Origin of the sequence: Sorangium sp. So ce1504 (genome assembly GCF_051521635.1) — a bacterium.
GTDB classification, from domain to species: Bacteria; Myxococcota_A; Polyangia; order Polyangiales; family Polyangiaceae; genus Sorangium; species Sorangium cellulosum_B.
This window is the reverse complement of sequence record NZ_CP150365.1, coordinates 12984183-13099525: the sequence shown is the minus strand read 5'-3', so window position 1 is coordinate 13099525 and position 115343 is coordinate 12984183. Positions and strand designations below refer to the sequence as shown.

Genomic DNA, 115343 nt, shown 5'->3' with positions numbered 1-115343 from the left:
CCTTCCACGCGGCGATGCTCGCGCGAGGCGTCTACTGGCCTCCGTCGCAGTACGAGGCGGCGTTCCTGAGCGGCGCGCACTCGGAAGAGGACATCGAGCGGACGATCGCCGCCTGCCGCGAGGCGCTCGCGGCCTGAGGGCCGCGCCGGCCTCTCCCAGGAGGACCCCCGCGACGGCGAGGCCAGGACGGCGAAGGGCCGACCGCCGCGGCGATCGGCCCTCCCCGCGCCGGCGCTCCTTCTTCAGCGCCGGCGCGCGAACGGTCCTCGGAGCGTGTCAGTCCGCCGCGCGGACCCAGCCGTTTCTGTAGTAGTTGCCGCGCGCGGTCGGCCAGAGCAGGCAGTTCGTCGCCGATCCCGGCACCGTGTACACGTACGTGTTCGGCTCCGGGTCCGCCCCGTCCCACCCGATCTCGCGGAGCGACACGACGATCTCGATCGTCCCGTCGCCGTTCACGTCGGCGAGCGTCGGCACCGGCATCGCGCCGAGCCGCGGCAGCGCGATCTTGTGGAGGATCGTGCCGCCAGCGTCGAGGACGAAGAGGTGGCTCCTGTCCTCCTCGGTCGAGTAGGTGTTGAACACGACCTCGGGGATGCCGTCGCCCGACAGATCCCCGACCACGACGCCGCCCGTGAGCACCTGCGTGTCGTCCGTGTAGGTGACGTCCCAGAACTCGGTCTTGTCGGCGTAGACCGCGTGGATCCGCCCGTCCAGGCCCGCGAAGATCATCTCGGGCCCGGCGTGCGTCGCGTCGAGATCGGCCACGGTCACCTGCTGCGTCATGGCCACGATGTTGCCGTCGAAATCCTCGCCGCCGGACAGGTAGTCAGGCGCGTAGAACGGGCTCTCCCACCCCTCGATGCGGCTCGCGTCGTTGCGGACCGCCCACAGGCCGACGCCCTGGGACTGGTCATTCATGGCGACGTCCTCGGCCGCCGCGAGCATGATGATCTCCGGCGTGCCGTCGCCGTCGAGGTCCGCGATCGCAGGGGCCGAGTTCTTGAAATAGGCCTGCAGGTCGCTGCTGTCGCCGAAGCCCTGCTGCGCGAGCTCGAGATCGTGCATGTACCGCACGCCCGGCGTCTTCGGGCGGCCCTCGAACATGGGATTCGCGTCGAAGGCCTCTCCCGTGCCGTGGTAGAACCCGGCATAGGAGTTATCCATCGGCGAGACGATGTCCTGCGATCCATCGCCGTCGAGATCACCGATGGCCAGGTTCTGGTCGTAGGCGCCCACGATCCAGCACTCGGCGTCGTCGCTGCGGCGCGCGTCGCAGCCGATCGTCTGGCTCTCGATCGGCGGGAAGCCGGCGACCGCCGACCCGCTCGCGTGGAAGGCCATCAGGATGTCGGAGTAGTCGGGGGACCTGTCGGTGCTCGCGGCGACGACGTCGAGCTGACCGTCGCCGTCGATGTCGCCCGCGGCGAGGGAGCGGATCTCGTCGTTCCAGGTGACGGGCCAGCCGCTCACCAGCTGGCCGCTCGCGTCGAGCATGTAGATCGTGGTGCGCGCCGCGAAGACCACCTCGAGCTGCCCGTCGCCGCGGAAGTCCGCGACGATCGGGCTCGCCCAGATGCGGCCGTTCTGGCGCGACTCGTCGTACCGCCACTTCTGCTCGCCGTCGGGGCCCCAGACGACGACGTTGCCGTTGTGCGTCACCAGGATCTCCTGCTCGCCGTCGCCGTCGAGATCGGCGACCACCGGCGACCCGAGCCACGCGCTCTCGTCGTCGTCGGACAGCTGGAGGAGGAGCTGGGGCTCCGCGACGTCGGAGGAGCCGCTCGACGCCGGAGCGCACGACGCGGCGGCCGGCAGCGGCTTGGAGCCCCCACCGACGGGGGGGCGGTAGCCACCGGAGCCAGAGGAGCCACTGCCGCTGCCGCTGCCGCTGCCGGTGCCGGTGCCGGTGGTGGGAGAGGTGCCGTCGAGGTTGCCGAGCTGCCCTTCGCAGGCCGCGAGGGCGAGGACGCTGGTGAAGAGAGCGATTCTACCGGGAATTACAAAACCTCGGTTGGAGACAAGGGAGTTCATCATGCCAGGGAGCTTACCAGCGCTCCGGGCCCTACAAGGAGGTGGAAGCGGAAAATTGACGCAGTCGCGCACACGCCGAACGGTACGTTACGCTCCTCCTTCGGGCGCGCAGGTGGCACACCTCATTGCAGGAGGGAGGCAAGTACACGTTCGTGACGTAGCGCGCACGCGCCCCACCCCCGTTCCCGTTCCCCACCTCCGCTCGCGCCCCCGCGCGACGTCGGAGACGCATGGCGGGGGTATGGGTGCGGGTAGGTGCTGTGCTAGGCTCCGCCGCCATGAACGTATCGCGACGGCTTTGGATTGCTGGCGCCGCATGTGCCCTCCTGATGGGGACGACGGCGCTTGGCTGCAGCTCGAATCCCGCGCCCAAGACGGCCAAGGTGCAAGCCGGTGACATGCCCGAAGGCGGCGACTGGACGGGGGTCTATTACAGCGAGCTCTACGGCTACCTGCACCTCGTGCAGGACAACGACGCCATCGAGGGGCGCTGGATCCGTCCGGTCAAGGATCGCTGGGGCGTGCTGCACGGGACGGTGACAGGCGACCTCATCAAATTCACGTGGACCGAGCACACCATCGGCGCGATCGGGCAGAGCGCGACCAAGGAAGGCCGGGGGTACTTCAAGTACACGCGGCCGGAGGGCGAGAACGTCGACGACCGGCTGGCGGGCGAGATCGGCCGCAACAAGGACGAGGTCGGCGAGCCCTGGGAAGCGGTCAAGCAGCGCAACATGCTCCCGGATCTGAAGTCGATCGGGGGCTCCGGCGCCACGGACATGGGCGGCGGCGACTGGGACAGCGCGAACCAGGAGGAAGGCGCGCCCGAGCCGCCCGCCGCTCCCTCTGACGAAGCACCTGCCGAGCCCCCCGGCCTCTGACATAACAGCCCCCGATGACCCAACCGCAGCCTCGAGGCATTCAGTTCCGCGAACCCCCCATCTTCGAGCGTGGCACGCCGGGCAGGACCGGCGCGTCGCTCCCTCCGCTCGACGTGCCCGAGGTCGAGCCCGCCGCTCACTACGGCGCGCTCGCCCGCAAGGAGCCAGCCGGCCTGCCGGAGGTGAGCGAGCCGGAGGCCTTCCGGCACTTCATCCGGCTCTCGCAGTGGAACTTCTGCATCGACGGGCAGATGTACCCGCTCGGGTCGTGCACGATGAAGTACAACCCGAAGATCAACGAGTGGGCCGCGCGCATCCCCGGATTCGCGAAGCTGCACCCGATGACGCCCGACGAGCTCAGCCAGGGCTCGCTCGAGGTGATGTGGCGCCTGCAGGAGGCGCTCTGCGAGGTCAGCGGGATGGACGGCTGCTCGCTGCAGCCCTCCGCGGGCGCGCAGGGCGAGCTCGCCGGGCTGATGATGATGCGGGCGTTCCACGAGTCGAAGGGGCGCTCGCCGAGGAAGGTGTTCATCCCGGAGAGCGCCCACGGCACGAACCCGGCGAGCTGCGCGCTCAACGGGCTCGTGGCCGTCCGGATCGAGAAGACCGCCGACGGCATCACCCACCCCGAGCAGGTCCTCGCCGCGATCGAGCGCGAGGGGTCGGACGGCGACGTCTGCGGATTGATGATCACGAACCCGAACACCCTCGGGGCCTACGAGACGCACCTGCCGGCGATCATCAAGCTCATCCACGACAAGGGCGGGCTCGTGTACGGGGACGGCGCGAACACGAACGCGATCATGGGGCACGCGCGCCCGGGCGACGTCGGCATGGACGTCATCCACATCAACCTGCACAAGACGTTCACGACCCCGCACGGCGGCGGCGGCCCCGGCTCCGGGCCGGTCTGCTTCAAGAAGCACCTGGAGCCGTTCCAGCCCTCGCCTGTCCTCGTGCGGCGCGGCGACGCCTTCGCGTGGGACCGCGACCGGCCCCAGAGCGTCGGGCGGCTCCGGGCCTTCACGGGCAACTTCGGGATGTTCATCCGGGCGTACACGTACATCCGCGAGATGGGCGGCGACGGCCTCACGGCGGCGAGCAGCCTCGCCGTGCTCAACGCGCGCTACCTGTGGGCCAAGCTGAAGGACCACTACCTCGCGCCGGTGCCGCAGCCGTGCATGCACGAGGTGGTGCTCTCCGACAGCCAGCTGGAGAAGGAGACCGGGGTCAAGACGCTCGACGTCGCCAAGCGGCTGCTCGACTACGGCTTTCACGCGCCCACGGTCTACTTCCCGCTGGTCGTGCCCGGCGCCCTGATGATCGAGCCGACGGAGACGGAGACCCGCGAGACCCTCGACGAGTTCGTGGCCGCGATGCTCAGCATCCTCAAGGAGGCGCAGGAGACGCCGGAGGTCGTGAAGCAAGCGCCCCACGGCACGGTGGTCGGCCGCCTCGACGAGGCCCGCGCCGCGCGCCAGCCGCGCCTGCGATGGTCGAAGGCCTGAGCTCCCCGGAGGAGGCGGCCCGCGGTCGGCCTCCTCCGGCGGGCGGCGCCAGCCGGACGCGCGCTCCAAATTCGCGAATCTCCGCCAGACGCGACTACAATGAGCGCCGAGGGACCGCAGTGAGGCACCTCACGGGACGAGCGACGCGTGGCCGATACCGTTGAGAACGAAGGCGACATCGAGACGATCAGCCAGACCACCCCGGTCTCGGTCGGAGACAGCGTGCGCCTCGTGTTCCGTGCCTACGACGAGGCGACCCCGCCGTTCAACATCAAGATCCGCTCCCCGTCCGGGAAGATCATCATCGAGCGCGTGCTGCGCGATCTGCCCACCGGCAAGCCGCAGAGCGCCTCCCCCGTCGAGTTCAGCGCGTCGTCCCCCGGCGAGTACAAGATCGAGATCAAGCAGCTCTACGGCAAGGCGAAGGGCACGGCCGTCCTGCGCGTGAAGCCCTGAGACGCGCCCGCCGGCCCCCCTCCCCTTCCCTTTCCCCTCCCCCTACCGTCGCCGGAGCTCACCCGCACAGGAGACGGGTCCAGCTCGGTGTTTTCGGCGCGGAAGCGTACTCTTGTACGCTGAGCACCGAAAACGCCGAGCTGGGCCCGTATCCGAAGCGGGTGAGCCCGCTAGAAGCCGGGGAGGAGCATGGTGGTCATGCGGTCCGGGCTCACGATGCCCTGCTCGTGCATCCAGCCGTTCGCCGCCTCGACGGCGGCGCGGCCCTCGTCGCCCTTCAGCAGCTCGCCGTGGCGGCGCCGCGCCGCCGCGGCGTAGAGGGCCATGCCGGCGGCCTCGAAGCCGCGCACCGCGTCGGCGAGCTGCTGGACGGCCGCCTCTCCCTCGCCGCGGGCCGCGGCGATCGCGGCGCGCACCGCGGCCGCGAGCGGGTCGGCCCAGGGCATGTGCTCCGCGTCGATCTTGCGGGCGGCGCGCGTCGCCTCCTCGTACAGCGGCTCCGCGTCGGCCGGCGTGGACGCGGCGGCGGCGGCCAGCGCGGCGCAGGCCCGGAGGTGGGTGATGATGATGCGCACGGCCTGGATGCGCAGGACGAGCGAGCTCTCGAGGCCCGCCCGCTGCTCCGCGAAGAGGCGGTACGTCGCCTCGCCCTCGCCCCGGTACAGGCCGATGTGCGCGCGGGCGACGAGATCGAAGTAGCTCTGCAGCTGGAAGCCCGCCTTGGACCAGCTCCGGATGGCGTCCTGCGCCTGGCGCAGCGCGGAGTCGGGGTCGTCGCCGACGAGCCAGTAGGCGTTGCTCTGCGAGGAGCGGAGGCTCGTGGCGAGGTAGCGATCGCCGCGCTCGTCGGCCGCCTGCAGGTACATCGGGACCCGGCGCATGAACTCGCGCGTCTCGCCGCCGTACCAGAGCGCCCAGACCGAGAAGGTGTGCGCCCAGCTCCGCTCCCACGTGACGCCGGTGCAGCGCTCGCGAAAGATGGTGTCCGCCCGGTCGAGATCGGCCACGCCCTGCTGCCAGCGGCCGAACAGCGTCGCGGTGACGCCGCCGACGAAGCCGACGAGGCCGAGCGCGTGAGGCCTGCCGATGCGCGCCGCGATCGCGCTCGCCGTCGAGAGCAGGTCGGCGACGCGGGACGCGGACGGGCCGCCGTCGATCGCGAGGTAGGTCGCCTCGAAGGCGAGCGCGCGCGTCACGCGGTACGGCTCGCCCGCCTTGAGCGACAGGAGGAGGTTGCGCGCCTGGAAGTCGGCGCCGCGCGTGGGATCGACGATGGCGAGCCCCATCGCCGCCGACCAGCAGACGTCGATGCGCATGAGGTCCTCGGGCGAGACCTCGTCGGCGGGGCGCTCGACGAAGTTGAGCCCGCGCAGGCGCACCTGCGCGCGCCGCAGCATCAGCGACGCGACCGCGAGCTCCGGCGTCTTCGGCACCTGCATGCCGACCGCGCCGAGCACCGAGCGCAGGCCCGCCATCCCGGCGTCGACGTAGCCGGCGCGGAGCAGGTTCTCCGCGGCCCGGCGGCCGAGATCGATCGCCTCGGACTCCGGGGCGCCGTCGCTCGCGGCCATGTAGGCCTCCGCTGCCTTGGCGCCGCGCCCCGCGCTGCTCAGGGCGTCGCCGAGCTTGGCGAGCACGACCCGCCGCTCCGCCGCGCCAGGCAGGTGGAGGTCGATCGCCATGCGGTAGAGGCGCGCCGCGTGGTCGAACGCGAACGCGGCCTCGGCGTGCTCGCCGGCGCGCACGGCGTAGCCGGCGGCGCGCTCGGGGTCCCCGGCGGCGCGCCAGTGCTCGGCCAGCGCCTCGAGCTCCGCGCGCCCCGAGGCCTCCAGCGCCAGCGCGAGCCGGCCGTGCCAGCTGCGCGCCGCCTGCTCGTCGAGCCGGCTCGCCACCGTCTCCCGGATGCGGTTGTGGAACGGCTCGAGGAACTCGTCCTGACCCGAGCCGCCGGTCCGCACGAGGTTCGCCGCGCGCAGGGCCGAGAGCACCCGCGTGAGCTCCCCGAAATCCGCCGCCATGGCGTGCGCGGCCACCGACGTCAGCACCGGCGCGCCGGCGCACACGACGAGCTCGAGCAGCTGGCGCGCCCGCGGGTCGAGCCGGCTGATCCGCGCCCAGAGGACGTCATCGAGGCGCACCGGGCCGCCGTCGGCGTCCGGGGACATCATCCTGTGGCGCAGGAGCGCGTCGATGAACAGCGGGTGGCCGCCGGCCTCCTGCGCGATCGCCTCGATGCTGAGCGGGTGGCCGACCTGGGCGCCCCGGAGGAGGAGCGCGCAGAGCTCCTGCGCCTCCGCGAGCGACAGGCGGTGGACGATGATGTGCCCGAGCGAGTCGATCGGCACCCCGAGCTGCCGCGAGACGGGCGGCGCGGTCTCCGAGGCGGTCCGCACCGTCGCCACGAGCATCATCGCGCGCGGGCGCGAGGGGTCGCCCAGCGCGCCCGAGGACACGGGCCCATCGAGGCCGGCGAACGAGCCGGGCCTGGTCGCGGCGTGGAGATCGGCCTCGGTCCACGGGCGCATCACCTCCGAGAGCAGCGCGACGCTGTCGGCGTCAGCCCACTGGAGATCGTCGATCGCGAGCACGAGCGGCCGCTCGGCCGCGAGCCGGCCCAGCAGCTCCCGAAGCGCGGCGAAGACGAGGGCGCGGATCTCGGGCGGGTCGATCGCCTTGCGCCGAGCGCGCGCCTCCGTGATCGCCGGGACCGTCCGGAACACCGGGAACACCGTGCCGAGCAGGCCCGCGTTGGGCGGCAGCAGCGCCTTGACCTGCTCGGGGGGGCGGCGCACGAGGTGCCGGCTCAGCCCGTCGATGAGCTCGTCCACCGCCTTGTAGGGGACCGCCTCGCGCTCGTAGCAGCGCCCCGCGAGGACGAGCGCCTCCTTGTCGATGCGCTCCAGGAACCGGCGCAGGAGCGCGCTCTTGCCGACGCCCGACTCGCCCTCGATGAACCGCGTGACCGCGCGCCCGAGCTTCGCCTCCGCGAACGCGCCCTCGAGCGCGGCGAGCTCGCTGCGCCTGCCGACGAAGCCGATGCGCTGCGAGAGGACGGGCGGCTCCTCGATGAGCTCCTGCACCTGCAGCCGGCGCAGCACGTCGCGCGCCGTCGGCCGGGCGGCCGGGTCGATGCGGAGCATGTCCACGCAGAGCTCGTCGATGTCGGCGGGCATGTCCTCGACGAGCCGGCTCGGCGGCGGAGGCTCCGCTCGCCGCATCATGTCGAGCGCCGCCTTGGGCGCCGTCTGGAACGGGTAGACGCCGGTCAGCGCGAGGTAAAGCATGACCCCGACACTGTAGATGTCCGCCTCGGGCCCGGCCGCCTTGGCCTCGGCCTGCTCGGGCGCCATGTAATGGAGCGTTCCGACGACGGCCTGCTCGCGCCCTGTGCCGCTCGCGTCGGCGACGAAGCCGAAGTCGAGGAGGACCACCCGCTCTTCCGCGGTGACGAGGACGTTGGAAGGCTTGATATCGCGGTGAACCTTGTAAGCCGCATGCACCGCCGCGAGCCCCTGGGCGAGCTGCGCCAGGGCCGAGCGGAGGCGGGCCTCGTGGAAGGGGCGCTTGATCCGGGGCTGTGGCTCCGAGGCAGGGCCCTGCACAGCAGACCACATGGGGCTCGACGGCAGGGTCGAGCGGCGCCCGACGCCCGCGGGCTCGCCCCTCGGCCCGGCGTCGCCCTCCTCGTGGACCCGCACGTGGACCACGAAGTCGACGCCGCGGATGAGCTCCATCGTGAAGAAGAGCTGCCCTTCTTCCTCGTGAAGCTCGCCGAGGCTGACCAGGTTCGGGTGCTGGATGTCCTGGAGCGCGCGGAACTCGTTCTTGAACCGGAGGCGCGCGTCGGCGCTCAGATTCCGGAGGATCTTGAGCGCGACCCGCCCCTTCCGCTCGCGGTCGAAGGCCTCGTAGACAACCCCCATCCCGCCGCGGCCCACGACGCGAACGACCTGGAAGCGACGCGTGCCTCCAAACTCGGGTCTCGCGTTCCTCAGGCCCATGCGTGGGACCAAGAAATCACCGGCGCCGAGCGGTGGCAAGCAGCGCGTGGGGAACACGCGGCGAACGCGTGGGGAACACGCGGCGAACGCGTGGGGAACGCGCAGCGAACGCGCGGGGGGCGCGCAGCGAAGCGCGCCCGGACGCGCACGGGAAGCGCGCTCCGAACGCATTGGGCGCGCTCCAGCGGCGCGCGAGCCCTGCGCGGCGCTGCAGCGCGCCGCGAGCAGGATCGGCAGAAAGGTGGCACGCCCAGGGGAAGGGCGGTAGCGTACGCCGCCTGCGAGCGAAAAGAGCCCGGCCGGGCGCGCGCCGCTCAGCCGGTCAGCCCGGCGCGCGCCCAGTTGACAACGGGAGGGCATCATGGTCTGCGTAGTACGCTCCGAGGCTTCGGAAGCGGTTCGGAAAGCGCCACGCGCAAAGGGTTTGCTGGGGTGATCCAGAGGTTGAGAGACTTCTTCTCGTCGTCGGGGCAGCGCAGCATGGCGCCCCTGACCGAGAGCGCGGCCGACCGCAACCCGGGATGCAGCCTCGTTGTAGAGAACGTCAGCAAGAGCTTCGGTAAGACACAGATACTGAACGACGTGTCGTTCACGGCGGAGGCCGGCGAGTTCGTCACGCTCCTCGGGCCTTCCGGCTGCGGCAAGACGACGCTGCTCCGCATCATCGCGGGGCTCGATCGCGCCGATCGGGGGCAGATCCTGCTCGCGGGCAGGGCGGTTGACCACCTGCCGGCGAACCGCAGGCCGGTGAACACCGTGTTCCAGAACTACGCGCTGTTCCCGCATCTGACCGTGTTCGAGAACGTGGCCTTCGGCCTGAGGTCGCGCAGCTTCCCTGATCCCGAGGTGCGCGAGCGCGTGCGTTCGAGCCTCTCGATGCTGAAGCTCGATGACCTCGCGGAGCGGTATCCGCACCAGATCTCGGGCGGTCAGAAGCAGCGAGTCGCGCTCGCGCGCGCGGTCGTCAACGAGCCTGAGGTGCTGCTGCTCGACGAGCCGATGTCGGCGCTCGACGCGAAGCTGCGCGCCGAGGTGCAGCTCGACCTGCGCCGGCTCCAGCGCGCGCTCGGGAAGACGTTCGTGCTCGTCACGCACGATCAGGACGAGGCGATGACCGTCTCGGACCGCATCGTGCTGATGAACAAGGGCCGCATCGAGCAGCAGGGGGCGACGGCCGAGGTGTACGAGCGGCCGCAGAGCCGCTTCGCCGCCGAGTTCTTCGGCGCGGCCAACCTCATCTCCGCGCAGCGCGTCGGCGCCACGCTCGTCTTCACGACGGTGGGCGCGCTGAGGGTGCAGACCAAGCCTCAGTGGGAGTACGGCACGCTCGCGATCCACCCCGAGTGGATCGAGCTCTGCGAGAACGAGCCGGCGGAGAACGGCGTGCGCGGCGTGGTGAAGGAGAGCTTCTACCGCGGCGATCACGTGGAGCTCATCATCGAGCCCGGGCCGCTGCGCGTGCAGCTCAGCCCCCGCTCGCGGCTCAAGCCCGGCTCCTCGGTCTGGCTCGCCCTGCCCGCCGAGCGGCTCGAGGTGCTCAGTGACTGAGCCGACGGTCTGGTATGGCCAGCTCACGACGCGGCGCAGGCTCCTCGCGCGGGGGTCGCTGCTCATCGCGGGCGGCGTCTCCTGGCTGTCCGTGTTCCTCCTCTTGCCGAGCCTGGCGCTCCTCGTCGTGTCGTTCCTCAAGCGCGACGCGGACGGCGCCCTGCTCTGGGAGCTGTCGTTCGAGTCGTTCGAGCGCATCTTCGGCTCCGCGTCCGGCGAGAACGCGCGCATCCTCATCAGGAGCATCGTCCTCGCGCTGGTCGTGACGACCGCCTCCGTGATGCTCGCCTATCCGATGGCCTTCTTCATCGCGCGCGGCTCGCGTCGCCGGCGCTTCTTCTGGCTCGCGCTCATCATCGTCCCGCTCTGCACGAACCTCGTGATCCGCACGTTCAGCTGGAAGCTCCTCCTGTCGGCGCAGCTCCTGCCTGCCAAGCTCGCCGCCTGGCTCGGGTGGATCGACCCGGGCCGCGACGTCTATCCCAGCTGGACGGCGGTCACGATCGGCCTCGTCGCGGCCTCCCTCCCGTTCGCCGTGGTCCCCCTCTACACGAGCATCGATCGTCTCGACTGGTCGCTCGTCGAGGCCGCGCAGGACCTCTATGCGTCGCGGCTGCGCATCTTCCTCGCCGCGATTTTGCCGCAGACCCTCCCCGGCCTCAGCGTCGCAGTCCTCCTCACGTACGTCCCTGCGATGAGCGTCTTCGTGGTGAGCGACATGCTCGGCGGCGCGAAGCACTGGCTGATAGGGAACCTCATCCAGCACCAGTTCGGCCCGGGGAGGAACATCCCTTACGGCGCGGCGCTCAGCCTGGTGCTCATCGTTCTGACGCTGGGCGGCGTGTCCCTTTACCGCCGGAATGGGCGCTCCGTGGAGATCCTGTGAAGCTCGGCCGGGGCCTCTGGCGCGCGCTGACGACGATCGCCGCCTTCCTCGGCTTCGCGCTCCTCTACCTGCCGCTCTTCGCGGTCGCCGTCTACTCGTTCAACGCCGCGGAGCGGGGCCTGCTCTGGACCGGCTTCTCGGTTCGCTGGTACCTCGATCTCTTCGCCGATCCCGAGACCAACCGGCGCGCCATGGAGATCCGCGAGGTCGCCGTGAACACCCTGATGCTCGGCGGCGCCTCCACGCTCATCGCGACGGTCCTCGGGACGCTGCTCGCTCTGGGGATGCACTTTCCGTGGCCGAGCTCCGTGAGTCGCGTGTTCGAGTCGATCGTGGACATCCCGGCGGTCGCTCCCGACATCACGTTCGCGGCGGTGCTGGTCATGGCGTTCAACGTGCTCCGCCGCGTGGTGGACCATTGGTTCGAGCCCAGCATGACGACGATGATCATCGGTCATGTGACGTTCGAGATCGCGTTCGTGACGCTCATCGTCCGCAGTCGGCTCGTCGCCATCGGGCCGACGCTGAGCGAGGCCGCGATGGACCTCTATGCGTCGCCGTGGATCCACTTCCGGAGGGTCACGCTCCCCCTCCTGTGGCCGGCGATCGTGGGGGGCGCCATGCTGGCGTTCACGCTGTCGCTCAACGACTTCGTGATCAGCTTCTTCACGTCCGGCCCGCGCTCGGTCACGCTCCCGCTCTACGTCTACCAATCTCAGATGCGAGGCGTGCGGACCGACCTGTTCGCGATTTCAACGCTCCTCCTGATCGGCGTGGCGGTGTCCATCGTGCTCCTGGAGCGGCTCACCCGCTGGAGGCACAATTGAGCCGCCGGCCCGGGCTCGCGGCGGAGGCGGCGGAGCTCGGTGGAGGCGGCGCGCCGGGCGGCCAAGGGGCTCGCGCGCGCCGCGCGGAGCCCGGCGGACTCCTGCGCGTCAGCGCAGCGATGCACCGCCCTTGTTCACCTTGGCGCTGGGCCTGACCAGCGCTCCACCTCGCTCTGGCTCGCGCGGCCCGGCCCCGGGGCGCCGAGCTCGAGCGCTTGCCTGACGGCGCCTCCTGCGGGGCGCCGGGCCCGGACCGCGCGCCGCCCCGGGTTTCGCTCACTCTGTCATGCGCTCCGCGCACGGCGCCTACACAGCGGCGTCCACGCCGGCGTGAGGTCCCCGGCCGCCTGTGCGAACAGGTTGGATCAGCTGACGGCTTACGGTAAGCTGACCCGGCAATGCGGCTGTTTCGTCCCAAGCTCGCCGGGTTTTTGCGTGACGGCTGGACCCGGCGGACGGCGCTTTGCGCTCCACTTCGACCGTTGGGAATCGAGATCGAAAGATGAGCTTTCGTCGCTCCGCACTCCTACTCATACTCGTAGCACTCCTCACATTCTCCGGTCGGCCTGCCTGGGCGGATGATCTGGCCGATGAGGCCGATCTGCACTTCAGGATCGCCACGGAGCGCTATTCGGCGCGTGACTACCGGGGCGCCCTGGAGCACTTCCTGGTGTCGAACCGGCTTGTCCCGAACCGAAACGTCATCTTCAACATCGCCCGAACTTACGAGGCTCTCCAGGAGTATCCAGACGCATTTCGCTACTACGTTCAGGCGCTCGATCTCGAGCCCAACGCCGCGCGCAGGCCGGCCATCGAGGAGGCGCTCGCGCGCATCCGGCCCAACGTCGCCGTCATCAACGTGACGACGGACCCGCCCGGAGCGACGGTGTACATCAACCGCCGCGATCTCGGCGGCCGCGGCAACACGCCCCGCCTCCTCGGCTTCCAGCCCGGCAAGCACAAGATCATCGTCGATCTCGAGGGGTACGAGCCGGCGGAGGTCGAGAACGTCGAGGCGAAGATCGGCGAGCAAACGAACGTCGCGGTCAAGCTGAAGCGCATCGTCGGGACGGTGCGCGTGGTCGGTGAGATGGCGGGCACGACGGTGCGGGTCAACGACGCGAGCGGCCCCCCGGCGTGCACCGCGCCGTGCGATCTCACGCTGCCTCCTGGCCGGCACCGCCTCTACCTTTCGCAGGAGGGGTATCAGCCGTCGGAGCAGGACGTGAACGTGGCGGCCGCGAGCACGGTGACCGCGCGTTACCGGCTCAACCCGCTCACCGGCAGCCTCGTCGTCAACGCCGATGAGCGCGACGCGCTCGTCGAGGTCGACGGAAAGCCGATGGGCTTCACGCCCGCGGTCCTCAACGTGCAGAGCGGCCAGCGCCGCGTGCGCGTCTCGCTGCGCGGCTTCCGCCCGGTCGAGCAGACAGCGAACGTGGTGGCCGCGCAGCAGACCCGGATCGACATCTCCCTCCGGCAGCTCGAGGAGGTCGAGGCCGCGTCGCGTACGGCAGAGGCCGTCGAGGACGCGCCCGGCTCGGTCACGATCATCTCGGGCCAGGAGCTCCGCGCGATGGGGTATCCGACGGTCGCCGAGGCCTTGAGGGGCATGCGCGGCGTCTACACGACGTACGACGGCACCTACTCCTGGGTTGGCATCCGCGGGATCAGCATCCCTGGCGACTACAGCAACCGCGTGCTCGTGCTGCTCAACGGGCACTCGATCAACGACACCTGGGACGGCCTCGCCTTCGCCGATCAATCGGCGCGCACCGACCTGGAGGACGTCGAGCGGATCGAGGTCGTCCGTGGCCCGGGCTCGCTGCTCTACGGTACGGGCGCGTTCGTCGGCGTCATCAACATCGTGACCAAGGGCCGCCCGACGTCGTTCGGCGCGGGCGTCGGCGTGGGCGCGGCGCAGCACGGCTTCATCCGCGGCCGCGCCCAGGCGCAGGTGCCCTTCGGGCGCGACTCCGGCATGTGGCTGTCGGTCGCCGGCGGCCACGGTCAAGGGCGAGACTACTTCCTGCCGATCCTGCCCGGACTCGATGAGCAGTGGAAGAACAAGGATGGCATCTCCCGCGACGCCGACCACTTCAATGTCGGGACGATCCAGGGACGGCTCTGGTACAAGTCCCTCTCGGCGCAGGTGTTCTACAACGAGCGCAGGAAGGCGCTCCCGAGCGGCGCCAACAAGACCGTCGTCGGCGACGACAGGACGTTTTACCGCGACAGGCGCGGGTTCGCCGAGGTCACGTTCGCGCCGCGGATCTCGGACGTCTTCTCGACGGTCACCCGCGTGGCCTACGATATCCAGTTTTATGACGACACGCTGTGGCTGGTGGACGACAGCACCGGCACCAGGATCTCCGATGTCGAGCAGTACCAGGACATGTTTTTGCTCGCGGATCAGCGATTCGAGATCACCCCGTTTCCACAGCTGAAGGTCACCGTGGGCGTCGAGGGCCAGATGCACTTCGTCGGCAGGCAGCGCATCGAGGAGACCGTCTGCGTCCCCGACCAACCCTGCACCGACTCGCTCATCCTCCCCGTCCCGGTCGAGAGACAGGACGTTGACCAGGATGGTAACGTTGAGGCGCCTGCTGCTGGCGCCAGCAGCGATGACGATGATGATCTCAACAACGACGGCATGATCAACAAGGATGATGTCGCCATCTTCAATGCGCGAGATGACGGTCTGTTCGACGCGCACCCTTACCAGATCCTCGCCGGCTACGGCGTCGTCGACTTCGTCCCGTCCGACCGCGTCCGCATCTCCGCGGGTGCTCGTATCGACTATTACAACTATAGCAGTGACGAGGCGCAGAAAAAGCTCAGCTTCAACTCCGGGATCAGCCCGCGTATCGCGCTCGTCGTCAAGCCCTACGAAGGGGGCAACCTGAAGGTGACCGGCGGCCGCGCGTTCCGCGCTCCGCCCATCTACGAGCTCTTCCTGCAGGTGCCCGTAGGCAATCTTGCCCCGGGGTACAATCCCGATGAGGCGGAGGAAGAGCGGATCGGTCCCGAGAGCGTGCTCTCGGGAGAGGTCGAGTTCACGCACCGCCTCTCGTCCACGCTCTCCCTGCTCGGCGCGGGGTACGTGAACTACATGACCGACATGATCGCGCAGACCGGCGACTTCACGGCGGATAAGCCGGGGAGGTACGACAACACCAAGGAGCCGATCCTCGTGCTGGGCGCGGAGGCCGAGCTGCGCCGCGAGTGGCGCCAGGGGTGGATGGCCTCTCTCTCCTACTCCTATTCACGGGCGAGGTACCTCGATAAAGGAGACGTCGACGAGGTGCTCAAGAAGGTGCCCAACTCGCCGGAGCACATGGCCGCCGTCAAGGGGACCGTGCCGCTGTTCGGGAAGGCGCTGATGCTGTCGACGCGCCTCACCGTCGAGTCGCCGCGCATCGACAAGACCCTGACGGAGACCGACCCCGCGGTGATCTGGGACGTCGTCCTCTCCGGTCAGACGGACGTGGCCGGCCTCCGCTACAACATGGGCGTCTACAACGTCGCCGACTGGGAGTACGAGGCCCCCATCTCGCCCCAGTTCACGGCGACCAGGATGCCGCAGGCAGGCCGCACCTTCCTCCTCTCTGCCAACCTGAACTTCTGATCATCGCGCGGCCGTCCTGGCCGCGCGCGCTCTCCACCTCACGCCCATCACCCCTCGGCGCTCCGCCCCCGCGCCGCCCCGCTCGACCGCGGCGCAGGGCGGGCAGCGCAGCGCGCAGCCTCGCGCCCCGCGTCCATCGACCGGCGTCGCCCTGGCGGCCACATCCATTCCAGGCGTGGCGCAAGCCACACCTGCGGTACCGTTCCACTCTGGCAGGAGCTCCACCGCTGCACGCGGTTCGCGCCACGCTCGAATTCAGCGTCTCACGTGAACTCAGCGCCTGGGCCGGCCTCGCATGTCATGCAGCGCTCTCGTGTGTTTCCTTGCCTGACGCAAATCGTGCGCCGCGGCGCAAATCACGCACGTTCCTCCGCAATCCACGATCGACGCGCGATGGTGAGGAGCGGTGCGTTCGCTTCATGGCCGTCGCCGGAAACGCTGCGATCTGACGGCGCGCGGCCGCGCGGCCGCGCGCTGCGCGCCACGTGTCACGCGCCACGTAACCAAGTGACCACATCATCGGACGCCCGCACACTCTTGTGACAATCCGCGCGGTCATGATTTTGCTTGAAAGCAAAACATCGCTTGTCCATCATGGTCACTCGTGAATATCCGCTCCTCGACCTCGGATCACGCGACGCACGGCGCGCGCGGTCCGGAGCGACGGCGGAACGACGGGCGCGCCGCTCGGCGGAGCGCGCCGCGAATGGGAGCGATCAGGAGAGCGATGGGCGCCGATTTTCGCGCCGAACCGTAGGCCACGAGGGGAGCGCGCGTCGGGTCTGCCACCCGCGGCGCGCCGTCTCAACGGCGTTTTTGCCAACCTGACGATCGTCAGCCAGCCCGAGCAAGAGGTCCATGTTGCCCGACCGCCCGATCGATGTTCCCGAGCAGCCGTTCGCTTCCGTCTACGACCGGCGTCGCCTCGCGGCCGCAGGGGAGATGTTGCCACAGATGTGGGACACCCTACCTGAGTGGCCGAGCGTCGGCGGCGGACGCCGTGTCATCGTGCTCGGCGGAGGAATTTCAGGGCTGTGCACCGCATGGTCGCTGCGGAAGGCCGGGTTCGACCCGATCATCCTCGAGCGGAATGACCGTGTGGGCGGCCGCTTCTACACGCTCCGGAACCACTTCGGCGACCAGTACGCCGAGCTCGGCGTCACCCGGATCGCCGACACCCACGTCCTCACGCTCGCCTATGCGCGCCACTTCGGGCTGGAGATCCTCGAGTATCCGCTCGACGCGACGCAGCTGTACTACGTCATGGGCCATCGCTTCCTGAGCACCTCGCGGGGCAAAGCGCACTATCCTGCCGACTTTCCGCTCTCTCCGGAAGAGCGGGACATCGACGCGGAGTCCCTCAACCTGCAGCTCGCGGCGAAGGCGTTCTCGGTGATCGGCGACCCGCGGGACACGCAGTGGCCACCGGCCACCGTCCGCAAGGACTTCTCGGGCGAGACGTTCTACCGCAGCCTGGATCGGACCGGGGCCTCGCACGCCGCGAGGGAGATCTGCCGCGCGTACGAGGGGACGGAGATCGAGATGTTCAGCGGCCTCGCCTGGTCGGCGAACCAGCGGCTCGACGCCAAGTGGTTCCACACCTACGCGATCGCCGGCGGGAACGACCGGCTGACCACCGCGTTCGCCGACGATCTCGGCGATCGCATCCTCAAGGGGGCCCATGTGCAGCGGGTGATCTCCCGCGAGGACGGCGTGACCGTCGAGTTCCTCAGGAACGGGGACCCCGAGACGATCGAGGGCGACTTCGTGGTGTGCGCGCTCCCCCACCGCATCCTGCTCGAGGTCGCGTTCGACCCGCCGCTCTCCGGCCCCAAGCACCGCGCCGCGTCGGAGATCCCGATGTTCACCGTCACGCGCCTCAACTTCCAGTTCTCGCACCGGTTCTGGGCGGATGAGGGCATCATCGGGCTGCTCGCGGCCTGCACGACCACGCCCATCGAGCGCCTGTGGGACCTGACCTCGCTCCAGCCCGGCTCCTCGGGCATCCTCACGGCGTACGTGCAGGACCGCAACGCCGCGGCGCTCGACGAGCTGCCCACCGCGGCCGATCGCATCGAGTTCGGGCTCAAGACGATGGAGTCGTTCTTCCCGAACGCTCGGCAGTACTTCCAGAAGGGGCTGTCGTTCTCGTGGCACCACCAGCCGTACACGCGAGGCGGCTGGCCCGCGTACCGGCCCGATCAGACCGATCTGATCGCGGATCTCCAGCGCGGCGAGGGGCGCATCGTCTTCGCCGGCGATCACACGTGTCTCTACACGGGCTGGGCGCAGGGTGCCCTCGAGTCGGCGCACTTCGCCACGGCCGAGGTGATCGCGGCGGCTCGCGGGTCGATCGAGCCGACCACCTGAGCGAGCTCGCCAGGCGCCCCCCGGCGCGACGTTCACGACGCCCCTCGAACGCACGCCGCAGAGGGGGTGTATAACGTCGCTTGTATGGCTCGCCTCCTCCACGTCATCGGAGTCCAGTCCCGGCCCGTGCCCGGCGACCCTGCTGCGACGCTCGAGAAGCTCGAGCGCGAGGTGCAGACGCTGGGGGTCTCGTTTCCCGAGGCGCAGCTCTACCTCTTTCCCGAGCTGTGGCTCACGGGGGATCACCCGTTCCGCCACACCTCCCCGTCGCACGAGCTCGCCCAGCCGATCCCGGGGCCGCTCACCAGGCGGCTCGGCGCGATCGCGCGCAGGGCTGGGAGGTGGCTCTGCGCCGGGTCGATCTACGAGCGCGCGGGGGACAAGCTGCACAATACCGCGCTCGTCTTCTCGCCGAGCGGCAAGCTCGTCACCCGGTACCGCAAGCTCTATCCCTGGATGCCCTTCGAGACCTGTGCGCCGGGCGATGAGCCCGCGCCCGTGTTCGACATCCCGCGCGTCGGCCGGCTGGGGCTCATGATCTGCTACGATGGCTGGTATCCCGAGGTCGCGCGCGGCCTGGCGCTGCGCGGCGCCGAGGTGATCCTGCACCCGACGCTCACCACGACGCCGGATCGCGAGGAGGAGCTCGTGCTCGCCCGCGCCCGCGCGATCGAGAACCAGTGTTATGTGGTGAACGTCAATGCCGCGGTGGAGATCGGCGGCGGGCGCTCCATCGCGGTCGATCCCGAGGGCCGCGTCCTCTTCCTGGGGGGCTCCGGCGAGGAGTACCTCGGGGAGGTGCTCGATCTCGACCGCGTCCAGACCGTCCGCGCCCACGGCACGCGCGGGCTGAACCGGGTGCTCCGCCAGTTCACCGAAGACTCGCCAGAAGCGGTCTTCGCGCCGTACCGAGGGCAGTCTCCGCGCCGCCGGACACGCTCGTAGACGCGACGCAGAGCGGCGGTCTCCCGCACAGGAGACGGGTCCAGATCGTCGTTTTCGGCGCGGAAGCGCACTCCTGTGCGCTGAGCACCGAAAACGACGAGATGGGCCCGTATCCGAAGCGGGTGACCGCCGCTCTAACGCCGCTCTCCCTCGGCCGGCTCCCTTGTTTTCTGCGCCCCTGGCCGGCACGCGAAGAGCCCGAGCCCCTCCTGCGCGATCGTCGCGCCAGCCAGCGCCGTGATTTCACCCACGTCGTAGGCGGGCGCGACCTCCACGACGTCCATGCCGACGAGCGCGATGCCCTGGAGCCCCCGCAGGATCTCCAGCGCGACCGCGGTGGACATCCCCCCGCAGACCGGCGTGCCGGTGCCGGGCGCGAAGCTCGGGTCGAGGAAATCGATGTCGAACGTCAGGTAAACCTCGTGGTCCCCGACGATATTACGAACGTGTTCGATCACCGCCCTCGCGCCATGGCGATGAACCCAGGGCGCGTCGAGCACCTGGAAGCCGAGCGTATCGGCGTTGTAAGTGCGGAGCCCGATCTGCGCCGAGCGGCTGGGCTCCACGAGGCCCTCCCGCGCCGCGTGGAAGAACATGGTGCCGTGATCGACCCGACCCGATCCGACCTCGTCGCTCCACGTGTCGGAGTGAGCGTCGAAATGGATCAGCGAGAGCTTCCCGCGGCGCTTGGACACGGCGCGCAGGATCGGGTAGCTCACGAAGTGATCCCCCCCGATCGAGAGGGGCGTCACCCCGGCGTCGAGGATCCGGCCGATGTGCTCCTCGATGGCGACAGGGCTCTCCTCCGGACGCCCGTAATCCCAGACGCAGTCGCCATAGTCCACCACGGCGAGCCGGTCGAGCGGATCGAACTCGTAGCCGTAAGGGCGGTTCCACGCGAGGTGCGCCGAGGCCTCCCGCACCGCGCGCGGGCCGAAGCGCGTCCCTGGGCGGTTGCTGGTCGCCGTGTCGAGCGGGATGCCGGTGACCGCCACATCGACGCCAGTCAGGTCGCGCGTGTACTTGCGGCGCAGGAAGGAGAGCGCGCCGCTGTAGGTCGGCTCGCGCCGAACGCCATAGAGGCTATCGGCCGTGAACGCGTTGTCTACGACCATGCCTCTCGCGCGAGCCGTGGTCTTGGAGCGATGATCTTCCATAGAGGTCCTTACGTTCAGATCGACGCACTCCACCTCGACGCGCCAGGCGCACCGGGCGCGGTGCGCTCCGGTGGCAGCGAGCTACGCCGTGCGCTCCAGCCGGGCTCGTCGCGCACGCGTCGGGGACGCGCCGGCGAGACGAGCGCCGCGCCAGCGGGACACGTCGGTGGCAACGAAGCATTCAGTCTTGCCAGGGGCTCCACGCAGCGGCCCTGATTCCAGCTCGGGCGTGCGCTCGACACCGGCGCGTCGCGCAGGATGGGCATCGGCGTGATCGGAGGCTGAGCACCTCGTTGGCGCCATCGCCTCGCGGTCAGTTCGATTTCACGGCCGCCCAGACCTCGTCGTAGAGCTTGGCCGCCTCGCCGAGATCGCGATGGTGCTCCAGGCGGCTCGCCTGGTCGCCCGTCGGATAGATGAGCTGGTTCGTGCGGTCTTCCACCGGCAGCTTGGCCTGCGCGGCGCTGTTCGGGGTCGCGTACTTCGTCATCATCGAGAGCTGCGCGCCGCCGTCGGGGGTCAGCATGTGATTGATGAACTTGTGAGCCAGCTCGGGGTGGGGCGACTTGGAGGGCACGGTCATCACGTCGACCCAGATCACGGAACCTTCCTTCGGAATGACGAGGGCGAGGCGATCCTTGTCCTCCCAGACCACCTTCTGCGCGTCCCCGTTCCAGACGACCGCCATGTCGACGGAGCCGCCCTTCACGTCCTGCGTCGCGCCGATGCCGCCCTTGAAGCCGAGGCACTTCGGGTTGCTCTTGGCCTCCTTGAGGATGCGCCCGGCCTCCCGGATCTCTTCAGGCTTCGACGTGTTGCTGGAAAATCCCTTGTACTTGAGCGCCGCGCCGACCATGTCGCGCATCTCGTCGATCAGCACGAACGTGCCCGGCGTCTTCTGGGCGTCGAAGAGCACGCCCCACGTCGGATCCATGTTGGGGATCTTCTTCTTGTTGTAGATGATCGCGACAGTGCCCCACTGGTAAGGGATAGAATACTTGTTGCCCTCGTCGAAGTTCGGGCCCGAGAACCGCGACTCGAGGTTCTTCAGGTTGGGGAGCTGGGCGTGATCCAGGGGGCGGATGAGCCCGCGCCGCGCGAGCCGCCCGCTGGCGTGCGCCGCCATCACGACGACATCGTACTGCGCGTCGGCGCCCGCATAGGCGAGCTTGCTCTCCATCTCCTCGGTGGAGTCGTAGATCGTGAGCCGCAGGCGGGCGTTGTTCTGCGTCTCGAAGTCCTTGATGCTCTTGTCGTCCAGGTAGTTCGGGAAGATGAGGACGCTGAGCTCGGAGGGCTGAGCCGCAGCTTCCTTGGTGCCCGACTCTGCACGTGCTTCAGAAGGAGCCTTATCTTTGCCGCAGGCGGCGACCGATAGGACACCCAACAGAATGGCTAGTACCATCAGGGGGCGACGTTGAGTTTTCATAAGTTGTCCTTTCTCCAGCTGCTCAAGGCGGACAGGCCTGCGGGTGTTCGCTGGCGCGATGCTGGCCTCTGGGGTCTCCGGAAACGCCAACCAGCGGAGCGCGTCTGCGGACCGAGGCCCCCATCGACCGGTAGGACGCGCGGGATGCCGGGCAGCCCCGGCCGCAACCCTATGGACCGTGGATTGCAAGCGCGCGTCCCCTTGTCAAGGAAAATGTGTTGCGCGGTAAGCAACACGACTGGCCTTCTCATTCGGAGCGAAACCACGACTGTTCGCAAGCTTAGGCGAATCGTACATTCCGTGGCTCTGAATCCGAAAGAGATCGTCGAAATTGCATTCAAATGTGTGTTCGCCGCGCATCCACGCGCATCCGGGATAGCGTCTACACGAGATTGTTCTCCCCCAGGTGAAACGGCGCGCGGCACGGCAATGCGTGTTTCGACGCTACCGGAACACAGGACGGCAATGCTCGCGGGCTGCGCTGGGTCGTCGTGCGCGATAGGATCTGCGGGAGCCAGGTGCTCACGCGTGCAGCATTGAAGAGCGGACACGCCGGCTCCCCGGCGCGCGACGCGCACCGGCGGGAGGCGTACTGCCGTCGCACCATGCTGCAAGCGAGTCTCCACGGGAACGCAACGCTCCAGGCCGAACCGATCGAGTCTAGTTGAACAGCGATTTCACTGGCCCCGTCGAGTGCACGATCCTCCGGGCCAGCAGCGTGACCACGAAGTGATGGAAGGCCGCGGCCAGCTCGGGCGCCTCCTCCGTCATTCGCTGCAGCGCCTCCTCCGTGAGCCGGTAGAGCGTGGACTGCCGGCTCGCGGTGACCGTCGCCGACCGCTTCTCGCCCATGTAGAGCCCGGACTCGCCGACGACCGACCCCGGCCCCATCGTGCGGAGCCGCTTCACCTTCTTCCCGTCGATCTCGAGCCAGGCCGTGAGCTCTCCGCTCTCGATGAGGTAGAGGTCCTTCGAGACATCTCCGGCCCGGAACAGATCGAACCCATCCGGAAGCTCCACGCGCTCGAGGTAGTCCTTGAAACGTAGCATTCCCGGGCGACCGCCGAATACATCCTGGAGATCGTAGAACAGCATCGGAGGCGGCAGCATGCTGGGCGGCGCATCTGCGATGATCTCCTTCTCACACGCCTCGAGGCCTCGATCCAGATCCGGGTAGATCCGGCAGACCTCGTCGTCATCGCCGACGAAGACCTCGCCCCGCTCGAGGTGATTGCGGATGTCCACACGCACCTCCGTGAAGATGAGCTTGACGCCGTGCGCCTTGGCGAGCCTGCGGAGCCGGAGGAAGCTCGCGATGGCGGACGAGTCGATGCCGTTCACGTGGCGGAAGTCGAGCAGCAGATAGCGCACCTCACCTTCCTCGCTCTGGATGCGCTGCTGGGCGGTCGAGAGGAGGTTGTACGCCGTCCCGAAGAAGATATAGCCCTGGAGCTGGAGCACGTTGAGCTGCTTGGCGCGCTCCGTCAGGGTCATCTCCTCGCCGTCGCTGCGAGCGACGTTGCTGCGCAGGTAGACCCCGGAGATGGCGTTGCGCACCACCTCGATGCGGCTGTAGCTGAGCGCGAAGAGGATGAACGAGACGCCGAGCCCCACCCCGATGCCGACAAGGAAGCCCCGGACGGCGACGACAAGGAGGATCACCACGATGACGAAGTACTCGATGCGCCGCAGCCGGAACCAGCCCTCGTAGAGCGTGTTGATGAGGAAGTGGAATCCGAGATAGGCGATCAGGCCCCCGAGGACGGGGCGCGGGAAGTACAGGATGGCGTCGGCGCCGACGAAGAGCACGACGCAGCTGATCGCCGCCGCGACCAGCCCCGAGACGCGGCTGTTCGAGCCGGCCTTGTAGCTCATCGACGACTCGGCGAGCGACAGGTAGCCGACCATGCCGCCGAAGAGGCCCGTGACGATGTTCGCGACGCCCGTGGCCCGCAGCTCGCGGTCGAGATCGATCTCCTGCTCCGTCGCGAGCTCCACGCCCGACGCGCTGAGCAGCACGGTGATGGCGGCCATGATCGTGACGGCGGCCATGTTGCCGGCGCTGCCGAACAGGACCGACCAGTCCACCTTCCCGAAATCCGAAGCGCCGATCGGAGGCCAGAGCGACGCGGTCGGGAACGGACCGAGGAGCCAGCCGCTGTCGAGCACCTGCTGCACGCTGACGCCGGCGAGGCCCAGCGAGACGTAGAACACCACGATCGAGCCCCCGAGCAGCACGGGGAGGAGCAGGAGCGACGAGAACCGCCGCAGCACCAGGAGGAGCAGGACGCCGAACACGAGGCCCGGGAGGACCCGCTTCAGGAGCTCCGGATCCATCACCACGCTCGGGAAAATGTCGAGCGTCGATGGCTGGCCGGACATCACCGAGATCGAGCCCTGGAGGAGGAGCCAGCCGGCGCCGGCGATGAAGCCGCCGGCGACGGGGTACGGGATGAAGCGGACCAGGATGCCGAGCCGTAAGAGGCCGAGCAGCAGGAAGAAGCCGCCTGCGACCACGGAGGTGATCGCGATGGCGGCCACGACCGTCGGGAACGGGCTCGCCGTCGGGTCCTTCTGCGCGATGCCCGTCGTGATCGCCGCCGCCATCGAGGCGAGAATGACGGCAGCGTCCTCCTGCGGCGCGGCGATCACCGGCTTGTAGGAGCTGAGGAGAGACACGATCACGCCGACGATGACGGAGCTGATCAGGATGATGCCGATCCCTCTCGAGAGGTATTCGGCGAGCCCGTGGTTGAAGATCAGCGCGCCAAGAGAGATATCGAACGAGACGACCAGCGTCCCCGAGACCATTCCGGCGATCACGGCGGGCATGAGCTTGGAAGGCTTCGCCTTCTCAAGGAGCTCCTCGTTCAACAGCGCAGGTGACTCCTTTGTTGCCTGTCGTGTCATGCTCTTGGGAGACCTCGTGATCGATTGTCAGCGGAATTCGCAGGGCGGCGAGGGCCGGGGCGCGCCGGCGCCGCGCGGGCCGGCGGGGCCTCTGCACCGCGATCTAGGGAACGTGCGACGACGTCGGACGACGGGGTCGCCTTCGCGTGGGCGGAGCGCACGGCAGCGTCCCCCACCGGCTCAAGAGGCCCCCAGCTCACGCTCGATGGCAGCGGCCTGCTCCTGCAGGGCTTCCGCCTCGCCGAGGTGGCCGCTCAGCCGGTGCAGCTTCGCGAACTCCCCGAGGAGCCTCGCCTCCTCGCGCCGGTTCCCGATCTGCCGCTCGACCGTGATCGCGCGCGAGTAGAGCGTGCGAGCGGCGTCGTACCGGCCCTGGACGGCGTAGGCCATCCCGAGGCTCGCGAGCGTGAGCCCCTCGGCCGGCAGGTTGCCCGCCTCGCGCGCGGCGCGCAGCCCCTCCTCCCAGTAGGTGCGCGCGTCGTCCGGCTGCTGCATCGCCCAGTGCGTGCGGCCGAGGCCGAGGAAGCCGAGCGCCTCGGACCCGCGGTCGCCGAGCTTCTGGGCGTCGGTGAGCACGCGGATGTGCTCCTGCCGCGCCTCCTGGTACCGCCCCCTCGCCTCGAGGACGTCGCGCGCGAACTCGTAGCGCACGACGACGCTCTCGGGCGTCGGCTCCGGCGAGAGCTTGAAGTAGACGCGGTAGAGGCGTGTCGCCTCCTCGTGGGCGTAGCGCGCCGCCGCCTTGCGGGCGCCCGCGAGGAAGTAGCGGCGCGCGTGGTCCACCTTGCCCGCGCGGCGCCAGTGGCGGCCGAGCGCGACGAGCTGGTCCTCGAGGTCATCGCCGTAGAGGCTCTCGATCGCCTCGGCCGCGAGCCGGTGGAGCTCCTGGAGCCGCGCGCGGGACTGCATCTCGTAGGCCGCGTTGCGGAGGAGCGCGTTGCTGAACTGGAAGCGCCGCTCCGTCATCTGCGACCAGATGCACTGCGCCTCGCCGATGCGCACGTGCTCCTCGAGCACGGAGGCGTCGGGGAGCATCAGCGCGAGCACCCGCAGGTCGAACTCGCGCCCGAGGACGGCCGCGGCGACGATCGTCTGCTTCACCTTCGCGTCGAGCCGGTCGAGGCGCGAGATGAGCAGGCTGTTCACGTTCTTCGGCGGCATGAACGTGTTCGAGATCGAGATGGAGCTCGAGCTCGAGCCGTAGCGCCCGTCCTCGAGCCAGTAGGCGAGGATCTCCTGCGCGAAGAACGGGTTGCCGCCGGCCGTCTCGCAGAGGAGCGTCGCGAGCATGTCCGGCATCGGGCCGCCGAAGAACGGGACCGCGAGCGCGAGGAGCTGCTCGCGCGGCAGCGGCTTCAGCTCGATCACGTTCTCGGAGATGCCCGGGTCGAGCGGGATGCGGACGGGGGTGCCGTCGTCCTTGCGCCGCGTCGTACAGATGATCGCGATGGGCAGCCCCCGGCACGCGCGCGCGATCACGCGCACCGCCTCGAGCGAGTCCTCGTCGGCCCAGTGCGCGTCCTCGAGGTGCAGGATCACCGGCTGGAGCGACGCCTCGGCGAGGAAGACGAAGCTCAGCGCCGAGAGCGTGCTCGTGTACCGGAGCTTCGGGTGCAGGCGCTCGTACGGCGAGTCCTCCCACCGGATGCCGATAAGCGCGGCGAACACCGAGCGCGCGCGATCGAGCTCGCGCTTCAGCGCGGCCTGGCTCTCGGGCAGGCGCTCGAGGAGGTACTCGAACGCGTCGTCGAAGTTCGTGAGCTTCTCTTCCTTGCCGAGCGCGGAGGACTCCCAGAAGTACTCCTTCAGCGCGAACTCGAACGCGTTCAGCGAGCTCTGGAGCGTCTGGTCGCAGCGCGCGTCGATCCACAGGAAGGGCCGGTCGCTCTGGTGCTCCTCGCAACGGTGGCGGAAGCGCTGCACGAGGTAGCTCTTCCCGAGCCCCGGCTCGCCGTCGATGTACGTGATCCCGGCCGGCTTGCCCTCGAAGATCGGCCCGACGTAGCGCACGAGCTGCTCGATCTCCGCCTCGCGGCCGATGAGGCCGAGGTCGTAGAACTCCTTCTGGACCGAGATGCGGCGGCGCTCCAGCGAGTAGACGAGGATGGGCAGATCGAAGCCCTTGAACCGGAAGATGTTCTCCGTCGTCCACTGGTAGCTCGTCTCACCGGCGCGGAAGACCTGCTCGTCGGCCCAGATCGCCGACCAGGGGGCCTTCGCGACGAGGCGCGCGGCGAGGTTCGTCGCGCGGCCGATGCACGCGAACTCGTGGCGCTCGGTGCCGCCGTTGAAGCCGGCGTACCGGACGTCGCGCGTGATCCCCGCGCGGAGGCGCATCTGCCGGAGGCCGCGCTTCTTCAGCTCCAGCGCGAAGTCGAGCGCGCGATCGTTGTCGTTCTCGTGGGTGATCGGGGCGCCGAAGTGGATCAGCGCGGCGATGCCGAGATCGCCCGCGTCGATGCCCGTGAACGTGCCGCCGTAGAGCTCGGAGAGCTCGTGCAGGAGGCGCGTGAGCTCCGCGAAGCTCGGGATCTGCTCGAACGAGAGGAAGACGCTCGTGACGTTGCGGAACTCGCCCTCCGGGGGCATGTCCGCGACGCCCCTCGCCACGAACGCGGTGCCCTCGCCGCGCGGCGGGTTCCTCGGGACCTGCGGCATCCTGGGCGCCGGCACGTCGCCGAGCTTGTAGACGCCCTCGCCGTGGTACTTCGCGCTCGCGGGCGGGATCCGATCGCAGAGCGCGCGGTCGAGGAGGATGTCGCCCTTCAGCGCTTGCCGCTCGATCGCGACGCACGCGGCGAGCGCCTGCCCGTGGAAGTGGTAGTACGCGCGCTCCGGGGAGATGCGGACGATACCCCACTCGACCGAGCCCCACGCGAGCCCCATCCGGAACGAGAACGGGAAGCTGCCGAAGGGCGTGTCGCGCTCGGGGTGCTCCGCGAACAGGTCGCGCATCGCGAGCGCCGCGCCGAGCACGTACTCCGCGACCTTGCGGTCCGGCGTGTCCTGGAACAGCGCCGTGAACGCGTCGCCCGCGAAGTTCGTGATGAAGCCCCCGGCGTGGTGGACCGCGGCGATGAGCGGGTCGAAGTAGTACCGGAGCGTGCCGGCGAGCGTCTCCGCGCCCGCGCGGCCGTGCTGCATCAGCTTCTCCGTGAGCTCGGTGAAGCCGGGGATGTCGATCATCAGCACCGCCCCCGTGAAGCTGCCCTCGGTGTTGCCGAGAGCGTCTTGCTGGATGATGAAGTCGGGGACGAGCGGGTTCATTTCCTTGCTCCTCAGCAACGGATCCCGCTTGGAATCGGCCTGGGAAGCGCGTCTGCGGGACGCAGAGCCTGGAGTCTACTGCCGGCGGGAACGGATGAATACCGGGATCTTCGATCGATCGTTCGGGCGGTCAGCGCGGCCTGGGTTCGCCGCTGGATTTGACGTTCGCCGCGCTGCACGGGCTGAGCGTGCGCGTGTTCGTGCGCGTGTTCGTGCGCGCGTTCGTGCGCGTACATTTGCGCATGTTCCGGAGAATGCGGCACATCGTCTCCTTCACCGTCACCGTGCGCGCCGCGCGGGGGGTGCCCGCCGACGGAAAGCCTGGAACAAGGTGCCTCCACGTCGGCGAGGACATCCGCCCAGAGCGGCCGCGCGGTGAAGACAGACGGGGAGACGACGATGTGGTGTGTGGGGCGCTGGAGGGTCATCGTTCGATCTGGATATCCAGCGGCCGAGGAGAAGGAGGCGGGGGCGGCGCGTCGGGGGCGGGCGCGGGCCTGGGGGCCGGCCGGCCAGAGTACGGGCGAGGCGCCGGGGCGGCCGGGGGCGGCGTCGGCGCTGCAGGCGTGCTCGTCGGCGCCGCTGCCTGCTTCGTGAGCGTGGCGACCAGGCGCACGGACTGATCGGAGGGGCCCTGGACGATCGAGTACGGCTCGTACCCCTCGTGGCGCACGGTCAACCGGCGCGGGTTGGCGCGCACGGAGCTGTTCGTGAGCGACAGCTGGAGCGGCGTGTTCCCGAGCGGCTTGCCGTCTTCCAGCACCTCGGCGCCGGACGGCATGGACTCGACCATCAGCACGAACGACCCGACGTCGGCGGGCGGCGGCGCGACCTGCGGCTTCTCCGGTTGCGCGGCGGCCGGCGCCGGCGGCGGCTCGCCGGAGCGCATCTGCGACATCGCGACCCCGATGCCCGCGACGGCGAGGACGCCCACCGCGACGAGCACGATGCCCTTTCGGCCCTGCGGCGCGGCGTCGGCCGGGCGCGAGGCGGCGCCGAGCGAGGCGTCGTCCACCTGCGAGGTCGTGGCGCCGGACGTCGACGTGGGCGACGACGAGCTGGCGGGGATCGCCGTCATCACGCGCACGGGCGGCATCGGCGTCGGCATCCTGCCGGTGCCGGTGGAGTCCATGGTCACGAGGCCCGTCGAGCCGAACGCCGGGGACAGGCCCATCGCCTGCGCGCACTCGCCGAGCCCGCGGATGAGGGCCTCCATGTTGGCCGGTCGGCCGTCCGGATCCTTCGACAGGCAGCGCAGCACGAACGCCTCGAGCGGCTCGGGCACGTCGGCCTCGGGGTTGCGCTCCTTCATCCGCGGGACGGGCTGCTGCAGGTGGGCGATCAGGATCTGGACCGAGTTCTGCGCCTCGAACGGGACCTTCCCGCAGAGCATCTGGTAGAGGATCACGCCCAGCGAGTACACGTCCGTCCGCAGATCGACCTTGCCGTGCGAGATCTGCTCCGGCGACATGAAGCGCGGGGAGCCGAGGAACGAGCCCTGCTGCGTGAGCTCCTCCGAGTCGTCCGCGAGCACCTTCACGAGGCCGAAATCGAGGATCTTGACGAGCTCTCCGGTGTCCTCGCCGGGGACGAGCATGACGTTCGACGGCTTCAGATCGCGGTGCACCACGCCATGCTTGTGCGCCTCGCGCAGCCCGCGGGCGATCTGCCGGGCGATGCCCATCGAGTCGGGCGCCGAGAGGCGGCCGGCCTTGCGCAGCCGCCGGAAGAGCGTCTCGCCCTCGAGGAACTCCATGGCCATGAAGTACCGCTCGGGCTCCATGTTCTCGACTCGGCCGTAGTCGAAGACCGTGACGATGTTCGGGTGCTGGAGCCTGGCGAGGATGCTCGCCTCGAGGAAGAAGCGCTTATGAAAGTTGGGGTCGATCTGATTCGATGAGTTCGTGGGCGTCAGGACCTTGATCGCGACCTGGCGCTCGAGGGCGATCTGCTCGCCGCGATAGATGACGCCCATGCCGCCCGTCGCGAGGAGGGAGTGGATCTTGAACTTCTGATTCAAGACCTTTCCCAGCAGCGGATCGGACTCACCGCTGGCCGAGGCACCGTCCGAAAGCTTCTCCGCCGTGCTCATGGCCTCTGTCTCTTTCCCCTTCCCATCCCGCTGGCCCCCACTGCTGGCAGTCGGGGAAAGCGTACCCCGAGCCCGTCACGCGCTGCCCAACGCTCGACTTACGTTCGATTCACGTACTGGTTTACGTACTGGCTTACGTGCTGGTCAACGTTCAGGTCGACGTACCGCCTTACGTTTCGTCTTACGTTCCGGATTACGTTTCGTCTTACGTTTCGCCTTACGTTCGGATGCAAATTCTGGTACCCGCCCCGCTGCGGTACCTCTCGCGCTCGTCGGGTTGGTTTTCGGACCGGCTGCGGCACGTTTGAGCTCAGCCTACCGTAAGCCGCGAGCCGATCCAACCCAGCTGCTGAAGATGACATGGGTTGGCTACCCAACCACACGCTGTGGGCGTGCCCCCCCAGCCGGGACGCTCGCTCCCTGAACGAGCTTGCTGCATGGGCGGATGTACCCGTACTCTGACCGGGTCCCCGATGCCGCCGCAGCACTTCATCCGATGCCAGGCGTGCGGGTTGCCGCACCCGTCGGACACCGAGAGGTGCCCGGTGCACGGCACGGCGCTCACGCCGAGCGTCGCCCCGCCCTCCTCGACGCGGGTACCGCCGACGAGCAGGGGCGAGTCGGGGTGGCCGGTGGACGGGCCGCTGCCGCCCGATATCGATCCCGATCAGCCGCGGCCGACGAAGGAGGCGCCGCTCGTCGGCCGCCTGCTGCACGACCGCTACCGCATCCTCGGCGTCATCGCCAAGGGCGGGATGGGGATGGTCTACGACGCGATCCACATCGGCCTGCGGCGCCGGGTCGCGATCAAGACGCTCCGCGGCCAGTACGCTCAGAGCAAGACGGCCATCGCGCGCTTTCACAACGAGGCAGCCGTCGCCGGCCGCTTCGGCCATCCGAACATCGTCGAGGTCTACGATCTTGGCGTGCTCGACGACGGTACGCCCTACCTCGTGATGGAGCGTCTCGAGGGGGAGACCATCACCGAGCGGCTCGCGCGCGAGCGCCCCATGCCCATTCCCGTCGTGCTGGACGTGGCCGTCCAGGTGCTCAGCGCGCTCGTCGTCACGCACACCGAGGGCATCCTCCACCGCGATCTCAAGCCGGACAACATCTGCCTCGTCGGCGGCGACCGCGGCCCGCTCACCGTGAAGGTGCTCGATTTCGGCGTCGCCGAGGCGTTCAACACGGGGGTGGCGCCGTCGATCCTCGTCTCGATGGCCGCCGCGGGGAGCCACGCCATCGCCGGCACGCCCGCGTTCATGGCCCCGGAGCAGGCGCAGGGCGTCCGCGATCTCGACGCGCGCGCGGACCTCTACTCGGTGGGCATGCTGCTCTACGTGATGCTCACCGGGCAGCTGCCGTTCAAGGCGCCGACGGCCGCCGCCCTGCTCGCGGAGATCCAGCGCGTGAAGCCGATCCGCCCGCGCATGCTGCGGCCCGAGGTGCCCCACTCGCTCGACGTCGCGACGATGCGCGCGCTCGCGCTCGACCGCGAGGAGCGCTTCCCGAGCGCGGCCTCGATGATGGACGCCCTCGAGCAGGTGCAGATCGAGGCGGCGATCGGCGGCAACGCGCCGGCCGAGCCGGAGAAGGAGCCGGCCGATCCGGACTCCGAGAAGGTGGAATACTTCTACCGGAAGAGCGTGCTCCCGCCGCCCATGGAAGAATGAACGGGGCGTGAGCAGCACATTGAAGATGCGCGCCGTCGTCATCCGCGAGCCGGGCGGGCCGGAGGTCCTCGAGGTGCGCGAGGTCGATGCGCCCGAGGTGCCCGACGGGCACGTGCGCGTCGCCGTCCGCTTCGCCGGGGTGAACCGCGCCGATCTGCTCCAGCGGCTGGGCTTTTACCCGGCGCCGCCCGGCGCGCCGCAGGACGTGCCGGGGCTCGAGTACTCCGGCGTGGTCGAGGCCACGGGGAAGGGCGCGCGCCGCTTCGCGCCGGGCGATCGCGTCTTCGGCCTCCTCGCGGGCGGCGCCTACGCCGAGCGGGTCGTCGCGCACGAGCGCGAGGTCGCGCCGGTGCCGGACGGGCTCACGGACGAGGAGGCGGCGGCGGTCCCCGAGGCGTTCGTCACCGCCTACGACGCGCTCGTGACGCGCGCCCGGCTCGCGCCCGGCGAGCGCGCGCTGGTGCACGCGGTCGGCAGCGGCGTGGGCACGGCCGGCCTCCAGATCGCCCGCGCGCTCGGGTGCTTCGTCGTCGGGACGTCGCGCACGCAGGACAAGCTGGATCGCTGCCGCGAGCTCGGGCTGCACGCCGGGATCGTGACGTCGGGCGCGACGTTCGCGGACGAGGTGCTGAAGGCGACCGGAGGCGCGGGGGTCGACGTGGTCCTCGAGCTCGTCGGAGGCGCGTACGTCGGCGAGGACCTCAAGGCGTGCGCGCTGAAGGCCCGGATCGCGCTCGTCGGGCTGACGGCCGGCGCGTCCACGGAGCTCGACCTGCGCGAGCTCCTGCGGAAGCGCGTCGAGCTCTTCGGCACCGTGCTCCGCTCGCGCCCGCTCGAGGAGAAGATCGCGGCGGCGCAGGTGCTCGAGCGGAACATCTCCCCCTGGCTCGCGAGCCGCGCGGTGCGGCCGGTCGTGGACCGGGTCTTCCCGATCGGCGATGCCGCTGCAGCGCAACTTTACGTCGCCAGCAACGCGTCGTTCGGGAAGGTGCTGCTCCAGCTCGGCGGGTGAGCGAGCGCCGCGGTCAGGCGCCGCGGCCGGTGAGCCGCGCGAGCGCGCCGGCCTCCGCGTCGTGCGCCTCGGCCTCTTGCGCCGGCGTCCACGACATGTCGACCTCGAGGCGGTACGAGCCCTCGAACGCGTGCGGCGGCGAGCCGCCCCACTCCTCCGGCGAGAGCATCGAGAGGTAAGGGACGCCGTCGCCGCGCCGGTACAGGTGGTAGACGTGGCCGGGCCGCTTCTTGAAGTTGCACGCCGCCCGGTGGAGCTCGCCGTCGCGCTGCGCCGCCTCGAGGACCCGCCGCGCCTCCTCCTGGAGCGACCGGATCTGCCGCGCGATCTGCGCGAGCTTGCCGCCGGTGACCGCGCCGAGCAGCGCGTCCGCCTGCTGGATCTCCCGCGCCACGTCGACGAGCTCGTGCGGCGCGGAGAGCCGGCTCAGGGGATACGGCGAGGTGCGGGAGGGCCCCTCGTGGCGGCCGCCGCCGTGCTTCGTGTAGCCGTCGTCGCTCATGCGGTCCACGTCGTCATGGATCGTCCACGGCCCGGCGTCACGGGTCAGGGCACCCGTCTTCATCCGCGACGCCGTCCTCGTCTTCCTTCTGCGTGGGGCAGCGGTCCTCGTCGTCGAAGACGCCGTCTTCGTCGTTGTCCCCTTCGGGGCACCCGTCGTCGTCCTGGAAGCCGTCGCGGTCCTCCGCGAGCTCGCCGCACTGGTCGACGTCGTCCGGAACGCCGTCCTCGTCGGCGTCGTGGACGCGCGGGGTCCAGGCCACCGAGAGGACGGCGCGCAGCGGCGTGGTGCCGACGCCGCCGGCCAGCGCCGTCTCGACGCCGGCGAGGAACGAGACATCGCCCAGCGCGTAGCGCGCGGCGAGGCCGAGCTCGAGCGCGGCCGCCTCCTGGCTCGCGAACGGCGCGATCGGCGAGAGCGGGAGGTGCCCGTGCGCCTCCAGGAAGAACGTGGCGCGCCCTTCCGGGTCGATGCCCAGGATCTGCGGCCGGAACGAGAGGCCGAGGCCGAAGGGGAGCTCGTGGCCGAACACCGTGGGGCACGGATCGTCGCCCGCGGCGGGGACCGGGGTCGCCTGGCACCCGAAGCGGGCCTCGCCGGCGCGGAGCTTGACCCCCGCCGCGAGGTGCGCGCCGAGCGCGATCAGGCGGTACTCGGCGAGGAGCCTGAGCTCGTTCGTGACGCCCCCCTCGCCCACGAACGACGCCTCGTCCCCCGTGGGCAGCGTGAAGCGCTCGTGCAGCGCGAGCGCGAGCCCGCCGAGATCGCCGCCGGTGGGCTGCACGAGCGTGAGCTTGCCGATGAGGCCGAGATCGCCGAGCGCCTGCGCCGGGAGCCACGTGTCGCCGAGCACCCGCGTGGCGTCGGACATGGGCGCGTCGCCGGTCTGGTGGAGGACCACGGGCAGCGTGAGCCCGACGAGCAAGCGCCGCGCGATGCCCACGCCGGCCGCGAAATCCGCGCTGACCTGGTGGCGGATGACGTCGAAGCGGACCTCGCCCGAGGCGGGATCGCGGAGCACGATGGGGCGGTAGGCGTACGAGGCCCAGAGGCTCGCGCTCCACTCGCCCGTGTCCGGGGTCGCGGCGGGCTCGAGGTAGACGCCGGCCCCGGGGTCGATCGAGGCGCGGAACCCGCGGAGATCGGCCGACGGCTGCGCGGCTGCGAGCGGGGCCACAGACGCGGCGAGCAGCGAGGACAGGGCGATGGCGCTCGGTCGCATGGCCGGTGGAGACTAGACGAGCGCACGGGAAGCGCACGGGAAAGTGGGCCCCGTCGCCCGCCGGCCCCGCGCGGTGAGCCGGCGGCGATCGCGACGGCCGGCGCCGAGCGCGGGGCGAAACACGGCGCGCGGCGCGCGGCCCCCGAAACATCGCGTTCCGCCGCGGGTTGTGCGATAGCGGGGGCATGGACTCCATCCGGATCCGGGGCGGGAAGCCGCTCTCCGGCAAGATCCGCATCAGCGGCGCGAAGAACGCCGCGCTGCCGATCCTCTGCGCGACGCTGCTCTCCGACGGGGAGAGCTTGCTCCGCAACGTGCCAGCGCTGCGCGACATCGAGACGACCTCGGCGCTGCTCCGGTTCCTCGGGCGCAACGTCGAGACCGCGCCGCCGCTCGTGAAGGTCGGCGCCGGCGACAACGTGCGGCCCGAGGCGCCTTACGAGCTCGTCAAGCAGATGCGCGCGAGCGTCATGGTCCTCGGCCCGCTGCTCGCGCGCTTCGGCCGCGCCAAGGTGTCGCTCCCCGGCGGCTGCCAGATCGGGACGCGCCCGGTGGATCAGCACCTCAAGGGCCTCGAGGCGCTCGGCGCGACGATCCGGCTGTCGCGCGGCTACATCGTCGCGGAGTGCAAGCGGCTGCGCGGCGCGGAGGTCGTGTTCGATCTGCCGACGGTGACCGGCACCGAGAACCTGATGATGGCCGCGGCGCTCGCGAAGGGGCGGACCACGCTGGTCAACTGCGCGCGCGAGCCCGAGGTCGAGGAGCTCGGCCGGGTGCTCAACAAGATGGGCGCGCGCGTGAGCGGCGCCGGCACGGACGTCATCCACATCGAGGGCGCGGACGAGCTGGAGCCGTTCGACCACGCGATCATCTCCGACCGGATCGAGGCCGGCACGTACATGGTCGCGGCGGCCGCGGCCGGCGGCGACGTGCTGATCGAGAACGCGCCGCTCGAGGACCTCGAGGCGGTCGCGGCCAAGCTCCGCCAGGCGGGCGTCGAGGTGGGCCGCGAGGGCGACTGCGTGCGCGTCCGCCGCGAGGGGCGGCCGCTGCGCGCCGTCGACGTCACGACGGCGCCGCACCCGGGCTTCCCGACCGACATGCAGGCGCAGTTCATGGTCCTGATGTGCCTCGCGCAGGGCACGTCGCGCATCGTCGAGACCATCTTCGAGAACCGCTTCATGCACGTCCCCGAGCTCTCGCGGATGGGGGCGCACATCGACGTGGACGGCCACACGGCGCACGTGCACGGCGGCGCGCCGCTGTCGGGCGCGACCGTGATGGCCACCGATCTGCGCGCGAGCGCGTCGCTCGTCATCGCCGGGCTCGTGGCGACCGAGGGCGAGACCGAGGTGCTGCGCGTCTACCACCTGGATCGCGGCTACGAGTTCATGGAGCGCAAGCTCGCGCAGCTAGGCGCCGACACGGTGCGCGTCGAGGGGCGGGCCGGATGACGAAGCCCCTCACCATCGCCGTCCCCAAGGGGCGGATCCTGAAGGACCTCATCCCGCTCGTGCGGCGCGCGGGCCTCGACAGCACGCCCCTCGAGGAGAACGATCGCCGCCTGGTCCGGCCGACGGCGGACGGCGCGTTCCGGTACGTGTTCCTGAAGCCGGACGACGTCCCGACCTACGTCGAGTACGGCGCCGCCGATCTCGGGGTCTCCGGCCGTGACACGCTCCTCGAGCGCCGCCACGATCTCTACACGCCGCTCGATCTCGGCATCGGCCGCTGCCGCCTCGTCGTGGCCGGGCCGGAGGACACGGAGGTGCCCGATCTGCCGCGCGTCGCCACGAAGTACCCGCGGATCGCCGGGGATCACTTCGCGAGAAAGGGCGTGGTGGCGGAGATCATCCCCGTCCACGGCTCGGTGGAGCTCGCGCCGCTCGTCGGGCTCTCCCACCTGATCGTCGATATCGTCGAGACGGGCTCGACGCTGCGCGAGAACCGCCTCGAGGTGCTCGAGACGGTCACCGAGGTGAGCACCCAGCTCATCGCGAACCGCGCGTCCTACAAGCTGCGGAGCGACGTCATCCGCCCGCTGGTCGAGCGCCTGAGGGCCGCGACGGCCGGCGCGGGGCGGTGATCGCCGCGGGGGCGCTCGTCGCCGCTCGCTGATCGAGGACAGCCGCCGTCCGGAGACCCAGAGAGAGAGGAGGCCCAGCTGCTACCGCACCTCGCCGCGCTCCCGGCCGACATCGACACCTGGGTGGGAGGGGGGACCAGCGTCGTCGCGGGCGTGCACCGCGAGCAGCCCGCGGCCCTTCGCTTCGACGCGCTCGCGCAGGCCGAGGTCGGGCTCCGGCTCGCGAGCGGCTCGCTGTACTTCCGGCTCGATCTCGACGTGCAGGCGACCACGGCGCCGCTCGGGCTGCCGGCGTTCGGGCTGCCGGCGTTCGTCTACCCCACGTGGTCCTTGCTGACGCCGGGGATCAAGATCGGCCCGCCCGAGTGGGCGATGCTCCAGATTGGCCGCGAGGATCACCACCTCCGGCTGGGCATCATCACGCACCCGATTGGCATCGAGGACTGGGACGGCTGGATCAACTATTTCCCGACAACCTCGACCATGATCAGCACCGTCCCGGGCCGGATGCTCGGCGTCGAGCCCGGGCTCGTCCTCGGCGAGGGATACGAGATCAACCTCTTCGGCGGCTTCGATCTCGACGTCGATGCGCCGACGTTCGGCGCCGGTCTCACCACGATGCAGCCGCTCTGGTCGACCTGGTCGGGCGTCGCGCTGTATCCGTCGATCGATTTCTACTCGGCGGTCGTCGCCCTGGAGCTCTACCCGGCCGAGGCGCTGTCCGTGTCGATCGACGGCAGCGTCGGGCTGGTCGGCGCGGCGGACGAGGCGGGAGCGATCGCGCTGAATCCCTGGGTGGGAGGCGAGATCATCGCCAATGTCCTCCCGAAGGTGGCAATCCATCCGGTCTTTAGAGTCCAGGCTCTCTACGAACCGGAAGGCGCCCTCTCTGCCTTTCTGTTCGCGCCTCAGCCGAGCGTCTCCGCGAGCGCCGGGCTCACCTACACGCCGTTCGATGAGCTCAAGATCAGCCTCGAAGGCAAGGTCTCCAGGGTCGAGGACGACATCCTGCCCGGCCTGTTCACCCTCGTGGCGCTCCGCCGGCCTGAGCCGCCGCCCTACGCCGCCAAGTGAGGCGACGAAAGCGGCGCTGTGCCCCCGCGCCGCACGCGCCAGGGCGCAGCGCCGCGGGCGCCGACGTCATGCACCACCAAGGCAGACGACGTCGAGCGCTGCGCCGCCGCACTTTTCCATGGATGGGTGAGCCGGCGCGAAACACTCGAAACGTAACGTGCCGGAGCGTAACAAAACGTAACACGTGACTCGCGCGCGGCCAGGGTAAGGCCAAGGCACCGGGCACACCGACGTCCGTCGACCCTGTTTTTCGAGTCTCGCGCGGGCGCGGCCTTGTGATAGGGTGGCGGCCCCTCTCATGAAAATCCACGAGTATCAAGGCAAGCAGCTCTTCGCTCGCTACGGAGTGCCGGTACCGAAAGGGGAGCCCGCTTTCCAGGCAAGCGAGGTGGCGCCGATCGCCGATCGGCTGATCGCCCAGACAGGCAACCCGGTCGTCGTCGTGAAGGCGCAGATCCACGCGGGCGGCCGCGGCAAGGGCGGCGGCGTCAAGGTCGCGAAGGGTGGCAGCGCGGAGGCGACCGCCCTCGCCGAGAAGATCCTCGGCATGCAGCTCGTCACCAAGCAGACGGGCCCCGAGGGGCAGAAGGTCCGGCGGCTCTACATCGAGCAGGGCCTCGACATCGCGCGCGAGCTCTACTTCGCGATGCTCGTCGATCGCGAGCGCCGCCGCGTCGCGGTGATCGCCTCGACCGAGGGCGGCATGGACATCGAGGAGGTGGCCCACAGCACGCCGGAGAAGATCTACAAGCTCTTCATCGATCCGGTGCTCGGCCTCGCCCCGTACCAGGGGCGGCAGCTCGCGATCGCGCTCGGGCTCACCGCGAAGGAGACGCAGCGCCAGTTCCTGAAGCTCGTGGCCTCGCTCTATGCGTGCTTCACCGCGGAGGACTGCTCGCTGCTCGAGGTCAACCCGCTCGTCGTGACCGGCGCCGGCGACGTCTTCGCGCTCGACGCGAAGGTGAGCTTCGACGACAACGCCGAGTTCCGGCACGCCGACTGGAACGGGATGCGCGACGTCGACGAGGAGGATCCGGTCGAGCTGCAGGCGAAGCGGGCCGGGCTGTCCTACGTGTCGCTCGACGGCGACATCGGCTGCCTCGTGAACGGCGCCGGGCTCGCGATGGCGACGATGGATATCATCCTCCATTACGGCGGAAAGCCGGCGAACTTCCTGGACGTCGGCGGCGGCGCCTCGCAGGAGCAGGTGAAGACCGCGTTCCAGATCATCCTCCGGAGCGAGCGGGTCCGCGGCGTCTTCGTGAACATCTTCGGCGGCATCATGCGCTGCGACGTCGTCGCGGCCGGGGTCATCGCCGCGGCGAAGGAGCTCGGGCTCAAGGTGCCTCTCGTGGTGCGCCTCGAGGGGACGAACGTCGAGGCCGGCCGCAAGCTGCTCGACGAGAGCGGCCTGACCATCCAGTCGGCGAGCTCCATGGCCGACGGCGCGCAGAAGATCGTGGCCGCCACGCGCGGCGGCAAGGCCGGCGCCTAGGGCGCCCGCGAGCACCGAGCCTCGAACCCAGTTGAGCAGCGAGCCAGCGGCGATGGCCGAGCTCCTGTCCACGTTGAAGGTAGAGTAATCAAGCGATGAGCATCCTCGTCAACAAGGACACGCGGGTCGTCTTCCAGGGCATCACGGGCGCCTACGGGTCGCAGCACGCCCGCGCCTGCATCGAGTACGGGACGAAGGTCGTCGCCGGCGTGACGCCGGGCCGCGGCGGCCAGCGATTCGAAGACAAGGTGCCGATCTTCGACACGGTCGAGCAGGCCGTGCGCAACGAGGGCGCCGATGTCTCGTGCATCTTCGTGCCGCCGGTCGGCGCGGCCGACGCGATCACCGAGGCCGTCGATGCGGGCTGCAAGCTCGTCATCTGCATCACCGACGGCGTGCCGGTGCTCGACATGATCCGCGTCCGTCGCTTCCTCGAGGGGAAGCCGACGCGGCTCATCGGGCCGAACTGTCCCGGCGTGATCACCCCGGGAGAGTGCAAGATCGGGATCATGCCGGGCCACATCCACAAGAAGGGGCACATCGGCGTCCTCTCCCGCTCGGGCACGCTGACCTACGAGGCGGTCGGCCAGCTGAGCGCCCTCGGCATCGGCCAGTCGAGCTGCGTGGGTATCGGCGGCGATCCGGTCGGCGGCATGGACTTCATCGACGTGCTCGAGCTCTTCAACCAGGATCCCGACACCCACGGCGTGGTGCTGATCGGCGAGATCGGTGGGACGGCCGAGCAGCGCGCGGCGGCGTGGATCAAGAAGAACATGAAGAAGCCGGTGGCCGCGTTCATCGCCGGCCGCGCGGCGCCTCCGGGCAAGCGCATGGGCCACGCCGGCGCGATCATCGCGGGCGGCGAGGGCACGGCGGCCGAGAAGATCGCGGCGCTCGAGGCGGCGGGGGCCAAGGTGGCCGCCACGCCGGCCGAGATGGGCATCGCGATGCAGGCGGCGATGGCGGCGGCGCGCTGATCTTCTGGCCCGAGAGGGCGTCGAGCGTGCAGCGGCCTTGCTGTGCGCGATCTTCCGAATTGCCCGGCCCGCGGCGAGGGTGCTCGTTGGGCGGGGCGGGGGCCCCGCCGAACTCGCCCGAGACATCTCTCCTCCAGCTTCGCCGGAGGAGAGATGCCTCGGGCTCAAACATCGGCCCATCCCCCACCCCGCCCAACGAGCACCCTCGCCGCGGGCCTACCGCCGTCCCTTTTTAACCCACCTCAGACATCGGCCCATCCCCCACCCCGCCCAACGAGCACCCTCGCCGCGGGCCTACCGCCGTCCCTTTTTAACCCACCTCGGACATCGGCCCATCCCCCACCCCGCCCGGCGAGCACCCTCGCCGCGGGTCTACCGCTGTCCCTCTCGGGGACTACCGCTGTCGTTGGTGACCCACCTCGGATATCGGCGCATTCCCACCGCCCGATAAGCACCCTCGGTACGAGACGACAGAGGTCGCGTGAGCATGCGCTCTTCAACCGCTTCTCAACGCAAGCAGCGGTTTTCCTGCGCAGCGTCGATCACGCCCCCAGCGATATCGTCCGCCGCTCGGCGGCGCTCTTCATCGCGGCCTCGATGACGCGGATCACGTCGCGCGCCTCCTCGGCGCGCACCGGCGGCGGGGCGCCGTCGAGGATCGCCGCCGCGATGCCCTCGTAATAGGCCTCGTAGGCGCCGGGCAGGCTCTCGATTACGCGGCGCTCGCCGCTCGCCGTGACGAGCGTGCCGAACGAGCGCGGGTCGTCACGCCCCCACTCCGGTACACCCGGGCGTGTGCCTGCCTTGAGGGCGTCCTCCTGGCCGTCGATCCCGTGCTTGAGGAAGCTCCCGCCGTCGCCATGGACCGCGAAGCGCGGCCCCGGCTCGGGCACCAGCGTCGAGGAGCGCACGATCACCCGGCGCTTGCCGTAGTCGAGCGTCAGGTGGAAATAGTCCACCGTGCGCGCCCCGGATCGCTGCGCGAGGACGTCGGCGGTCACCGCGCGCGGCAAGCCGAAGAGCACGAGCGCCTGATCGATCAGGTGCGCGCCGAGGTCGTACAGGATCCCCGAGCCCGGCGCCTCCTGCTCTCGCCAACCCTGCTTGATGGCGGGGCGGAAGCGATCGAAGTGCGCCTCGTACGAGGCCACCTCGCCGAGCAGGCCCTGCTCGATGCAGCTGCGCACGGTGCGGAAGTCCGCGTCCCAGCGGCGATTCTGGAAGACCGAGAGGAGCCGGCCCCGGCGCGCGGCCAGCGCGATGAGCTCGTCGGCCTCGGCGCTCGTGATCGTGAACGGCTTGTCGACGACCACGTGCTTGCCCGCCTCGAGCGCGGCGCGCGCGAGCGGGAAGTGGGTCTCGTTGGGCGAGGCGATGACCACGAGGTCGATCCCTGGCTCGGCGATCAGCACCTCGGGCGTCGAATGCACGGCGACGCCCGAGTGGTCGGCCATGACCTGGCCCTCCCGGCGGGTCGCAATGGCGGCGAGGCGCAGCCGAGAGACGGACCGGATCAGCGGGGCGTGGAAAACGGCGCCGGCGAGGCCGTAGCCGACGAGGCCGACATAGACGCGCTGGGACATGGCAGGACGGGCTCGTCCGGGACGCTAGCCCGAAGAGGCGCTGGGGGGAAGCCCAGGCGCGAAAACGCCGAGGAGCCTCCAGAGGCGCGTGACGGCGGCTGGCGAACCGCCACAGGCATCGGCAACACCACGCACGCTCGCGCCTGGTGAGCCGCCACAAGCATCCGGCACGCCGCGATTGCGCCTGGCGAGCTGCCACAGGCATCCGCCGCGTTCGCTAGCGCGCTCGGCGATATGCCCAGAGCATCCACATCGCTCGTCATCCCACGAGGCACTCCGCACAAGGCTTCTTCGAACCCTACGAGCTCACGCCGGAGGCACGCGCGAGCGACGATCACGGGCGAAGTGGTCACCGCGCATCCAATGTCGTCGCCCGTGCCCCTCATCGCCGTGGAACGAGGCGGTTCGTGCAGACGCGGCGCGGCGGTTGCGATACCCTCCTGCGCTTGGAGGCTTTGATGCAAGCCAAGAGCATCCTTTCCGTGGTGGCCCTGACCACCTTGATCGCCGGTAGCCCCTTCGCGACAGGGTGCAAGACCACCGCCGAGGCCAGCGTGACCGAGGAGTCGGTCCAGGCGGTCCCCGTGGCGATCGAAGATCCGTTGACCGAGGAGCACGACGGCGGCTCGGTCGGGTGGGAGTTCGCGCCCGACGGCGCCGTGAAGGCGATCGTGAAGGCGCCTGACGGCAAGCCCATCGACAAGGACGTGAGCGGCACGCTCACCTGGAAAGGGCCGAACGGCGACGCGCAGGCCCCGCTCGCGCTCGACGCGAAGACAGGGCTCCTCGTCGCGACCGGGCCCAAGCTCGAGGCCGATCTCACCGAGGTGAAGTACAACATCAGCGTCTCCGGGAAGCCGTGGAATGGCACACTCCACGTGCCCTCAGGGGGCACGAAGGTCATCGTCGAGGGCGCGAGAAAGGCGGAGAAGAGGCCCATCCCCCCCGGCAAGACGGGCCCGAACGGCGGGGTGATCCAGGTGGTCGGCGACGACACGATCGAGGTCGTCGCGGACAAGGCCTCCGGTCAGGTCAGGGTCTACGTCCTCGACGCGGACCTGAAGCCGATCCCCGTCGGCGACCGCAAGATCAAGCTCGGCTTCGTGGGACAGGGCTCCGAGCTCGTCGTGCTCACCCCCGGCCCGGGCGGCCTTTACTGCGTCGGCAAGGTCGGGGCGAAGGTCAACCCGGTGAAGCTCACCGTCGTCGTGGCGCACCCGACGCACGCCGACGTGGTGCTCGTCGGCTACCGCCCCGGCGTGCACGTCATCGTCGGCCCGAGCGCGCCTGCCCTCAACGTCGTGGTGGCGACGGCGTGGAACGTGGATGTGAAGGTCAACAGGGCTCCTGGCGTGGTGGTGGTCCACGATGACGACGACGACGATGACGACGACGGGCGAAGGGTCCACATCCACGTGCACGGCAAGCACAAGGGCAAGCACAAGCACGGGCACGCGCACGGGCACTGGAAGTGACCTCGCGCGGCGCTGGGCGGCCTACCTCACCGCCGAGGTCGACGCCGCCTCGCTCGCCGTCTTCCGCGCCGGCTATGGCGCCCTGATCGCGTGGGAGGTCGTCCGGTACGCGCTCCACGATCGGATCTACCGCTATTACATCGAGCCAGGCTTCTTCTTCAGCTTCGTCCCCCTCGTCCGCCCGTGGGGCGGGACTGGGATGTACTGGCACTTCGGCGCCCTCTTCGTCCTCGCGCTGCTCTGCGCCGTCGGGCTCTTCTACCGGGTGAGCGCCGCGCTCCTCTGCGCTGCGCTCACCTATGTCTTCCTCCTCGACAAGGCACAATACCTCAACCACCTCTATCTCCTTTGCCTCCTCGGGCTGATGCTCGCCGCCGCCCCGGCGCACCGCGCGCTCTCGCTGGATCGCCTCCGCGCGCGGCGCGCCTCGCCCGCAGGGGCGGCGCCCGGCGCGCCGGCGGAGACCGTGCCGCGCTTCTATCTCTTCGCCCTGAAGGCCCAGATCGCCATCGTCTACTTCTACGGCGGCGTCGCGAAGCTGAACGGCGACTGGCTCCGGGGGCAGCCGCTCACCATGTGGCTCGCCGCGCACGGCGACGCGCCCCTCGTCGGGCCGCTCCTGGCCTCACAGGCAGCGGGGCTCGCGCTCTCGTATGCGGGGCTCTTCATCGACCTCTCGATGGGCTTCCTGCTCTTCTCCCGGCGCACCTTCCCGTTCGGCGCGGCGCTCGCCGTGGCGTTCAACCTGTCCAACGCCCTCCTGTTCAAGATCGGTATCTTCCCCTACGCGATGATCGCCTCGCTCGCGCTGTTCGGCGATCCCTCGTGGCCGAGGCGGCGGCTGCCCTTCCTGTTCAAGGGCGCGGACGCCCCCGGCGACGTCGCCCGCGTCCCCTCGCCCGCCGCGCCGCGCCGGAGCGCGCTGCCGCTCGCGCTGCTCCACGGGTATCTCCTGTTCCACCTCGTGGTGCCGCTCCGCCACTGGGTCTATCCGGGCGACGTCGCCTGGAACGAGGCCGGACACCGCTTCTCGTGGCGCATGAAGCTGCGCGACAAGAATGTGAGCGAGCTCGGGATTCACGTGCTGGATCCGAGGACCGGCGTGCGCGAGCCGCTCGACGTCGAGGCGTGGCTCACGAGCCGCCAGCTCGGGGAGATGTGCGCGCGGCCCGACATGCTCGTCGACTTCGCGCACCACGTGGCCGATCGCTTGCAAAAGGACTCCGGGGTGCGGCCCATCGTCACGGCCACGGTCGTCGCGTCGCTGAACGGAGGTCCCCTCCGCGACCTCGTCGATCCGACGCTCGATCTCGCGTCACAGCCGCGCGGCCTCCTCGACCACCCGAGCTGCGCGTCGCCAGAGGGGTCCTTGATGGCACGCTCACGGTAGGCCCTCGGGGCATGGGCGTTAACCAAGCTCGGTCACGCTCAGGGCGCGAAGCCCGCCCCCCTCCACCCCACCATCGGTCACCAACGTGAACGTTTACGTGGTCGTGAACGTTTACGTGGTCGTGGTCGCGGTCGTTCACGGCCTACCGTTGACGACCACGACCACGACCACGACCACGACCACGACCACGACCACGACCACGTAAACGTTCGGATGTAGGAGAACGCGGCGCGAAGCTTGGTTGCCGCCTGTGAGGCGACCCGCCACGAGGGCCGGGCGGCCCCGGAAACGCCTCACCCGCGCCCAGGAACGAACCTGGGCGCTTCGCGTCGAGTACTCCGCATCACACACAACGACAAGGAACGCGGCGTTGCAGCGTGACACAGCACACGTCGAGCCCCCTTCTTTGCACTCCCTCGGTGAATCCGCAGAAGACCGCCCTATACTGGTCCTTCCCGGACGTAATCGGCCGCACGGTACGTGTGGACGAAGCCATCACGAGGTGGAGCGCAAGCACGTCATGACCACCACAGCACCGTTCGATCTGCCAGGACACGTCGTCGAGCAGCTGATCCATGAGGGCGGCAAGACCCACGTTTACCGCGGCCGCCGCGCCGCGGATCAGCGGCCGGTCGTCATCAAGACGCTGAAGGGGGAGCACCCGAGCGTCCGCGATCTCGCCCTGCTGCGGCACGAGTTCAGCCTCCTGCGCGATCTGGATCTCGAGTCCGTGGTGAGGGTGTGCTCGCTCGAGAGGACGCGCGGCGGCCTCGCCCTCGTCACGGAGGCGGTCGAGGGCACGACCCTGAGGGCGATCCTCGACGATCGCCGGCTGGACCTCCGCGCGGCGCTGGCGCTCTCGGCGGCCATCGCCGACGCCATCGGCGCGGTGCACCGCTGTCACGTCACGCACAAGGACATCAATCCCAGCAACATCATCGTCAGCTCGGACCTGCGCCGCGCCACGCTCATCGACTTCGGCGCCTCGTCGCGGCTCAAGCAGGAGTTTCAACAGTCGACCTCGGCGTCCACCCTTCAAGGCACGCTCGCGTACATGTCGCCCGAGCAGACAGGGCGCATGAACAGGGGCATCGATTACCGCGCCGACCTCTACTCGTTCGGTGTCACGCTGTATGAAATGCTGACCGGAGCCCTGCCGTTCCCGGACGGCGATCCGGTGGACGTCCTCTACAGCCACATCGCGCGGCAGCCCGCCCCGCCGCACGAGCGCAGCGGGGACGTCCCCCGGCCGGTCTCCGAGATCGTCATGAAGCTCCTCGCCAAGGCGCCGGAGGACCGCTACCAGAGCGCGTACGGCGTCAAGGCAGACCTCGCGGAGTGCCTGCGGTCCCTCGAGCAGACAGGCCGGGTCCACCCCTTCCCCGTCGGTCAGCGCGATCGCAGCCACGAGCTGCGCGTCCCGCAGAAGATCTACGGCCGAGACGAGGAGCGGGACCGGCTCCTGGCCGCCTTCGAGCGGGCCCGCGCGGGCGCCGCGGAGCTCGTGCTCGTCTCCGGCTACTCCGGCGTCGGCAAGAGCGCGTTGGTCCACGAGACCTACAAGGCCATCGCCAGGGTCGGCGGCCACTTCGCGCACGGCAAGTTCGATCAGCTGAACCGCGGCGTGCCCTGCGCCTCGGTCGTCCAGGCGTTCAGGGGGCTCGTGCAGCAGCTCCTCTCCGAGCGGACAGACGCGCTGGCCCACTGGCGAGCGGAGCTCGGCGCGGCGCTCGGCCCGAACGCCGGGCTCCTCGTCGACCTCATCCCCGAGCTCGCGCTCATCGTCGGCGAGGCGCCCGCGGTCGCGGCGCTCGGCCCCTCCGAGTCGCAGAACCGCTTCGACATGGTGTTCCGGAGCTTCCTTGGCGTATTCGCCGCTCCGGCGCACCCGCTGGTCCTGTTCCTCGACGACCTCCAGTGGGCGGACCCGGCGTCGCTCAGGCTGCTGCGGCTCCTGCTCACCGACGCCGATACACGCCATCTCCTGGTCGTCGGGGCGTACCGCGACAACGAGGTGAGCCCGGCACACCCGCTCGTCATCACCCTCGACGCCGTCCGCGCCGCGAGCGCGGCCGTGACCGACATCCCCCTCGCCCCGCTCTCGCAGGACGACGTGACGGCGCTCGCCTCGGACGCCCTCGGCCGCGCGGCGCAGGACGTCGCCCAGCTCTCCGAGCTCATCCACGACAAGACGCTGGGCAACCCGTTCTTCATCGGGCAGTTCCTACGAATGCTGAGCGACGACGGGCTCCTCCGGTGCGACCCGGAGACCGGCAGATGGACATGGGATCTCGCAGCCATCGAGTCGCGGGCCGTGACGGACAACGTCGTCGACTTCATGATCGCCAAGCTGCAGAGGCTCGCGCCGCCCACCCAGCGCGCCCTGACGCTCGCCGCGTGCATCGGGCACCGGTTCGACCTGCGCACGCTCGCGACGATCTCCGAGCTGCCGGCCGCGCAGGCGGCGCAGGATCTCTGGGCGGCCATGCAGGAAGGGGTCCTGCTCCCCATCGACGCCGACTACCGGCTCGTGCACCCGGAAGACCCGTCCCACGGCGAGCCCGCGACCGACGCGTCGTTCGCCGTCTCCTACCAGTTCTTGCACGATCGCGTCCAGCAGGCGGCCTATGCCCTCATCGCGGACGAGCACAGATGTGCCGCCCACCTGCGCGTAGGCCGCCTGATGCTGGCCAGCCAGCGCGGCGAGCCGCAGGAAGAGCAGCTGTTCGACACTGTAAACCATCTTAACTATGGTGCCGCCCTCATCGCCGATCCCGGCGAGCGCGATCTGCTCGCGCGCCTGAACCTGCGCGCCGGGAGGAAGGCCAAGAGCTCGACCGCGTACGGGGCCGCGGCGGAGTACTTCAGCGCCGGGCGGAGCGCGCTCGGAGACGACGGCGCCTCGCGGGATCAGGCGCTGCGCTGGGCGCTCACGCTGGAGGCGGCCGAGTGCGAGTACCTGTGCGGCCGCTTCACCGAGGCCGAGGCGCTGTTCCAGCGGCTGCTCGAGGTGGCGGCGTCGAACCTCGATCGGGCGCGGGTCCAGAGCCTGCGGATGAAGCTCTACCAGGTCGCCGGCCGCTACGACGAGGGCGTCACCGTCGGACAGGAGGCGCTGCGCCTGTTCGGCGTCGAGATCCCCGGGGGGAGCGAGGAGATCGGCGCCGCCGTCTCCGCCGAGGTCGCGCAGATCCCGGAGAGCATGGCGGGCAGGAGCATCGAGGACATCCTGCACGCGCCGCTGCTCGCCGACGAGCAGATCCGCGCGGTCATCAACCTGCTCGCCGACTGCGCTCCCTGCGCGTACATCGGGCGGCCGGGCGTGTTCCCGCTCATCGCGCTGAAGATGCTGAACCTGTCGCTGCGGCACGGCAACACCGAGGCGTCGTGCTTCGCCTACAGCGTCTACGGGCTCATGCTCGTCGCGGCGTTCGGCGATATCCCGTCGGGATTCCGCTTCTCGGAGATGTCGATCCGGCTGAACGAGAAGCTCGGGGACATCTCGCTGCGGGGGACGCTGCTGCACCTCCACGGCGATCACATCAATTTCTGGGTCCAGCACATCCGGAACGATCTCCCCATCCTGGAGCGGGCGTTCCTCGCGTGCATCGAGGCCGGCGATCTGGTGTACGCGAGCTACCTGGCCTTCGAGACCGTCTGGCAGGTCTACGAGAAGGGCGATCCGCTGGCGGAGGTCCACCGCGTCGCCGAGCGATTCGCGTCGTTCGCGCGCAAGACAGGCAATCACGCCGTCCTCGAGACGATCCGGCTGGAGCAGCAGTTCCTGCGCAGCCTGAAGGGGCTCACGGCGGCCGACGCCTCGCTGAGCGAGGAGGGCTTTGCAGAGGAGGAATGCCTGGCCGCGCTCACCCGGGCGAGCTTCGGGTGCGGTATCGCCTTTTACCACATCATCCGGCTCATCCTGCTCTATTCCCAGGGACGCCCCGAGGAGGCGCTCGCCGCCGCGGAGGCGGCGCGCCCGGTGCTCGGGGCCGTCATGGCGATGCCGATCGAGGCGACCTACCACTTCTATCTCGCGCTCACGCTGGTCGCGCTCGGCGAGCATGACGAGCGCGAGCGCGAGCGGCACGCCGGGGCGCTCTCCGCGTCGCTCGAGAAGCTCGAGCTCTGGGCGCGCCATTGCCCCGACAACTTCCGCGTGAAGCACGTCCTCGTCCTGGCCGAGGCGGCGCGCGCCTCCGGCCGCGACGTCGAGGCGATGGGGCTCTACGACGACGCCATCGACGCCGCCCGTCAGAGCGAGTTCGTGCAGTACGAGGCGCTCGCGTCGGAGCTGGCTGGCCTGTACTACGCTCGCAAGGGCCGGCGGCGCATCGCCACGCTCTACCTGGACGCCGCGATGCACGCCTACCGGCAGTGGGGGGCAGAGCGAAAGGCCACGGAGCTGATCCGGCAGCACGGGCTCGACCCGCTCCCCATCGCTCGGGGGCCCGCGGCGGAGCACGAGAAGGCCGCCGCGAGATCGAGCTCCATGTCGGTGAGCCACCCGCTCCTCCACAAGCTCGCCGACGTCGCGGCGGTGCTGCAGACGACGCACGCGATCTCCAGCGAGCTCGTGCTCGGGAAGGCGCTCGACCGCGTGATGCGCGCCGTCCTCGCGAGCGCCGGCGGCCAGCGCGGCTTCCTGGTGCTCGCGCGCGAAGAGCGGTTGTTCATCGAGGCGTCCGTCACCATCGATCCTGCGTCGATCGAGGTGGAGCTCCGGCGTCCGCTGGAGGAGTCCTCGGCCCTGCCGGTCAGCGTGGTCCACTACGTGGCGCGGACGCGAGAGCTGCTCATCCTGGACGACGCCGCGGCGAGCCCTCGGTTCGCGGCGGATCCCTACCTCGCCGCGCGCCGGCCAAAGTCGGTGATGGGCCTCCCGCTCGTCCACCAGAACCGGCTGACGGGCGTGCTGTACGTGGAGAACACGCTCGCGAGCGGCGCCTTCACCCCGGAGCAGACCGAGCTGCTCCGCCTCCTGGGCGCGCAGGTCGCGGCGGCGCTCGAGAACGCGCTGCTCTACGGCCGGCTGCAGGAGGTCTCCGAGAGGCACCGCGCCATGAACGATCGGCTCGAGAGCGAGGTGCAGCGGCGCACCGAGGAGCTGTTCTCGGTCAACGAGCGCCTGTCGCAGAAGGCAGACGAGCTGAACCGGGCCAACGAGCTGCTGCTCGAGGAGCTCCGCGAGCGCGAGCGCGCCGAGCAGGCCCGGGCAGCGCTCCAGGAGGAGATCATCGGGGTGCAGCGGCTGCGCCTCTCGGAGATGGCGACGCCCATCATCCCGATCACCGATCGCGTCCTGGTCATGCCGCTCATCGGGACGATGGATGCAGCGCGCGCCGCGCAGGTGCTGGAGGCGACCCTCGCCGGGGTGGAGCGCCACAACCCGTCCATCGTGATCATCGACATCACCGGCCTGAAGCGCGTCGACGCCGGGGTCGCCGACTCGCTGATCCGCACCGCCTCGGCGCTGCGGCTGCTCGGCGCGCAGGCGATCTTGACCGGGATGCAGCCGGAGGTCGCCCGTGCGCTCACGCAGGGCGGGATCGACCTCCGCGGCATCATCACCCGCTCGACGCTCCAGAGCGCCATCGCCCACGCGATCACGCCGTCCCCTACCGCACGGCCCCGCTGAGCGCGCGGCGCGCTCCGCCGTCGCTCCTGCCCGTTGGTGAGGTCTGCGCGGGCCGCGCGCGCGCGCGCGGCCATCGTTTGGGCGCTACGGCGACGCCTGCTTGTCGTCGCAGCGGCCGAGCACGAAGATCCCGCAGACGCGCTCGTTCACCAGGCACTGCTGCCCTTCCGGGCACTGCGACGGATCGAGCACGGCCGGGTCGCACGGCCTCGCGCAGAACGGGGGCGGGCCGCGCGGGGCGTCGTAAACGCCGTTGCCGTCGCGATCCAGGAAGATGGGGTTCGTGACCGCGTAGGGCGCCACCGGGTACCAGTCGGGGACCGGCGGCGACGCCGTGAAGAACCGGGAGAGCGCCTCGACCTGCGTGAACGCGAGGCTCGCGACCCGGGGCAGCTGGAGCTCGCCGAACGACACCGGCAGCGCGACCGGCGTGAGGAGGTTCTCGTCGCGCAGGCCCATCGCCACCACCACGACCCAGCCGTCCGACGGCGGCGCCGGCAATACGAGCCGCTCGTCGACGTCCACGATCGCCGACGGCCCCGAAGGCGGCTCGAGCACCCGGACCAGGCGGCCGCTCACGTAGACCTCGACGCGATCCACGCCGAACCAGCTCGCCGTCTCGATCCGCAGGTCGAGCGGCACCATGTCGCCCTCGACGCGCGCCACGCCGCCGAACGTCGCGCCGCCCACGCTCGCGCGAACGAATGGCCCATACGTGGCGAACGCGCTGCCCGCGCGGAGCGCCCCGGTCGCCTCCTCGAGATCGAGCGCCGACGGCTGGTCGGTCCGCGAGCGGAAATAGGTGCGCGGGAAGCCCGGCTCCAGCGAGGCGCCATGGCTGTCGCTGCTCCCCACCTGCGTCGGCGAGAAGCCGTGGTCGAGGTAGCGGAACAGGTCGTCGACCTGGCCCGCGTGGAAGGTGCACGGCCGATCCGCGTCCTCCAGCGGGACCGGGCCGCCCTCGCCTCCCAGGCAGAGCGCCTCCCCGTCGGCCGCGGTCCTGTCGAAGTCCCAGACGGCGTCCTGCTCCTCGGGCGTCCTCGTCAGGATCCGCTTGGTCACGCTCCAGGCGAGCGCCGAGCGGGCGCGCTGCTGGCAGACCGCGTACCGCTCGCCGGGCTTGCACGCCGGGAGGCCGCCAGGAAGCTCGGCGCACGCCGCGCGGAGCGACGCCTCGTCCGTCGCGGCGTCGATCCGGGACAGGCACCGGTTGAAATCGACGACCTCCTGCACGGTGGGGGTCCGGAGCAGATCGAGCCGCTTCCCGTTGAAGACCTCCATCGCGTCGAAATCGCAGCTGCCCGCCTGGAACAGCGGGTTGCTCGCCTCGAGCGTCGGGATCGACCGGCGCAGCGTGAAGGGGTCGACGCCGAGCTGGTCGATGTACCCGATGAACCCGTCGCGCGGGTGAGCGACGATCACGAGCGCGTCCTCGCCCTCCGCCGCCGTGCCGCGCACCCCGTCGATCACGTCCCCCCCCGCGCGGCAGACCCAGTCGAAGACGCCGTGATCCGGCACGTCGAGCTCGTCGTAGCGGAGCGGGAAGCCGATGAAGTGCCCGAGCTCGAGCGTCGAGACCTCGGCGCCGACCGCCGTCTTCAGGTGCGGCTCGAGCCCCAGCTGCCTCACCGCGGGCTCGAGATCCGTGTGCACGTCGTGGTCGGTGGTCACCGCGACGTCGAGCCCCTCGACGACCGCCGAGGTCACCCGCTCCTCGAGCGGCATGCCGCTGTCGAAGCTCGGGCGCTGGTGCAGGTGCATGTCGATCGACATCCAGCCCGTCGAGTCGACCTCGCGCGGCACGACCGCCTCGATCCGCCGGACCTCCCCGGCGCGCACCTCGAGGTCGGGGATCTCGAACCGGCCGAACTCGGGCCCGCGCGTGGCGAGGACGCGGTAGCGCCCGGGCTCGATCTCGACCGCGCCCTCGCCCGTCGCCGATCGCTCGATCTGCCGGACGCCGCTGCCGAGGCGGCCGTGGCCGAGGTAGACCCGCCTCGTGCCGTCGCCCTCGAGCGGCTGGCCCGCGGCGTCGAGCGCGATGAACGTCAGCTTGGCGGGCGCGAGCCGGCCGCCCTCGTCGACCACCCGGTACGCGATCCGCGCGGGGCTCGGCAGCTCCGCCGCCACCGAGACCGTGGCCCCGGCGCCGAGCGCCACGCGGATCGGCGCGGACACGGCGGTGCCCTCGGGGTTCTCGGCGACGAGCAGGTAGCCGCCGGGCGCGAGCCGCGCGTGGAAGTCGCCGTCCTCCACCGGATCGAGCCCGAGGTCGGCGTCGACGGAGCTGAGCAGCCCCACGTCCCCCGAGCGCGCGAGGTTCGCCTCGACGAGCGCGTCGACGCTCGCGAAGGCGGCGCCCGGGTCGGGGTCGCGGAAGACGTGGACGCGCGCGTTCGGCACGGGCGCGCCCGTCGACCGCCACCGCACGGCGCCCTCGAGCGCGCCGGTCGGCGTGCCCCGGGCGCCGTACACCACCTCGGCGACGCTCGCGATGTCGCCCTCGCCGACGGCGAAGTAGCGCTCGTAGGTGAACGACCGCTTCCGGTCGCACGCGTCGTCGTCGGAGTCCGCGGCGAGGCAGCTCCGGCCGGCGCTCAGGAAGGCCGTCGCCGCGCTCGTGAAGACGGGGACGTTGACCGTGGAGGGCGGGCCGCCCTCCGGCGCCTTCGTGAAATAGCCGTAGCTGACGTCGCCGCCGGCCGCGGCGACGAAATCGAAGCTGAGCGGCTGCTGGAACGTGTCCCGGCCGGAGAAGAGGGCGTCGAACACCGCCTTCTCCTCGTCGAAGCCCATGCCGGGGCCGAAGATGTCGTTCTGGTTGCCGAAGAAGACGAAATCGCCGGCGACGATCCCGCCCTTGCGCTCGGGATCTCCGTTCCGCTCGTCGCCAAGGATGCCCCTGAAGATGTCGGAGGGGCCCGCGTAGTTGTCGAGCGAGAGCGGCTCCCCACAGGCGCACGCAGGGCAGCCGTCGTCGCCCGCCGCGAGGCCGTCCGCGCACTCGAGCGCGCACGAGGCGACGCTCGGGCACCCGAGCACCTCGTCCGGCAGGAGGAGCGTCGTGCGGATCGTGACGAACCGCTCGCCCGGGCGCAGGACGTAGTCGGTGCGGAAGCGCATCGCCGGCTTGAGGCCGTCGAACAGGAGGCCGAGCAGGTCCTCCTGGGTCTTCAGCACGCCGAGCGCGTGGAAGAGGAAGCCGCCGTCGCCCTCGACCCGGACGATCGCCTCCTGCCCGTCGGAGCCGTCGTCGACCACGAAGACCTCGGTGGCGCCCGGATCGGGCACGAGCAGGTTGGCGACCGGGAACGACTCGGCGAAGCGGTCGCGGCCCGACGCGCTCGCGAAGCGCGGATCGGGGCGGCGCAGGTCGGCGTCGACCAGCGAGCCGCCGTAGACGCCCGGCCCCGGCGAGTGGCGCGGGCCGAGGATCGCGACCCGGATCTCGTCGTTTTCCAACAGGAAATCGCCGACATCGGCCATCGCCACCGGGCCGCCGACCAGCTCGAACCGGTTCTCGATCGGCTTGGCGCGCAGGAGGTTCGGCTCGTCGCAACCGACCAGGCCGACCAGGCCGAGGAGAGCGAGGAGGCCGAGGGCGCCGCGCGGCGCGGGCAGGGCGAGGGCGGAGCGGCGTTTTCGCATGGCGGGCCGCTAGAGGTTGAGCTGGAGCTGCAGCGCGACGGCGTCGTTGTCGAGCGCGACGCCGTGGCGCTCCTGCCGGTGGGTGAAGTCGGCCTGCGCCTTGAGCGTGTTGTCGATGAAGTGGTAACTCGCGCCGGCGGTGAGGGCCCAGCTGTCCGTCTCGTCCGAGAGGTCGAGGTTGGGATCGAGCCACTCGAACCGCGCGCTCACCCCGAGCTTGATGCGCCTCACGAAATACCCCACCTCGCCGACGAGCCCTATCGACGTGACCGGGGCGAGCTGGCCGAGCGGCTGCGTCGGGGTGCTCTCGGGGTCGCTCTGGTTCCAGAGGAGCTCGGCCAGCGCGTGCGCGCCCGCGGCCTGGACCAGGACGTCGGCGCCGATGCCGTGGATGTCGCGCGTGCCGCCGTCGCTGAAGAAGTAGCTCGCGCCTGCGCCGACGCGGAGGCGCGAGGCGGCGAGGTCCTGCACCGAGCGAGGGAGGGGGCCGAGCGGCTCGGTGGCGAGCCGCGCGACGTAGGCGATGTGGTCGAAGCGGTTGCCGAAGCTCGCGGCGTTCTCGACATAGCCGGCGAAGAACTGATCCGAGCGCTGGAAGCCGTTGAACATGCCGGCGAAGTAGCTGAACGCCCTGCCCCGGAAGTGCCCCTCGACGTGGAGGCCGACCTGGCGTGAGGGCGCCATGGCGCGCACGGCGAGGGGCCGCTCGATGAGCGCGCCCTCGCCGGCGCCGGCCATCGCGGAGCGGCTGAACGGCACGTCGTGCGCGCCGAAGTAGAGGTTCGCGAAGGGGAAGTGGGCGTAGCCGATCCACGCCTCGGAGAGCCGCGCCGAGGCGTCCGCGCCCCCGGCGAGCTCGCCCGAGACCGCGAACGGCACGTACCCGGCGAGCCTCCCCGCGAAGCCGATGCGGGCGCGCCGCAGGCGAAACCCCTGCCCCTCGGCCACGTCGCCCGCCTGGAGGAAGGCGTCCTCGCCCACGTAGGGGACGGCCTGCGCCTGCACGAGCACGAGGGGAGAGAGCACGAGGCGGCCTATCGCGAGCTGGAACGGCGGTTCGCCAGCGGCCGGCGCAGCGGCCGACCCGGCAGGAGACGGTGCGGCCGCGATCGCGGCGGGCGGCGCAGCGCTGGACGGCGCGGCGCCTGCCGGCGACGTGCTGGCGGCGGCTGCTCCGGGTGCGGCGACAGCGGACGGCGCAACGGTGGCAGGCGGTGCGTCCGGCGTGGCCGCGGGGGTGCCGGGTGTGACCCCGGCAGGGGGCGTGGCCGGCGCGCTGCTGGGCGGCGCAGCTCCGGAAGGTGGCGTGGCCGGCGCGCCGCCGGGGGGAGCCGCGCCGGGCGGCGGCGCGACCGGGATGGCTGGCGCGACCGGGATGGTCGGCGCCGCGGGCGGGGGAACCGGAAGCGCGTCGGCGGCCGGAGGCTGGGCTGGCAGCCGCTGGGCGGGTTGTGCGCTGGCCTGCGGACACCAGAGCGCCACCGCCGCCAGGAGGAGAGGGGCGAGCGCAGCGCCGTCCGGCGCCGCGCTGCCCCCGCGGCGCCGCAGCCGGGCACATCGAGGATCCGCACCGCGACGAGTCCATGCGCAAGGTGTCATTGGCATCCGTGCTGGCCGGCGGGCGAGAGGAATCGCAACGAACTCGGCAACAGCGCCGCTGGCAGGCGCCTTCGTCTATCCCACGTGTCGACAGGGTGTCAACACGCCGCCTCGCACCCGCGCGCACCAGGCGTGTTGCCCTTTCCGGGCACCTGCGATGGGCGTACACTGATTGCTCCCGAACCCCGCGGCGCTCGACGTCGATCGCCGCCCGTTCCCGGAGGCGGGCTCGCCCCGCCGCCGCGCGGAAGGCCGGAGTATCCGGCGCTCCTCGCGGTCGACCTCTCGCTGGATGTCCGTCAGCCGCGCGAAGGCGCGCAAAGGAGGTGGTGAATGAGGGTATGCAGGAGAGCGCACGGAGCTGCCGTGGCGCTGCTCGCGACGCTGGCTGCGCCTGGCATGGCGCAGGCGCAGGAGGTCGGGCCGCCACCCCGGTCGCCCGCAGAGCGGACTGCGACGGTGCTGTCCGACGCACAGTTCAAGGCGCGGTTGGAGGCGCTCGCAGCGGAGCTTCCGTCCGCGCAGATGGGACGTAACTGGAAGCGTGTGGTCGACGAGGCGCTACAGCGGGTGAGCGATCTGCCGCAGGCGAGCGCGCCGGCGCTTCCGTCCTCGGACATTCTTGTGGATCCGGAGGCGCTGGTGGGGCTCGACGACCCGACGCAGGGGTTTCCGGAGGCGGGCGCGACATTCGAGCTTGGCCGCTATGAGGTCACGCTTGCGCCGGTGGTGCTGCCCGTGTCGCCGGTGGTCTGGAACCTGCCTGGCGAGCAGGGGATCCTTCCCGGGGCACGGGTGCGGCTGCCGTGGGCCGTTCCCTAGTCCCCCGGGTTGAAAGAATTCAGACCGGAGCGTCGTTTACGTTGGTGACCGATGGTGGGGTGGAGGGCTTCGTGAGCTGAGCGTGACCGAACGAGCTCGGTTATCGCCGATGCCCCCTCTCCGAGCGCCGGGCAACTCGGCACGACCTCTTCCTTCGCGTCCCCGTCCACCGCAGCCTCACCCGTCCCCGGAAGGCCCGATCATCCTCTCCGGCCGAACGATCTCGTCGAACTTCCCCCCGTCGAGGATCCCGAGCGCGACCGCCGCCTCGCGGAGGGTGCTCCCTTCCGCGTGCGCCTTCTTGGCGATCTTCGCTGCGTTGTCGTAGCCCACGTGCGGGTTCAGCGCGGTCACCAGCATCAGGCTCTCGCGCAGGTTCCGCTCGATGCGCTCGCGGTTCGGCTCGATGCCCCGCGCGCAGTGCTCCTCGAACGACGCGCAGCCGTCGGCCAGCAGCCGGATCGACTGCAGCACGTTGTGCACGATGAGCGGCTTGTACACGTTGAGCTCGAAGTTGCCGCTCGCCCCGCCGATGCCGACCGCGACGTCGTTGCCGAGCACCTGAGCGCACAGCATCGTCATCGCCTCGGCCTGGGTGGGGTTCACCTTTCCCGGCATGATCGAGCTGCCCGGCTCGTTCTCCGGGATCGTGATCTCGCCGATCCCGCAGCGCGGCCCGCTCGCGAGCCAGCGGACGTCGTTCGCTATCTTGGTCAGGCCGCAGGCGAGCACCTTCAGCGCGCCGTGCGCCGCGACGAGGGCGTCGTGCGACGCGAGCGCCTGGAACTTGTTCGGCGCGGTGACGAAGGGCGCCCCCGTGAGCTCGGCGATCCTGGCGGCGACCTTCGCCGGAAACTCCGGGTGGGCGTTGAGCCCCGTCCCGACCGCAGTGCCCCCGAGCGCCAGCTCGCGCAGCGGCGGGAGCGCGCGCTCCACCGCAGCGATGCCGGCGTCGAGCTGCGCCACGTAGCCGGAGAACTCCTGCCCGAGCGTGAGCGGCGTCGCGTCCTGCAGGTGCGTGCGGCCGATCTTGACGATGTCCACGAACGCCGCGCTCTTCTGCGCCAGGGTCTCACGCAGCCGGCGGACCTCCGGGAGCAGGCGGCGCTCGATCTGGAGCGCGGCGACGACGTGCATGGCCGTCGGGAACACGTCGTTCGAGCTCTGCGACCTGTTCACGTCGTCGTTCGGGTGAACCGGCGATTTCGAGCCCATCACGCCGCCGCTCATCTCGATCGCGCGGTTCCCGATGACCTCGTTCACGTTCATGTTGGTCTGGGTGCCGCTGCCCGTCTGCCAGACGACGAGCGGGAAGTGGTCGTCGAGCTTGCCCTCGATCACCTCGTCGGCCGCCGCGACGATGAGCGCGCACCTGTCCGCCGGCAGGAGCCCCAGATCGCGGTTGACGAGCGCCGCCGCCTTTTTCACGGTGGCGAGCGCGGCGATCATCTCCCGCGGGAAGCGCTCGCCCCCGATCCGGAAGTTCTCGAGGGAACGCTGCGTCTGCGCCCCCCAGTAGCGGTCGTCCTGCACCGCGATCGGCCCGAAGCTGTCCTTCTCGATGCGCGTCCCCATGGCCGCGTCTTAGCGGCGGCGAAGGCGCCCCTCAAGCGGCGCGAAGCCCTGTCGCCGGCCCCTGCGCAGGCGCGTAGGGGCATTCGCGCCGCGGGGGTAAAAAGCGGGCGTGCTCTTGTTTTCCCGCCTGTTTTTTGCGAAGTTCCGGGCCGCGCACGCGCGAGAAACACGGAGATCAGCATGGCCGGCATGGACACAGTACCGCGGGAGCTGCTGCAGGCTGCCTACAGGCGCAACCCGATTCACCTGCTCAAGATCCCGCTTCATTTCGGCATCTGGGCCGCGGTCACGTGGGTGCTGTACGCGACGCAGCACCACCCGCTCGCCATCCCGATCGGGGTCGCCTGCTCGTGGTTGATCGCCAACCTCGTCCGCGGCCTCGGCGCCGTGGCGCACGACGCCGTCCACGGCAGCTGCTCGCGCTCGAAGCTCACCTCGTACGTCATCGCCCTGCTCTGCTGGGCGCCCACCGGCATGAGCGTGACGCTGTACACGAACTACCACCTTCATCATCACAAGATCGCGAACACGTACCCTGACGTCGACAACTTCGTCGTCACGGATTACACGCGGAACCCCGTCCTCGCGAGGCTCCTGCTCCTCGCCGTCTACACGTTCGCCTATCCGCTCTACTTCCTGGGCTGCATGGCGCGGTACGTGAAGCGGCTGTCGCCGCTCCAGCGCGTCAAGATGAACGTGGAGCTCCTCGGCTTCTACGGCCTCATGGCCTTCTTCTACTGGGTCATGCCGCTCCAGGTGTTCTTCTTCTTCTATGTCCTGCCGTTCGTCTTCGGCGCCATCCTCGCCAGCGTGACCTCGATGATCGAGCACTACGAGATGCTCCCGGGGGAGGACGCCTACAGCTCTCGCACCTACGGGACGAGCGCGCGCGTCACGAACTTCCTCTGGAACAACGTCACGTACCACAACGAGCACCACAAGTTCCCGGGCATCCCGTTCTACAACCTGCGCAGCTTCCACGAGGCGGCGTATCCCTACTACGATGAGCGGGTGAAGTCCGCCTGCCACCCGTCGATCGTCGGCGTCGCCCTCTCGCTCTACGGCCGTATCCTGAAGCTCGATGTCGCGAAGCTCGACGAGCGGTACCGCGGCCTCAACAAGGACGACGAGCGGCGGAAGATGATGGCGCTGAACGGCATCCAGCCCGGCGCGACCGCCTAAGCTTCGCCCCGCTCGCGACCGAGGTTCGGTCGGCGAACGCCAGACTCCGGCCATCCGCAGGCCGCGCGATAAACTATCCACCAGCTCGATTCTCCCGTGGCCGGCGCCGCCCGATGCGGATGCCGCGGTGAACCCAACGAGGATGGGGTTGCCCGACGGAGATGTGCTGTCCGGGGCAGCGTCACCGAGATCATCTTGCTCCTCCCTGTCGCATCCACGATGCTCGCATCATGGGAGGTGCGTCCGTGCGACTCATCAGGTCTCTGGTTGCCAGCGTTGTGTGGTTGAGCGCCGCGGGTTGCGGTGATGGCATACGCCTCGATCCGCCGAAGCCGGAGGGGCGATGTGTGCCGGGGCAGCAAGCGTCCTGCGCTTGCCTGGGCGGCGACGTGGGGGTGCAGAGTTGCCTCTCGGACGAGACGTTTGGACGGTGCAGCTGCCCCGACGCAACGGGCGGTACCAGCGGCGTGACGACCGGCTCCGGCGGCGGCTCCAGCGGTAGCGGCGGCTCCTCGCCGTCCGAGCTCACCGAGGTCGGCGTCGAGGCCCGCCATGTGATCGCCGACCCTGTCCGGCGCGTGTTCTATGCGACCGTGGCCGGAGACGCTGCTGAGTATGCCAATTCCGTGGTCGTCGTGGACGCCGCGTCGGCCAGGGTGACGGGTTCGGTCTTCGTCGGCTCGCAACCGCTGACCATGGCGCTCTCGGACGACGCCTCGACCCTGTGGGTGAGCCTGCAAGGCAGCTACGAGATACGGCGGGTCGATCTCACGTCGGGCTCGCCCGTGCCGGCCGAGCAGTACCCGCTGCCCGAGGGAGAACTTGGCGATCTCGCCTACGCCGGTCCCATGGTGGTGCTGCCGGGGACGACGGACAGCGTGGCGCTCTCGCTCCACCGGGAGGACGTGAGCCCGAGTTATGCGGGGTCGGCGGTCGTGGACGGCGGCGTCGCCCGGCCTGACCAGACGCCCGGGCACACGGGCGCGTCACGGTTGACGGGCGGCCCGGCCGGACGGGTGTTCGGCTACAACAACCTCCATACGGGGTACGGCTTCTACTCGCTGAAGGTCACGGAGACCGGCCTTACCTCGACCGAGCACGAGGATCTCATCTCCGGCTTCGACACCGACATCGTCTACGCGGACGGCCGGGTCTACGCCACGAGCGGGCAGATCGTGAACGTCTCGAATCCGTCGTCCCCCACGAGGGCCGGAGAGTTCGCGTTCAGCGGGAGCGCCGTGCTCCCGCTCGCACCGGAGCCGCGCCTCCTCATGCTGTCGGTGGACTTCAGCGACCCCGCGGTGCTCCGTTTGCTCGATACGGAGACGTTCGCGCAGGTCGACGCGGTGACCTATCCGGATCTGGACATCGAAGACGCCGTCGATCTCGTATCGATCGACGGCGAGTCGCTCGCCTTCATCGGGAGCCGCGGCTTCGATGATCCGCCGCGCCTCTTCGTCCTCAAGAACCCGTTCGACGGTTGAGCGGCGACGCCCTCGCGAAGGCCGCCGGCGCTGCCGCGGCCTCGACGAGGGCGTCGATCAAGCAGGACGTGATTGCGCTGAACGGCATCCAGCCCGGCGTGACCGCCTGAGCCGGGCGAAGGCTCAGTCCGCGGCGAAGCAGTAGATACGGCCCGCGCCGCCCACCGCCGCGAGCTGCTGCTGGCTGCAACCCGCGGGGGCGTGCACGGAGTTCCACGAGTTGTAGGGGGCCTGGCCGCTCATCCCCGGACCGAGGCCGTCGGAGTGCCCCACCTGCGGCCCAGGCGTGGCGGTGGACGACGTCCAGTCATTGCACGTGGCGGCCAGGGCCGTGCCGTCCGCCGCCGAGCCCGTGAGGATGTCGTGCTCGATCGGCGTGGGAGAGCCCTGCCACTGGCCGTTGATGGGGTTGCCCTTGTGATCGACGAAGAGCTCCGGGTTGCCCCCGGGCAGCGCGTGCAGCGCCTCGACAGTGGCGGCCACCGTGACGCCCTTGGCGTTGACCCAGGGCCCCTTGCCGATGCGATCGCGGGCATCCTCCGTGCTCGTGCTCAGGTACGCGCGCCACGTGCGACCGCCGGCGCCCACCTCGGCCGCCAGCGCCTGGCAGGTCGCGTCCGCGCCGGCGATGCCGCCCAGATCGCCGCCGCTGTCGCTCGGGGTGGACACGAAGAAACCCAGGGATGAGGTGCCCGGGTCGCCGCCGGCCCCGGTAGCGGGCCCGCCTGCTGTTCCCGCGCCGCCCTCGCCTGCGCCGCCCTCGCCTGCGCCGCCCGATCCGCCCGTCCCAGCCGCGCCGCCTCCTCCGACGCCCGTGCTCCCTGACCCGCCGCTGCCTCCGGTACCGCTGCCCGAGGCGCTGCTGGTCGAAGTGCTGCTGCTGGACTGATCATTACTCGTATCGCTTGGATTGGATTCATCCGAGCAGGCCGTAGAGGTGACGAGGAATGCTGCGGAAAGGGCGAGGTAGATCTTGTGCACGGCAGAGCTCCTGAGTGGGCGAATGGCGCGCACGATACCGACAGCTCACCCCTTGCCGCAACCCTCGATCGCGGAAATGCGGATAGGTTGGAGACAGGTCGAACGAGAAGACAGCGCGGTAGACCTTGCGGCTGACCGATCGGGTCGACGTGCTCTCCAGTGCGATCGTGGCGAGAAGAGGCGCCTTTCAGGTGCTGTGCCCCGCTGTTACGCTCGATCCAATGGCGCGCACGGCCCCCGTCCCGAATATCCCCGCGATCCCCGGCATGAACCCCGGCGTCTTCATCATGGGCGGCGGCGGAAGCAGCGGCGGCGGCAGCGGCAAGGGCGGCAAGGGGAGCGGCAAGGACCAGGGCGCCGACGGCTCCAACGGGGGCGACGGCGCCAACGGAGGGGGGAAGTCGGCCTGCGGCGGCGCGGGCGGCGACGGCTCTGGCTGCCCGAACCACCACGGATCGAAGAAGAGCGGGAAGGTGTCGAAGGGCGACCCGGTCGACGTCGCCACCGGCCGCGTGTTCACCGATCCCGTCGTCGACCTCGAGCTGCTCGGCGCCCTCGGCTTGCGGTTCGTGCGCCGCTACAGCTCGAGCGCCCGCGAGCGCGACGTCGGCCTCGGCTTCGGCTGGGTTCACTCGTTCGCGTGGGCCGTCGAGGTGCGGCGCCAGACCACCGTGCTGTGGACCGACACCGGCGCGGAGCTCTCGTTCGACCCCATCGCCGAGGGGGACGCCGGCATCGGCCCCGACGGCTGGGTCCTGACCCGCGATGCCAGCGGGTTCGTGCTCGATGACGCCGCTGGCACGTTCTACCTGTTCTCCGAGCGTGACGGCTCGACATACCGCCTCTCCGCCGTGCGCGATGCCCATGGCAACACGACGCGGCTCACCTACCGCGAGGGGCGTATCGAGTCGATCACCGACGCTGCCGGCCGCGTCGTGCGCGTGCGGCGCACGCCCGACGGCCGCGTCGCCGCGCTCGAGGTCAAGAACGCGCCCGAGCGAGGGAGGTGGGTGACCCTCCGGAGCTATACCTACAACGAGCGCGGCGACCTCGTCGCCGATACGGACGCTGAAGGCTGCGTCAGCCGCTACACCTACGACGATCACCGGCTGACGTCGCGCACGGATCCCGAGGACCTCACCTTCCATTTCCGGTACGACGAGCGTAGTCGCTGCGTCGAGACCTGGGGCGACCACCCCGATCCGGGGCGCCTCGGCCTCGCGGAGGGCGTGCCCGATACGCTCGCGGACGGCACGAAGGCCAAGGGGATCTACCACTGCACGCTCGTCTATGGCGACGACGGGTACTCGGAGGTGGCGGACTCGATCACCGTGCACCGCTACTTCGCCAACGAGTTCGGCAAGCTGGACAAGGCCGTATCCGGCGGGGCCGTCTACTGCCGCACCTACGATGAGAATGGCAATCTCCGCTCGTTCACCGACCCGCTCGGGGCCACCACGACCTGGGTCCGCGACGCCCGGGGCCGCACGCTCCGCGTGAGCGATCCGCTGGGCCGCATTACCGTCATCGAGCGCGAGCCGGACGGGCACATCCGCCGGGTCACCGACCCGGCCGGCGGCGTCACGGAGGTGACGCGCACCGCGGGCGCCCTGTACTGGACCGATCCGATCGGCGCGACCTTCGAGGTCCGCATCGAGGCGCGGGGGCTCATCACGGAGACCGTCGCGCCGAACGGCGCCCGCACGCGCTTCCTCCACGATGCGCACGGCAACCTGATCCAGAAGATCGACGGGATAGGCGCCGTCACCGAGCACGTCTACGACTACTGGGGACGTTGCCTCTCGGTGCGCGACGCGCTCGGGCACATCACGTCGTACGCCTACAACGACCGGGGCGATCGCGTCGCCGTGCGCCACCCGGATGGGGGCGTGACCCGCTATGCCCACGATCGCAACGGGGACGTCGTGCGCGTCGACCACCCGGACGGCACATCGACGCGCTTCGATCGGGGAGGCCTGCACAAGGTCTGCGCGATCCGCCGCCCGAACGGCGAGGTGAACCGGCTCGGCTACGACCGCGAGGGCCGCCTCGTGCAGGCCGAGAACGCGCGGGGAGACGTGTACCTCATGCGCTACGACACAGCGGGCCGCATGGTGTACGAGCGGACGTTCGCCGGGCTGGAGAAGCACTATCGACACGACATGGCCGGGCAGCTCCTCCACGAGAAGACCGGCGCGGGCGAGCTCACGGAGTTCACCTATGACGCGGCCGGACAGCTGGTACGGCGCACCCTGCCGGACGGCGCCACGGAATCGTTCGAGTACGATCATTGCGGGCAGCTGATCGCCGCCGTCACGCCCGCCGGGGAGCTCACGTTCACGCGCAACGCCGTGGGCTGGGTGGTGGAGGAGCGGCAGCTCGCGTCGGGGGAAGCGTTCGTCGTGCGGCGGACGTACGATCTCATGGGCAACGTGGTGCAGCGGACGACGTCGCTGGGCCACTCGGCCGCCTTCGCGCGGGACGCCTGCGGCCGGGCCACGCAGGTGGTGCTGGACGGGCGCACCGCGGTCGGGGTCGCGCACGACGCGCTCGGGCGCGAGATCGCCCGCGCGCTGCCGGACGGAGGGCGCATCCAGGTCGTCTACGACGCGCTCGGCCGCATGGCCCAGCGCTGGGTGGGCCTCCCCGGGCAAGCCAGCGCGGGCGCCGGCCGGCCCGAGTGGGTCGGCCCTCGCCCGCCGGGGACGACGGTGTACCAGGCGTTCCGCTACGGGCCGTGCTCGGAGCTCGTCGAGTCGTGGGACGACGCGCTCGGCCGGAGGCTGTTCGAGCACGACCCCGCGGGGCAGCTCCTGGGGGTCCGCGACGAGCGGGGCCGGGGGCAACGCTTCGCGTACGACGCCGCGGGCAACCTCCACGAGCCGGACGGCGAGCAGCGCGCTTACGGCGCCGGGAACCGCCTGGTGCAGAAGGGCGGCACCACGTACGCATGGGACGAGTCGGGCAGGCTCACGAGCGCGCGCGACGCGGAGGGGCGGCTGACGCGGTACACATGGAACGCCCTCGGGTTGCTCGCCGCGGTCGAGAAGCCCGACGGGAGGGTGGTCGAGCACAGCTACGATCCGTTCGCGCGGCGCATCGGGAAGCGCACGTTCGAGCGAACGCCCGACGGGAAGCGGAGCGAGCTGTCGAGCGTGCGCTTCGTGTGGGACGGCGGCGTGCTCGTCCACGAGATCAAGCGCGTGGCGCAGGCGTCGGGCGATCCCGTCGTGGAGGAGCGCACGTACTGCTTCGAGGAGGCCCGGTACGCCCCCTGGGCTCACCGCGACGCGCGCGTGGCGGGCGGGCGGCGCGAGGAGAGCCCGTGGTTCCATTACCTCAACGACGACGTGGGCGCGCCCGAGCGCCTGGTCGGCCCCGCGGGCGATGTGGTGTGCGAGCTCGATCGATCCGCGTTCGGCGCGAAGGTGAAGGAGGGCGGGCGGACCACGACGCCGCTCCGCTTCCCGGGCCAGTACGAGGACGAGGAGACGGGGCTCGTCTACAACCGCTACCGCTACTTCGACCCGGCGCTCGGCCGGTACCTGAGCGCGGACCCGGCGGGGCTCGACGGCGGGTTCAACGGCTTCGACTACGCCGGCAACGCGCCGACGCGGTTCGTCGATCCGAGCGGGCTGATGCCGTTCTCGACCGTCCGGAACGCGGCCGGGAACAACCCGGAGGGCAAGGATTTCACCGATCCGAAGAACCGTCGCGGGGTCCCGGGCGATATCGAGGGCAAGAGCCAGGGAGTGCGCGGCGGGCCGAGCGCAGAGGCTCAGCGCGAGCGGTTCGGCAAGGACGACGCGATCACCGAGGCCGTCAAGAACGCGCAGAGGGCGCGCGACCCGAAGACGACCCCGACGGGAGACACGACGTGCGCGGAGGTGGATGCGCTGCACAAGATGGCGCGGCAGATCCGCACCGAAGGAAACGCGCTGCGGACGGCGCAGGGGAAGCCAAAGATGAACAACGAAGAGGTGCGCGCTGCGCTTCAGAAGCGCTTCAGAGATGGCGCGACGATCGAGACCACGACCGAGACGGGCGACGGCATGGCGCCCTGCCCCATGTGCGCGCAGATCTTCCGCGAGCTCGGCCTCCACCCGGCGAACATCGGCGACGACGCAAAGGGCGGCGTGATCGGCCCTAACAACAAGAGTGAGACGAAGGTGAACAAGATGGGCCGATGGGATGGTACTTTCACACAGAGTAGCCAGGATACAAACTCTCGACGACACAACATCCGGACGGTGCGCTCCACGACACCCCCGTTCACCACCTGACGCGTGCGATGACGACACCGCCGCCCCATATCCTCGCCCCCGCGCTCGTCGAGCGCGCCTTCCGCTGCGCCTGGGATGAAGCGTCGAGCGCCATCCTCAACCCCGAGGAGCAAACCGTGCTGACCGCACTCGGCCGGTGGCTCGACGAGCCGGAGCTGCCCTATGCGATCTTGCATGGCCCGCGCCCAAGTCGACGCTCGGCCGTGGCCGCCCACTTGGTCCGAGCACAGCAAGAAGGCACCGCCCGCGCTGCGCGCCTCGTGCCCGTCGGGCCTGATCTCAGGCTCGAGCGCGACCTGGTCGCGCTGCTCACCTCGCGGCTGCGCGCCGATTATGTGGGCGGCCCGCCTCGGCTGCTGCGCGCTCGAATCGCGGAAGAGCACCTGCGCGTGGGGCCGCCCGAGGCCGAGCCGCCGCTGCTGCTCGCAATCACCGACGTCGAGGAGGCGGAGCCGCTCGTCGCCTGGCCGGCGCTGTTCTCCGCCGTAGGTCCCCGCATCAAGGTGCTCGCCACCGTCGAGGGCGACGACGCTACGGCCCACGCGTGGATCCCACGCCTCGGCTTCGATCCGGCGCGCACGCGGATCCATCCGCTGCCAGCGCGACCCTGGCCCGCGCCGGGCGATCCAGCGGAGATCGTCGCGACCGCCGGCGCGGTGCCAGCGCGGCTCCTCGGCCTGCTCTCCGTCGCCTACGGCCGGCTTCGCGAGGACGAGATCACGACCGCCCTCGGGGCCCCAATCGAGGGCGCCCTCGCCGGGGTCGAGCCGCTCGTCGCGGTCGTCGAGGGCACGTACGCGTTCCGCTCGAACGCGGCCCGCCGCGAGGTGGAGGGGCGCCTCGACTGCAGCGCGCGTGAGACGTCGACCCGCCGCCTGCTGTCGCTCCCGCCGGACGGCTATCCCTGCACCTACGTGCGTGCCCACCTCGAGCAGGCCACCGCGCCGCTCCAGGCATTCACCGCGCTGGTCACCGAGGAGCACCTCGCCCGCTGGATGGCTCGGCCCGAGGGCTATCTCGGCTTCGTCGCCGATCTCGAGCGTGTGCGCCACCACGCCGTGGAGGCGCTTCCAATGGGTCTGGGTCACGAAGCCGTGGCGCTCGCGGTGCGCGCGGCCCTGGTCGAGGCGAGCGTGAACTCATACACCGACCGCGAGGACCACGATGCTCCGGTGGGCGTCGAGCCGATGACTCGGCGAACGCCGATCGCGGATGCGCGAGATCAGGCCAGGGCGCTCATCGCGCTCGGCGCCGCGATGACGGCCGGCCCGGCGCGCGCCGAGGTGCTCACGTGGGCCGAAGACGCCACACGGCGCATCCCGGAGACCGACTTCCGCGGCGACGCATTCCTGAGCCTCGCCGATGTCGTCGAGGGCGAGGCGGGATACGCGTTCGCACGGGAAGCGCTCGCGACGTTCCGGACCACAGAGAACGCGGAGGATCGCGCGCACCAGATGCTCTTCATGGCGAAGGGGTTGCCTCCGGAGGAAGGGATCGCAGTCGCGCGCGAGGCGCTCAGAAGCCTCCGCGACGGCGCCGGAGATCCTGGCCGTGCCGAGGTCTTCGCCAGCGATTTTCCACGTGCCGTCGCCGAAGCGCTCTGGCCCGACGCGGAGGCGCTGCCTGAGCCCGCGCGAGCGCGGGTGCTCGCCGCGCTCGCGCGGGCCCTCGGCGATCCCGAGCGCGTGCGCACCGCGTTCGCCGCGCTGGAGCAGCACGCCGACCCATACGACCTGGACGAGCACCGGAGGCTCAAGTGGCTCGTGCCGTTCCTCGATGCCCCGGACGCCCGCCGCGCCGCGGCGCTCGCGCCCCGCTTCGGCGAGCAATCCGCCGAGATCTTCGAGGAGCTGATCCCGCGTCTCATCGCGCTGGGCGATCCCGCCGAGGACCTGCTCGAGACGCTGCCGGAAGCGGCACGCGTGCGGGTGCTGGCCCGGAGCCTCCCCTTCGCCGCGGAGCCGGCGCGGCTGCGGGCGCACATTGACGAGACCATTCGGAAGGCCGAGCCGCTCGAGCGCTACGGGCTGCTCTTCGACGTGGGCCCCTGGTTCGCAGCGACGGGTCACAGCGACACGGTGCTCGCCTGGATCGCGCCGCTCAGTGACGCCTACCACCAGGTCGCCCTCGGCTTCCTGGCACGCCACGATCCCGCGCACGCGCCCGAGCTCACGCGCCGCGCCCTTTCCCTGGCCCTGCGCTTCGGCGCCGACGAGCCGGGCCGCCTGCTCGAGCTGCTCCCGCTTGCCCGCCATTTCCCGGCCGAAGAGGCCGTCGCGGCGCTCGGTCTCCTGCTCGACGCGCTCGCCGCAGACATCCGATCTGCCGCGCTCGCGGGCGACGGCGTGAGCCTCGTGAAGCTCGCGCCGCTCATCGCTGCGCTCGCGGGCGACGATGGCCTAGCCGGCGCGGCGCGCGTGGTGGTGCAGGTCGCGGCGTGGTTCCCCTGAGCGCCGCTATCGACGCGGAAAGCCTCACGCCGACGCGCACCCGGTGGCGCGGTAAAAGCTTCCGCGAGGGGAGACGGCGCGCCAGCTCCGCAACGAAGGATGCGCCAAGCGAACGTCGCAACGGAAGCCCAATCTGACCCATCAACGGCAAGCGACGCATGCGATGACGACACCCCCGCCCCGGATCCCCGCCCCCGCACCCATCGAGCGCGCCTGCCGCTGCGCCTGGGACGAGGCGTCATGCGCCAAGCTCGACACCGAGGAGCACACCGCGCTGGCCGCGCTCGGCCGATGGCTCGACGAGCCGGACCTGCCCTATGCAATCTTGCACGGCCCGCGCTCGAGCCGGCGTGCGGTCGTGGCAGCCCACCTGGTCCGCGCGTCGCAGGAGAGCCCGGCCCGGACCGCGCAGCTCGCTCCCATCGGCACTGATCTCAGGCTCGAGCGCGACCTGGTCGCGCTGCTCACCTCGCGACTGCGCGCCGATTATGTGGGCGGCCCACCTCGGCTATTGCGCACGCGGATCTCGGAAGAGCATCTGCGCGTGGGGCCGACCGAGGGCGAGCCCTCGCTGCTGCTCGCGATCACCGACGTCGAGGAAGCGGAACCGCTCGTCGCCTGGCCAGCGCTGTTCTCCGCCGTGGGTCCCCGCGTCAAGGTGCTCGCCACCGTCGAGGGCGACGACGCCGCGGCCCGCGCGTGGATCCAGCGCCTCGGCTTCGATCCGGCGCGCACGCGGATCCATCCACTGCCGGCGCGGCCCTGGCCTGCGCCGGGCGATCCCGCGGAGCTCCTCGCGACCGCGGGCGCCGCATCAGCCAAGCTCCTCGGCCTGCTCTCCGTCGCCTACGGCCGGCTTCGTGAAGACGAGATCACCGCCGCCCTCGGAGCCCCGATCGACGGCGCCCTCGCCGGGATCGAGCCGCTCGTCGCAGCCTTCGAGGGCACGTACGCGTTCCGCTCGAACGCGGCCCGCCGTGAGGTGGAGGAGCGCCTCGACCGCGGCGCGCGGGACGCGTCGATCCGCCGCCTGCTGTCGCTCCCGCCGGACGGCTATCCGTGCGCCTACGCGCGCGCCCACCTCGAGCAGGCCGCCGCGCCGCTCCAGGCTTTCGCCGCGCTGGTCACCGAGGAGCACCTCGCCCGCTGGATGGCTCGGCCCGAGGGCTGCCTCGGCTTCGTCGCCGACCTCGAGCGCGTGCGCCGCCGCGCCGTCGAGCCGCTTCCAATGGGTCACGAGGCAACGGCCCTCGCGGTGCGCGCGGCTCTGGTCGAGGCGAGCATGAACTCATACGCCGACCGCGAGGACCACGAAGCTCCTGTGGGCGTCGAGCCCATGATCCGGGAAACGCCGATCGCGGACGAGCGAGATCAGGCCAGGGCGCTCACCGCGCTCGGCGCGGCGATGACGGCCGGCCCGGCGCGCGCCGAGGTACTCGCGTGGGCCGCGGACGCCGCACGGCGCACCCCGGCGGCCGAGTTCCGCGGGGATGGCCTCCTGAGCCTCGCCGAAATCGTCGGAGGCGAGACGGGATACGCGTTCGCGCGGGAAGCGCTCGCCACGTACCGGACGACGGAGAAGGCGGAGGATCGAGCGCACCAGCTGCTCTTCGTGGCGAAGTGGTTGCCACCAGAGGAAGGGATCGCCGTCGTGCGCGAGGCGCTCGCCGTCCTCCGTGACAGCGGCGGAGATCCTGGCGATCTCGACCTGTTCGCCGACCGCTACCCGCGCGCGGTCGCCGAGGCGCTCTGGCCCGAGGCGGAGGCGCTGCCCGGGCCCGCGCGGGCGCGAGCGCTCGCCGCGCTCGCGCGCGGCCCCGGCGATCCCGAGCGCGTACGCGCCGCCTTCGCCGCGGTGGAGCAGCACGTCAACCCGTACGACCTGCTGATGCAACGGACTCTCGCGGAGCTCGTGCCGTTCCTCGACGCCCCGGAGGCCCGCCGCGCCGCAGCGCTCGCACCCCAATTCGGCGAGCGCGCCGCCGAGCTCCTCGAGAGCCTGATCCCGCGCCTCCGGGCGCTGGGCGATCCCGCCGAGGACCTGCTCGAGACGCTGCCGGAAGCGGCGCGCGTGCGGGCGCTGGCCCGCAGCCTCCCGTTCGCCGCGGAGCCGGCGCGGCTGCTGGCGCGGATCGACGAGGCCATCCAGCAGGCCGAGCCGCGCGAGCGCGGCTGGATGCTCTTCGACGTCTGCCCCTGGTTCGCGGCGACGGGCCACAGCGACGCGCTCCTCGCCGAGGTCGCGCTGCTCAGCGACGGTGGCCGCCTGACCGCCCTCGGCATCCTGGCGCGCCACGATCCCGCGCACGCCCCCGAGTTCACGCGTCAGGCCCTCCCACTGGCCCTGCGCTTCGGCGCCGACGAGCCGAGCCGCCTGCTCGACCTGGTCCCGCTGGCCCGCCATTTCCCGCCCGAGGGCGCCGCCGCGGCGCTCGGCATCCTGCTCGACGCGGTCGCCGACGAATACCGCGGTGCCGCGCTCGCAGGCGACGGCGTGACCCTCGTGAAGCTCGCGCCGCTCATCGCGGCCCTCGCGGGCGACGACGGCCTGGCCGGTGCGGCGCGCGAGGTGGTGCAGGTCGCCGCGTGGTTCCCCTGAGCGCCGCGATGCTCGCGGGCAGCCGTCATGGACTGCCGAGCGCCCGCCTGCTTTGGCAGCGCGCCGGCGGCATCCTCGGCGGCAAATGACGCCCAGGCCTGGCACGGACCAGCTACCGCTTCTTCGTCGCCATCGCCTTCACGACCGCGTCGGCCGCCGTGACCAGCGAGCGCCTGAAGGCGTGCAGCCGCTGCTCCGCCGCCGATCCCTTCGCGGCCGGCTGGTTTGGCGCGAAGCTGAACCAGGACATCGACAGCCCGAGGAGGATGACGAACAGGTCCTCGGCGCACGGCTTCGGTGTCGCCCCGAGGTCGTAGGCCGCGGCGAGCTCCTGCACCTTGGCGGTCGCGACGTCGTGCTGCGCCTCGTCGGGGAGCTCGAGCTGCCTCCACATCATCATCCGCACGCTCTTCGGATTCTCGACCAGGTGATCGAAGACGCCTGCGACGAAGGCCGGCAGGTCCGACGGGTCGAAGGGCACGGCGTCGAACGCGATCTGGCACCGCTCCTCGAGCACGCTGCGGAACAGACCCTCCTTGGAGCCGAAATAGGCGTAGATGGCCTGCTTGTTCGCCGAGGCCCGCTCCGCGATGCGGTCCACGCGCGCCCCAGCCAGCCCTCGCTCGGCGAACTCGTCGAGCGCAGCGTCGAGGAGCCTCTTCTTGGTCGCCGCCGAATCGTAGCGCATGGGTGGATCCTTCATGGAGCACACGCCGTGGCGCGCGGCAAGGAGAGCGCACCGCCGCCTCGCCCAGTTGACACGGCCAAGGCCGCTCCCTAGGTTTAAACCATCCAGTTGGTTTAACACCGAAGAGCGCGCCGTCGATGACGAGGGCGCCGCGCGGTGTCGAGATTGCAGGCGCGGGCGTTGCCGGAGCGCCAGGGCGCTGCCGGCCGCGGCGCGGTGACGACAACGGCCCGCAGAGAACGGAAGAAGGGACGGAGCGATGGCGGATCCGCAATCGAACAAGAACGACGACGTCAGCGCGCTCTTCAAGCCATTCGAGCTGAAGGGGCTGAAGCTCGAGAATCGGTTCGTCATGGCGCCCATGACGCGCCAGCGATCGCCGGGCAACGCGCCGGGCGAGCCGAACGTCGATTACTACACCCGACGCGCTGCCGGAGACGTCGGGCTGATCCTGTCGGAAGGAACGGTCGTCGAGCGGCCGGGCAAGCTTCACCTCCGCGACGTACCCCACTTCTATGGCGAGCGGGCGCTGGACGGCTGGCGAAAGGTCATCGACAGCGTGCACAGGGCGGGAGGGAAGATGGCGCCCCAGCTATGGCACGTCGGGCTCGCCAAGCAGGATCCGAACGGCCACGAGGAGCCCGCGGCCCTGGAAGGCCCGGCGACCATGTCGCGCGACGACGTGCACGCCACCGTGCGGGCCTTCGGCAAGGCGGCGGCCGACGCGAAGCGCCTCGGCTTCGATGCCATCGAGATCCATGGCGCCCACGGGTACCTCATCGATCAGTTCTTCTACGAGGTGACGAACCAGCGCACCGACGAGTATGGAGGAAAGACCATCGGCGAGAGGAATCGCTTCGCCGTGGAGGTCCTCGAGGCCGTTCGAGAGGCCGTCGGGCCGGAGATGGTTGTGATCCTCCGCCTCTCGCAGTGGAAGATGGGCGCGTACGATCACAAGATCGCGAAGACGCCGAAGGAAATGGAGCAGTGGTTATTGCCGCTGGCAGAGGCGGGCGCCGATGTGCTCCACCTCTCCCAGCGACGCTACTGGGAGCCCGAGTTCGCCGGTTCCGATCTGAACGCCGCGGGATGGGCGAAGAAGATCACCGGCAAACCCACGATCACCGTGGGGTCGGTCGGCCTGTCCGGCGACCTCTTCGGGAACTTCGCGGGCGAGCCCTCCGCGCCCCAGGGGCTCGGCGAGCTCGTGCGCCGCTTCGAGCGCGGCGATTTCGATCTCGTCGCCGTCGGGCGCCCCTTGCTCAACGACCCGGCCTGGGTGGAGAAGATCAAGACCGGCAGGACCTCGGAGCTGACGGAGTTCACCAAGGAGAGCCTGGGCCGGTACTTCTGAATCGGCCCGTTATCCATGAGATCTTCCCACAGGAGCTACGGTGTAACGCATGAAGATTGCCATTGTCGGCGCCGGTAGGATTGGAAGCACCTTTGCCTTTCAGCTCGCGCGCGCGGGGCACGAGGTGACGGTGATCGCCCGTGGAGAGCGGCTGGAGCAGCTGCGGCGGGACGAGGCGATCGTGAGCGCCGCGGGCGAGCGCGCGGCGGTGCGCGTGAGCGCCGCGCTCGACGCGACGGCGCCGTGGGATCTGGTGCTCGTGACGGTGCTCGCGTTCCAGGTGGACGCCGTGCTCCCTGCGCTGGCCGGGAGCGCGGCGAAGTCCGTGATGTTCATGTTCAACACCTTCGAGCCGCTGGGCCGCCTCCGAGAGGCGGTGGGTCCGGCGCGCTTCGCCTTCGGCTTCCCTGCGATCCTGGCGACCCTCGAGGACGGCAAGCTGACGTCGAAGGTCGTCACCCGAGGGATGGTCACCACGGTGACCGACGCGGCCTGGGCGAAGGTCTTCACGGACGCCGGCATTCCCGCCGTCGTGCACTCCGACATGGAGAGCTGGCTGCGCACGCACGCGGCGCTCGCCGTGCCGGCGATGGTCGCCATCGTCACGGCCCACGCGCGGCAAGCAGGCGTGTCGTGGGCAGAGGCGATGAGCCTCGCGCGCGCCATGGAGGAAGGGCTCCGCGTGGTGCGTCACCTCGGAAACACCATCACGCCGGAGCCGATGGTGACGGTGAGCCGCCTGCCCACGCCGGCGGCGGCCGCGCTCCTGTGGGGGCTCAGCAGGGTCGACGCCGTCCGCAAGACGGGCGCCGTCGGGCCTGGCGAGCCGCGCGCGCTGATCGACGCGATGGCCGCCGCGGCACCCGGTCAAACGCCGACGCTGCTCGCGATCAGACCCTGAAGAAGGCAGCGAGCCCATCCACGAGGGCACGAGGCGCCCCGCCCTCGTTGAAGACGCCCGGGATGTCGTCTGGCCAGGGCTAGGTCGGGCTCTCGTCGACAGAGCCCGGCGCGTCGTCGGGCTCGCCGGCGCCCGTCGACGCCCCGAGGCCGTGCCGCTCGATGAGCCGGCGAAGCTGCGTCCGGTGCATGCCGAGCGCCCGCGCCGCGGCCCGCACGTTGCCGCCTTGCTCGCGCAGCGCCGCCTCGATGCGGGCGCGCTCGCCGGCGTCGAGCGGGGGGGCGCGCGAGGGCAGGGCGCGCGAGGGCAGCGCGCGGCGCGCCCGGGGCGCGGCAGGCGCGCTGTCTCGGCCTTCGGCGGGCGGGGCGCCGGAGGGCGGGTCGGGCTCGAAGAGGGCGCCGGCGCTCGGGCTGAGGTGCGCGGCCTCGACGCGCGAGGCCCCCTGCATGAGCGCGCTCTGGGCGGCGGCGCGCGCCTCGACCAGGAGCTCGCGCACGTTGCCCGGCCAGGGCCGCAGCAGGCACGCCTCGACAAGCGAGACGTGGAGCCCCAGCTCGGGCGCGAGCTGCCGCACTTGCCGCTCGATCAAGAGGGCCATCTCTTCGAGGCGCCGCCGCAGGGGCGGCAGCTCGACGGCGGGGCGCCCCAGGCGAAAGTAGAGGTCTTCGCGCAGCCGCCCGTTCGCGACCTGCGCGCGCAGATCGCGGTGGCTGGCCGAGCAGAAGGCAAAATCGACCTTCTTCGGCCTGGACGCGCCGAGCGCGAGCACCTCGCGCGTCTCGAGCGCGCGCAAGAGCTTGGCCTGCACCTCGAGGTCGAGCTCGCCGATCTCGTCGAGAAAGAGGGTGCCCCCCTCGGCCGCCTGGAGATACCCCTGCGCGTCGGCGTTGGCGCTCGAGTAGGTGCCGCGCTGCACGCCGAAGAGCAGGCGCTCGGCGATGCCCTGCGGGATGGAGGCGCAGTTGACCGGCACGAAGGGCCCGGCGGCGCGCGGGCCTTGCTCGTGAAAGGCACGGGCGACCCCCTCTTTGCCGGTGCCGCTCTCGCCGCGAATGTGCAGAGAGAGCCCGAGCTCGGCGGCGCGCGCCGCCTCGGCGAGCCGCCGCTGCATCGCCGGGCCTCGCACGAACCCCTGGCGCGCCACGACGCCCTGGCGCGCCAGGGGGCCGACGTCGATCAATGGCACGAAGAGCGAGTCGCCGAGGCGCACGACGCACGTCGCCTCGCGCGGCGCCCCCGCCGGCAGCGGCTCCCCGTCGACGACGGTGCCGTTCTGGCTGCCGAGATCTTCGACCCAGAAGCGCCGCCCATCGAAGCGGAAGCGGGCATGGCGCCGCGACATACGCGGGTCCTTCGCCTCGCCGAGCGCCGCCGAGCCGCGACCCAGCTCGAGCGCCTCGCCCTCGAAGGGCAGCGCGCTGGCCAGGGTCACCCCGGCGCCGAAGACGCGGACGAGGCCCGGCGCGGCGGCGGGCCCGCCGCTGCTCGAGGCGCGATGCCCGCTCGGCTGCAGGGTCGACCCGTCGTCCGTCATTCTACGGTCAGTATAGGTGCCTGGCGCCGACGGGTGTGCCCATAGGGGTGTCCACAGCGGTGCCCGAGCCGGTGCCCGGGGCGGGGGCTCCGAGGGGCGACACGAGGCGCAGCGTCCCGCGGCGGCGCCCGCGGGCCTGCGCTGGATCCGGGCCGGAGGCAGAGCGGCTGGCACGCGCCTCGCTAAACACCTTCGCGAAAGGCCGTCGCGAAAGGCCGTCGCGTCCGCGGAGCATGCCGCGCGCGGCGGCACCGACTTCCGCGGTGGCCGGGTCGACGCCACCACGCCGCGCCCCCTGCGCCGGGGGCGCGAGGCCATCCGTCGACGACGCCGCGCCGCGCGCCGCGCGCAGGCGTCGCGAACCAGCTCAGGAGGAAATCATGTCGAATCATGTCCACACGCGCGCCCGCCGCAGCTCGGTCCTGTCTCCTGTCGTCCTGGGTGCGCTCGGCGCGCTCGCGGCCGGGTGCCTCGCCGACGCGGAGCCCGCGCCGGAAGCGCCGGACGACACCGGCGAGCAGCCGATCGTCAGCGTGAGCTCGCCGGTCGCCGGCCCCGCCACCGCGAGCGCGACCTTGCCCGCGGCCGGCATGAGCGCGGTGCCGGCGAGCACGCCGATCAGCGACACGAGCGGGAGCGCCATCCGCCTGGCGAGCTTCTCGAACGGAGCGAACCTCGCGGCCGGGCCGACGAGCGACCGCGCGGGCTGGCGCAACGCGGCCACGACCGACCCCTTCTCGGCGCCTCCGGCGCTCAGGACGCACCTCGACGAGGCGCTCGCGAGCGCGGACGCGAAGGTCGCCGCGGCGCTCGACGAGGCCGACGCCAGCGCGGTGCTGGCCGATTTCGAGGCGATGTTCCCCGGGGGACTCTCGGCCAGCGTGACGCAGGACTTCGACGGCTTCGCCGCCGCGCGCGCCCGCTGGCTGAAGCGCTCGATCGAGAAGACAGGCACGTTCAATTACCCCGACCCGCGCCTGTTCGGCGAGGCGCGCCTGCGAGGCGCGCGCCTGTACTGCGCGGCCCGCGAGGTGCAACGCCAGCAGAGCGCGCGCCGCAAGCGGTCGATGGGCCGGAGGGCGCTCGCCGAGCTCAACCTCTTCGGCCGCACGGTGGACCTGCTCGTCATGGAGCCGACGGTGGTGCTCGACGGGCCCGAGCGCTTCACCGGCTCGGGCGTCAACGACGGCGCGCAGGCGTTCGTCGTGCCCATCCTCGCGGGGGGCAAGCTGACGCCGATCGGCAACATGGGTCTGCCTGGCTTCGGCGAGATGCGCGCGCCGCTCGCCTTCGTCAGCGCGGACGGCGAGGTGGTGAACGACGCGTCGCTCGATCCGACGACGGGCGCCTTCCGCCGGCGCTTTCAGACCGTGACGCACGCCGACGCGGTGGTCTCGCGCCGGGCGGTCGTGCGGCCCGACCCCGTCAGGTTCCCGCTGTTCGATATCGGCGTCGTGCACGTGAACCTCGAGCTCAAAGCGCGCGCCGACATCGGCGCGCTGAGCACGCCCAACGAACGGCTGCTCGGCCACACCTCGGGCACGCTGCCCTTCGGCCTGACGCCGCGGCCGATGGGCCCCATCGGCTCGATCGTCGTGCCCTTCCCGGTGTCGTGGGGCGACATGCCGATGATGCTCGGCTCGGGCACGGCCGCCACGCCGACGCCGGTCGCGCCGGCGTCGGGCCTGCGCTGGTTCTTGCTGTCGCCCTCGGGCGCGGGCGACATGGGCCTGATGCCGGTGACGAACCCGATGCTCGCGCGCATGATCCAGGACGACGATCACACCTTCACGGTGCGGCACAGCGTCGGCATGGAGTCGGTATTGACGGCGGGCGCCGGGTTCGACATCGGCGTCTTCGCCATGTGGCTCGACGTCTCCGGCGGGCTCGGGGTCAACGGCGGCCAGGAGCAGGTGCTGCGCGATGCGGTCGCGCTCGAGAACCAGCAGCCCGTCACGGTGCTCTCGGTGACCCCCCGCGGCTTCGTGAACGCGACGTACTCGGCGGCCATCAAGCTGCACCTGCGCTTCGGGCCCTTCGGCTTCGACGTGCCCATCGTCAACACCCGCGGGACGCTGGCCGAGACGACGACGGGCGACTGGCCCGAGGCGAACCGCTTCCGCATGGGCACCGGCTCCGGCACGGGCGCGCCCTTGACGCAGCCGAACGTCCAGTCGCACCTGCCGCTCGACGGCGCCTTCTCGAGCTTCCCCGTCGACGTCAACACCTGCCTCGCCGACACGGCGCCGAACCCGCCGACGCCGCCGCCTTGCGAGGCCGATCCGCCGAGCGGCGCGCGCCCGGCCGTGAACATCTGCCTGACGGGCCGGGCGGTCTCCGGCTTCCCCTACCCGTCGAACGTCTGCGCCGACCCGGCTTCGTACTCGAACACCCTGCGCGCCAGCGGGTTCAGCGCTGCGCAGGCGAAGTGCGTCGAGGCCCAGCTCAGCCTCGTGTGCGCCCCTGTCTCGACGCAGACCAGCCTGACGAGCGTGAACCACGTGACCGACATTCGCTTCAACCCCGACGGCAGCGTCGACACGAGCGCCATCGGCGCCGAGGCCAGGGCGGTGAGCGAGGCGATGCAGCAGTGCGAAGACGCCTTCGGCGCAGGCGCGGCGCGAGCGCTCTTCGGCGTCGAGGCCTGCGACGACCAAGCGAAGCCCTTCAGCCCGAATCGACCGCCCTTCAGCGTCACCGTCGGCGGCACGACCATCCGCCCGCCGAGCTGCGAGTGAAGGCGGCGCCCGGGGCTGAAGGGCCGCATCCTGCCTCCCACCCCGGGGCGTCCCTGCGGGGCTGTCGGAGCACGGGGGCCTGTGTCCAGCAGAGGCCGCGGTCCCCGAGGTGGTGAGGGCGGCGAACGCGACGAGCGCGACGAGGAGGATGACCGATGAGAAACGAAACCTGGCGAGGCGAGCGACGTGGGCGCGGCGTGCGGGCCGCCGGAGGCGCCTCGGCGGCGTGGCGCGCGCGATCGATGCTGGCGCTCCTGGCAGCGGGCGCGTGCGGCGCCTGCGCTCTGCCCGAGCCCGGGGATCCCGAAGACGCAGCGCAGGCGGCGCCGGACGCGCCCCCGTCCGGGATCGAGGCCGGCGGCGCCGGCGAGCCCGCCGGCGCGCTGCCGCCCGGCGCGGCGACGGGAGGCGCCGAGGGGGACACGACGTACGAGCTCCCCGATCTCAGGGCGCTGCTGCCTTATGACCCCACGAAGCGCCCTGGCAGCAACGGCCCGGGTATCTACGTGATGGCGGCCAGCGATAGCACCTACTGCTTTCTCAACGATCAAGGCGTCCCGTCCTTTTGCCCCGAGCGGTTCGTCAACGCCGGGGGGAGCGTCAAGCTCGAGTTCCGCAGCGCGACGAGACCCACCGCGCTGTACTCGTCCGCCGTGAGCGCGTCGCGCATGCTGCCCGGCGAGACGGCCTTTCGGCCGGTCGTGCTGCGAAGCGTGCGCGCCGTCGGGATGGAGCTCGAGATCGAGGTTGCGCTCGACGGCGTTGTGTTCCCGCCCGTCCGGGGAGCGGCGCTCTCCTCGTTCAAGCTCGAGGTGGCCGGCCCCGGGGGCCTGTTCTTCCGCTACGAGCTGATGGTAGAGCCGCCGGGCCCGGCGCCGCTGCCGCCTCCGCCGCCGGATCCGGAGCCGCGCCCCTGGTTCCGACGGTACAACGTCAAATACCGGGTGGTCCCCGCCGGGGCCGATCCGAGCGCCTCCCGGTGGCGCCGCCACTGCAGCGTGGCCGGCGTCGATCTCCGGGCGTCGTTCGCGGGGGAGAGCAGGGTCGACGGGCTCTTCGCCACCGTCGCGCGCGACGCGAGCGCGACCACGATGAGCTGTGAGACGGGGGCCATCGACATGTGCCTCTCGTGGGGATATGCCCCCTGGCGGACCGAAACGGCGAGCGCCGACGAGGGCCGCTTCCTGTTCGGCGCCTGCCTGCACGCGAAGCGCGCGGCCTACTTCGCGGGCCCCGCGGGCGGCGCGGAGCGCACGACCAGCTTCACGCGCCCGGGCACCCCGATCGTCGTGCGCGACAAGCTGGGCATCCTTCCGGGCGCCGACCCGACGCACCTCGAAGCGATCTGGAGCCCCGAGGGCGCGAAGTGCTTGAACGTGGAGAACCTCCGCATCTCCGAGTTCCACGACCATGTGGCCTCGCTGTCCTCGCTGCCCCCGTGCACGGCCCACTGGTCCACCATCGGCGCGTTCGCCACAGGGCGCGTCGGGCCGCCCGGCCCTTCGACGTGGTGAGCAGACCGCCTCGCGGGCGGGTCAGGGCCGGGCGGCGCCTCCGGCAGTCGGACCTGCGTGCTCTCTCAGCCGGCGTGAAGGATCCGAATGCGATCGGGTTCCGCCGGATCTCGATCAACGACCTGGACTGGCGGCCAAGCCCACTGCCAAACGCTGATGCCTGGCGCGCGGGAGAACCGGATCTGCCCGCGGGTGCCTTCGACCGCGACGCGCGCCCAGGAGTCGGCGGTGCGCGCCCGGTCCGCGCCGTGAGAACGCAGCACATCGGTGAGGACGGCGACCGTGTCGTAGCCCTCGAAGGCGACGAAGGAAGGCGCTTCGGCCAGCCGCTCGCGCAGGGCCGTCTCGACTCGGGCACCGAGTTGGCTGAGGCGCTCGGGCAGGTAGCGCAAGAACGGGATCGCGGCGTTGTCGCCGCCCAGCAACGCCGCCCATTCGGCGAACTCCGGTTGCCCGGCCGGAGCACCGATCATGATCTCGGCGAGGCGCTGGTCGCGGCGGACAGACCTGACGATCGACACCGCCGGCTCCGGGTAGCCGACCAGAAGAAGGAGGGCTGTCGCGCGGTTGCCGGCGAGCTCGTCGCACACGGCCGCGGGGGCGAGCGCGCGCATGTCGAGCTCGATGACGGTGCCGCCGCGTGGAGCGAGGTAGTCCCGCAGAACGCGGGCCCCGGACGCCCAGTAGACGCTCGAATCGGCTGCTACGGCGATGCGCCTGTGGCCCGCGCGGAGGAGGAAGTCCGCGTAGATCCGCCAGCCGTGGGACTGCGCCGGGGCGAGGCGCGCGACCCATTCCGCTGGCTGTTCGGTGAGCGCGTCGAGGACCGCTGACGAGCAGAGGAACGGCAGGCCGAGGGCGTCGGCCCTGCCGGCAGCGGCGCGAGCGGCGACGCTGTGATACTCCCCCGCCAAGGCAGCCACGCCCAGGCGAGCCAGCTCATCGACGGCCGCCGCGGCCCTCTGCGGATCGGCCGCGGTGTCTCGGACCACCAGCTCGAGTGGTCTTCCGACGATCCCGCCGGCGTCATTGACCTCGCGAACGGCCAGCTCGAGTCCAGCGAGCAAGTGCCGGCCTGCCTCGACCCAGCCGGGCCGAGTCAGCGGAACGAGAGCGCCGATCTGGACGGATGATCCGTCGGTCCGCACCGCTCCAGGTGGCGACAGTGGCGTATTCATGCGTTGGCGTCACCCGTGCAACGATTCGTTACACCATGCCTGCAACGCAGAGTAGCAAGGCCCGATAGCACGGGTCCATCCATTTCGCCGTGGCGGGCGCACCTGGGTGACCATGCCGGACATTGCATCCGCCCACCATCTCCAGCGGTGGATCACGCCAGACGCCGTGTCCACGAGGGTAGGCCAGCACATCTTGGGGCTCGATCCGCACGGGGCCTACCGAGCGAGGCTCGCGAGAGCGCGCCGTCCTGGCCTCGCGCGGCCGGCGTGGGGGTGATTCGGCGCTCGCCTCGCGACGCGAGGAGCGCTGGCCGCTCCGCGCGCTCGCTCCTACAAGCGCTCGATGAGGAAGCTCCGGGTCTGGTCGTCGAAGCTCTGGGGGGCGAGGTTCGCGTCTGCCGTGAGGACGCGCGACTGGGCCGAGTATTGGAAGAGCCCGTCGTAGAGCGTCACCTTGAAGCCGGGGGGGACGCGGACGGAGCTGGCCCTCCGGTCCCAGGGGGCCCAGGGGCCGCCGAAAAAGACGGCGGAGCCGACGCCGTACATGAACGATTCGCCCGAGAAGTTGGCGTGCTCGTAGAAGGTGACGACGTCCAGCTGCGGGTCCGAGGCGTTCGAGACGACGATGCCCGAGAGCACGTCGTTGAAGCCCGCGGCCACGAGATCCGTGTCCGAGGTGAAGATGCGCACCTCGCCCCCGAAGTTGTGGTGGATGAAGGCCGTGACCCGGAGCCCGGCGGGGACCTCGATGGCGCTCGCGCGGTTGTCGCCGATGATCGTCGTGTTCAGGAGGTTGTGGTGGCCGATCCCGAAGCCCTGCGAGATGCCGGAGAAGTTCGAGAGATCGTGGAGCACGACCTGGTTGCTGGGGTGGACGGTGGGGCCGGCGGCGATCGTGGCGTCGATCCACGCCCGGTGGCGCGCCACGTCGACGCCGGTGACCGTCGCGTGCAGGTTCGTGCCGTTCTGTCCGTTCGTGGCCGAGAACACGGCGACCTGGCGCCCGTCGACGAACCACGGGCCGCCGGAGTCGCCGCTCCAGCCCGCGCCCGTCACGCCGGTCCCCAGGAGCTCCTCGTCGGAGCGCCAGCCATTGATGTGGAGGGTCGCCTTTTTGAGCGACGGCGCCATCACCAGCGGCGTGCCCTCGCTCCCCCAGCCGTAGGCCGTCGCGTCCCTGTCGATCCAGGTCGACGTCGCCTCGGCGAGCTGGACGAACGGGCCATCGGCGTCCTCGGTCAGGTGGAGCAGCGCGATGTCGGCCACGGCCGAGGGCACCTCGACGGCGTCGACCTCGATGCGCTGGCCCGCGAGGTACGTGTTGCTGCCGACGCGCACGGCCGACGTCTCGCCCTCGTCCGCGATGCAGTGCTGCGCGGTGAGCACCCAGCGCGCCGCGACGAGGGTGCCTGTGCACTGGTAGAAGTCGCCCGTGCTCCGCACGTCGAAGACCTGCACGGCCCAGGGGCTCGCCTCGGCGAGCTCGCCGCCGATGATCGCGGACGAATGCGACCCCAATGCATCGAGCGTCTCGTCGGACGCGCCTTCAATCGAGCAGCCCGTGGAGAGGCCGAGCGCGGCGCCCGCGCACACCGCGAGACCAAGCTGATGACCAAGCTCTCTCTTCTTCATTCTGCCTCCACATCATGATTCTGTTCAGACGATCGTTCGCGCCGACGGAGTCCGCCTCCGCCAGGAGCCAGTGCTCGTCAGCAAGCCGAGTGACGGGGCCTGTGATTGCGTCGTGCCGGGCTCGGCGACGGCATCTCCAAGCAGACCCATGGGGGCACCAGGCTGAAACCGGTGAAGGGACAGCCGGAGCGGCAGGCCCGGAGGCGGGCGGTCGAAATCCGCCCGCGACGGCTCAAGAATCGCGCCCAGAGCATGCTGCGCTACCCGGAGCGGCGCCAGGCGGCGATCTGGAACGGCCGCGTTCGAGGCGTGGAACGAGGCGGCATCCCGCCGCACCTCGCCCGCGCCGGCAGCCTCCAGCGACACCTTGACCCCCTCGGACGTCACCTCCGGCGGACGCGATCGATCAACGATACGGTCCCTGCCGCGGCGCCTCACCATCGAGCGCCGACACGTCCACGTGCTCGTCGAGCCCCTCGAGGTCCTTCACGTGCCACTCGACCAGCATGCAGCCCGCGCAGATGTACGCCTCGAGCTTGCCGACCCTCCGGCTGCGCCAGACGCTCGGCTGCGCGATGGCGAGCTCGTTCCGCCCGTCGGCGTCCGCGTCGAGGACCTTGGGCGCGTGGAGGATCTTCCTCGCGCCGCAGGCGGGGCAGCGGAGCTCGTCGCGCATCGACGCGGATCGCCGCTCGAGCAGCGCCTGGACCTCGCGCTCGAGCCGCCCCACCCGCTCCTCGAGGGAGCGCTCCGCCGGCGCGCTCGCGGCGTGGGGCTCGGTGACGGGATCCGCGACGGGCGCGCTCGCGGCGCGGGAAAGCCGGGCGCCGCAGCCCGGGCAGAAGACATGGGCCTCCGCGTTCGAGCGGCCGCACGTGGGGCAGTGCATGCCGACAGGATACGGGCGATTTCCCGCGGAGCGAACAGCAGGAAGGCGCGATCTCACGCCACCAGGATCTTCACGGCCACGAGCCGGTCCTCGCGTGTCCCGTCACCGGCCTGCTCGTGCGGGTTCCAGCCCCAGAACCACGCCGTCCGTCGCGGCTGGCTGAATGAGACGCCAAGATACTTGTTATTCTCATGGCGCCTTGGCGGCTAATTTCTCGCTTGAACGACGTGCTCGGCGCTCCCGAACATCGATCAGGTTTGCCGTTCTAGCCGTGCTTCGGCTGACGCGTCGAGGCCGCTTGCAGAGGCGCGGTAGATTGGCAGGCTTCTGATCGATACCGAAGTGCGCCGTCCGTCGCGACAAAACCCATCGCCGCCTTGAACGTCACCATGACAAGGTCGCACGTTGTCTTCAGACGCGAATGTGCTATCCTGATGTCTCGTCATGGACGTTATCTTTCGACGCACCGGCGAGCGGCGGTACGCCGTCGTCGTGGAGGTCGCCGGCAAACAGCCCCAGGTGATGGATCCGGCGCCTGGGTTCGACGACCACATTCCGCACGACCTCGTCCACTACGTCGTGGAGGCCGAGCTCGGCTTGACGTCGGGCGTCTTCGGTCGTGCCGCGAGCGGCGGCGGCACCTTTATCTCGGCCGCGCTGGGCGACCGGAGCCCGCGCGAACGGGCGCGCGAGCGGCGGAAGCAGCTGCGCCGGGAGACATCGCTTCGCAACGCGGACGAGGGCAGGCAGCACGACATGGTCACGTCGGAGCGCCTCGCCGCCGTCTGCGACCTGATCTGGAGGCGCCGCCAGGGGCAGCGCCCGGATGCCTCGCGGCCCGCGCCGCGCGAGTCGCTCTCGGGCGAAGATGCCCGGCGAGTCGATCGCGTCGTCGTCCGGCTCGAGGAGCTGGCGCCCTTGTGGAACCAGCTGCCGGTGGGCGGTGAGCTCGCCTTCACATGGCCGAGCGTCGTGCCGAGGGCTCCAGGCCGGCGAGACGAGCGCCGCGTCGTGTGATGTCGGTTCCGCGGGAGAGCTTCTCACTGATCCGGGCTTGTCGCTCTACGCGGCTGCTGAGGTGACGGCGGGGTGTTCCTCGGCGCGAGCGAGGTGTAGGATGCCCCCTTGAATCAGCCCACACCATCCGGCCCCGATCTGCTCGACGTCCTCGAGGCGCGGTTCAACTTCCGCGAGCTCCGCCCAGGCCAGCGCGCGGTCATGGATGCCTTGCTCTCGGGCCACAGCGCGCTCGCGGTCTTCCCGACAGGCGGCGGCAAATCGCTCTGCTACCAGCTCCCCGCGCTCCTGCTCGACGGGGTCACGATCGTCATCTCTCCGCTGATCGCGCTGATGAAGGATCAGATCGATTTCCTCAGCGCGCGCGGCATCGCCGCGGTCCGGCTCGACTCGTCGCTGTCAGCCGACGACGCGGCGGAGGCGCACAGGGATCTGCGCTCGGGCAAGACGAAGCTGCTCTATGTCGCCCCCGAGCGGTTCGTGAGCGAGCGGTTCATGGCGCTGCTGAAAGAGCTCAAGATCGCCATCTTCGCGGTGGACGAGGCCCACTGCATATCCGAGTGGGGACACAACTTCCGCCCCGACTACCTGAGGCTCGCGGACACCGCCCGGGCGCTCGGCGTGCCGCGCGTGCTCGCGCTGACGGCCACCGCGACGCCCGGGGTCGTGCGCGACGTCTGCGCCACCTTCGGCATCCGCGAGGAGCACACGGTCATCACCGGCTTCTACCGACCGAACCTCGAGCTCCGCGCGACGGCGGTGAGCGCGACCGCGCGCGACCGGGTCCTGATCGAGCGCCTGCGATCCCGGCCGCCCGGCTCCACCATCGTCTATGTCACGCTCCAGAAGACCGCCGAGCACGTGGCCGAAAAGCTCGCTTCTGCGGGGCTGCCGGCGCGCGCGTACCACGCCGGGATGGAGGCGGCGGAGCGCGCGCGCGTGCAGGACGACTGGATGCAGAGCGACCGCGGCATCGTGGTCGCCACCATTGCGTTCGGGATGGGGATCGACAAGCCCGACGTGCGTTATGTCGACCATTACAATCTCCCGAAGAGCCTCGAGAGTTATAGTCAGGAGATCGGCCGCGCCGGCAGGGATCAGGCGCACTCGGTGGTCGAGGCCTTCGTGTGCGGCGACGATCTGCCGGTCCTCGAGAACTTCGCCTACGGCGACACGCCGACCGAGGACGCGCTCCACGGGGTGGTCGGCGCCGTGCTCGCCGCGCCCCAGGTGGAGCTCGGCCTGCACGCGCTGGGGACGCGCCACGACGTCCGGCCGCTCGTGCTCCGCACCGCGCTGACCTACCTCGAGCTGATGGGCGCGGTCCGGCAGCTCACGCCGTACTACGCCGGCTACGAGGTGCGGCTCCACCGCAGGCTCGAGGAGGTCATCGCGTCGGTGAAGGGCGAGCCGGCGCGGTTCCTCGAGGCGCTCTTCGGCCATGCGAAGAAGGGGCGAGTCCTGTACACGGTCGACCCGGCCGCCGCCGCCGCCGCGCTGGAGCAGCCGCGCGAGCGGGTGGTGCGCGCGCTCGAGTACCTCGAGCGGCAGGGGCTCGCGGAGCTCAAGGTGTCGGACATCCGGCACCGCTTCGTGCGCGTCGCCTCGATGGACGACGCGGGCGCCCTCGTCGGCGAGCTCCTCGCGCGCTTCGCGAAGCGCGAGGACGCCGAGATCGGGCGCGTGCGGCAGGTGATCGAGCTGCTCACCTCGGAGCGCTGTCACGCCGCCGCGCTCGCCGCGTACTTCGGCGAACGCCTCGACGCCGCGTGCGGGCGCTGCACCTTCTGCCGCGCCGGCGTCGCCGTGACGCTGCCGGAGCCGGCGCACGCGCCGCCGATGCCTGTGGGGCTCGACGTCGCCGCGTTCACGGCGCTGCGCGCGGCGCACGCGGGCGCCCTGGGCCATCCTCGCCAGGCGGCGCGTTTCCTCTGCGGCCTCTCGAGCCCGGCGACCACCCAGGCCAAGCTCGCGCGCGATCCGCTCTTCGGCGTCCTCATCACGCGCCGGTTCGCCGAGGTGCTCGACTGGTGCGCCGGGCTCCCCCGCCTCGCCGGCGCCGCAGCGGCGACCTGACCAAGGCTCAGGGTCTCGCCGAAGCGCCCGAACGCCATGAGGTCCGCGACCGGCGGCACGAGGTAGAGGAGCGTCGCCACGCCCGCCACCGCGCCCTGCCGCATCAGCGAGGGCAGGAGCCCGACCACCCCGATCGAGAGCCCGAACACCGCCCAGAGCAGCCCCACGCAGAGCGGGAACGTGAGTTCCATTTGGCGCTCCTCGGTCAGCAGTACCATCGGCAAGGTGACGAGGGCAGCTCCGACGGGCGCCGCTGGAAGTACACTTGGTCGACTTGGGCATAGCTGCCCGGTGTCAGGCAGCTGTGCCCAAGTCGAGGCTAGGGCCGGGCGGCGCCCGGCGCGGCGCCCTCCGCTCCTCGCTCCGCTTCACGCGCCGCCTCGGCGTACTCGCGCCGTAGCAGCGGGTCGAGCTCGAAGGCGCGCCCGAGCGAGGCCTGGGCCTCTCGCGCTTCTTCGCGTCGCGCCTTCGCGTCGGCCGCCCCGCGCGCCCGCGAGAGCACGAGCCCGCCGCGCACGGCGTGGGCGTGCGCGAGGAGCGGGTCGCGGCGCAGCGCCTGCTCGACGTGCTTCAGCCCCTCGTCGGCGGCGCCGCGGGCCTCGGCCGGCGACGACGCTCGCGCGAGGTGCCAGCAGGCGCGCGCGAGCTCGACGTGGCCCTCGGCGTGGGGGTAGATCTCGATGGCCCGCCGCGCGTCGTCGCGCGCCCGCCGCAGCGCGGGCAGGGGTGAGCGCCCTCGCTGCCGCGCCCATTGCGCCTCGACCGCGCCGAGCTGCGCGCCCGCGAGCAGGCAGCCGAGGCAGCTCGGCTCTGCCCGGTAGGCCTCGGCCAGCGCGGCCCGCCCGGCCTCGAGATCGTCGCTCGGGTCTCCGCCCGAGCGCAGGGCGTGGAGCGCGGCCAGGCGGTGGCCCTCGGCGCGGTAGGACGAGGTCCGCCCCGCGGCGGGGTTGATGGCGCGCGATCGGTCGAGGTGGGCGAAGGCGCGCTCGATCGGCGGGCGCGGGTCCGCGCCGCGCCCGGCGAGGTACTGCGCCAGGGTCAGCTCGGCCACCGCGGCCTGGTTGAGCGCCTGGTAGAACTGGGCGTCGAGCGCGAGGGCCCGGCGCCCGATCTCGAGCGCCCTCTGCACCGTGTCCTGCGGGTCGAACCCGTGCGCGAGGTCGTACGAGGCCCAGTCGTTGTAGAGGTCGCCGAGGTTCCAGTAGGGGAAGAGGTATTTCGGATCGCTCTCGATCGCCTGGCGGTAGGAGCGCGCGGCCTCGGCGTACTCGGGGCGCGGGTCCTGGCCCTTGTCGCGCCGGTGGTTGCCCTTCCAGCGGTGGACGTTCGCGAGATCGTTGAGCGCCCAGGGGTAGTTGGGCTCCAGCTCGAGGGCCCGCGTCAGCCGGGCGCGGGCCTCGTCCCAGGCAGGGCCCGGGTCGAGGCCGGCGCGCGCCTGCTCGAACCCCCGCGTGAAGTGGGCCAGCCCCGCGGCGTCGTGCGCGTACACGTCGCTCGGGTCGAGCTCGATGGCGCGCGCGGCGGTGGCGAGCCACTCATCGAGGATGGGCTCGGGCTCGAGGCCGCCGCCTTCGTCCTTCATGAGCTGATACCAGCTCATCAGGACCTGGGCCCTCCGGGTGTGGCCCGAAGCGCGCCCCGGCGCCGCCCGCACCGCCTTGCCCGAGGCATCGAGGGCGCGCTCGAGCGCTTCTTTGCGGGGCCTGCCCTGCCGCTCGTCGACCTCGGCCCGCTTCAGCCAGGCCACGGCGAGCGCCTCGTACACCAGCGCGTCGCTGCGCCCCACCTCGAGCGCCTCGTCGTACCGCGCGACCGCCCGATCGAGATCGGCGCGCGCGCCGTCGTAATCCCCTCGATCGAAGCGATCGACCGCCTGCGCGTGGGCGACGTCGCCGGCGAGCCGGCGGGCCTCGTACGACCAGGGCGCCTCGTGGCCGGCGAGCTCGGCGGCGCGCGCGGCGGCGCCGTGGTCGCGGCGATAGAGGGCGATGAGCCCCTCGAGGTGGTGGGGCGACTCGATCCCGAGCCCGCGGCTCTTCTCGAGCGCGGCGAGCGCGGGCAGGAGGTACTGCTCTTCGAGCGCGCGCCGCCGCCTGGCCACCCACGCGACGCCGCCGCTGCGCCGGGCGTCCTCGAGGGCCCGGCGGTACAGCTCGCCGAGCGCGCGTCCGAGCGCGTAGTGGAGCTCGGGCGAGTCGACCCCGAGCGCGCGGGCGCGCTCGAGCTGCTCGCGCGCCTCGTCGAACTCGAGCAGGGCCAGGTGCCCGCGCCCGAGCGCGTAGCGCGCGAGCCCCGCGCCGGCGCCGCCCGTCTCGACGTGGCGGGCCGCGATGCGCGCCATGCGCTCGCGGACGCGGGCCTGCTCGCGGCCGGTGTCGTGGAGCGGCAGGCCGTAGGCGGCGCGCAAGAACCACTCGATCTCCTTGACCTCCTGTCCGATCTCCTCGCCGAGCCTCGCCCGCTCGGCCGCCTCGGCCCGGGCGCGCCGCGCCTCGAGCTGCGAGCGCAGGCCGAGGGCGCCGAGCGCCGCGATGAGCGCGAGCGAGAGGGCCGAGACGGCCACGAGCGCGCGGTGCTTGCGCGCGAGCCGCTTCAGCCGGAAGGAAAGCCGGGGGCGCCGGCCGAAGATCGGCTCGCCGTCGAGGAAGCGCCCGAGGTCCTCGCCGAGGGCCCTCGCCGTGGGGTAGCGCTGCTCGGGCTCCTTGTGGAGGCACTTGAGGGTGATGGTCTCGAGGTCGGCGGGCAGCTCGGGCGCGAGCGCGCGCAGGGGTCGGGGCTCTTCGTGCAGCACCTTGAAGAGCGTGGCGGCGGGGGTGGCGCCCTCGAACGGCGCCGCGCCGCAGAGGAGCTGGTAGAGCGTGGCGCCGAGGCCGTAGACGTCCGAGCGCTGGTCGGCGCCGTGCACCTGGCCGCGCGCCTGCTCGGGCGCCATGTACGCGGGCGTGCCCAGGAGCGCCCCGGTCTCGGTGAGGCTCTGTTCGCCGCCGGCCTCGTAGGCGAGGCCGAAGTCGACGACCACCGGGTGGAAGCTGCCGTCCTCGACCCGCTCGATCAGCATGTTCGAGGGCTTCAGATCGCGGTGCACGATGCCGAGCCTGTGCGCCTCGTGCACCGCCTCGGCCACCGCGCGCATCGCCCGCACCTTTGCGGGCAGCGACATCTCGCTCGCCGCCTCGTCGAACCTCCGGCCGCGCACGAGCTGCATCGCGATGTACGCTTTGCCCGCGACCTCACCGACCTCGTAGACCTTGCAGACGTTCGGGTGGTCGATGCGCGCCTGGGCGCGGGCTTCCTGCAAGAGGCGCAGGGCGCGGTCGGGGTCGGCCCCGCGAATGAACTTGAGCGCGACCGCTCGGCCCAGGCGCTTGTCGCGCGCCTCGACCACTTCCCCCATGCCGCCCCGCCCGAGCGGCCGGATGAGCTCGTAACGGCTCCACGCAGCAACGGGAAACCCGGCCGCTCCGGCCGCGGCGCCGCGCGCGGGCGCGCCCCCTTCCGCCTCGGCGCCGACCGCGTGCGCCTCCTCTTCGGCCGGGGGGAGAGGCCGGATCGGCGCCGAGGCGTCTGCCGGCAGCATCGTCGTCGACGCCGGGGGCCCGCCCTGCGCTGGACCCGGGGCAAGCGGGCCGGGGCGCTCCGGCGGGAGCGTGGGCTCGAGTGTTGCGTCTTCTTCCGGCGCCGACATGTTGGAAGTGGTGACAAGGTGGCACGGCCATGCGGGCGGCGAAACGTGCCCATGGGGGCCAGGCCGATGGTGCGCTGCGGGGAGCTCCTCCACTGGCGTGTTCGGATCCGCCGATGTCGCGGCCGGCGCCGGCAGGGTGGCTCTCCCCGACGCCCTGGACCGCAAGGTTCCGACCGCCGGCCGGGAATCGCCCTGGCAATGGGTCTTCCCCGCGACGCGCCCCTGTCGCGACAGGGAGACAGGTCGGCTCCGGCGGCATCCTCTGCACGAGACGGTGCTCCAGCGCGCGGTGCGAGAGGCCGCCCTCGCCGCCGGTCGATCAAGGCGCGCGCGCTGTCACACCCTGCGTCACTCCTTCGCCACGCACCTGCTGGAAGCCGGCTACGACATGCGCACGATCCAGGAGCTCCTCGGCCACCGCGACGTGAGCACGACGATGATCTACACCCACTTGTCGAACCGCGGCAGTCTGGCCGTCCGCAGCCCTCTCGACGGCCCCTTTGGTCCGACGTTGTGAACGGACCGGGTTGTGCCCAGCAACCTCCCGATGCGGCGGCCGCGCCGTTTCACCCAGGCGCGACGCGGCGCGACGCCTCCGGCTGCGCGTCCGCCGCGCCCCCTCCAGGCGCCCCCGGCCCCCCGGAAAAGCGGCGACTGCCAACGTCGTTGGACGGATCTACGCTATGGCGCTGGACCGCATTTGGGCCTTGCAGCGCAGAGCCGATCCGTGAGAATTTCCGTGGAAGAGGCCACAAAAGGCTTCGATCTAGACAGATCTGGCCCGGCGGCTTCGGTTGACCAATCGACTGATAGTTCGACGAACTCACGCATGTTCTGACCATTCTAGGGAAGTACCTTGACCATGGCCTGCGTCAGCGGGTTAGACGGAAGGTTGTCATGAACGCGAAGCAACTCGTGGCTTACGTCGACGTCGACGATACGCTCGTCCGTTCCTTCGGTTCGAAACGGATCCCGATGTCGGCGGTCGTCGAACACGTCCGCCAGCTTCATGAACAGGGAGTAGTGCTGTATTGCTGGAGCACGGGTGGCGCCGACTACGCCGAAAGCTCCGCACGCGAACTTGGCATCGACCGTTGCTTCACGGGCTTCCTGCCTAAGCCCAACATCCTCATCGACGATCAGCCGCCCGCCGACTGGCGCGGGCTCGTATGCGTGCATCCGAACGAAGCGGTATCGAAGAGCGCCCACGACTATGCCACCACCGTTGCCGCCGGGAGAGGCATCTAACACGGCGATGAAGGCGGACGGGCTTCGCCCGCCGCTTATCGCCTGGCCGTTGGGCGGGCAGCGGGTAGCCGGGGATCGTGCCCGAGCGACCTCAGTGAACTCGAACGGAGAACAATGGAACATCAGATTCGACAGGTGGTTCGTGCAGGCTTGTCCCGGCTCATGGGAGCCACGAACGAACTCTGGCCGGGCATGGATCGTCAGCTCCCGGAGCGGAACTTGTCTCTGTACGTCGCCCGAGAATTTGTCGATCGCGACTACACGACGCTGACTGAGTGGCCGTTAAACCGGAACGAGCACATCGATCTCTTGGCGTACCGCTCGGCAGAGCGTGCTATGGTCTTGCTGGAGAGCAAGCGCGCGTGGGGCAGGTCGCAGGAGCTCAGTTGCCTCTGGAACGATATGGAACGTCTTGAGCAAGCCGCAGCGTGCCTCGATGCGTGGACTTCGGCACCGAGCTCTCCTGCGGCTTGGCAACGCATCGATCCCGGTGCCGTTTTCGGTGTCGTGCTGGTGAGTTCCACTGACGCGACCACCTTTGACGCGACCAAGCGACGCAATGGCGGCATGAACGACGTCATCTCCCGACTCGTTGAGAAGATAGGCGACTTCGACCATATCGCACACCCGGACGAACATTACCCGTACGTACTGCACTATGCAGTATGGCGGATCAAGTAGGAGGATCGATGGTCAGCATCTTTCAGGGAGACGACGCAGAGACGCATCGAGCCTTCCAGGCTTGGAGGCGCGCGAACATGGATGGATTCGACATGACTGAGGGTCCGGCGGGGTCGTTCACGATTCACTATGCGCAAGATAAGCGAGAAAACTCGGCTGGGCGCGGCTGTTGGCATCAGGGTGGGAGCGGCAATGACTATAGAGCGGATAAGGATGGCTGCTATACCACCGCTCGGAAGGTTTGTTCGAACAGCCTCGCCGACCTGACCGCATGGGCCAGGAACAATGGCTTCAAAACCAAGAAGTGCGGGCACTGCAACACCGAGCAGTTCCCGTTCTGACGGAGTCGTTGCGTGGTGCGGCCCAACCCGCGGCAGGTGCTGACGGTGCGCCGAGACAGGCAATCTCGAGCCCGGGAAGAGCTGATGCGCATCGTCTATGCCGCGCGGAAGCGCAGGAACTCGTTCTGATGCGACGTGTTGGCATAGCCGTCGTCCTGGTCGCGATGGCGCTCGGCTGCGCCAGGCCGCTCACGTGCCTCGCCGCGGGGGGACCGCCCTGGGCCGAGCTCGAGTCTCCGCATTTCCTGCTGCGAACCGATCTCGACGAGGTCGAAGCGAAGGAGACGATCGTCCACTTCGAGCGAATCTACCGCGCCTTCGAGCGCGTCGCCTTTCCCCACGAGCCCAAGCCGAACGGGCTAACCCATGTGGTCGTCGTCGACGGCGAAGACGCTTTCGCGCGCATCGGCCCGCGAGGCTCCGGAGGGTACGTCTCCCACAAGGGCAACGACATGGAGCACGTGCCTTCCCTCGTGTTCCCGGGCGGCCTGAGAGACGCGGTGCGCGAGGTATTCCAGCACGAGCTCAGCCACCGCTTCTTTGCCTACTACTTCCCATCGGCGCCGGTCTGGTTGAACGAGGGGATGGCGGAGTTCTACTCGACGCTTCGCATCGAGGAGAGCAGCGTCGTCCTCGGGGAGCAGCTCTCGGACCGGCTTATCACGACAGGCAGCCAGTGGCTCACGCTGAAGATCGACGGGCGCTCTGTCGTCGGCGTGCCCAAGGCGGCGCTGCCCAGCGTCCCTACGCTGCTCTCCCTCGACCCGGCCGCGTTCTACGTGCGCGACGTCGAGGACCCAACCTCGCGCGAGGCCCGCAGGCGCAGGAGCGCGAACTACACCGCAGCCTGGGCGCTCGTCCATGCCCTGCAAATCGAGGATGACGGCTTGCACCCCGGTTTCCTCCGCTACCTCCGGGCGCTGAGCGACGCGCGCGACGCGCGGGATCGTGCCCTCGTCGATGCGTTCGGCGACGCGCCCGAGCGCGCGCTCACGCGCTTCGTCGAGACGAATGAGGTCGAGGTGCAGATCGTGAGGCGCGCGTATGTCGACCGCGCCCCGGCGATCCTGCCCCGCATGCGCAGCATGCGAGACGAGGACGTGCACGCGCTCTGGGCACGACTCCGGACGTGGAGCAATCCGTCGGGAGCACGGGCGGCGGCGGCCGATCTCGACGAGGCGGTCCGGGTCGGGCACAACAGGCCGGAGCCGTACCTCGCCCGCGGGACGTTCCGCTGGGGCCGGGGTGAAGCAGATCGCGATCAACATCCTCGGTGACGACCAGGTGAGCGACGCGAGCCTGCGACGGCTGTGGTACTACAAGAAGGCGCTCGAGCAGGCGGAGCTGGCGTCCGGCGAGGAGTGATCGCGCGGGGGCTCTCCGCAGCGCGTGCGGGTAGTCCGCCGCGGCCCGTCCCCGCGTCGCCCGCCGTGTGGCGACTATCGTTTCGGCCACTCGATGAGCAGGGCGCGGGTATGCGCATTGTAGAAGCGCATCCCGCCCATGTCCGCCACGCGCTCGGCATCAAGGTCTGCGAGGATGGGAACAAAGTTCTTGAACACGTCGCCATGGACGGCTTCGAACGCTTCACGCGTATCGTGCGAAATGCTCACCCGGGGCGCGTGCCAGCCGGCACCGTGAACCGCGGCCAACCGGCGCTTGGTTTCCGGGCGGAGAGTAAACCGAAGCCCCTCTTCGGTCTGCTCGACATCGACCTCCAGGGGCTCGCGGGTGCTCCATGCCGGTTCGCGCGGATTCTTGAGGAGGTCGAGCGCCTGCGCGGTGATCTGCTTGAACTCCTCGCGAAGCTGGGCTTCGGCGAGGCCAAACTGCGCGCCAAAGCGGATCGCGACCGCACCGACGGTCGTCGACAGCGGAAGCTGCTCCGGGGACAAGCGCGCTTCGACCGTCTGAACCGCAGCCTCGATCTGTTCGATCGGTGTTTCGTCTGCGGCGACCACATCGACGAAGCTGACAACCCGATTGCCCCCGGGCGCGATCTCAACGTGCTCCGGCCCCCGCGTCCCGACGTGTTGATCTGCAACCGGTTCGACGAGGGGACGAGCCCAGGACATGCCGGGCACGATTTCGACACCATGACGATAGAGGAACGCGTTGATGCCGGTCTTCTTCTTCGAGGGCGAGTACACGCGCTGCGCGGTCAGATACATCAGGCGGCCTCCATGCTTCGAGGCGGCAGCTCCCGGTAGAGCCACACGTCAGTGTCCATCGTCGTCCGCGTGATGGCACGCTCCCTCTGAAGGAGCGACCGAGGAGGGGCGGCGTTCACCTCCGACTGCTCTTGGGCGGACAACCGAGACCAAGCGCCATCCATTTTGTCGAGGATCTCGTCCTCTTCCTGCGATTCGAGACCTCGGTGGATCCACCGGATGTGCACGAGTCTAGCCTCGAGTTCCCGGTATTTGGCGAGAGCGTCAGACATCGTATGGCCTCCAAAACGGACGCGTTGCCGCGAGAGCAGCCTCGTACTCCACCAGCGGAGAGCGTCCCGCCGGCTCGACGACGGCATGCGGCGCATGGTCCTCGTGGACGTTCAAGCTCTTGCCGAGCTGGCTCACGGGTAGCGAGAAAACCGGATCCCGTCCCTCTCCTCCCAGCGATCGAGGCCTCCGATGCTTCGGGAGTCCGCGGGGATTGTCCATAGCGACGGACATTCCCCAACGTGGAGCGACGTATCCGTTCGCGTCGGGGTAGACGTCGAACTCGGGCGGATCCTCTGGAACGGCACCCGGTGGAGCGACCCTCACGCCCAGCGTGCGAGAAGATCGACCCAGTTCAGGCAGGTGGTCGGGAGCTTCCTTCATCGCACGGAACATGACGCGACCCATTCAGCCATCGCATACCATGGCCAGGCGTCGCTCGTCGACGCGCACGGAGCGGTTGTACATCGAAGTCGCGGAAGTCGCGTTTCTGCTCGCGTCCCCTTGCCTGTCCTCACGCCCTCGCCGCAGTGGCGGCAGAGCTTCCACGCCCGGGGGCGGCGGTCGTTTTCTCCTCGCAAGTCCGCGAAATCATTGGCCATGAACGGCCAAAGCAGATCACCACCAGCTCAACTGCCCTCGCACGACCGGCGCCGGTTGCCGGGAGGCTGCTCAGCTGCCTCCGCACCACCGGATCCGGTTGCCGGGAGGCTGCTCAGCTGCCTCCGCACCACCGGATCCGGTTGCCGGGAGGCTGCTCAGCTGCCTCCGCACCGCCGGATCCGGTTCGCAACGCAAGCTCAGCTGCTCTCGCACAACCGGACGCGGTTACCGGGGGGCCGTCAGCTGCCCGCGCCAGAACCGATCTCTGTGCCGGCGCGCGCGCTGGCGCTGCTGTCAGGATTGCCGACGCCGCCGCACCCGTCGTGCGGCCGGACCCCGGCGCTCCCTACTGCCCGCCGGGCACGCAGATCGCCGTCGCCGAGCCCGCGCCCATGCACGAGAAGCCCGCCGCGCAGTCGGTGTTCGCCGCGCAGGGGAAGGCGCACTTGCCCGCGGCCGTGTTGCACTTGTGCGTGCCGCAGACCATGTCGTTCGTACACGGGAGAGCGAGCGGGCCCGGCTGCCCCGTCGTCGCCGGAGCGGTCGTGCCCGGCTGCTGGTACTGCCCGGGCTGCTGATACCCCGGCTGCTGGTACTGCCCAGGCTGCTGGTACTGCCCAGGCTGCTGGTACTGCCCAGGCTGCTGGTACTGCCCAGGCTGCTGGTACCCCTGCTGCTGCTGGTTGTACGCGTTGTACTGCGGATCCGACGGATCCTCGGCGTCTCGGCCCCGGCTGCACGCGGAGGTCAGGAGCCCGAGGCTTCCGAGGGCAAGGACGACCGAGGCGGCCGAGCGCGCGCTGGTGAACCACATGGATCGCTTCATCAAGGTCTCCTCGAGGTGCGGGGCTCTCCCCGCGTGAGCGACGGGCCGGTGACGGCCCGCCGCTGAGATCTGAGCCCCGGCCCCCGGAGGAGGAACCGCAGACCCTTCGCCGGCGAGCGCCGCGCCGCGGGCCCGCTGGACAGGAGCGTACCCCCGGTCGGCGGCCGCGCGCCCCTCAAAAAGGACGCGCCACCGCGCGCTCACCGCGCCGCAGCATCCTTGCAGCAACGAAAGCCCTGCTCGTAGCCGTAGTCCTCTTCCTTGTGGAACCCCACCGTGGGGCGGCAGCGGCCGCGCATGGGGCCCCACCAGCCGCCCTTCAGCCCGCTCCGCTCCGGCGACTTGCGGCCCGGCCGGACGACCCACTCGTTGATGTTGCCGTTGAGATCGTAGGCGCCGAACGGCGACACACACGCCGGCATCGAGCCCGCAGGCACGCGCTGATCGAGCCGCTCGAGCTCCGCCTTGCACCTGGGGTGCCGCATGCACCGCTCGTAGTGGTAGAGCGTCACCTCGCGCTGGCGAAAGGGCCGGTCGATGTTGCACCTGGTCGCGTCGCGGGCGAAGCCGTACGTGTACGGGAGCATCTCCTCGCCCTCGCAGGCGAAGTTGAACTCGTCCTCCGTGCAGAGGCGCTTGCCGACGCCCTCGCACGCCTTGACGGCCTGGCGCCACGAGACGAGCAGCGCCGGGAGCTCGCCCTTCCTGTTGGGCCACTCGTACCGGTCGACGCAGAACCGCATCGGCGCGCGCTTCTTCGAGAGGCACTCGGTCGGCCGCCTGTACTCGAGGCACCGCTCGCTGACGCTGGTCGGGCCCTCGGCCTCTTTGTAGGGCGTCGCCCGTCGCTCCTGGTCCTTCTCGTACTCCTTGTGGTGCTTCAGGCAGATCTGGTCGACCACGGGGCAGTAGTCGCCCTCGACGAGGACCATGTCGTCCGGGCACCCCTCGGAGCTGCCGGGCAGCCCCGCGTCCGGAGCGCCGCCGTCGAGGGCTGCCGCCGCGGCGTCCGGCGCGCCGCCGTCGAGGGCTGCCGCCGCGGCGTCGAGCGCGCCGCCGTCGAGGGCTGCCGCCGCGGCGTACGACATCGCTGCCCCGGCGTACGGCGGCTCCACCGGGGTGTACGACAGCTCCGCCGCGGCGTACGGCGGCTCCGCCGGGGTGTACGACAGCTCCGCCGCGGCGTCCGACGGCTTTGCCGCAGCGGCGTCGGGCGGCGCCGGCTCGGCATCCGCAGCTGCGCCGGCGCGCTCGGGCCCTCCGGAGGCCACGGCGCCGGTCCCCGCGGGCGGCGGGCTGTCGCAGGCGAGGATCGCGGCCGTGAGGCCGCAGAGGAAGGCGAGGCTGACCGCGCAGGGCCCGCGTGGAGCCCTGCGCCGTCGAGGTGGCGCGGCCGGCGGCGCGGCGCGGCGAGAGCGCCGGCTCATCGGCCGGGGGCGGGGATGACCTTGAGCGGCACCCGGGTCCCGCCGCGATCCACCTCGATCTCGACCTCGCGGCCCGGCTCGAGATCGCCGAGCGCGAACATGAAGTCGTGGATGTTGGTGACGGCGTGGGCGCCGATGCGCACGATCACGTCCCCCGCCTGCATGCCGGCGCGCGAGGCCGGCGCGTCGGGTCGCACGCCCGTGAGCTTCACGCCGGGCCCCTGGTACGCGTAGTCCGGCATCGTGCCGAGCGACGCGCGGAAGCCGCCGCGCATGCTGCGGTGCGGGTCGGCGGGCGCGTCGGTGAAGGCGAGGCGCGCGTCGCGCCGCGACAGGGCGAGCGCCATCCGCGTCGCGAGCACCGAGCACCGCGAGACGCCCGCGGCGTTGATCTTGTCCGCCGTGTCGCTCGGCCGGTGGTAGTCCTCGTGGACGCCCGTGAACAGGAAGGCGATCGGGACGCGCGACGCCGTGAACGACGCGTGATCGCTCGCGCCGAAGCCCTCGACGCCGAACTGGAGCGTGAGGCCGAGCCCGCGGGCGGCGTCGTCCACGATCGGCTTCCAGTCGGGCGAGGTCCCCAGGCCGTCGACGAGGAGCTTGTCGTCCCGCATCCGGCCGACCATGTCGGCGTTGATCATGGCCACGATCGGCTTCATGCCCGCGAGCGGCGCCGGCGGGTGATCGACGAAGTGGCGCGAGCCGATGGTGCCGAGCTCCTCGGCGCCGAACGCGATGAACAGGAGGTTCCGAGCCGGCCGCTCGGGCAGCGAGGCGAACCGCCGCGCCACCTCCAGGAGCATCGCGGTCCCGGAGGCGTTGTCGTCGGCGCCCGGGTGGACCGCATGCACGCCGGGCGCGCGCGAGAACGACGTGCCCCCGTAGCCGAGGTGATCGTAGTGCGCGCCGACGACGACGTACTCACCGGCGTGCGGCGAGCCGTCCCGCGCCGGGAGCAGGCCGATCACGTTCGACGCCGGCGCCATCCGCGCGGTGACCTTGGTCGTGATCTCGACGGTGGTGCCGCCGAGCGGCTTCGGCGCGGCGGCCTTGGTCGCGGCCGGCTTCACGGCCGCAGGCTTCGCCACGGCCGGCTTCGCGTCGGCCGGCTTCGCGGGCGGCGCGAGCCCGGCCGTGGGGAAGAGCGCGCGGGCCGCGGAGCGCGTGATCACCACGGCCGGGATGCCCATGCTCGCCGCGTCGTCCGACACCCGCGGGAGCTCGTCGCCCGCCGCGACCAGGATCACCCCGGCGGCCTTGTGCTCGCGGGCGGTTCGGAGCTTGTAGCGGACGCTGCCGAAATCGCGGAGCGCGTCCGCCGGCCGCGCAGACGGCGCATGATGATGGGGATCGGCGGTCGCAGCGCCGCCGTGCGCGCCGGCGGGAGCTGCACCGGCATGCGCAGCGCCGCCGTGCGGATGGGCGGGCGCAGCGCCGCCGTGCGGGCCCCCGGGCGCAGCGCCGCCGTGCGCGCCGGCCTGCGCCGCTCCACCCGGGCCGCCGTCCAGCGTGGGCACGCCGTCGAGCACGATCGCGATCTTCCCCTCGATATCCCGGCCGGCGTAGTCGTCCCAGGAGAGCGCCGACGCGGTCACTCCATGGCCGACGAGCACCGCGGCCCCCGACACCGTGCCGCTCGCGCTCCCGTCGGCCGTGACCAGCTTGCCGGCCTCGACGCTCTGCTTCCGGCCCGCGCGCTGCACCGCGAGCGCCGCAGGCGCCACGTCGGCGCCGACCCGCGCGTCGAACACCTGCCTGTACGCCTTCGCGTCGCTCCCCGGCCCGCCCAGCGGCGAGAGCTTGAGCTCTGCGAACCGGCGCGCGATGAACTCGGCCGCGAGATCGGCGCCGGGCTCGCCGGTCCCGCGCCCCGCGAGCTCGGGCGACGCGAGGTACGCGACGTCCGCCGCGATCCGCGCCTCCGCGGCAGGATCGACCTCCATCGAGGCCGGCGCGGCGGGCGCCGGCGCGGCAGGCTTCGAGGCCGGCGGCGCGTCAGGCTGGCGGGGCGGCGCGGCCGGCGGAGCGCACGCCGCGACCGCGGCGAGCAGGCCGGCGGCGAGGCCGCGGCGAAGACCCCATGCGCGGGGCGACAGCGGGGCCGCGGCGCGCCCGGCGCTCACCACGGCGACGCCTTCTGCGCCGCGCGGACCAGCTCGAGCGCGCGACGGCCGATGTACTCCTCCACGTCGGCGGGCGCGATGTGGCGGTCCTTCGCGAAGTCGAACTCGCGCGGCTTGCCGTCGCCGAACGTCACCCGGACGATCGCGGACTCCCGCAGGAGCTCCAGGGAGAGGCTGAAATCGCCGAGCGCGAGCCGGTGCTTGTCCTGCTCCTGGGCGAACGCGATGGGCTGCCCCTTCTCCTGCAGCCTCTCGTGCGCGAACTTCAGCGACTCGGCCCCCAGCGACACGGCCGACTCCGCAGCCGCGAGCGCCTCGGCGACCCGCTTCTTGTGCCGCGCGAGCTCTTCAGCCTCGCGCTCCGCCTTCGATTTCACGGCTTCGATGAGCTCATCACGCCAGGTAGGCACAGTGCACCTCGGCGCGAACACTCTTCCGAAACGGGCGTTTTGTCCAGCCCGACACGCGCCGGTCACCCGACCACCCCGGCCAGCCCGACGCGCGCCGGAGACGGAAACGGCCGCGCTGCCAGCACAAAAACAGGAAGCCCGGAAGCTCCGGAGAGGATGACCTCCTCCTCGAGCGCTCCCGGGCTCCCTGCCCCTGGATCCTGCGCCGTGGCTTCGTGCGCGCGCCGGCCGCGCCGGACCGCGCGCCGCTACGGCGTGTCGGCGCCCCCGGCCTTCGGCGGGGCGAACTTGCTCAGGTCCTCGGCCACGGTGGCCTTCGGGTTCATGAGCTCGTGGAACGCGCGCTTCGCGAGCGCGCCCGTCTCACCCTGCTCGTGCCGCAGGGCCATGAGCACGCCCTTCTCCTTCATGAACTTGAGCGTCTCGATCGCGCCCTTCTTCTTCGCGCCGTCGCCGCTCTTGGCCTCCTGGAAGAGCCGGTAGCGCAGCACGACGCGGGTCTCCGAGTGCGGGCCGTTGTCGTACTTCAGGTTGTCGAACTGGGCCTGGAGCCGCTGCCGCGCCCACTCCTGCGGCGCGTCGGCGACCTTCACCCGCGTGATCGCCTCGGCGTTCGCGACGTACCGGTAGAGGTTGCCGCGCTTGAAGTCCTCGTCCGACCAGTAGCCGAACGCGCGGTAGTAGTGGTCCTTCAGGTCGTCGAGCGCCGACTTGTCGAAGTCGGCGTACATCGCGACCGTCCGCGCCGCGGTGTCGCTCGTGCCGCCGAGGATGAGCGCGAGCGCCGCCGCGTTCCGGACCTCGACGTCCTTGAGCTTCTCGAACAGCTGCCCCTGCACCGCCTCGTCGAAGCCGCCGATGCCGATGGCGCGCGCGATGGCCATGCGCACCCCGGGGTCGACGTCGGCCGTGAGGAGCGTGACGAGCTCGGCGGCCGCGCCGGGCACCGGCCGGAGCGCGAGCGACGACGCGTAACAGGCGCCGATGAGCTGCTTGCGCGGCTCCTTCTTGCTCGCGAACTCCTTCGCCTTCTTCGCCACCTCGATCATCGCCTTGTCGTCGGCGCACCAGGCGATCGACTCGCAGGCGGCCTGGCGGGCCTCCTCGTGCCACAGCTCGTCCTCGATGAGCTTCGTCAGCTTCTCCACCGCGCGCGGATCACCCCACTCGGCGAGCCCCTGCGACGCGCCGTAGGCGACCGCGCGGAGCGCCATCCCCAGCATCGAGAGTCCCGCGCCCTGGAGCCCGTCCTGGGTGATGTCCATCTTCGGGTCCTTCTTCCGGCCGAGCTGCTCGAGGAGCCGCGGGTAGGAGGGCTCGTCCTTCATGCGCCCGATGTACCGGAGCGCGCTCTGCGCGGTCTCGAAGGCCGTGGGGAACGGCGGCAGCTGCCCCTCCTTGGGGAGCGGATCCGTCGGGAAGGCCCAGTCGCGCATGTCCTTCAGGATCTTCTCGGAGCGGACCGTGGCGAGGAAGCGCAGGCCGTTCGCGTGCGGCTGCGGGCGATCCTTGAGCCACAGGATGACCGGGGCCTCGGCCGCGGCCTTGAGCTCGGCGGCCTTGTCCGCGTGGATCGTGGCGAGATCGGCGAGCATGCGGGCGCCGACGACGCGCGGCAGGTCGGTGCGCGACAGGTGCCCGCCCTCGTCCGCCTCCCAGAACTTCTCGAGCTTGTAGAGCTTGAGCGGGTCGGCCAGCAGCCGCTCGCCGAGGAACTTGGCGGCGCGGATGTCGCCGACCTCGGCGAGCCGCGTCCCCGCCTCCCCCTGCCAGTGCAGCGGCGGCTTCCTGGCCTCGATCCACTTCACGAGCGGGTCGGCCGACCGCGGGTCGGCGAGCTCGCGCAGCATCTCCATGATCTGCTTCGTCTGGAACCAGGTCGTCTCCTCGGGGTCCTGCTTCACGCTGTCGAGGGCGAGGACGAGCCCCTCGCCGCCGATGCCGTCGCGCAGCGCCTCGAGGAAGCGCTGGCGGCTGGCCTTGTCTGCGTTCGCGAGGGCCTCGAGGAGCGGGGCGCGCGCCGTCTCGTCGCCGATCCTCCCGAGGCCGTTCGCGGCCTCGCGCGCGACCTCGACGTCCTTGTCCTTCACGAGCGTGATGAGCGCGCTCGTCCATTTGGGCTCGGCGTTGCGCGACAGGACCGTCGCGACCAGCTGCCGCACCGACGAGCTCTCGTCGGTCGCGAGCTTCGAGAGCTCCTCGAGCGACACGAGGCCGGCGAGCTTCTCGGGGTCGAAGGCGATGCCGCCGCCGAGCCGCTCGACCTTCGAGAGGAACCCCTTCCTGTACTGGTCCATCGCGTCCTTGAACGCGGCCGGCTCCTTGAGCTCGACGAGGGCCCAGACGAGCTGGGGCCTGTCGCTCTCGTCCGCGACCTTGAGCGCCTCGAGCAGCGCGTGCTTGGCGCCGTCGGCCTTGGGCGAGCCGTAGTACGCGAGCACCTGCGCGGCGACGCCCTTCACGCGGTGGTCCGGGAGCGCGAGCGCGTTCTGCGCGTGCGTGACGCCCTCTGGGTCGTCGGCCCACGCGAGCTGCATGAGGGCCTCCTGCTGGAGCGACAGCTCGGCGCTCGCGGCGGCCCACTTGCGCCACAGGGGCAGCTGGTCCTTCTTGGGCAGGACGAAGATGTTTTTCTTCTCCTTGGAGACGGCGTCGACCGTCATCTTCTGGCTGTCCTGCTTGACGCCGAACCAGATGGCGCCCGCCGCGCCGAGCACGACGAGGAGGCCGACCACGATCGACACGGGGCTGAACCGCCCGCGCTTGAAGTTGCCGTCGTCCGCGAAGCCGCCGCCCGCGGGCGCCGGCGGGGCGCCGGGCAGATCGTTGTCATCGGGGGGCCACTTGGCCGCCCGCTTGGCCGGAAGGGGCCCCGGCGGCGGGCGCCGTCCGCGCGGCCCCGCGGGATTCTCTCGTGAAAGATTCGGACGATCGAGCATGGTTCCTCCAGCGCGCGGGCGACGACGTGACCCGAACGGCGGTGGCATCGCGCGGCGAGCCGCGCTGCGCCCCCGACCCCTCCCGGCGGCGGCGGCGTCGCGCGGCGAGCCGCGCTGCGCCCCCGCCCCCGGGCCAGGCGGCGAAGCGCCCGGCCGGTCGAGGCGCCGGACCGTACCAGAGCCGCTCGGACGTAGGCCCAAAGATTTGCTATGAAGCCCAGGGCCCGTATGGCCGAACCCCAGCCCGATTCCGGCAAGATTCTCTATCCTGCAGTCGCGTTGCTCATCGCCCTGAGCGCGCTGTTTGGTCTTGTGATCCTGCCGCGCCTTGCGCCGGGGGCCTCGGGCATGGTCGGCGCAGAGGCCCCCGACGTGACGCTGCCGGTCGCGGCCAACGGCGATCCCGGCGCGCGCATGCAGATCGCCGAGCTGAAGGGCCAGGCGGTGATCCTGGACTTCTGGGCGACGTGGTGCGGGCCCTGCGCGGTCCAGGCGCCGATCCTCGACCGGATCGCGCGCCGCTACGAGAAGAAGGGGCTCGTGGTGCTCGGCGTCAACGTGGACGACCCGCCCCAGGTGGCCAGCCAGTACGCGCTCAAGAAGGGCCTCTCGTATCCCATCCTGATCGACGACGCGAAGGAGGCCTCGGCCCACTACGGGGTGGACAAGCTGCCGAGCCTCGTGGTGATCGACCGGCAGGGGAAGGTCGCGGCCTACCTGACGGGCGTCGTCGACGAGGCGAGCCTCTCCGAGATCATCGAGGCGGCCCTCTGATCTCGCTCGACGTGCCCCGCTCGCTCCACGTGCCTCTCTGGCTCGACGTGCCCCGCTCGCTCCACGTGCCTCTCTAGCTCGACGTGCCCCGCTCGCTCCACGTGCCTCTCTAGCTCGACGTGCCCCGCTCGCTCCACGTGCCTCTTCCCTCCCGTCCCTTGCACCTCGTGCTGGCGGCGCTCGCCGCCGGCGCGCCCGCCTGCTCCCGCGGCGACGCCGATCGCGGCCGCGACGCCGGCGCGCCGCCTCCGGCCAGCGCCTCCGCGCAACCTTCAGGCCCGGCGGCCTCCGCCCCGGAGGCGCCGGCCCCTCGGGCCTCTGGCGAGCCCGGCGCGCCCGACGCGGCCGGCGACGACGCCGGCGCGCCCGGGGCGGTCGGGGATCCGATGGCGACCCACTACGAGGCGCGCGAGGATCTGGTGCGGCTCTTCTCGCTGAAGGAGTTCTCGGAGCGAGAGCGGAAGTTCAAGAACCCCGAGCTCTTCCTGGAGAAGAACTTCGGCGGCGGCTCGCCTGCCCGGCTCAACCAGGGCAACAAGGAGCTCGCGCGGCACACGCGCTCGAAGGAGCAGTGCCTGGAGGGCCTCCGGGGCGTCGTCCTCCAGACGGAGGAGCAGCGCGCCCGCTGCGGCGGCCACGAGAACATGGTGCCCGTGTACAGGCGCGGGAAGCCGGCGTCGGCCGAGTTCTGCATCGACCTCTTCGAGTTCCCCAACAAGCCGTGCGAGCTGCCGATGGTCTGGGCGAGCCCGACGCAGGCGGCGACCGTGTGCAGCCTGCAGGGCAAGCGCCTCTGCACCGAGGACGAGTGGAGCCTCGCGTGCCGCGGCGATCCAGAGGGCGGCAAGCCGAGGACGTACGCCTACGGCGACGAGCTCGATCTCGCCGCCTGCCACACACAGACGCCGCACCGCGACATCGACGGCAGGCCGTGCGACGGCGACACCGCGCGCTCTGCCTACCAGACCTGCGCGACCGACACCGAGCCTGCGGGGTCCTTCCCCGCGTGCCGCTCGCGGTTCGGGGTGTTCGATCAGCACGGCAACGTGGCCGAGATCATGACCCGCCGCGACCGCGACGACGGCAAGCTGTACAGCCAGCTCAAGGGGAGCGCCTGGTTCTACGTCGAGGTCGCCCGCGAGCACGACGCCCCGAGGCCGAAGGGCCGCGAGACCTACCCCGATCACTGCGCCTACAGCCCGCGCTGGCACGTCGAGCCTATGGAGGACGCGTGGCACGCGAACTACCACCTCGGGCTGAGGTGCTGTAAGACGATCCGCTGACGCGCCCCGCCCGGCGCGCGCGGCTGGCTCGCGCCCGCATCGGCGAGTACCCTTCCCCCGCGATGCAAGCGCTGGCGCCTCGCGCGCGGATCTCCCGCGGCAACTCCGGTGAGGGTCGCTGGGAGATCGCGACGCGGCCCCCGGCGCCGCGCCTCCGCCCCTACATCCGCGACTACAGCGGCTACACCGAGGAGACGCCCGGGCCGCTGCGGCGGCGCGAGCTGCCGGCGCCGCAGGTCGTCGTGATCATCGAGTTCGGACCGCCGCTGCGCGTGTTCGACGCGGGGAGCGATCGCCGTCACTCCTCGCACCCCGGCGGCTTCGTCGCGGGCCTCGACGCCACCTTCACGATCACCGAACACGACGGGTTCCAGCGCGGGCTCCAGGTGAACCTCACCCCCATCGGGGCGCGGCTCTTCTTCGGCGTGCCCATGGACGAGCTGACCGGGCGCGTGATCTCGGCGCGCGATCTGCTGCCCAGGAAGCACGCCCGGCTGGCGGAGCGCCTCGAGGAACTCCCGACCTGGGACGCGCGCTTCGACCTGATCGAGCGGGCGCTCGGCGAGCGCGTGGACGAGGCGCGGCTCGAGGTCGGCGTGGTCTCGTGGGCGTTCCGCCGGATCGAGGAGCGCGGGGGCGCTGTCGACATGCGCGCCCTCGCGCGCGAGCTCGGCTACAGCCAGAAGCACGTGATCAGCCTGTTCCGCGAGCACGTCGGCGTCCCGCCCAAGCTCCTCGCGCGGCTCGTGCGCTTCGACCGGCTGGTGCGGCACCTCAAGACGGGCGCCACGGGGACCTGGGCGGAGCTCGCCCAGCGGTTCGGCTACTACGACCAGGCGCACCTCGCGCGGGACGTGAAGCAGTTCAGCGGGACGACCCCGACCCGGACGCGCGCGGCGCTGATCGACGTCGCCGGCATGAGCCCGTAGCGGGCGAGCGCTCTTCGGGGCTTCGGCGTCGCGCGCGCCGGGGTGGGACGTGGGACCCGTGCGACCCCCGATTCGCGGCGCGGGCGGCGCTCGCGTGGAAAAGCTGCGCGCGCCGTTCGCGGAGGAAAGGAATCTTCTCATCGAACGTAGACCGGTCTGAGCAGCGCAGTCGCCCGGAAGGCGCCCGCGCCCAGCGCTTCCAGGCGCTGTGGCGTCGCCCGGAGGGCCGCGCGGGCGTGCTCAAGGTGAACGTTCTGGTTCGTTCAAGGAGATCTCGACATGACACGGATGAAGCTTCTCGGGTTTCTGATGGCTGGTCTCGCGCTCGTGGCTTGCGGCGATGATGAGGGTGATGGTGATGGCGGTAGCGGGAGCGACATCGAAGGCAAACAGCTCGACGCGCTGACGGCCGAGGAGGCCGACGGCCTGTGCGACGACCTCCGCGGGCAGGCCGAGACGGTCTCGAAGGAGGACGCGTGCGAGGCCGAGGGGGTGCTCGCCTCGTTGTTCGGAATGGACTGCGAGACCACCAAGCAGGAATGCATCAGCGCTCCGGAGGAGCCCGAGGAGACGGGCGAGATCGACTCGTGCGGAGCGTCCGAGTTCACCGGCTGCACCGCCACGGTCGCTGAGGTCAGGGCCTGCTTGGACGCCATGGTAGGCACCATCAAGGCGCTGACGTGCGAATCGACGCTCACTGACCTCGCGCAGAAGCCCGCTGCGTGCGCCGCGATCGAAGAGAAGTGCCCGGCGTTCTTCGAGTCAGAGGACGAGGAAGACGAGAGCGAGGGCGAACACTCCTGAGCGCGGCGCCCGCCCCGCCGCGCGGCTCGGTCTCGCTGGCAGGAGCCCGCGGCGGGGTAAAATCTTCACAAGACCGCCGGCGTCGCCTTCTCCAGGATAGGCTTCGAAGGAGAGCGAACACCATGTCGAGCCGGTCTCCCACGCCTTCCACGCATGTTCCTCCTGGTTTCCGTTCCGAAGAGTTCCAGAGGCTCGCGCTGTCGCTTCCCGAGGCCGAGGAGCAGGACCACTTCGGCAAACCATCGTTCCGCGTGCGAGGGAAGATCTTCGCGACCCACTGGGTAGCGGAGGAGCGCGCGGTCCTGAAGCTGTCCCTCGAGGAGCAGGACAGCCTGGTGCAGGCGCAGCCCGACGTCTTCTCCGTGACGCCGTGGGGACACCAGGGCTGGACCCGGGTGGAGCTCCGCCGCGTCGATCGGACGCTCCTGGAAGAGCTGCTCGTGGGCGCCTGGCGTCGCGTGGCGCCGAAGCGCGTGGTCGCGCAGTGGGACGCCGGCCGCAGCGGGAAGCCGGCGGCGCCCCCGGGCGCACCCTCACGCACGCGGGGACGTCGGCGCGCACCCTGACGTGCGCCGAGACACCCGGCCGGAGAGCGCCTCGACAGCGCGCGGCAAGTCTCGCGTCGAGGCCGCTTTCTATTTTCTCCCCAGCAGGAAGAAAGATTGAATCGTGGTCGTAGTAGGCTCGGCCCGCGCGCCTGCCCGGTCGACGATGCAGCCCGCTCGCTTCCTTCGGCGGAGCCGTCCTCGAGCGCCGCGCGGACACTCAGGTGAACATTCTCGATGAGGGAGCGCTCGATGACACGGATGAAGCTTCTTGGATTGGTGATGGCTGGCCTCGCGCTCGCGGCTTGCGGCGGCGACGACGACGGGGGCAACGGGGACACCGGGGGCCAGAGCGGAGGTGACCTCGACGGCAAGCAGCTCGGCCAGCTGACGGCCGCGGACTCCCAGGCGCTGTGCCAGGATCTCGCCGCGTCGGTCACCGTCACGAAGGAAGACCTGTGCGAGGTCGCCGGCGCATTCGCCGGCGCGTTCGGTGGTGACTGCGAGGCCACCAAGGCCGAGTGCATGAGCGCCCCGGAGCAGCCCTCGCAGGGCGGCGGCGAGTGCTCCACCGAGGGCTTCGCGGGCTGTACCGCGACGGTGGCGGAGTACAAGGCCTGCGTGAAGGCTCAAGCCGACGCCGTCAAGGCGATCACGTGTGCAACGCCGCCCGACACCTCCGGAGAGCCCCCGGCAGGTTGCGCCGCCCTCAGCGAGAAGTGCCCGGAGGTCCTCAGCACCGGGGAGACCGACGGCGCGGGCTCCTGAGGTCGCCCAGCGCCCCGCTTCCCGATCGTCCCCGGGCGTCACGACCTCGAAGCGCGCGATGAGCGCCACGAGGTCGGCCAGGAACCGCCCGGGGCTCATGGCCTCATCGTCCTAGCTAGCGGCGAAGCTCCCTGTCCGGAGCCGCGCCCATTACGCCCCCTCCGCGCCCAGGCCATGACGTAAGGCGCTCTCGTGCGGGTCCGACCTCGACCTCTTGCAGTCTCCTGATGAGTGCGCGGCCGTCAGCGAGACGTGCCCGTGGCTCCTCCAGGATGCCGTGGGCTTCTGAGGTCGCCGCTCGCCACGCTCACCGGTCGATCTCGGGCGCCACGACGTCGAAGCTCGCGCTCGGCGCGACAAGGTCGGCCGGGGACAGCCCCGCGCCGCCGATGAAGCCATTGCGTGCCCGCGTGTCCCGGTCAATGCAGGCTCCTATCCGAATGCTTGACAAGCATGAATAAAGGGCTATCTCACAAAGCTCAGACACAAGGGGGGGTATCATGGAAATCAAAAGCGGGGCGGCGCCGAGAGACACGGCGTCTCCAACATATTTCATTGTCACCTGTCTGGCTGGCGTCTCAGCGAAGCGGCGCCGGAGCCGACGCGCAGGAAGCGGGGCATGCGCGGCTGGCCGGCCCTGGCTCGGCGTCGTGTATGCGGCGCTGGCGTTCGCGACACTCCTGCTCTTTCCGACCCGAGCAGCCCACGCGCAGCCCGCGAACGATGACATCACATCTGCCACCGTGGTTCCACAGCTCCCTTTCACCGACAACATCAACACGGCCGATGCGACCACGGCGCTTGGCGACCCCGATTGCGCCGGAAACGGGCCGACGGTATGGTACTCCTTCACGCCGAGCTCGGACGTCGATGTTTTCGTAGAAGCCAATACGTTCGGGAGCGAATACGACACGACTGTCTCGGTGTACACCGGAAGCCCGGGGAATCTGGCCCAGCTCGTGTGCAATGACGATGCGGGCAGCCTGCAGTCACGCGTGGTCTTCAACGCCATTGCCGGCACCACCTATTACGTCATGGTGGGGGCGTATGCGAGCGGTCCGGGCGGCAATCTCGTCTTCACGATGGACTTCGCCCCACCTCCGCTCGACATCTCGGTCACGATCGATCCGAAGGCCAGCTTCGATCCGGCGACGGGGGTGGCGGTCGTGTCGGGGACGGTGACGTGCTCGCGCCCCGTCTTCGTGAGCTACTACGCGGAGCTCCGGCAGCGTGTGGGTGGGCACAGCGAGATACTGGGCTCCTTCGGGACAGGTGTCCCCTGCGATGGCGAGACCCCGTGGAGCGCCACCGTCGACCCCTTCCTCGGGTTCTTCAAAGGAGGTCAGGCCGACGTCACTGTCTATGCGTCCGCCTTCGATTTAGGTGAATACGACGAAGACATGCAGCAAAGGAACGTCATTCTGACAGGCAAGTAATCACAGCGCCGCGTTGCTCGCCGCGGGGGAACATCCTCGGAGCGCGCGGCTGCACCCCGCGACCGACAGCCGCGTTCGGTCCTCATCGCCAGGCGGCGCCTCCTGGAGCCCGGACGGATCCACGTGGCCGAGCGAGTCGCTCAGCAACTGGCCACACGCGTCTCAGCTCTGGCCGAAAGCGGCTTCGAGGCGAGCGGCTCCGCGTCGCGGAGCGTCCAATCTCCGGTTCAACCATCCGCTGCTGCATGCGGACGAGCGCGCTCCGAGTATCCTATGCGCCAGCGCGCGGTCCGCGCGGTTCGGCAACGCGCCGCGGGAGGCGCCGTGCCTGAGCCACGAAGCGACCCGGGAACCCCGGCCCGTTCACGTCGCGGCGGACATCGAGGCCGGCGCGCTCGTTCCGCTGCTCGAGCGATACGACCCCGGGGACCTGGAGCTGGTCCACGCCGGCGACGTCGTCGGCAGGCAGATCCCCCGCCGCGTGCGCGCGTTCGTCGATCCTCCGATGGACGGCCTCGCCGGCGCGCCGCTCCTCTGCGCCGCCCAGGCGCCCTCGACCTGAGGCGCGGACGCGTGGGCGCTCCGGCGCATCGACGAGCGCGGGGCGCGGGTATCGTCGAGGCGACGGGGCGCCTGCGGGTCCTGAACGGCCAGGAACGCACCTTCCTCGTCAAGGAGAGCTCGAATGAGACGGATGACGCTTCTCGAGGTCCTGGCGGCTGGGCTCGCGCTCGCGGCGTGCGGTGGCGATGGGGGCGAGACCGCGATCGCCCTCGACGAGAACCGGCAGCTCGGCGAGCTGACGGCCGAAGAGGCCAGTCAGGTGTGCGACGATCTCGAACAGCCGATGAAGCTCGCGAAAGCAGACCAGTGCGATCTCGTCGGACTGCTCAACTCCTCTGAGATAGAGGACTGCGTGGCCATCTGGCGGGCGTGCCTCATCTCTGCAAATGAACCTCTGACGTCGACCAGGTGCTTCACGTACGACTTCGAGGGGTGCGCCGTCACGGTCGCGGAGGCCAAGACCTGCCTGATCGCCATGGCCGACACCCTCAAGGCGCTCTCGTGCGGCTCCAGCCTCGACCTCTTGCAGCCTCCTGCGGAGTGCGCGGGCGTCCGCGCGATCTGCCCGTCGATCCTCGAAAACGGCGAAGGCTTCTGAGGTCGCCCCTCGCCCCGCTTACCGACCGCTCTCGATCTGGCTGCACAGCCGACGTCAGCCGGGTCACCGCATCCCCTCGCGCCCATGCCTTCGGTCGTCGAGCGCGAGCGTCAAGCTGTCGCGGCTCCTCGCATCCTACATCCGAACACCTGCAGCGGCCCGCGCCCGGACCCGCGCCGGCCGAGCATCCCGGACCTTGACAGGTGACCATTTGGTAACATATCAAGGAGGTGACGGACGACGATCGCGTCTTCAAGGCGCTGGCCGATCCCACCCGGCGCTCCCTCCTCGACCGGCTCTTCGCGCGTGACGGCCTCACGCTCACGGAGCTCGAGTCCGAGCTCGAGATGTCGCGGTTCGGCGTGATGAAGCACCTTCGGGTGCTCGAAGCCGCGGGGCTCGTCGTCACGGTTCGATCGGGCCGGAAGAAGCTCCACTACCTGAACCCGGTCCCCATTCGCCAGATCCACGATCGTTGGATCGACAAGTACACCGAGGGGCGCATTTCGGCGCTCGTTGATCTGAAGAGACAACTGGAGAAGAACAATGACGACGAAGAGTGAGAAGCCGGTCCACGTTTACCGAGTCCACATCAAGGCGACGCCCGAGGCCGTCTGGGATGCGATCACGAAGCCCGAGTGGATCGAGAGGTACGGTTACTGCGCCCGCGCGGAGTACGATCTGCGCCCCGGCGGCAAATACCAGGCGTTCGCGAACGCGGAGATGGCCCAGCACGGCGGCCCCAACGTGATCATCGATGGAGAGGTCATCGAGGCCGATCCCCCGCGAAAGCTCGTTCAGACGTGGCGCATCCTCTGGGATCCCGAGATGAAGGAGGAAGGCTTCAGGCGACTTACCTGGGAGATCGAGGTGAGCCCCTACGGCATCACGTCGCTGACCGTGACCCACGAGGTCGGCGACGCGCCCAAGACAGCCGCCATCACCTCGGGCGCGATCAAGGAAGCCGGCGGTGGCTGGAGCTATATCCTGAGCGATCTGAAGACGCTGCTCGAGACAGGCAAGACGCTGTCGGCGGCTTGAAAGCGCTGCGCCGCGCGTCCGGACGGCCGATCGCGCCGTCGGCCGGCGTCACCTGGCGCGGGCCCAGCGCCAGAGCTCGCGGAGGGTCGGCGTCGCTCCATGGGAGAGGACGCCTGTCCGGAAGATCTTGGCAGCGACCCAGACGAAGAGCAGCACGGTCGCGCCGGTGCCACCGATGGCGACGAGGATCTGCCAGAGCGGCGGGTCGGAGACGAGGACCCGGACGAACATCACCATCGGGGCGTAGATCGGGATCATCGAGAGCACGACGGCGAGCGTCGAGCCAGGGTGACCGGCGATGATCACGAGGAAGAACGGCGGCGCGGAGAGCGCCATCGAGATCGGGCTCATCAGCTGCTGCGCGGCCTTCTCGGAGCTCGCGGCCGCGCCCCCGACGGCATAGACAGCCACGTTCACGAGGTATCCCAGCAGAAAGAACACGACGAAGTACACGGCGACCATGGGACGAAGCAGGGTCTCGGCGTCGATGAGGCGCGGCCCTCCCAGCGCGCCTATCGCGACGCCCGCGACAGCCGCCATCCCGAGCCACACGAGGATCTGCGTGAGGCCGGCGGCGGCGAGGCCGAGGATCCTCCCGGACAGGAGCTCGAACGGCGTCACCGAGGAGAGGAGGATCTCCATGATCCTGTCCGACTTCTCCTGCACGATGCGGCGCAAGATCTCGCGACCATTCAAGAGGATCGCGACGAAGAGCAGGCCGCCGAAGCCGAAGGCGACGAGCAGGTCGAGGTCGCCGCCGGGGCCCCCGGGGCCGCTCGAGGAGAGAGGCGCCGGATCGAACGCAGGGGGCGACAGGAGGCCCTCGATCTCGGCGGCGTCGCGGCCGCGCGCCGTCCACCGCGCCACGGCGACGCCGCGCGCCACCACGGCCGCGGCGTGCTCGACGGCTTCGAGGTCGGCGCCCCTCGCGTACAGCGCGCCCCGCGCGCCGGGGTCCTCGAGCATCGCGGGCGGGAGCACCACCACACCGTCCACGCCGCGCCCTCCCGTCTCGACGCCCGCCCTCGCGCCGTCGAGCAGCGCCGCGACGGCCGCGCTCGTGGCAGCGGCGTCCCCGGGGGCCACGTAGGTGAGCCGCAGCCGGGCGGCCCTCGGGAGCACAGCGCTGCCCATCGCGGCGCCGAGCGACCTCGCGGAGGAGCGCGCCGACGCCTGCTCGGCGAGGCCCGCGGAGGCGGCCTCCACGACCCCGCGGAGCCGGCCTGTCCCGTCGACCACGACGACCGAGCGGTCGCCGGCGCCGACGGCGACGATGAGCGCAGGGAGCAGGCCCACCGCCGCGAAGAGGACCGGCAGGAGGAGCGTCGTGAGGACGAAGGACGCGGTCTTCACCGAGGCGACGTACTCACGCTTCAGCACGACGAGGATGCGGCTCACGACGCCTCCAGCGCCGCGCCCCGGCCCGCGCGCGGCCTGTGGGCGAGCGGCGGCGGGGCGCCCTCGCCGACGACGCGAGAGAAGATCTCGCCGAGCGACGGCGACGAGACCTCGAACCGCCGCACCTGGAGGCGCGAGAGCGCCGCCGAGAGCGCCCGCTGCGCGTCGCCGGCGTCGCGCAGCACGAGCTCCGCCACGCCCGGCTCGATCCGCGCGCTCACCACGCCGTCGACGCCGAGGAGGAAGGTCCCGTCGCCGTCGAACTCGATCCGCGCTGTGTTGCCGGCGAAGGACGCCTTCACCTCGCCGACGGGCCCCGAAAGGACGACGCGCCCCCGATCGACGACGACCACGTGGTCGGCCAGGCTCTCGGCGAGCGGCATGACGTGGGTCGAGAGCAAGAGGGTCTTTCCGGCGGCGCGGAGCTCCCCGAAGAGCCGCTTCACGAGCACGGCGTTGACGGGATCGAGGCCCGACATCGGCTCGTCGAGGACGAGGATCTCCGGGTCGTGGACGAGCGCGCCGCAGAGCTGCACCTTCTGCTGGTTGCCCTTCGACAGCGTCTCGATCCGAGCGCGCGCGACGTGCCCGAGCTCGAGCGACCGGAGGAGCCGCGCGGCGCTCTCGCGCGCGCGGCGCGGGCGGACGCCCTTGAGCTCGCCGAGGAAGGCCAGGTGCTCGGCGACCGGCATCTGCTTGTACAGGCCTCGCTCCTCCGGGAGGTACCCGACGCGATCGCGGATCGCGATGCTGTCGCTCCTGCCCCCGAGCACCTCGACCGCGCCCTCGTCGGGGAGGAGGATGCCTGTCACGAGGCGCATCGTCGTCGTCTTCCCAGCGCCGTTCCGGCCGAGGAGCGCGGTGGCGCCGCCGCGCCGCACCTCGAACGACACGGCGTCGACGGCCCGGCGCGACGCGAAGACCTTCGTCGCCCCGCGGAGCGAGATCGCGGGCGTCATCGGCGCTCCGGGGCCGAGGCGCTCGCGGCCCGGTCGCCGTGCGCGGCGCGGCGATAACACACCTCGCGCAGCGCAACGCGCTTGAACTCGTCCGCGTCGGCGAAGCCGGCGGAGCGCAGCGCGCTCGCCGGATCGGGCGGCACGGGCGCGCCCAGGCATCGCTCGAAATACCATCGGATCAGGTCGCCTTCGGCCATCCCCGCGTCGGAGAAGGCGGGGTTCGACAGGCCGAGCTCGGCGAGGCGCTGCTGCTTGTCGCGGGCCCGAGAGAGCAGCTCCGCGTACTCGCCGGAGACCGAGAGGTGGTCGCGGACGTGGCCTTGCGCCACCTCGTCGGTCGCCTTCTCGACCCAGCCGATGAGCGCCTCGTCGCGGAGCAGCCGCGTCAGCTCGCCCCAGCCGACGCTGAACCGACCCATCCACGCCTTCACGTCGTCCGGCTCGTAGAGCCGCCGCTCGCGGCGGAAGGCGTCGGACGTCCGCTCCAGCGCGGCGTTGTCCACGGTGAGGCCGCGCCGCTCGGCCTCCTGCAGCGCGAGGTACCGGAGCATGGCCCCGCGCTTCGCCCGGCCGTAAGCCGCCGCGTCGAGCCGGAGCTCGTCCAGGATGCCGTCGAGGGCGACCGTCTCGTACGGCGACGGGTCGCCGGCGCTCGGGCGCTCCGCGGCGACCATCTCGCCGGCGGCCTGCTCGGCGCGGCACCAGAACTCGGTGACCTCGAACCTGTACGTGACGGTCTTCAGCGAGAAGCCCGCCTCGGCGCGCGCGCGGAGGTGCCGGAGCAGCGCGATCGCGTCGTCGCGCTTCTGGTGGACGCGCCCCTTCGGGAGGAAGTCGCGCAGCGACGCGAGCTCGCTTTGCGGGACGCCGTGGCGGGACGCGGCGTCGAGGATCACGGGATAGACGCGGTCGGGATAGTAAAGAGACTTTGCGACCGCCGTGAGCGCGTCGCGCGTGGCCGCGGTGATCACGCCCGCGGCCGCCGCGGCGTCGAACGTCCTGCGGATATTGACCATCGCCTCGGAGCCGGCGCGAAAGCCGCTGTCCGCGGGGCCGTGGACGACGGCCACCTCGTCGTCATCCTCGATGAGGCCGTCGCGGTATCCCTCGAAGATGGCGCCCACGCCTTCCATGCCGAAGGCGGAGAGCTCGGCGGCGCGCAGCGCCCCCATGCTGGAGCTCCCGAAGACGTGGATGCCCTGCGCCATCGCGAAGAGGATCTCCTTGTGCCAGACCGCCGGGACCCGCTCGAAGTAGCCGTCGATGATCGCGATGGCGCTCGGGCGCTTCGCGCATGCCCGGTAGACGTCGCC

At 70.8% G+C, this 115343-nt stretch carries 77 protein-coding genes (2 of these 77 cut by a window edge); 47 read left to right on the top strand and 30 right to left on the bottom strand.

The genetic code is table 11. The features are described from left to right. Positions 1-137, top strand: partial view of a glutamate-1-semialdehyde 2,1-aminomutase gene (gene hemL / locus WMF39_RS49435; RefSeq protein WP_437743386.1) — the 3' end only. The gene continues 1177 nt to the left of window position 1, outside the view; 137 of the gene's 1314 nt are visible here — the last part of the coding sequence; the start codon falls outside the window, past its left edge; it ends in the stop codon at positions 135-137. 139 nt (positions 138-276) lie between these two features. On the opposite strand, the gene WMF39_RS49430 is transcribed toward hemL, so the two are convergent. Further along, positions 277-2034, bottom strand: coding sequence for an FG-GAP repeat domain-containing protein (locus WMF39_RS49430; protein ID WP_437743385.1), 1758 nt, complete (start codon positions 2032-2034; stop codon positions 277-279). A 275-nt stretch (positions 2035-2309) separates the two neighbouring features. On the opposite strand from WMF39_RS49430, the gene WMF39_RS49425 reads away from it, so the two are divergent. From WMF39_RS49425 to WMF39_RS49415, 3 genes are all read left to right on the top strand, one after another. Further along, a complete protein-coding gene (locus WMF39_RS49425; protein ID WP_437743384.1) occupies positions 2310-2912 on the top strand; it encodes a hypothetical protein in 603 nt (200 codons plus the stop codon). A gap of 14 nt (positions 2913-2926) precedes the next feature. Next, on the top strand, positions 2927-4420 hold the full coding sequence (gcvPB, locus tag WMF39_RS49420) for an aminomethyl-transferring glycine dehydrogenase subunit GcvPB (protein WP_012241772.1): 1494 nt from the start codon (positions 2927-2929) through the stop codon (positions 4418-4420). Between the two features lie 147 nt (positions 4421-4567). After that, positions 4568-4876 carry a hypothetical protein gene (locus WMF39_RS49415; RefSeq protein WP_437743383.1) on the top strand — a complete coding sequence of 103 codons (309 nt, stop codon included), beginning with the start codon at positions 4568-4570 and terminating at the stop codon, positions 4874-4876. A gap of 170 nt (positions 4877-5046) precedes the next feature. Here WMF39_RS49415 and WMF39_RS49410 read toward each other — a convergent pair whose 3' ends face one another. Then, on the bottom strand, positions 5047-8877 hold the full coding sequence (locus WMF39_RS49410) for a serine/threonine-protein kinase (protein WP_437743382.1): 3831 nt from the start codon (positions 8875-8877) through the stop codon (positions 5047-5049). Positions 8878-9309: 432 nt separating this feature from the next. Here WMF39_RS49410 and WMF39_RS49405 point away from each other — a divergent pair, with 432 nt between their 5' ends. From WMF39_RS49405 to WMF39_RS49380, 6 genes are all read left to right on the top strand, one after another. Beyond that, on the top strand, positions 9310-10425 hold the full coding sequence (locus WMF39_RS49405; RefSeq protein ID WP_437743381.1) for an ABC transporter ATP-binding protein: 1116 nt from the start codon (positions 9310-9312) through the stop codon (positions 10423-10425). Next, positions 10418-11311, top strand: coding sequence for an ABC transporter permease (locus WMF39_RS49400; RefSeq protein WP_012241768.1), 894 nt, complete (start codon positions 10418-10420; stop codon positions 11309-11311). Before WMF39_RS49405 ends, WMF39_RS49400 begins: the two co-directional genes overlap by 8 nt. Next, complete coding sequence (locus tag WMF39_RS49395) at positions 11308-12138, top strand: ABC transporter permease (RefSeq protein ID WP_437743380.1); 831 nt, start codon at positions 11308-11310, stop codon at positions 12136-12138. The genes WMF39_RS49400 and WMF39_RS49395 overlap by 4 nt, the downstream gene beginning before the upstream one ends. 670 nt (positions 12139-12808) lie before the next feature. Continuing rightward, positions 12809-15766, top strand: a complete 2958-nt coding sequence (locus WMF39_RS49390; RefSeq protein WP_437743379.1) for a TonB-dependent receptor domain-containing protein — start codon at positions 12809-12811, stop codon at positions 15764-15766. An 858-nt stretch (positions 15767-16624) separates the two neighbouring features. Then, positions 16625-18136 (top strand): flavin monoamine oxidase family protein, encoded by a 1512-nt coding sequence (locus WMF39_RS49385; RefSeq protein ID WP_437743378.1) that lies wholly within the window; start codon positions 16625-16627, stop codon positions 18134-18136. An 84-nt stretch (positions 18137-18220) separates the two neighbouring features. Then, a complete protein-coding gene (locus WMF39_RS49380; RefSeq protein ID WP_437743377.1) occupies positions 18221-19081 on the top strand; it encodes a carbon-nitrogen hydrolase family protein in 861 nt (286 codons plus the stop codon). A 134-nt stretch (positions 19082-19215) separates the two neighbouring features. Here the strand turns inward: WMF39_RS49380 and speB are convergent, their stop codons facing one another. The 5 genes from speB to WMF39_RS49355 all read right to left on the bottom strand — a co-directional run bounded on the left by speB (position 19216) and on the right by WMF39_RS49355 (position 29936). Beyond that, on the bottom strand, positions 19216-20238 hold the full coding sequence (gene speB, locus WMF39_RS49375; RefSeq protein WP_437743376.1) for an agmatinase: 1023 nt from the start codon (positions 20236-20238) through the stop codon (positions 19216-19218). Between the two features lie 313 nt (positions 20239-20551). Next, entirely contained in the window at positions 20552-21625 is a 1074-nt protein-coding gene (locus tag WMF39_RS49370) for a polyamine ABC transporter substrate-binding protein (protein WP_437743375.1), read from the bottom strand. Between the two features lie 702 nt (positions 21626-22327). After that, a complete protein-coding gene (locus WMF39_RS49365) occupies positions 22328-24541 on the bottom strand; it encodes a SulP family inorganic anion transporter (RefSeq protein ID WP_437743374.1) in 2214 nt (737 codons plus the stop codon). Positions 24542-24757: 216 nt separating this feature from the next. Further along, positions 24758-27844, bottom strand: a complete 3087-nt coding sequence (locus WMF39_RS49360; protein WP_437743373.1) for an AAA family ATPase — start codon at positions 27842-27844, stop codon at positions 24758-24760. A gap of 424 nt (positions 27845-28268) precedes the next feature. After that, the gene (locus WMF39_RS49355; RefSeq protein ID WP_437743372.1) at positions 28269-29936 is read right to left on the bottom strand and encodes a serine/threonine protein kinase; all 1668 of its coding nucleotides are present in this window, start codon (positions 29934-29936) and stop codon (positions 28269-28271) included. A 545-nt stretch (positions 29937-30481) separates the two neighbouring features. Between WMF39_RS49355 and WMF39_RS49350 the strand changes: the two genes are divergently transcribed. Together WMF39_RS49350 and WMF39_RS49345 are read left to right on the top strand one after the other, a co-directional pair. Further along, positions 30482-31609: a serine/threonine-protein kinase gene (locus WMF39_RS49350; RefSeq protein WP_437296884.1), complete on the top strand. Its 1128-nt coding sequence runs from the start codon at positions 30482-30484 to the stop codon at positions 31607-31609. Between the two features lie 25 nt (positions 31610-31634). After that, on the top strand, positions 31635-32621 hold the full coding sequence (locus WMF39_RS49345; protein ID WP_437748134.1) for an NAD(P)H-quinone oxidoreductase: 987 nt from the start codon (positions 31635-31637) through the stop codon (positions 32619-32621). 13 nt (positions 32622-32634) lie between these two features. On the opposite strand, the gene WMF39_RS49340 is transcribed toward WMF39_RS49345, so the two are convergent. Next, a complete protein-coding gene (locus WMF39_RS49340) occupies positions 32635-33186 on the bottom strand; it encodes a DUF2452 domain-containing protein (protein WP_437743371.1) in 552 nt (183 codons plus the stop codon). Continuing rightward, complete coding sequence (locus WMF39_RS49335; RefSeq protein WP_437743370.1) at positions 33161-34345, bottom strand: hypothetical protein; 1185 nt, start codon at positions 34343-34345, stop codon at positions 33161-33163. Before WMF39_RS49335 ends, WMF39_RS49340 begins: the two co-directional genes overlap by 26 nt. Before the next feature lie 185 nt (positions 34346-34530). Here WMF39_RS49335 and murA point away from each other — a divergent pair, with 185 nt between their 5' ends. The 5 genes from murA to sucD all read left to right on the top strand — a co-directional run bounded on the left by murA (position 34531) and on the right by sucD (position 39977). Further along, positions 34531-35799 (top strand): UDP-N-acetylglucosamine 1-carboxyvinyltransferase, encoded by a 1269-nt coding sequence (gene murA / locus WMF39_RS49330; protein ID WP_437743369.1) that lies wholly within the window; start codon positions 34531-34533, stop codon positions 35797-35799. Continuing rightward, entirely contained in the window at positions 35796-36431 is a 636-nt protein-coding gene (hisG, locus tag WMF39_RS49325) for an ATP phosphoribosyltransferase (protein ID WP_437743368.1), read from the top strand. Before murA ends, hisG begins: the two co-directional genes overlap by 4 nt. Before the next feature lie 153 nt (positions 36432-36584). Next, the gene (locus WMF39_RS49320; RefSeq protein WP_437743367.1) at positions 36585-37505 is read left to right on the top strand and encodes a hypothetical protein; all 921 of its coding nucleotides are present in this window, start codon (positions 36585-36587) and stop codon (positions 37503-37505) included. Between the two features lie 298 nt (positions 37506-37803). After that, the gene (sucC, locus tag WMF39_RS49315; RefSeq protein WP_437743366.1) at positions 37804-39000 is read left to right on the top strand and encodes an ADP-forming succinate--CoA ligase subunit beta; all 1197 of its coding nucleotides are present in this window, start codon (positions 37804-37806) and stop codon (positions 38998-39000) included. Positions 39001-39095: 95 nt separating this feature from the next. Then, on the top strand, positions 39096-39977 hold the full coding sequence (gene sucD / locus WMF39_RS49310; RefSeq protein WP_437743365.1) for a succinate--CoA ligase subunit alpha: 882 nt from the start codon (positions 39096-39098) through the stop codon (positions 39975-39977). Positions 39978-40519: 542 nt separating this feature from the next. Here sucD and WMF39_RS49305 read toward each other — a convergent pair. Then, positions 40520-41560 carry an oxidoreductase gene (locus WMF39_RS49305; protein WP_437743364.1) on the bottom strand — a complete coding sequence of 347 codons (1041 nt, stop codon included), beginning with the start codon at positions 41558-41560 and terminating at the stop codon, positions 40520-40522. Between the two features lie 458 nt (positions 41561-42018). Here WMF39_RS49305 and WMF39_RS49300 point away from each other — a divergent pair, with 458 nt between their 5' ends. The 3 genes from WMF39_RS49300 (at position 42019) to WMF39_RS49290 (ending at position 50063) form a co-directional block, all read left to right on the top strand. Then, on the top strand, positions 42019-43035 hold the full coding sequence (locus WMF39_RS49300; RefSeq protein WP_437743363.1) for a hypothetical protein: 1017 nt from the start codon (positions 42019-42021) through the stop codon (positions 43033-43035). After that, positions 42929-44425 carry an HTTM domain-containing protein gene (locus WMF39_RS49295; RefSeq protein WP_437743362.1) on the top strand — a complete coding sequence of 499 codons (1497 nt, stop codon included), beginning with the start codon at positions 42929-42931 and terminating at the stop codon, positions 44423-44425. The genes WMF39_RS49300 and WMF39_RS49295 overlap by 107 nt, the downstream gene beginning before the upstream one ends. 520 nt (positions 44426-44945) lie before the next feature. After that, a complete protein-coding gene (locus WMF39_RS49290; protein ID WP_437743361.1) occupies positions 44946-50063 on the top strand; it encodes an AAA family ATPase in 5118 nt (1705 codons plus the stop codon). A gap of 84 nt (positions 50064-50147) precedes the next feature. On the opposite strand, the gene WMF39_RS49285 is transcribed toward WMF39_RS49290, so the two are convergent. Both WMF39_RS49285 and WMF39_RS49280 read right to left on the bottom strand, forming a co-directional pair. Next, complete coding sequence (locus tag WMF39_RS49285; protein WP_437743360.1) at positions 50148-53711, bottom strand: PHP domain-containing protein; 3564 nt, start codon at positions 53709-53711, stop codon at positions 50148-50150. A gap of 9 nt (positions 53712-53720) precedes the next feature. Then, positions 53721-54737: a porin gene (locus tag WMF39_RS49280; RefSeq protein WP_437743359.1), complete on the bottom strand. Its 1017-nt coding sequence runs from the start codon at positions 54735-54737 to the stop codon at positions 53721-53723. A 939-nt stretch (positions 54738-55676) separates the two neighbouring features. Between WMF39_RS49280 and WMF39_RS49275 the strand changes: the two genes are divergently transcribed. Continuing rightward, the gene (locus WMF39_RS49275; RefSeq protein WP_437743358.1) at positions 55677-56132 is read left to right on the top strand and encodes a hypothetical protein; all 456 of its coding nucleotides are present in this window, start codon (positions 55677-55679) and stop codon (positions 56130-56132) included. 177 nt (positions 56133-56309) lie between these two features. On the opposite strand, the gene fumC is transcribed toward WMF39_RS49275, so the two are convergent. Continuing rightward, the gene (fumC, locus tag WMF39_RS49270) at positions 56310-57707 is read right to left on the bottom strand and encodes a class II fumarate hydratase (RefSeq protein ID WP_437743357.1); all 1398 of its coding nucleotides are present in this window, start codon (positions 57705-57707) and stop codon (positions 56310-56312) included. A gap of 189 nt (positions 57708-57896) precedes the next feature. Between fumC and WMF39_RS49265 the strand changes: the two genes are divergently transcribed. Beyond that, positions 57897-58889, top strand: a complete 993-nt coding sequence (locus tag WMF39_RS49265; RefSeq protein WP_437743356.1) for a fatty acid desaturase family protein — start codon at positions 57897-57899, stop codon at positions 58887-58889. A 245-nt stretch (positions 58890-59134) separates the two neighbouring features. Beyond that, positions 59135-60373: a YncE family protein gene (locus tag WMF39_RS49260; RefSeq protein ID WP_437743355.1), complete on the top strand. Its 1239-nt coding sequence runs from the start codon at positions 59135-59137 to the stop codon at positions 60371-60373. Between the two features lie 123 nt (positions 60374-60496). Here the strand turns inward: WMF39_RS49260 and WMF39_RS49255 are convergent, their stop codons facing one another. Next, entirely contained in the window at positions 60497-61042 is a 546-nt protein-coding gene (locus WMF39_RS49255; RefSeq protein ID WP_437743354.1) for a hypothetical protein, read from the bottom strand. A 437-nt stretch (positions 61043-61479) separates the two neighbouring features. Here WMF39_RS49255 and WMF39_RS49250 point away from each other — a divergent pair, with 437 nt between their 5' ends. The 3 genes from WMF39_RS49250 (at position 61480) to WMF39_RS49240 (ending at position 70686) form a co-directional block, all read left to right on the top strand. Next, positions 61480-65637 carry an RHS repeat-associated core domain-containing protein gene (locus tag WMF39_RS49250; RefSeq protein ID WP_437743353.1) on the top strand — a complete coding sequence of 1386 codons (4158 nt, stop codon included), beginning with the start codon at positions 61480-61482 and terminating at the stop codon, positions 65635-65637. 8 nt (positions 65638-65645) lie between these two features. Next, positions 65646-68087: a hypothetical protein gene (locus WMF39_RS49245; protein WP_437743352.1), complete on the top strand. Its 2442-nt coding sequence runs from the start codon at positions 65646-65648 to the stop codon at positions 68085-68087. A gap of 163 nt (positions 68088-68250) precedes the next feature. Then, positions 68251-70686: a hypothetical protein gene (locus WMF39_RS49240; RefSeq protein ID WP_437743351.1), complete on the top strand. Its 2436-nt coding sequence runs from the start codon at positions 68251-68253 to the stop codon at positions 70684-70686. Positions 70687-70798: 112 nt separating this feature from the next. Here WMF39_RS49240 and WMF39_RS49235 read toward each other — a convergent pair whose 3' ends face one another. Continuing rightward, positions 70799-71374, bottom strand: coding sequence for a TetR family transcriptional regulator (locus WMF39_RS49235; protein ID WP_437743350.1), 576 nt, complete (start codon positions 71372-71374; stop codon positions 70799-70801). 259 nt (positions 71375-71633) lie between these two features. Here WMF39_RS49235 and WMF39_RS49230 point away from each other — a divergent pair, with 259 nt between their 5' ends. After that, complete coding sequence (locus WMF39_RS49230; RefSeq protein ID WP_437743349.1) at positions 71634-72728, top strand: NADH:flavin oxidoreductase; 1095 nt, start codon at positions 71634-71636, stop codon at positions 72726-72728. 49 nt (positions 72729-72777) lie between these two features. Next, positions 72778-73629, top strand: a complete 852-nt coding sequence (locus WMF39_RS49225) for a ketopantoate reductase family protein (RefSeq protein ID WP_437743348.1) — start codon at positions 72778-72780, stop codon at positions 73627-73629. A 79-nt stretch (positions 73630-73708) separates the two neighbouring features. On the opposite strand, the gene WMF39_RS49220 is transcribed toward WMF39_RS49225, so the two are convergent. Beyond that, positions 73709-75163, bottom strand: a complete 1455-nt coding sequence (locus WMF39_RS49220; protein ID WP_437743347.1) for a sigma 54-interacting transcriptional regulator — start codon at positions 75161-75163, stop codon at positions 73709-73711. Positions 75164-75543: 380 nt separating this feature from the next. Between WMF39_RS49220 and WMF39_RS49215 the strand changes: the two genes are divergently transcribed. Together WMF39_RS49215 and WMF39_RS49210 are read left to right on the top strand one after the other, a co-directional pair. Further along, positions 75544-77901: a hypothetical protein gene (locus tag WMF39_RS49215; protein WP_437743346.1), complete on the top strand. Its 2358-nt coding sequence runs from the start codon at positions 75544-75546 to the stop codon at positions 77899-77901. A gap of 155 nt (positions 77902-78056) precedes the next feature. Continuing rightward, complete coding sequence (locus tag WMF39_RS49210) at positions 78057-79415, top strand: ADYC domain-containing protein (RefSeq protein WP_437743345.1); 1359 nt, start codon at positions 78057-78059, stop codon at positions 79413-79415. A gap of 65 nt (positions 79416-79480) precedes the next feature. Here the strand turns inward: WMF39_RS49210 and WMF39_RS49205 are convergent, their stop codons facing one another. From WMF39_RS49205 to WMF39_RS49195, 3 genes are all read right to left on the bottom strand, one after another. Continuing rightward, positions 79481-80593: an ABC transporter substrate-binding protein gene (locus WMF39_RS49205; protein WP_437743344.1), complete on the bottom strand. Its 1113-nt coding sequence runs from the start codon at positions 80591-80593 to the stop codon at positions 79481-79483. A 330-nt stretch (positions 80594-80923) separates the two neighbouring features. Next, entirely contained in the window at positions 80924-82225 is a 1302-nt protein-coding gene (locus tag WMF39_RS49200; RefSeq protein WP_437743343.1) for a trypsin-like serine protease, read from the bottom strand. A gap of 406 nt (positions 82226-82631) precedes the next feature. Next, positions 82632-83114, bottom strand: coding sequence for a hypothetical protein (locus tag WMF39_RS49195; protein WP_437743342.1), 483 nt, complete (start codon positions 83112-83114; stop codon positions 82632-82634). 444 nt (positions 83115-83558) lie between these two features. Between WMF39_RS49195 and WMF39_RS49190 the strand changes: the two genes are divergently transcribed. Further along, positions 83559-84131 carry a hypothetical protein gene (locus WMF39_RS49190; RefSeq protein ID WP_437743341.1) on the top strand — a complete coding sequence of 191 codons (573 nt, stop codon included), beginning with the start codon at positions 83559-83561 and terminating at the stop codon, positions 84129-84131. Positions 84132-84239: 108 nt separating this feature from the next. After that, positions 84240-86207 (top strand): RecQ family ATP-dependent DNA helicase, encoded by a 1968-nt coding sequence (locus WMF39_RS49185; protein ID WP_437743340.1) that lies wholly within the window; start codon positions 84240-84242, stop codon positions 86205-86207. A gap of 319 nt (positions 86208-86526) precedes the next feature. Here the strand turns inward: WMF39_RS49185 and WMF39_RS49180 are convergent, their stop codons facing one another. Then, entirely contained in the window at positions 86527-89892 is a 3366-nt protein-coding gene (locus WMF39_RS49180; RefSeq protein ID WP_437743339.1) for a protein kinase domain-containing protein, read from the bottom strand. On the opposite strand from WMF39_RS49180, the gene WMF39_RS49175 reads away from it, so the two are divergent. The 5 genes from WMF39_RS49175 to WMF39_RS49155 all read left to right on the top strand — a co-directional run bounded on the left by WMF39_RS49175 (position 89891) and on the right by WMF39_RS49155 (position 93439). Continuing rightward, positions 89891-90409, top strand: a complete 519-nt coding sequence (locus tag WMF39_RS49175) for a tyrosine-type recombinase/integrase (RefSeq protein ID WP_437743338.1) — start codon at positions 89891-89893, stop codon at positions 90407-90409. The two genes, WMF39_RS49180 and WMF39_RS49175, sit on opposite strands and share 2 nt — an antisense overlap. A 380-nt stretch (positions 90410-90789) precedes the next feature. Next, complete coding sequence (locus WMF39_RS49170) at positions 90790-91140, top strand: DUF705 domain-containing protein (protein ID WP_437714504.1); 351 nt, start codon at positions 90790-90792, stop codon at positions 91138-91140. 114 nt (positions 91141-91254) lie between these two features. After that, positions 91255-91821: a hypothetical protein gene (locus WMF39_RS49165; RefSeq protein ID WP_437743337.1), complete on the top strand. Its 567-nt coding sequence runs from the start codon at positions 91255-91257 to the stop codon at positions 91819-91821. Between the two features lie 8 nt (positions 91822-91829). After that, positions 91830-92162 carry a hypothetical protein gene (locus WMF39_RS49160; RefSeq protein WP_437743336.1) on the top strand — a complete coding sequence of 111 codons (333 nt, stop codon included), beginning with the start codon at positions 91830-91832 and terminating at the stop codon, positions 92160-92162. A gap of 128 nt (positions 92163-92290) precedes the next feature. Continuing rightward, complete coding sequence (locus WMF39_RS49155; protein WP_437743335.1) at positions 92291-93439, top strand: hypothetical protein; 1149 nt, start codon at positions 92291-92293, stop codon at positions 93437-93439. A gap of 162 nt (positions 93440-93601) precedes the next feature. Here WMF39_RS49155 and WMF39_RS49150 read toward each other — a convergent pair whose 3' ends face one another. The 7 genes from WMF39_RS49150 to WMF39_RS49120 form a co-directional block, all read right to left on the bottom strand. Continuing rightward, entirely contained in the window at positions 93602-94333 is a 732-nt protein-coding gene (locus tag WMF39_RS49150; protein ID WP_437714496.1) for a hypothetical protein, read from the bottom strand. Then, positions 94333-94605 carry a hypothetical protein gene (locus WMF39_RS49145; RefSeq protein ID WP_437714494.1) on the bottom strand — a complete coding sequence of 91 codons (273 nt, stop codon included), beginning with the start codon at positions 94603-94605 and terminating at the stop codon, positions 94333-94335. The genes WMF39_RS49150 and WMF39_RS49145 overlap by 1 nt, the downstream gene beginning before the upstream one ends. Positions 94606-95552: 947 nt before the next feature. Continuing rightward, on the bottom strand, positions 95553-96032 hold the full coding sequence (locus WMF39_RS49140) for a hypothetical protein (RefSeq protein WP_437743334.1): 480 nt from the start codon (positions 96030-96032) through the stop codon (positions 95553-95555). A gap of 200 nt (positions 96033-96232) precedes the next feature. Then, the gene (locus WMF39_RS49135) at positions 96233-97459 is read right to left on the bottom strand and encodes a formylglycine-generating enzyme family protein (protein ID WP_437743333.1); all 1227 of its coding nucleotides are present in this window, start codon (positions 97457-97459) and stop codon (positions 96233-96235) included. Then, positions 97456-99582: a M20/M25/M40 family metallo-hydrolase gene (locus tag WMF39_RS49130; protein WP_437743332.1), complete on the bottom strand. Its 2127-nt coding sequence runs from the start codon at positions 99580-99582 to the stop codon at positions 97456-97458. The genes WMF39_RS49135 and WMF39_RS49130 overlap by 4 nt, the downstream gene beginning before the upstream one ends. Further along, positions 99579-99959: a hypothetical protein gene (locus WMF39_RS49125; RefSeq protein WP_437548004.1), complete on the bottom strand. Its 381-nt coding sequence runs from the start codon at positions 99957-99959 to the stop codon at positions 99579-99581. Before WMF39_RS49125 ends, WMF39_RS49130 begins: the two co-directional genes overlap by 4 nt. 281 nt (positions 99960-100240) lie before the next feature. Beyond that, positions 100241-102931 carry a HEAT repeat domain-containing protein gene (locus tag WMF39_RS49120; protein WP_437743331.1) on the bottom strand — a complete coding sequence of 897 codons (2691 nt, stop codon included), beginning with the start codon at positions 102929-102931 and terminating at the stop codon, positions 100241-100243. A gap of 228 nt (positions 102932-103159) precedes the next feature. Here WMF39_RS49120 and WMF39_RS49115 point away from each other — a divergent pair, with 228 nt between their 5' ends. The 10 genes from WMF39_RS49115 to WMF39_RS49070 all read left to right on the top strand — a co-directional run bounded on the left by WMF39_RS49115 (position 103160) and on the right by WMF39_RS49070 (position 111673). Further along, positions 103160-103705 (top strand): TlpA family protein disulfide reductase, encoded by a 546-nt coding sequence (locus WMF39_RS49115; RefSeq protein WP_437743330.1) that lies wholly within the window; start codon positions 103160-103162, stop codon positions 103703-103705. A 167-nt stretch (positions 103706-103872) separates the two neighbouring features. Beyond that, positions 103873-104988, top strand: a complete 1116-nt coding sequence (locus WMF39_RS49110) for an SUMF1/EgtB/PvdO family nonheme iron enzyme (RefSeq protein WP_437748133.1) — start codon at positions 103873-103875, stop codon at positions 104986-104988. A 62-nt stretch (positions 104989-105050) separates the two neighbouring features. Beyond that, positions 105051-105917, top strand: a complete 867-nt coding sequence (locus WMF39_RS49105; RefSeq protein WP_437743329.1) for a helix-turn-helix domain-containing protein — start codon at positions 105051-105053, stop codon at positions 105915-105917. 279 nt (positions 105918-106196) lie between these two features. Then, positions 106197-106721 carry a hypothetical protein gene (locus tag WMF39_RS49100; protein ID WP_437743328.1) on the top strand — a complete coding sequence of 175 codons (525 nt, stop codon included), beginning with the start codon at positions 106197-106199 and terminating at the stop codon, positions 106719-106721. A 122-nt stretch (positions 106722-106843) separates the two neighbouring features. Then, a complete protein-coding gene (locus tag WMF39_RS49095; RefSeq protein WP_437743327.1) occupies positions 106844-107287 on the top strand; it encodes an MmcQ/YjbR family DNA-binding protein in 444 nt (147 codons plus the stop codon). 231 nt (positions 107288-107518) lie between these two features. Continuing rightward, positions 107519-108034 carry a hypothetical protein gene (locus WMF39_RS49090; protein WP_437743326.1) on the top strand — a complete coding sequence of 172 codons (516 nt, stop codon included), beginning with the start codon at positions 107519-107521 and terminating at the stop codon, positions 108032-108034. Between the two features lie 500 nt (positions 108035-108534). After that, positions 108535-109470, top strand: a complete 936-nt coding sequence (locus tag WMF39_RS49085) for a hypothetical protein (protein WP_437743325.1) — start codon at positions 108535-108537, stop codon at positions 109468-109470. Between the two features lie 694 nt (positions 109471-110164). Beyond that, on the top strand, positions 110165-110632 hold the full coding sequence (locus tag WMF39_RS49080) for a hypothetical protein (protein WP_437743324.1): 468 nt from the start codon (positions 110165-110167) through the stop codon (positions 110630-110632). A gap of 230 nt (positions 110633-110862) precedes the next feature. Continuing rightward, positions 110863-111195 (top strand): ArsR/SmtB family transcription factor, encoded by a 333-nt coding sequence (locus WMF39_RS49075; protein ID WP_437743323.1) that lies wholly within the window; start codon positions 110863-110865, stop codon positions 111193-111195. Beyond that, positions 111179-111673: an SRPBCC family protein gene (locus tag WMF39_RS49070; protein ID WP_437743322.1), complete on the top strand. Its 495-nt coding sequence runs from the start codon at positions 111179-111181 to the stop codon at positions 111671-111673. The genes WMF39_RS49075 and WMF39_RS49070 overlap by 17 nt, the downstream gene beginning before the upstream one ends. Before the next feature lie 48 nt (positions 111674-111721). On the opposite strand, the gene WMF39_RS49065 is transcribed toward WMF39_RS49070, so the two are convergent. The 3 genes in view from WMF39_RS49065 to WMF39_RS49055 are tightly spaced (each overlapping or abutting the next) and all read right to left on the bottom strand, a layout consistent with a single transcriptional unit that may run on beyond the window. Continuing rightward, on the bottom strand, positions 111722-113071 hold the full coding sequence (locus tag WMF39_RS49065) for an ABC transporter permease (protein WP_437743321.1): 1350 nt from the start codon (positions 113069-113071) through the stop codon (positions 111722-111724). Beyond that, positions 113068-114030 (bottom strand): ABC transporter ATP-binding protein, encoded by a 963-nt coding sequence (locus WMF39_RS49060; RefSeq protein ID WP_437743320.1) that lies wholly within the window; start codon positions 114028-114030, stop codon positions 113068-113070. The genes WMF39_RS49065 and WMF39_RS49060 overlap by 4 nt, the downstream gene beginning before the upstream one ends. Continuing rightward, positions 114027-115343, bottom strand: the 3' portion of a protein-coding gene (locus WMF39_RS49055) for a TfuA-like protein (protein WP_437743319.1). The gene runs 90 nt beyond the window's last position; 1317 of the gene's 1407 nt are visible here — the last part of the coding sequence; its start codon lies beyond the right edge, outside the window — the gene reads right to left on this strand; the stop codon is at positions 114027-114029. Before WMF39_RS49055 ends, WMF39_RS49060 begins: the two co-directional genes overlap by 4 nt.

Coding starts and splice junctions, on each gene's coding strand:
- WMF39_RS49430 (WP_437743385.1), bottom strand. CDS start 2,034: ATGATGAACTCCCTTGTCTCCAACCGAGGTTTTGTAATTCCCGGTAGA.
- WMF39_RS49425 (WP_437743384.1), top strand. CDS start 2,310: ATGAACGTATCGCGACGGCTTTGGATTGCTGGCGCCGCATGTGCCCTC.
- gcvPB (WP_012241772.1), top strand. CDS start 2,927: ATGACCCAACCGCAGCCTCGAGGCATTCAGTTCCGCGAACCCCCCATC.
- WMF39_RS49410 (WP_437743382.1), bottom strand. CDS start 8,877: ATGGGCCTGAGGAACGCGAGACCCGAGTTTGGAGGCACGCGTCGCTTC.
- WMF39_RS49385 (WP_437743378.1), top strand. CDS start 16,625: ATGTTGCCCGACCGCCCGATCGATGTTCCCGAGCAGCCGTTCGCTTCC.
- WMF39_RS49380 (WP_437743377.1), top strand. CDS start 18,221: ATGGCTCGCCTCCTCCACGTCATCGGAGTCCAGTCCCGGCCCGTGCCC.
- speB (WP_437743376.1), bottom strand. CDS start 20,238: ATGGAAGATCATCGCTCCAAGACCACGGCTCGCGCGAGAGGCATGGTC.
- WMF39_RS49360 (WP_437743373.1), bottom strand. CDS start 27,844: ATGAACCCGCTCGTCCCCGACTTCATCATCCAGCAAGACGCTCTCGGC.
- WMF39_RS49355 (WP_437743372.1), bottom strand. CDS start 29,936: ATGAGCACGGCGGAGAAGCTTTCGGACGGTGCCTCGGCCAGCGGTGAG.
- WMF39_RS49345 (WP_437748134.1), top strand. CDS start 31,635: ATGCGCGCCGTCGTCATCCGCGAGCCGGGCGGGCCGGAGGTCCTCGAG.
- WMF39_RS49340 (WP_437743371.1), bottom strand. CDS start 33,186: ATGAAGACGGGTGCCCTGACCCGTGACGCCGGGCCGTGGACGATCCAT.
- WMF39_RS49335 (WP_437743370.1), bottom strand. CDS start 34,345: ATGCGACCGAGCGCCATCGCCCTGTCCTCGCTGCTCGCCGCGTCTGTG.
- murA (WP_437743369.1), top strand. CDS start 34,531: ATGGACTCCATCCGGATCCGGGGCGGGAAGCCGCTCTCCGGCAAGATC.
- hisG (WP_437743368.1), top strand. CDS start 35,796: ATGACGAAGCCCCTCACCATCGCCGTCCCCAAGGGGCGGATCCTGAAG.
- sucC (WP_437743366.1), top strand. CDS start 37,804: ATGAAAATCCACGAGTATCAAGGCAAGCAGCTCTTCGCTCGCTACGGA.
- sucD (WP_437743365.1), top strand. CDS start 39,096: ATGAGCATCCTCGTCAACAAGGACACGCGGGTCGTCTTCCAGGGCATC.
- WMF39_RS49305 (WP_437743364.1), bottom strand. CDS start 41,560: ATGTCCCAGCGCGTCTATGTCGGCCTCGTCGGCTACGGCCTCGCCGGC.
- WMF39_RS49300 (WP_437743363.1), top strand. CDS start 42,019: ATGCAAGCCAAGAGCATCCTTTCCGTGGTGGCCCTGACCACCTTGATC.
- WMF39_RS49295 (WP_437743362.1), top strand. CDS start 42,929: ATGACGACGACGACGATGACGACGACGGGCGAAGGGTCCACATCCACG.
- WMF39_RS49290 (WP_437743361.1), top strand. CDS start 44,946: ATGACCACCACAGCACCGTTCGATCTGCCAGGACACGTCGTCGAGCAG.
- WMF39_RS49285 (WP_437743360.1), bottom strand. CDS start 53,711: ATGCGAAAACGCCGCTCCGCCCTCGCCCTGCCCGCGCCGCGCGGCGCC.
- fumC (WP_437743357.1), bottom strand. CDS start 57,707: ATGGGGACGCGCATCGAGAAGGACAGCTTCGGGCCGATCGCGGTGCAG.
- WMF39_RS49265 (WP_437743356.1), top strand. CDS start 57,897: ATGGACACAGTACCGCGGGAGCTGCTGCAGGCTGCCTACAGGCGCAAC.
- WMF39_RS49245 (WP_437743352.1), top strand. CDS start 65,646: ATGACGACACCGCCGCCCCATATCCTCGCCCCCGCGCTCGTCGAGCGC.
- WMF39_RS49240 (WP_437743351.1), top strand. CDS start 68,251: ATGACGACACCCCCGCCCCGGATCCCCGCCCCCGCACCCATCGAGCGC.
- WMF39_RS49235 (WP_437743350.1), bottom strand. CDS start 71,374: ATGCGCTACGATTCGGCGGCGACCAAGAAGAGGCTCCTCGACGCTGCG.
- WMF39_RS49230 (WP_437743349.1), top strand. CDS start 71,634: ATGGCGGATCCGCAATCGAACAAGAACGACGACGTCAGCGCGCTCTTC.
- WMF39_RS49225 (WP_437743348.1), top strand. CDS start 72,778: ATGAAGATTGCCATTGTCGGCGCCGGTAGGATTGGAAGCACCTTTGCC.
- WMF39_RS49220 (WP_437743347.1), bottom strand. CDS start 75,163: ATGACGGACGACGGGTCGACCCTGCAGCCGAGCGGGCATCGCGCCTCG.
- WMF39_RS49215 (WP_437743346.1), top strand. CDS start 75,544: ATGTCGAATCATGTCCACACGCGCGCCCGCCGCAGCTCGGTCCTGTCT.
- WMF39_RS49210 (WP_437743345.1), top strand. CDS start 78,057: ATGAGAAACGAAACCTGGCGAGGCGAGCGACGTGGGCGCGGCGTGCGG.
- WMF39_RS49205 (WP_437743344.1), bottom strand. CDS start 80,593: ATGAATACGCCACTGTCGCCACCTGGAGCGGTGCGGACCGACGGATCA.
- WMF39_RS49200 (WP_437743343.1), bottom strand. CDS start 82,225: ATGAAGAAGAGAGAGCTTGGTCATCAGCTTGGTCTCGCGGTGTGCGCG.
- WMF39_RS49195 (WP_437743342.1), bottom strand. CDS start 83,114: ATGCACTGCCCCACGTGCGGCCGCTCGAACGCGGAGGCCCATGTCTTC.
- WMF39_RS49190 (WP_437743341.1), top strand. CDS start 83,559: ATGGACGTTATCTTTCGACGCACCGGCGAGCGGCGGTACGCCGTCGTC.
- WMF39_RS49175 (WP_437743338.1), top strand. CDS start 89,891: ATGTTGGAAGTGGTGACAAGGTGGCACGGCCATGCGGGCGGCGAAACG.
- WMF39_RS49180 (WP_437743339.1), bottom strand. CDS start 89,892: ATGTCGGCGCCGGAAGAAGACGCAACACTCGAGCCCACGCTCCCGCCG.
- WMF39_RS49170 (WP_437714504.1), top strand. CDS start 90,790: ATGAACGCGAAGCAACTCGTGGCTTACGTCGACGTCGACGATACGCTC.
- WMF39_RS49165 (WP_437743337.1), top strand. CDS start 91,255: ATGGAACATCAGATTCGACAGGTGGTTCGTGCAGGCTTGTCCCGGCTC.
- WMF39_RS49160 (WP_437743336.1), top strand. CDS start 91,830: ATGGTCAGCATCTTTCAGGGAGACGACGCAGAGACGCATCGAGCCTTC.
- WMF39_RS49155 (WP_437743335.1), top strand. CDS start 92,291: ATGCGACGTGTTGGCATAGCCGTCGTCCTGGTCGCGATGGCGCTCGGC.
- WMF39_RS49150 (WP_437714496.1), bottom strand. CDS start 94,333: ATGTATCTGACCGCGCAGCGCGTGTACTCGCCCTCGAAGAAGAAGACC.
- WMF39_RS49145 (WP_437714494.1), bottom strand. CDS start 94,605: ATGTCTGACGCTCTCGCCAAATACCGGGAACTCGAGGCTAGACTCGTG.
- WMF39_RS49140 (WP_437743334.1), bottom strand. CDS start 96,032: ATGAAGCGATCCATGTGGTTCACCAGCGCGCGCTCGGCCGCCTCGGTC.
- WMF39_RS49135 (WP_437743333.1), bottom strand. CDS start 97,459: ATGAGCCGGCGCTCTCGCCGCGCCGCGCCGCCGGCCGCGCCACCTCGA.
- WMF39_RS49120 (WP_437743331.1), bottom strand. CDS start 102,931: ATGCTCGATCGTCCGAATCTTTCACGAGAGAATCCCGCGGGGCCGCGC.
- WMF39_RS49115 (WP_437743330.1), top strand. CDS start 103,160: ATGGCCGAACCCCAGCCCGATTCCGGCAAGATTCTCTATCCTGCAGTC.
- WMF39_RS49105 (WP_437743329.1), top strand. CDS start 105,051: ATGCAAGCGCTGGCGCCTCGCGCGCGGATCTCCCGCGGCAACTCCGGT.
- WMF39_RS49100 (WP_437743328.1), top strand. CDS start 106,197: ATGACACGGATGAAGCTTCTCGGGTTTCTGATGGCTGGTCTCGCGCTC.
- WMF39_RS49095 (WP_437743327.1), top strand. CDS start 106,844: ATGTCGAGCCGGTCTCCCACGCCTTCCACGCATGTTCCTCCTGGTTTC.
- WMF39_RS49090 (WP_437743326.1), top strand. CDS start 107,519: ATGACACGGATGAAGCTTCTTGGATTGGTGATGGCTGGCCTCGCGCTC.
- WMF39_RS49085 (WP_437743325.1), top strand. CDS start 108,535: ATGGAAATCAAAAGCGGGGCGGCGCCGAGAGACACGGCGTCTCCAACA.
- WMF39_RS49080 (WP_437743324.1), top strand. CDS start 110,165: ATGACGCTTCTCGAGGTCCTGGCGGCTGGGCTCGCGCTCGCGGCGTGC.
- WMF39_RS49070 (WP_437743322.1), top strand. CDS start 111,179: ATGACGACGAAGAGTGAGAAGCCGGTCCACGTTTACCGAGTCCACATC.
- WMF39_RS49060 (WP_437743320.1), bottom strand. CDS start 114,030: ATGACGCCCGCGATCTCGCTCCGCGGGGCGACGAAGGTCTTCGCGTCG.